This is a genomic window from Duganella flavida (genome assembly GCF_009857445.1).
Taxonomy (GTDB): Bacteria; Pseudomonadota; Gammaproteobacteria; order Burkholderiales; family Burkholderiaceae_D; genus Rugamonas; species Rugamonas flavida.
Genome location: NZ_WWCN01000004.1, coordinates 227644 through 341624 on the forward strand (window position 1 = coordinate 227644; position 113981 = coordinate 341624).

A 113981-nucleotide genomic window follows, 5' to 3' on the forward strand; every position below is an offset into this window, starting at 1 on the left:
CAAGGATGCGCCAACGCTGACCGAGGCGGACCGCCTGAAACGCCAGCGCGACGTGTTCGAGCTGGATAAGGAATACCAGCGCCGCCAGCGCGAGTTCCGTGAAGACGTCAGCCAGCGTACCAACGAAGAGCGTCAGGCGATTTCGGAAAAGGCCACCAAAATCATCAAGCAGCTGGCTGCGGTGGAAGGCTTTGATATCGTGTTGCAGGACGCCGTCTGGGCCAGCAACCGCATCGACATCACCGAAAAGGTGCTGGCGGCTTTGGACAAAGACAAATAAAGATTGGATCACCCGATGGGCACTCGACTAGGAGCATTGGTCGAACGCTTGGGCGGACAGTTGGTGGGCGATGCGAACCTGGAAGTAACCGGGATCGCCCCACTGACTGATGCCGGCGTTTCGCACATCAGCTTTCTCAGTAATAGCAAACTGCGCGCGCAAGCGGCGCAGAGCCAGGCGGCGGCACTCATCGTGTCGGCCGCCGATGACGCTTTTATCGCGGCCGGCTACAGCGGCGCGCGCATCGTCGTCCCGAATCCGTATGTGTATTTCGCCCGCGCGGCACAGTATTTCGAATCGCTGACGGCCATCGTGCCGGCGGCCGGCGTGCACGCCACCGCCGTGGTGGCGGACAGCGCGCAGATCGCTGCATCGGCCCATATTGGCCCGCGCGTGGTGATTGAAGACGGCGCCGTGATTGAAGATGGCGCGGTGATCAGCGCCGGCTGTTTCATCGGCCGCGAGGCGGTGATCGGCGAGGGCACCAAGCTGTTTGCCAACGTGACCTTCCAGGCCTACTGCCAGATCGGCAAGCGCGGCATCATCCACTCCGGCGCGGTGATCGGCACCGACGGTTTTGGCTTTGCCAACGAAGGTGGCGTGTACATCAAGATTCCGCAGACTGGCCGTGTGATCATCGGCGACGACGTGGATATCGGCGCCAACACCACTATCGACCGTGGCGCCTTGGCCGATACGATTATTGAAGATGGCGTGAAGCTGGACAACCAGATCCAGATCGGCCACAACTGCCATATCGGCGCGCACACGGCGATGGCCGGCTGCGTAGGCGTGGCAGGCAGCGCCAAGATCGGCAAATACTGCACCTTCGGCGGCGCCGCGATGGTGCTGGGGCATTTGACCATTGCCGATAAGGTGCACGTGGGTTCGGGCAGCATGGTATCGCGCTCGATCCTGGAACCGGGCCAGTACACCGGTTTCTACCCGCTGGCCAAGAACGCCGACTGGGAAAAATCGGCGGTCATCGTGCGCAACTTGCCGGCCATGCGCGATAAAATCCGCGCGCTGGAAAAAACCATTAAGACGAAAACAGAAGAAGACGAATCATGACCACTACCGAAAATAAGACCATGGACATCTGCGAGATCAAGTCCTACCTGCCGCACCGCTATCCGCTGCTGCTGGTTGACCGCGTGATTTCGTACGAAGAAGGCAAGACCATTACCGCCATCAAGAACGTAACCGTGAACGAAGAATTCTTCAACGGCCACTTCCCGCACAAGCCGGTCATGCCGGGCGTGCTGATGATCGAGGCGATGGCGCAAACCGCAGCCCTGCTGTCGTTCAAGACCATGAACCTGAAGCCGGATGAGAACTCGGTGGTGTACTTCGTCGGTATCGACGGTGCGCGCTTCAAGCGCCCGGTAGGTCCTGGCGATCAGCTGCGCATGGATGTCGAGATCCTGCGCAACGCGCGCGGCATCTGGAAATACAAGGCAGTCGGCACGGTCGACGGCCAGGTGGCGGTTGAAGCGGAACTGATGTGCACCATCCGTAGCGCAACCGACGCCTCGCAGCCAGCAGCAGGGCAATAATCATGGCGAAGATCCACGCCACCGCCGTCGTTGATAGCAAGGCCGAACTGCACGATAGCGTAGAAATTGGCCCGTACTCGGTGATCGGTCCTCACGTGACCATCGGCTCGGGCACCAAAGTCGGCCCGCACGTGGTCATCGAAGGCCATACCACTATTGGCAGCGACAACCAGTTCTTCCAGTTCTCGTCGATTGGCGCTGCGCCGCAGGACAAGAAGTGGAAGGGTGAGCCGACTCGCTTGACCATCGGCGACCGCAACACCATCCGCGAATTCTGCACCTTCAACACCGGCACGGTGCAGGACAAGGGCGTGACTTCGCTGGGCAACGACAACTGGATCTCGGCTTACGTCCACCTGGCGCATGACTGCGTTGTGGGTAGCAACACCATCTTCTCGAACAACGCGCAGATCGCGGGCCACGTGGAGATTGGCGACTACGTCATCATGAGCGGCTTCGCCAATGTGCACCAGTTCTGCAAGATCGGCGCGCACGCGTTTGTCGGCATGAGCACCTCGCTGACCCAGGACGTGCCGCCGTTCGTGCTGTTGAACGGTAATCCGGCTGCGGCGCATGGCGTCAATATCGAAGGCCTGAAACGCCGCGGCTTCACCCGTGAGCAGATCAACGGCATCCGCGCTGCATACAAAATCATTTACCGTTCGGGTAACACGCTGGAAGAAGCGAAGGCTTTGCTGATCGCTGAAGAAGCGGCAGTACCGGCTGACGTGGCGCTGCATATGCGTTCCATGCGCGAGTTCCTCGATACCGCGTCCCGTGGCATCGTTCGATAAATCGCTGGCGGGGCAACCCGCCATCGCCCTCGTGGCAGGCGAGCCGTCCGGCGACATGCTGGCGGCTCGTTTGCTTTCCGGCCTGCGTCCGCACTTGCCGGAAGCGCGTTTCCACGGCATCGGCGGCGACCATATGATCGCGCAGGGCTTCGAGTCGCACTGGCCGATGGACCAGTTGACTGTGCGCGGCCTGTTGCCGGTGCTGATGAAGTACCGTGAGCTGAAAGGCATCCAGAACCAGCTGCGCGACCAGCTGCTGGCTGAGCGCCCGTCGGTCTTCATTGGCGCCGACTATCCGGGCTTTAATCTCGGGCTGGAAGAGCAGCTGAAGGCGGCCGGCATCCCTACCATGCACTACATCGGCCCGCAGATCTGGGCCTGGCGCGGTGGCCGCATCAAGAAAATCATCCGCGCTGTATCGCACATGCTGGTGGTGTTCCCGTTCGAGGAAGAGATCTACACGCAGGCCGGCGTGCCGGTCAGCTATGTCGGCCATCCGCTGGCCGAGCTGATTCCGATGACGCCGGACGAAGGTGCCGCCAAGCGCGCACTGGGACTGCCGGAAGACGCCAACGTAGTCACCATCATGCCGGGCAGCCGCATGTCGGAGATCAAGTACAACACGGTAGCCTTCATGCAGGCGGCCAAGCTGCTCAAGCTGCGCGACCGGTCGCTGCGTTTCGTCGCGCCGATGGCGGGCGAACGCCAGAAGCAGTACTTCCTGCAACTGGTGGCGCAAGCGGGCTTGCAAGACATTGAGATCCAGCTGCTGGATGGCCAATCGCACACCGCGATTGCCGCCGCCGATGCGGTGATGGTGGCCTCCGGCACAGCCTCGCTGGAAGTGGCGCTGTTCAAGAAGCCGATGGTCATCGCCTACAAGATGATTGAACTGGAATGGCAAATCCTGCGCCACTTCGGCTACCAGCCGTGGATTGGCTTGCCGAATATTTTAGCGCGCGAGTTTCTGGTGCCGGAGCTGCTGCAGCACGACGCCAACCCCGAAGCGCTGGCGGAAGCCATGTGGAAGCAGCTGAGCGACGCGCCGCATCGCCTGCGCTTGGCGCAGCGTTTCACCGACATGCATCACAGCCTGCTGCGCAACAGCGCGGAGGAAAGCGCAGCCGCCGTGCTGCGAGTAATTGAAGGAAAAAAGTGAAGAACCAAACCTTAGGCCTGTTCGACGACCTGCCGCCATCGCCCGATGAAATCATCTGCGGCGTGGACGAGGCAGGACGCGGGCCGCTGGCCGGTCCGGTGTACGCGGCCGCCGTTATTCTCGATCCAATGCGGCCGATTGAAGGCTTGCGCGATTCGAAAAAACTCAACGAAGCCAAGCGCGATATGCTGGCACCGCTGATCAAGCAGTACGCGCTGGCATGGGCCATCGCCGAAGCGTCGGAAGAAGAAATCGACAAGCTGAATATTTTGCAGGCCTCCATGCTGGCCATGCGCCGCGCCGTGGAAGCCCTGAGCACCGTGCCGACGCTGGCCCTGATCGACGGCAACCGCTGTCCGGTGATGAAGGTGCAGAGCATCGCCATCGTCGGCGGCGACGACAAGGTGGAAGCCATTTCGGCTGCCTCCATCCTTGCCAAGACCGCGCGCGATGCTGCGCTGGTGACGCTGCACGCGCAGTATCCGCAGTACTGCTTCGACCAGCACAAAGGCTACGGCACTGCGCTGCACCTGGCGCGCCTGCGCGAGCATGGCCCGTCGCCAGTGCATCGCCGTTCGTTCGCGCCAGTGCGCGCGCTGCTGGGAGAGGGCAAATGAAGACGATTACCTCGCGCGACAACGCGCAATACAAGGAACTGGTCAAGCTGGCCGGCAGCCAGTCGGCACGCCGCAAGGCAGGCCGCACGCTGCTAGACGGCGTCCATCTGTGCGAATCCTACTTGCAGCTGCGCGGCCTGCCGGAGCAGTGCGTGGTGAGCGAAGGCTCGCTGCAAAATCCTGAAGTGATGGACATCATCGGCAAGCTGGAAGCGCAGCGCGCCCACGTGCTGGCCTTGCCGGATGCGCTGTACAACGCTGTCAGCCAAGTCGAACATGGCGTCGGCGTGATGTTCCTGATCGATACGCCGGAGCGCGCGGTGACCGCGCCTATGAGCGTGTCGGCGGTACTGCTGGACGGCGTGCAGGATCCCGGCAACGTCGGCTCCATCCTGCGCAGCGCGGCTGCTGCGGGCATCAAGCAAGTGTATTGCAGCGCCGGCACAGCATTCTGCTGGTCGCCAAAAGTGCTGCGTGCCGCGATGGGCGCGCATTTTGTGCTCGATATTTTTGAAAATGTCGAACTCGCGGAACTGGTACGCAACGCCAAAGTCCAGACGCTGGCCACCAGCGGCTACGCCACCCAGCGCCTGTACGACGTCGATCTGCGCGTGCCGACCGCGTGGCTGTTCGGCCACGAAGGGCAGGGCGTGGCGGATGATTTGCTGTCGATGGCCACGCACCAGGTGGTGATTCCGCACCTTGGGCAGGTCGAGTCGCTGAACGTGGCTGCCTGCGCGGCAGTTTGCTTTTTCGAGCAAGTAAGGCAGAATCAGGCTTAAGAACACACCGGAGCCGTACATGGATATCGCGCAGTTGCATTTTCTGGTAGCCGAAGGAGATCAGGTTCAACGCCACGCTCTTGCGGATATCCTGGTGCATGTTGGCGTTGGCCACATCACGCAGGCGCCGGATGGCCACACGGCGCTGCGCCACTTCAATGCTGGCATTACGCCGGCGGTGGACATCGCCATCATCGACCTGGCACTGCCGGGAATGGATGCGCTGGAACTGATCCGCCGCCTCGGCGAGGCGCGCTGCAAGGCGGGCATCATCGTGGTGGGCGCGCAGACCAATGCGGTGCTGTTCTCGGTTGAGACCATGGCTGATGCTTACGGCGTGAATGTGCTGGGTGCGATCGGCAAGCCGGTGATTGGCAGCCGCTTGATGGCATTAGTCGCCAACTACCTGCAGCCTGGTGAAGGGCGTGGCGAGTTTGTGCCGGCGCCGAAGCTGTCGTTTGCCGAAGTGGGGCAGGGTTTGCAGGCGCGCGAGTTTGATCCTTTCTTCCAGCCGAAGATTGAGCTGGAGACCGGGCAGGTCAAAGGCCTGGAGATGTTTGCGCGCTGGCGGCATCCGCTGCATGGCGTGCTTGGGCCGGCGTCATTCATGCAGGCGCTGGAAGATCACCGCCGCGTGGATTTCCTCGACTGGACCATGATCGAGAAGTCAGTGGTAGCGTGCCGCACTTTGCATGATCAGGGCGTGCCGATTTCCGTGTCGATCAATGTCGACCAGACCACGCTGGCGCATCCGCAATTCATGGAGCAGATTGCGGCTTGTCTTGAGCGGCATCGCATCATGGCGGACTACATCACGTTTGAAATGACCGAGTCGTCGGTGTTGAGTACCGATCCGCATTTCCTTGAGCGATTGCTGCGCTTGAGGATGAAAGGCTTCGGCCTGGCGATCGACGATTACGGTACGGGGCGCAGCAATCTGCAACTGCTGGCGCGTATTCCGTTTTCGGAATTGAAAATAGATCGCAGCTTCGTGGACGGCGCCTCCAAGCGCGCAGCGATTGGGACCGTGCTGCGTTCTTGCCTCGGCTTGGCGCGCAGCCTCGATCGCAAATCGGTGGCGGTAGGCGTGGAGACCAAGCAGGATTGGGACTTCCTGCAAAGCCTCGGCTGCACCTACGCGCAAGGCTACTACATCGCCAAACCCATGCCCGTAGAAGATTTCCCGGGTTGGCTAGCTGATTGGCAGCACTTCTTCTGAGGCTCTACCCCACACGCTTTTGCCTCGACGCTGGCGTTACCACTTAAGGGTCAGACCCCGTACGGGGTCTGACCCTGCGTGGCCGTGCGGGTTTGCGAACTAGTACTCCCGGCGGTCCGGTTTGATCTCTTGCAGGATCGTGGTCGAGATTTCCTCGATCGACTTGGTGGTCGAGGACAGCCAGCGGATGCCTTCGCGCTTCATCATCAACTCTGCTTCGTTGACCTCATAGCGGCAGTTTTCCAGCGCTGCGTATTTGCTGCCTGCACGGCGTTCATTGCGGATTTCGCTCAAACGTTCCGGCGTAATCGTCAAACCAAAAATCTTGGACTTGAACTCATACAGCGACGACGGCAGCTTGCCGCGCTCGAAGTCGTCCGGAATCAGCGGATAGTTGGCCGCCTTGATCCCATACTGCATCGCCAGATACAAGCTAGTCGGGGTCTTGCCCGAGCGCGACACGCCCACCAGAATCACATCGGCCGACGACAAATTTTTGTGCGACTGGCCGTCATCATGCGCCAGCGAGAAGTTGATCGCCTCGATCCGGTTTTTGTATTCCTCGCTGTCGACGATGTTGTGCGAACGCCCAATCGTGTGGGTCGATTTCACGCCCAACTCTTGTTCCAATGGCGCAACAAACGTCTGGAACATGTCCATATACATGCCCTTGCATAGACGAATGATGTCCGACAACTCGGTCTTCACCAGCGTGGAAAAGATGATCGGGCGCTGACCGTCGGTGGCAAATGCCTCGTTAATTTTGCGCACTGCATCATGCGCCTTGTCCAGCGTATCGATGAACGGCAGGCGCACCTGGCGGAAGCGCAGCTCGAACTGGGTCAGCACCGAGTGACCGAAGGTTTCAGCAGTAATGCCAGTCCCGTCCGAGACAAAAAAGACGGTGCGGGCGGCGGAGGGCAGTGGTGGTCGTTGTTCTTGTGTCATGTAGAGGACGCTATCGGGTATTGTGGTTCGTCAATTCGCGCTTCAGGCTGTAGAATGAGCGCCAATGGTTTTATTGTGCTGCACGACGAACAGAATAACAAGAAACAAGTCTGCGCCTCGCTGGAAGATTTCTATCATCAAAAAGGTGTAATTATGTCCAACGCAGCATTGAAGGAGCAAAACAACGACGCAGTTTACGTTGCCTCGTTCGAAAACTTACGTATGACGGATGTTGAATCCGTCGGCGGCAAGAACGCCTCTCTCGGCGAAATGATCAGCCAGCTGGCGGAAGCCGGCGTGCGCGTGCCCGGTGGTTTCGCCACCACGGCACAAGCTTTCCGCGACTTCCTGTCGCACAGTGCCGACGGCGGCAAGTCGTTGGCCGATCGCATTGCCGATCGCCTCGTCGACCTCAACATCGACGACGTCCGCTCGCTGGCGCAAGCTGGCGCCGAGATCCGTCAATGGATCATCGAGACTCCATTCCAGCCACGCCTGGAAGCGGAAATCAATACCTTCTACGAAAAACTGGTGGCCGATTCGTCGACCGAAATGTCGTTCGCGGTGCGCTCGTCGGCGACTGCTGAAGACTTGCCAGACGCTTCGTTCGCAGGCCAGCAAGAGACCTTCCTGAACGTGGTCGGCATCGACAACGTGCTGGACGCGATGAAGCACGTATTCGCCTCGCTGTACAACGACCGCGCGATTTCGTATCGCGTGCACAAAGGCTTCACCCACGCTGAAGTAGCGCTGTCGGCTGGCGTGCAGCGCATGGTGCGTTCCGACCTGGGCGCGGCTGGCGTGATGTTCACCATCGACACCGAGTCGGGCTTCAAGGACGTGGTGTTCGTGACCTCCAGCTACGGCCTCGGTGAGACCGTGGTGCAGGGCGCAGTGAATCCGGACGAATTCTACGTCCACAAGCCGATGCTGGAAAAAGGCAAGTCGCCTGTTATCCGCCGCAATATCGGTTCGAAACTGATCAAGATGGAATTCACTGCCGAAGCCAAAGCTGGCCGTTCGGTGAAGACCGTTGACGTGCCAGTCGAACTGCGCAACCGCTACTCGCTGAACGACCAGGAAGTGGTGGAACTGGCCAAGTACGCTGTCATCATCGAAAACCACTACGGCCGTCCAATGGACATCGAGTGGGGCAAAGATGGCCGCGACGGCAAGCTGTACATCCTGCAAGCGCGTCCAGAGACCGTGAAGTCGCAGCAGAAAGCCACCGATGTGCAGCAGCGCTTCAAGCTGAAATCGTCGGGCACCGTGCTGGCCTCGGGCCGCGCGATTGGCCAGAAGATCGGTGCCGGTCCGGTGCGCGTGATTCACGACCCGGCCGACATGGAACGTGTACAGCCAGGCGACGTGCTGGTCGCCGACATGACCGACCCTAACTGGGAACCAGTCATGAAGCGCGCTTCCGCCATCGTCACCAACCGCGGCGGACGTACCTGCCACGCAGCGATCATCGCACGTGAACTGGGCGTGCCTGCGGTGGTGGGCTGCGGTGATGCGACCGACGTGCTGAAAGACGGCACCTTCGTGACCGTGTCCTGCGCTGAAGGCGACGAAGGCAAGATCTACGACGGCCTGCTGGAAACCGAAGTATCGGAAGTGCAGCGCGGCGAATTGCCGAAACTGCCGACCAAGATCATGCTGAACGTGGGTAATCCACAGCTGGCGTTTGACTTCCAGGCCGTGCCTAACGGCGGCGTGGGCCTGGCTCGCCTCGAGTTCATCATCAATAACAACATTGGTGTGCACCCGAAAGCGATCCTGGAATATCCAAACATCGACGCTGACTTGAAGAAGGCAGTGGAGTCGGTCGCGCGCGGCCACGCTTCGCCGAAAGCGTTCTACGTCGACAAGCTGGCCGAAGGTATTGCCACCATCGCCGCTGCGTTCTGGCCGAAACCAGTGATCGTGCGCCTGTCGGATTTCAAGTCCAACGAGTACAAGAAACTGATCGGCGGTTCGCGCTACGAGCCGGACGAAGAAAATCCGATGCTGGGCTTCCGCGGCGCGGCGCGCTACCTCGCTGCTGATTTCGCCGGCGCATTCGAAATGGAATGCGCAGCGATGAAGCGCGTGCGTAACGACATGGGCCTGACCAACGTTGAGATCATGGTGCCGTTCGTGCGTACCCTGGGCCAGGCTGAGAAGGTGGTGGACCTGCTGGGCAAGAACGGCTTGGTGCGCGGCGAAAACGGCCTGCGCCTGATCATGATGTGCGAAGTACCGTCGAACGCCATCTTGGCAGACCGCTTCCTCGAACACTTCGACGGCTTCTCGATCGGTTCCAACGACCTGACCCAGCTGACGCTGGGCCTGGACCGCGATTCCGGCATGGCGCTGCTGGCAGCTGACTTCGACGAGCGCGACGACGCGGTGAAAGCCCTGCTGTCGCAAGCGATCCAAGCCTGCCGCGCGCAGGGCAAGTACATCGGCATTTGCGGCCAGGGTCCATCGGACCACCCGGACTTCGCCGCGTGGCTGATGGAGCAGGGCATTGAATCGATGTCGCTGAATCCTGACTCGGTGATCGACACCTGGCAGAAGCTGGCGTCCTTGCAGAAGTAATTGAAGTGATTGACGTAAGCTGAAAATGGTATAGACTGGAGTTATCGAATTTAGTAGTAAAAAACTCTATCAATACCATCTGTCAGCAGCTAAAAACCCTCGCCGCCCATGTTGGGAAGCGAGGGTTTTTTCATTTGAAAGGAGCGCATCATGGCTGATTGGAGCTACTGGCTGGCGGCTGCCGGCGTGGTTGTAATACTCGAACTGTTCAGCGGGACTTTCTACCTGCTGATGATAGCCATCGGGCTGGCGGCCGGCAGTGCTGCGGCCTTGCTGGGCTTCGGCGAGGCGGCGCAATGGCTGGTGGCGGCAGCGGTCGGCATCATTGCGACGCTGGTCTTGCGCCGCAGCCGTTATGGCAAGCCGCAGGAGCGTATCGATGCGGCGCGCAACCCGGACGTGAACCTTGATATCGGCCAGACCGTGCATGTGCCGGCGTGGCAGGATAACGCAGCGCGCGTGATGTATCGCGGCGCGCTGTGGGATGTAGAGTTGGCTCCGGGCGTGAGCGCCACGCCGGGCCCGTTCATCATTCGTGAAGTGCGTGGCAGCCGCCTGATTGTGGCGGCCTAAGATTAATCAACGGAGATTTACATGGACATCAGTTTAGGCAACGTTACCTTTATCTTGTTTGTTTTGGCTGTCGTATTCGTTTTTAAAACCATCAACGTGGTGCCGCAGCAGCACGCGTGGGTGGTGGAGCGGCTCGGTAAATATCATGCGACGCTGGGGCCGGGTCTCAATATCGTGATTCCGTTTGTGGACCGCATCGCCTACAAGCACGTGCTAAAAGAGATACCGCTCGACGTGCCGCCGCAGGTCTGCATCACCAAGGACAACACGCAGCTGCAGGTGGACGGCATCCTGTACTTCCAGATTACTGACGCGATGCGCGCGTCGTACGGCTCGTCCAACTACATCGCCGCGATTACGCAGCTGGCGCAGACCACGCTGCGTTCCGTGATCGGCCGTATGGAACTGGACAAAACGTTTGAAGAGCGTGAACACATCAACACCGCCATCGTGAATGCGATTGACGAATCAGCCTCCAACTGGGGCGTGAAGGTGCTGCGTTACGAGATCAAGGACTTGACGCCGCCGAAAGAAATCCTGCACGCCATGCAGGCGCAGATCACAGCCGAGCGTGAGAAGCGTGCGCTGATCGCCGCATCGGAAGGCCGTCGCCAGGAGCAGATCAACATCGCCAGCGGCGAACGCGAGGCGCAGATTGCACGCTCCGAGGGCGACAAGCAAGCAGCCATCAACCGCGCACAAGGCCAGGCAGCGGCAATTGTGGCGCTGGCGGAGGCGAATGCGTCGGCACTGCGCCAGGTCGGCGCGGCAATCCGCGAACCGGGCGGCGACGAGGCCATGAACCTCAAAGTCGCCGAGCAATACGTTGGCGCGTTCGGCCAGCTTGCCAAGACCAATAATTCGATTATCATACCGGCCAATTTGGGCGAGATGAGCGGCCTGATCGCCACCGCGATGCAGGTCGTCAAAACGCAGAGCAAGATCATCAAGGAGTAAGCATGGGTACTTGGGCGGTAGACGCCTTCGGCAACGACTTCGCGCAGGACTGGGCGGAGGATTTGCACGAGACGAGCAATCTGGACGCGGTCGAAGACACGCTCAATACGGCGCTGGAGAACGGTGGCGAACTGGAAGCACCGTTCGCGGCGGAAGCGCTAGCGGCAATTGAAGTGCTGGCGCGCCTGCAAGGCAAAGGCGGACCGCGCAGCGAGGACAGCGCATCGGTAGACGAATGGGTAGAGGCGCGCAAAGCCAAGGCGGTCAAACCGCGCACCGACTTGGCGGCGAAAGCCGCGCAAGCCATCGAGCGCGTTCTCGGTCCGGACAGCGAACTACGCCAACTGTGGGAAGACAGCGAGCACTACGCAGACTGGCGCGCCTCAGTCGAAGACCTGCGCGCCCGTCTTTAAAATTCGGGGTCAGCTCTGTCATTTGGACATTGCGGAACTAATGCGAAAAATTTAGTTCCCAAATGTCCAAATGACAGAGCTGACCCCGAAGTTGTTTTACTGCTTGCGGCGGCGGGCGGCGAAGCCTACCAGGCCCAGGCCAGCCAGCAGCATGGCGTAGGTTTCTGGCTCAGGTACGGCGGTGGTCAGCGAGACTTTATCCAGCGAGGTGCCCAGGCTGTCGCTGGTGCCGATGGCTTTGAAGCTCAGCGCTTCGGTAGCGCCATTGCCGATCAGGTTGTAGCTGACGGTCTGCCAGCCGCCGCCCAGCGAGTTGTTCACGGTGCCAACCACGCTGCCGCCCCAGCTGATTTCCAGACCTTGCGACGAGGTGGCCACGCCTGGACGGTCCTGGAACTTGAAGGTCAGGGTGTAGTTCTGGCCCATCACGGTCGACACGTTCTGGAACATCGAGCTGTTGGCGGTGGTATCCAGTTCGACGAAGTTCACGCCGTCCGGGGCATTGCCGACTACGTTGTTGCGCAGTTCGATGCCGTAGGCGCCACCGGTCCAGCCGGTCAGGTTGCTGTAGATGTTCCAGGTGCCGTTGGCTTGCAGGTTTTGCTCGAAGCTGCCGTTGGTCAGCAGTTCGGTCGATGCGTGTGCTGCGCCGCTGGCCAGCAGGGCCGCGATGGCGGCAGTTTTCAGAAATTTCATGGCGTTTCCCCGTATGTTGATTATTGGCAATTTGAATTTCACAAAAGACATGCAAATTCTATCTCGGCAACAGCAAAACAAGCTAGGGACATTTGTCATTTTCTGATGTGTTGTACCATTCCGGCATGAACCAAGATATCCAACAGCTGCAAAACTTTCTGCGCGACAATCAACGGGTGCTGGTGCTGACCGGCGCCGGCCTCAGCACGGCCTCCGGCATACCCGATTACCGCGACAAGGACGGCGTGCGGCGCGGCCGCAACCCGATACAGGGGCCGGATTTCCGCAAGTCCGAGGCAGTGCGCCGCCGCTACTGGGCACGCAGCATGGCCGGCTACCCGACTTTGGCCGGGGCTGCGCCCAACGCCGGCCATCACGCGCTGGCCGAGCTGGAAGCAGCCGGGCGCATCCACGGCATCATTACGCAAAACGTCGACGGCTTGCACACGCGGGCCGGCAGCCGCAAGCTGATCGAGCTGCATGGGAATATCCATGGTGTGGTTTGCCTCGATTGCCGCAGCGTGCATCCGCGCGCCGGAATTCAGCAATGGCTGGCGCAGGCGAATCCGGAACTGGTACCGACCGGCCCGGCCGGCGAGGTGGTGCCGGAAGCGCGTCCCGACGGCGATGCTGAGGTGGAGCTGGATGAGCTCCAGGATTTCCAGCTGCCGTACTGCGCAGCGTGCGGCGGCACCTTGCAGCCGGATGTGATCTTCTTCGGCGATAACATCCCGGCCCAGCGCACGGCCGCAGCGCTGCAGCTGGCCGAGGAGGCCGACGCGGTGCTGGTGGTGGGCTCGTCGCTGATGGTGTTCTCGGGCTTCCGCTTTGCCAAGCTGGCAGCCCAAGCGAACAAGCCGATCGCGGCCATCAACATCGGGAAGACCCGGGCGGATGACTTGATCGGCTTGAAGGTGGAAGCGTCGGCAGTGGATGTGCTGCCGTTGCTGGTTTAATTCCGCTGCAGCATGGAACGGACGATGGTTTCCTTGGCCAGCACGTAGTCATGACCGGCCAGCACGAAGTTGGTGTTCGGCTGGATCACTTTGATGTTGATGAATACCATGTCGCTGGTTTCGGCATACGAACCGACCACGATGGCTTGCGCGTTGTGGCTGTTGGCGACTTCACCGATTTCGCGGGTCAGCATCAGCTCGCCCTGGTTGCGTTTCAGGTAGACGCTGTTACGCAGCTTCATTTCCAGCATGCTCAGGCCGCCCTGAGCCATGCGCGTCGAGATCTGCTCCGACACCAGGCGGCCCAGCGTGGTGGTCTGTTCCAGTGAATCGATGTTGACCACGGTGGCGACGATCAGCGGCTTGTCCGCCAGCAGCTTGCCGCTCAGTTGCTGCAGCAGCGCATCGGCCGCCTTGTAGTTGGCATTGATGAACTGGTTCGATGAGATGGTGGCGTAATTGCCTTCTTCATTTTTCGGCGTCGAGGAGCAGCCAGCCAGCAGCAGCGGCAGGGCCAGCACGGAGGTACGCAGTACGTTGTTCAGCATTTACATGTCTCCGCGCACCTGGAAGGTACGGGTCAGTTTAGGTTCTTCAGGCTTCGGATCGACGATGCCGTACAGCACGCGGTCGGTGTCGGCCACGTAGTAGGCCGAGGTGCTGCGCGCCAGATAGCGGTACTGGTCGGACACCGAAACGGTGACGATGATTTCAGTCTTTGGCGTTGCGCCCGGTGCGAACTGGGCATTGAACCAGTCGTAGGCATCCCAGGCGCCGGCGCCAGCGGCGATATTGAGCAGGGCCGGTGCTTCGATCTCGCTCAGCAGCCAGACGCCGGCGCCGAGGATGGCGCGCTCGCCGTGGTAGCGGTATTGCGGACGGTTGGCGCTGAAGCTAACGGCCTGCACATCCATATCAACCTTGAGCGAGCCGGCCGGGCTGCGCGACACCACGTAGCCATCATTGACCAGCGAGGTGGTCAGCTGGGTCGCCAGCGCGCGCTGGAACGGCGTTGGGTCTTTCGGTTCGTTGATGAAGACCGGACGGGGCGGACTCTTCTTGAGCTCGGCGGCCACGCCTTTTTCGATATTGTCGGAAATGACGCCCCAGTGGTAAGCCGCCTGCAGCTTGGCTTGCTTGGTGGTGGGGAAGTTGGCGGCCAGCGGCGTCGGCGTATAGCGTGCCGCGCATCCTGCCAGCAAGATTCCGGCTGCCAGAGCCATTGCAGTTTTCAGCGCCATTATTGCCTCGTCGTCAAAGGTGCGAATGTAAAATCGTTCTCCACCCAGTTTAGCATGGATGTTTCTAATTAGAAATTGTCCGGACAATAAAAAACCCGGTACGGGACCGGGTTTTGTACAGAGTGCGCAACAGTTTTAGCGGCGATGGGTTTTCATCGCGGCCGCCACTTCGCGCTTGCCATCGCGATCTTTCTCGGTAGCACGTTTATCATGCATTTTCTTGCCTTTGGCGAGGCCGATTTCACATTTCACGCGGCCGCCCTTGAAGTGCAGGTTGAGCGGCACCAGGGTGTAGCCGGCGCGCGTGACTTTGCCGATCAGCTTGTCGATCTGTTCGCGATGCAGCAGCAGCTTGCGGGTGCGCACGGCTTCCGGGCTGATGTGGGTGGACGCGGTCGGCAGGGCGCTGATGTGAGCGCCGAACAGGAACAGCTCGTCGCCCTTGATGGTGACGTAGGCTTCCTTGATTTGTACCTTGTTGTCGCGGATGGCCTTGACCTCCCAGCCCTCCAGCACGACGCCCGCTTCATAGCGGTCTTCGATGAAGTAGTCAAAAAAGGCTTTTTTGTTATCAGCTATGGTCATGAGATGGTATCGGTTAAACTACTGCTGCGCGCCCAACAGCGCGAATAATTCAACATCATAGCAAATGGTTAGACAATGGCAGTAGTACACAAATCAGTTTTACTCGCTTATAGCGCCCAGCAAATGTTTGATCTGGTGGCTGCGATTGAGGACTATCCCAAATTTTTGCCGTGGTGCGGTGGTGTTGAGGTCAAGGAGCGCACTGGCGATACGGTGGTGGCCAGCGTTGGCATCAACTACCACGGCGTCAAGCAGAGCTTCACCACTGCCAATGAAAACACGCCCTCCAGTGCTATCAAGATGAGGCTGGTGGACGGTCCTTTCAAGTGCCTGGACGGCACCTGGACCTTCAAGGCGCTGCGTGAGGACGCCTGCAAGATCGACCTCGACCTGCACTACGAATTTTCCAGTGCCTTGCTGGCCAAGCTGGTGGGGCCGGTGTTCGGGATGATCGCCAACAGCATGGTGGATTCCTTCTGCAAACGGGCGGAAACGGTGTATGGCAGCTGAGACCATCAACATCCAGGTGTGCTACGCCAGCGAGGCGACGCAATTCCTGCGCGCCTTGCAAGTCCCGCTCGGCACCACCATCGAACAAGCCATCGCCCTGAGTGGCCTGGCCGAAGCCGCGCCCGGCCTTGATGTGGCCGCACTGGAAACCGGCATCTATGCCAAGAAAAAATCGCGCGACACCGTCCTGCGCGAACACGACCGCATCGAACTCTACCGCCCCCTGATCGCCGACCCCAAGCAAGCCCGCCGCCGCCGCAAAACCGCCGCGCCTGTTTGACCTCTGCAGTGTTGCAAACTGGCTTTGCGGCGATGGGCCTTCCTGCCCGTACCGCAGCAACCTAAGATAAACTCATCGTCACCACCTGCGAAGAGTTCATGATGAGAAGCTATTGGTTGCTCGCGATTACCGTGCTGTATGGCTGCCAGCCCTCCGCCGAGGCCGCTGCTGTTTGCCCGCCGGTGACGCGTGTCGGCGTCAGCGATCTTGGCTATAGCTCCTATCGCGAGAATGGCCGCATCGTCGGTATTGGGGTGGATGTTATCAACGAAATGGCGCGGCGCTCCGGTTGCAAGTTTGAGTTTCAGTGGTTTCCGCGCCAGCGGCTGTTTGTGGAGCTGCAAGCCGGACACATAGACATGGCAATGGGCGCGTTCCGCACGCCGGAGCGCGACGTCTACGCCCGCCACCTGCCTTACGCCTACCTGCAATACGACTTGATCCTGCGCGAAGCACCGGGGCAGAGCTACGCCAGTCTCAGCGATTTCGTTGAGCGAGGAACCGGGCGACTTAATATCACGCGCGGACTGGTTTACGATTCACCAATCGAGACACAACTGGCGTTGTTGGCCGCTGCCGGCCGGCTGGAAGTGGTGAATGATTTTGAAACCGTGTTCGGCAAGCTGGAGATGGGCCGTGCCGACGGCACGGTAGCCACGGCGGCGATCTATGGCAAATACATGAAAAAAGGGCAGCTGAAGCGCAGCGTGGTGCTGCCGATTTCGGAAGCGACGCCGCGCTTTACTGGCATTTATGTTTCCAAGAGTACGGTGCCGGCGCACACCCGCGAGTTTTATGCCTCAGTTCTGAAGGGCATGGTAGCCGAGCAGATGGTGCTCGGCTTTTACTCCCGTTACATCGATGAAGCCACCATCAAACGTACCTTCAAGCCGGGCGTGGGGCCGTTGTTGAACAGCCTGTCCACGCCCGAGTGAAGCTTAGCGGCCGTTGACATCCACCGTTGTCGCATCCAGCTTGACCTTGACGCTGGCTGCTGGCTTGGCGCCGGCGGAATCGGCCAACGTGACGAGGTACTCGCCGGCGGCGATCTTCCAGGTTTTGCTGGCGCTGTCGTACACGCCCAGCAGGCGTGGGTCGATCTTCACCGAGGCTTTGCCGCTGGCGCCGGCCTTCAGTTCCAGCTTGTCCCAGCCGCCGAGGCGCTTAGGTGCTTCCCAGCCGCCAGCCAGCGACGACACGTAGACCTGGCCTACCGCCTTGCCATCGCGCTTGCCGGTGTTCTTGATGCTGAACGTGACTTCGATGCCGGTGCCCGCAGGCTTGGCGCTCAAATCTTCCAGCGCGAAGCTGCTGTACGACAGGCCATAACCGAACGGGAACAGCGGCTTGTGGCCTTTCAGGTCGAACCACTTGTAGCCAATGGCCGCGCCTTCGATGTTGTAGTCGGTGGTGAATTTCTCAATGACGGTTTCGTCCTTGGTCTTGGCGTCGCCGTCAAGTTTAGGACGCGGTAGCTGCGCCAGCGAAGCAGGGAAGGTCGCAGGCAGGCGGCCCGACGGATTCACCTCGCCACTCAGCACGCGCGCAATCGCTGCGCCGCCATTGGAGCCGGTGTACCACGCTTCCAGCACTGCGCCGACGTTGTTCAGCCAAGGCATCACAACCGGGCCGCCGGTTTGCAGCACCACCACGGTTTTCGGATTCGCCTTTGCCACGGCGGCGATCAGTTCATCCTGTTTGCCCGGCAGGTTCAGGTCATCCGAGTCGAAGCTCTCGGCCATCCACTGGTTACCGAAGACGATGACCACATCGCTGCTGGCGGCCAGTTTGGCTGCTGCGGCGACGTCCTTGCCGTCGTTGTAGGCCAGCTTGGCTTTGGTCAGCTTGGCCAGTTCGCCCATCGGCGACGAGCGGTGATACACGATCGGACCAGGGAAGTAGGCCGGGCCTTCGTTCGGCACCGCCGAACCGCCTTTCGGATACACCTGCGCCGAACCGCCGCCCGACAGCACGCCCACGTCTGCGTGGCCGCCGATGATGGCGATGCTGCGCACACCAGCGGCCAGCGGCAGCAGGTCGTTGTGATTCTTCAGCAGCACGATGGCTTCTTCAGCATCGGCCTGCGAGACTTTGCCGTGCGCTGTGAAGTCGATGCCGGCATCGGTCGACGTTGGCGTTGCCACTGGATGTTCCACCACGCCGTTGGCAAACATGGTGCGGGTAATGCGCTTGACCATATCGTCCAGGCGCGCTTCCGGCACGTGGCGATTGACCACGGCTTCTTTCAGCGCTTGGTTGAAGTAGTCCGATTTATCGAACGGGAAGCCGGATTGCTGGTCAAGTCCGCGCAGCGCTGCAGGAATCGTCGAGTGGGTCGCGCCCCAGTCAGACATTACGTAGCCCGGATATTTCCAGTCCTGCTTCAGCACTTCATTCAGCAGGTAGTTGTTCTCGCAGGCGTAGTCGCCGTTGATGCGGTTGTAAGCGCACATCACGGAGCCAGGCTGGCCGCGCTCAATCGCAAATTGCAGCGCCAGCAGGTCGGACATGCGGCCGGCTTGGTCTTCGATTTTGACGTCGATGTGATTGCGGTTGGTTTCCTGGTCGTTGAAGGCGTAGTGCTTAACGGTCGAAATAATATGGTTCGACTGGATGCCGCGAATCTGTTCGCCGACCATCACGCCGGCCAGTAGTGGATCTTCGCCGCCGTATTCGAAGTTGCGGCCATTGCGCGGTTCGCGCATCAGGTTCACGCCGCCGGCCAGCAGCACATTGAAGCCGGTGGAACGGGCTTCGCTGCCGATCATCGCGCCGCCGGCGAAGGCCAGCTTGGGATTCCAGGTTGCGGTGGTGGCCAGGCCCGAAGGCAAAGAGGTACGTTCGTATGGTTTCTTGGAGACGGCTTGCGTCGCCACGCCGACACCGGCGTCCGACTGCCATTGCGACGGCAGGCCAAGACGCGGAATGCCTGGCACCCAGCCTGCCGAATCAGGACGGCCTTCCTTCGGCTGCTCGTGCTTCTTCGGCGAGAACTCGGTCGAGAAGTAGGCGAACACGGTCTGGATTTTTTCGTCCAGCGTCATCGCTTTGACCAGCTGGTCGGCGCGCGCATCCGGGGATTGCGCGGCGTCCAGCCAAGGTTGTTTTGCGTCTGCGGCGTGCGCGCCGGTCAACATGAGTGGATAAGCCAGTGCGAGAGACAGCCAGAGACGCTTTTTCATACGGTACGTTGTCCTTGTAGTTTTAGTTGATCTTCAGCGCGGGATCAAAACCTCCAGCGCATATGCTCCGCCCGCAACGATACCGGTGAAAACGTTTTCAGTCAAACGCTTGCCCTCATGCCAGACTTGCGTCTCGCCGACGTCCGCACGTTGTATAGACACATTGAAGGTCGCATGGCGGAACTGGCGCACCACCTTCATGCGGTCCCACTGCGATGGCAGTTGCGGCTTGATCGCCAGGCCGTCGCTGCATCCTTTCAAACCGCACAGGCCTTCGATGAAGCACTGGTAGGCCCACGACACGGTGCCAGTGTTGAACAACTGGCTGGAGCGGCCGGCGGTGCGTGGATACTCGTTGTACGCGCCGCGATAGTAGTTAGGAATGAACACTGGCAGCTGGCCGCGCTGCAGGTAATCCGCTTCGCTTGGACCGGGCAGCATCTGGCGCAGCAGCGTGTAGGCGCGGTCGCTCTCGCCGATGGTGTACAGGCTGTAGATGTAGAACACGGCGGCGTGGTTGTAGACCGCGCCATTCTCCGCCGATCCCGGATGCTTCTGCGTCACGCGGCCGACATCATCGCGCATGGCGCTGAACGGCGGCGCGAACATCTGCACGCCGTATGGTGTGCACAGTTGCTGCTCGACCTGCGCCACCATCGAGGCGCGCTGGCCGGCGTTGGTGGCGCCGCCGAGGATGGCCCATGCCTGCGGGTTAAGCCAGATGCGTCCTTCCTTGTCCTTGCTGGTGCCGAAGATGACATCATCATCGGTGATGCCGCGCGCGTACCAGTCGCCGTCCCACAGGTGTTCGTTGGCGGCGCGGTTGACGTTGCGCGCGCCGGTGCGGAAGTGCTTCGCACTTTCGGCCAGCGAGGAGCTGGCGCCGGTGGTTTCGCAAATCTCGGCCCACAGGTTGAGCGCATACGCAGTGGCCACAGTCAGCCAGCCGGACACGCCGCGGCCTTTGTAGCCGACCATATTCATCGGATCGCACCAGTCGCCTTGCGCGATGTAGCTGAGGCCACGCTTGTCGCGCGCGTGCAGCAGCCAGTCCATGGCGCTGCTCACGCGCTCCGAGACGGTGAGGGCGATGCCGCTGTCGGCGCCGATTACGTCTTCGTTGAGGATGTCGTAGTCGCCGGTTTCATCGAGGTAGACTTTGAGCGCCACCGGCAGCCACACGCAGTGGTCGGTATGCGGCACCTGGTTGATGTATTTGAGTTCCGCGCCTTCGGCCAGCAGGATCCCGTCCGGCATGGCGCCGCTGGCCTCCTGCTGCGACAGCGCGTGCAGGAAGGCTTTGCGCATCACGCTAGGCTTGATGAAGCTCATGCCCATATTGTCTTGTAGGTAGTTGCGCGTTTGTGGATCGGTGCTCAGGCGATTGACGTCGCCGTGGTAGAACACCTGGCGCGGCAGCCAGTGGTTGACGAAGTTGTCGAGGTCTGCGTCCGGCGTTTCAATGCGCAGGCATCCGGGGCCGCCGGCGATGTAGGCGGCGTATTCGTCGGCGGCGGTCTTGAAGCCTTCTGCGCTCAGGTATTTGGCGCGCACGGCCTTGATCTCGGTATCGTCAAATGCCGGGCCGAATGCAAAGCGGTAGTCGCGTGCTTCGCCGTCGGCCAGCGCGAGGCGGTACTGCACGGCGGCGGTGGGCGTTTCGTAGCGCGCATCGCTGCCACCCAGTTGTTCGGCATCGATGGCCTGCGGGCGATTCAGCGTGCCTTCGCCTTCAAATGCGGACTGGCGCACTTCCCACGCATCCGGTGCTTGCTCGCACAGGAAGTAGGTCTTGTCCTTGAAGTCCTTTTGCTTGAAGTAGTCTGCTACTTTCTGATACGGCGTGACGCTGCTGGCGACCACGCCGCCCAAGTCCGCGCGGTACTCGCCGGACTGGTTCATCCACGACATGTAACCGATCGGGAAGTAAGGGTAGACACTGAGCTTGCGCGCGCGGCCCGAGATGTTGGTCACGCGCAGCGACCACAGTTCCACCACATCGGCCACCGGCAGGCCTAGCACCAGTTCGATGCGAATGCCGAGGTGCTCGATGGTCCATTCCAGATTGCTTTTGCCGACCGAAAAAGTGTAGCTGTCCACCGGTGCGCGCACCGGCTCATATGGAGCGGAGAACAGTTGGCCCGTCTCTTCGTCCTTGATGTAGAAGAAGCGGCCCGGATGATGCGCGTAGTAGTTCTGCTCCGGCTGCATAAAGGTCTTGGCTTCCAGATTCGGCGCGTACGCGTACTTGGCAGGCTCCGGCTGCATGTACTGCGCGGTGGCGTAACCACGGCAGGTAATCTGGATCATCATCTTCTGGTTCCACAGGAAGCCGGCTGCTTGTGGCATGGCGGTGGCGCTGGTCAGTTCGTAACGGTCGCCGTTGTGGGTGGGGCGTAACATGGGCTATCTCTCTCAGTCAGGATTTGCGCGCTTCGAGATCCGACTGGATCTGCAGCAGCTTATGGTTATCGAGGTTGTAGGAGAACATCACGGCCACCGCGAGCAGCGCGAAGGCAGCAGGAATAAAGGACATCAGCCACACGATGCCGGCCTGCGACACGGCGCTCTGCGCGGCGTTGGCGACGTAACCAAGCTTGGTGAAGATGGCGCCGATCACCGCTACGGCGACGGCGGTGCCCAGCTTCTGCGAGAAGGTGGCGGCAGCGAAGGTCATGGCGGTGGCGCGGCGGCCGGTGCGCCATTCGTTGTAGTCGGCGGTGTCGGCGTACATGGAGAAGGCCAGCGGCGACTTCGGTCCGAGCGCCAGGCCCATGCCGACCTGCAGCACGAACATCAGCGCGATCTGGTCCTTCGGTACGAAGAAGAAGGCCGATGAGAGCAGGGCAGTGATGGTCATCAAAATCATCATCAGCTTGCGCTTGTCGATGAAGCGCGTCATTAGTGGCGTGAGCGAGGCGCCTGCGGCGGCGGCCAGCATGTAGGCCGGCACAAAGCCCGCCATCAAATCCGGACGTTCGACCACGTACTTGAAGTAGTAGGCTGCGCTGCTGGTGCGCAGCGTAATCGTGATCATGATGATCAGCGCCAGGAAGAACAGCGCCACCCACGGACGGTTCTGCGACAGGTCACGCACGTCCTGCCACACATTGGTCTTTTGCTCGGCCGGTGGGGTGATGCGCTCACGCGTGTTGAGGAAGGTAAGTACGAACAGCACGAACGCCAGTGCGCTCCACGCCAGCATGGTCAGTTGCCAGCCCAGTTTATCGTTGCCGCCGCCCAGCTGGTGCACCAGCCATGGCGTGGCTGCCGTCACCAGCGTGCCGCCGGCAAAAGCGCAGATGAAGCGCAGGCCGTTGACGGTGGAGCGCTCCTGCGGATCTGCCGACAGCACGCCGGACAACGCGTTGTAAGGGATGTTGATGCAGGTGTAGCACACCATCATGAACAGATAGGTGCCGTAGGCCCAGATGATTTTGCCGCCTTCCGACAGGTCGGGCGTGGTATAGGTGAGGAAGGCTGCGCCGGCCAGCGGCAGCGGCACCCAGATCAGGTAGGGCCGGAACTTGCCCCAGCGGGTACTGGTGCGGTCAGCCATCGCGCCGATCATGGGGTCGGTGAATGCGTTGATGAGCTTAATCGTGAACATCATGGACGCGGCGGCGGCGGCTGAAATGCCGAACGTGTCGGTGTAGTAAATCAGCAGAAAGGTGGCAATGTTGGTCCAATAAAAATTGAAACCCATGTCGGCCACGCCGTAGCTGATTTTTTCACGCCAGGTCAAATGTTTGTTCACGATTGCTTTCATACGCTTGTAAAAACAGGCAGTAAGGGTATCACTGCCTGAACGGAACCTGTTACTGTTCCGGGGAGAGCTTTTTGATAGCGGTAACTATGTTCGTAAAATCTGTCGTACCAGTTGCACGGGGCGCTGGGCGATGTCCAGCACGAGGCCGGCTTCGTCGTCCTGCAGCGGCTCCAGTGTGGCCAGTTGGCTGTCCAGCAGCGCGGTCGGCATGTAGTGATCGTGGCGTGCCGACATGCGCTCGGCGATCAGTTCGCGCGGACCGGCCAGGTGGGCGAAGCGCAGCTCTGGATCGGCGCTGCGCAGCAGGTCGCGATAGCGCCGCTTCAGCGAGGAACAGGATAGCACCAGCCCATGGTGCTTGAGGCGGGCGTCGCGGATTTCGCGATGCAGGGCCCATAGCCAGTCGGCGCGGTCGGCGTCGGTGAGCGGCACGCCGGCAGTCATCTTGGCCACGTTCTCGAAGGAGTGATAGGTATCGCCTTCGAGAAAGGGCACCTCCAGCGCGCCGGCCAGCTGCAATCCCACCGAACTTTTGCCACAACCGCTGACGCCCATGACGACCCAGCGCGGCGCCTTAACTTTTACACTTTTGAGTATATGAATGATAGCGCTAACAGATTCGCCGAGTTTAGACGGATTGCGAAATTTGTAAAGAACTATCGATGTTGCGACGCAGCAGCGGGGTGTGCGTGCTGCTTAGGCACTTTCCCTTGCCATCAGCGTAAAGCCGAGGTCAATCTGGCGGGTGGCCGGCTGTTCGCCCTTGATGACGGCGCGCAGCAGCGTCGCCGCCTCGAAGCCGATGCGGTAGCGCGGCGTGCCGATGGTGGTTAGCGAGGGATTCATCCACGCTGAAGCGGGCAGGTCGTTGAAGCCGCAAATGGCCAACTGCGACGGCACGGCAATGCCGCGCCGCTGGCACTGGTAGATGGCACCGTGCGCAAGGTCGTCATTACAGCAAAAGATGGCGTCGCAGTCGGGCGCCTGGGCCAGCATGCGGCCCAGCAATTCGGCGCCCAGTGCGATGGTGGACGGCTCGCCCACCATGACTTCCAGCTTGGCGTCGGCGCGGCCGGCTTCCTGCATGGCCTTGCGGTAGCCTTCGGCGCGGCGCAAGGTACGTTCGTCCAGCTGTGCGCCGATGAAACCGATGCGCTTGTGGCCTTTGTCCAGCAGGTAGCGGGTCATGGCGTAGCCAGCCTGGAATTGCGAGAAGCCCACGGTCAGCTGTTCCGGATCGGTCGACATGTCCATCATCGATACTACCGGCACGCGCGAGGTGGTCAGGATTTGCTGCACTTTCGGGCTGTGAGTCAGGCCGGACAGCAGCATGCCGTCCGGGTTGGACTGCAGGTAGGTGTTGATCAGCTTTTCTTCTTCTTTATCGGAGTAGCGGGTGTTGCCGATCAGGATCTGGTAATCGTCAACGTCCAGCGCATCCTGAATGCCGGCCAGCACCTCGGTGAACACGGCATTGGACAGCGATGGCACCAGCACCGCAATTACTTTCGATTGCGATGAAGCCAGTGCGCGGGCGGCGCGGTTGGGTACGTAACCCAGCTCGGCCACGGCGGCGTCGACACGGTCGCGCAGGGCTTGCGACACCATTTCCGGCTGGGTGATGGCGCGCGAGGCGGTCATGGTGGCCACGCCAGCCTTTGCCGCCACCATCGCAAGGGTAATCCGGCCGCTGGCGCGGCTCTTGCCCGCTTGAGTCTTCGTCATTGCTGCAGTCTGAATGATATTGATAGCGATATCATACGGCAGCTATACCCAAAGGAAGAATATCTATTTGCAGTCGGCCAACACTTTTTGCGTGTTTTTGCGTAATTCTTCACGCTGGTCATCGTTCATATAGCCACGTTCGCCGTTTTTGTCGTAGCTACTGAGGCGCAAGCCTTGGTCTAGCGCCTGCTGGTGCTGGCGCGCGGCGTTGCAATTGGCCGCTTCGTCGGCCTTGCGCTGGGCGTTGGCGGCGGTTTGCTTGGCAACATCGGCGGCTTCGCTTCTGCGCTTGTTGAAGTCGGCGTTGCGCTCGGCCAGCGTGGGCGCAGCTTTGGCGGCTTGCGTCTCGGCAGCCGGTTCCGGTTCGGTAGCGTTGGGATTGAACAGCGGCTTGCCGGGTGCCTTGAGGATGCGCTTTTCCGGGATATTCGGCGGCGGCGGGCGATCGGAGAATTGCTTGATGCCTTTATCGTCGATCCACATGTATTGCGCCATCGCCAGCGGGGCGGCGACCAGCAGCAGGGTGGTCAACAGGGTGTTGCGGTAATTCATAAGAGCGCTCCAGAAAGGCATACAGTGATTTCGCCATGATTTACGGCAACTGTCAACTGGAGCGCAAACGGCGATTACGACTGTTGCTTACGACGCGCAGCGAAGCCCAGCAGGGCGAGACCGCCCAGCATCATGCCGTAGGTGGCAGGTTCCGGTACGGCGGTGACGGTGATGGCGCCCTGGTACTGGGCGAACGACGAGGTGGCTTCGTCACCGGTCAGGACCAGCGTGAATGGCGAATTGGCCGAGATGGTCAGTCCGCCGACGCTGAAGTAGCCGGTTGGACCGCCGAGAACTAGCGAGGTGCCGAGGTTGTTGTTCAAGGAAACCGACGCGATATTCAGGAAGTTGGCCTGATACGAGACGGTTACATTGTAGAGCCCGGACGCCAGACCATCGAAGGTCAGCGTGTCGGAGCCACCTTCCAGCAGTGTGGGGGTACCCCAGAACTCGGTGGTACCCAGGCCAACACCGATGGTTTGGTCGGCGGCGGTGGCGGAGAAGGCGGCGCCAGCCAGTAATGCTGCAGCTAGTAGTTTCAGTTTCATCGTAGAACCCCTAAACATGACGTTATAGTGACCGGCAGACACAGCTACCGGACTGTTGTGCCGCAGTGAAGCGGTGAGCCACGATAGTCTTATTATTAGATTGGTGTTAAAACAACGCCAATTCCGCGCTGCAAGATTTAACATTTGACACTTCTGCCCTCATAAACAACAGTCTTTCCCGCTGGGTTGCTTATTTTTTTTCGCAGCATATGTTCCTATTTACTTGCAAGTTGAGTTGTAATATATTCATTTTGCTTTACATTTTTGCATGCCTTCTCGGCGGCACCGGAAGGCCAAACTATTAGAAAATAAAAGGGGAACAAGATGACGCTGGGTAAATTCGCAAAAAAAGTAGTCCTCGCCGGCTTGACGACCATGGCGATGGCATCTGCCGCGCAAGCGACCAACGTGCTGCTGTTTGATGACTTTGTTCACAGCAACGACGTATGGGGTTCGGCCCTGTCCGGCTTGGGTTTGAGCGTGACCACCGTATCGAGCGATGGCGCCTTCAATGCGGCAATCACCGGCAGTTACGATCTGGTGGTCGTTCAGTTCGACAGTACGGGTCACAGCATCAATTTGAACAGCTACCTGAGCGGTGGTGGCAAGTTGATCTATAGCAATTGGATGGCCACCGATGACGCCACCGTAGGCGTTACCCAAGGTGCATACAATCAATACAATCTGACCATCACCTCGGCGGCGCTGGCCGCCGGCCTCAGCAGCGCGACGCAGACGCTGACCAACCCTACTTATGGCATTTTCTCGCGCGAAGTGTCCGGCGCGGTGAGCCTGGCGACGCTGGGTAGCGCATCCGGTATCTTGAATACCGTTGGCGGCAAAGTGATTGTCAATGGCTTCCTGGGGGAGACGCTGGTGAGCACCTCGGACGAGGTTCGCCTGTACCAGAACGAAGTCAACATGCTGGCCGCCGTGCCGGAGCCTGCAACTTACGCAATGCTGGGCGTGGGGCTGGCTATGTTGGGATTTGCAGCACGCAAGAAACGCGCATCGTAAGCGACGGATTTTCGCCAGGAGAAACGCCAGTCGGCAGGTTGGCGTTTCCAATCGCGAGGCGATCCGTTGTTCCATCCCTTGCGCGTTGCGGGATCTTGAAACACTACTTGGCCTGCCAGATATGTGCGCTTCTTTTGGGCAACGAGCGCGTCAAAGGCTCCTTGGCGGAGATCGATTATTCGCCGTCCGCCCTTCGTTTTTGTTCACTCTTGGGTTGCGCCGGCAGCGCGGGCCCTTTCGACTGAAACCTTAAACTCTTGCAGCGAGACGGATGGCCACCGCAGTGCGATGTACTCGCTCGGCCTCATCCCACCGCAAAATGCGAACTGCAAGACATTCCGCATTTGCCCTTCACAAGCGGCGAAGATGGCTTGAATTTCCGTAGTGCTGAACGGGTCGGTTTCGAATGCGACATCGCAGGCTTCCCGACTGAGGATCTTGCGCAACTTAACTCGGTCAAGAGGATCGCTCTCGATGACATCGTCGGTTATGGCCTGCTGACACGCTCTTTGATGGCCTTGCCGAAGTCGCTGGTCGACCTTCTTGTGCGATGGAGCAGGGCGGCACCGTGGATTCTGGTCGGGTGGCAGAGATGGAAAATCTCACTTTGCCACACCGCTTCGTTGTCTGCACCAGCAAGCAGGTCGATTGTGACTGACCTCGCCTTGTCATGGCGACTTGGTCAAGATCGAGCTCAGCGCCTATTTCGGAAGTTCGGGCGAGAGGCCGTTGCTCTAGGCGAGTCGATATGACGGAACGTGATCCGACCTTTGCTTAAATCGTATGCGGACAGTTCAAGGGTGACGCGGTCGCCGGCAAGGATACGGATGAAATTTTTTTTCATTCGGCCAGCGGTGTAGGCAATGAGATTGTGGCCGTTTTCTAATTCGACGCGGAAACGGCTGTCGGGCAGGATGTCTTGGACAACGCCTTGCATCTCGATGAGTTCTTCTTTTGCCATGACTTAGCTCCCCTGAATGAGGTGGATTTGTCGAGCTTGTCCGCCGAAATCTGAGTTGGCGAGCTTGTACGAAACAAGCTTGTGTTCAAGCGAGCCTGCTGGCTGCGCTTCAATAAAATCACTTATGTTGGCCAATACATCATAGCCACCGGCATTCGGCCTGATCTGGCCAATACCCTTTAACCTGCTAAACCAATGGATAGTTCCTGTATGTGTACTGATATGGTGCTCCTAGCTGTGGACGAATGAGCCCAACTCTAAAGTAGAGCCATAGGTCGAGAATCAGACAGGAATGGGCTAGGCCTAAACAGGAAGGAAACAGGACGGTGACAAAGTACCGAGGTGGGGCATTTAGTGTACAGCAAAAGGTTGTATTAACCTAATGAGACATATGTGAGGGCTCTCATCAAGTGTAGTGATCGCGACTTGATCTGACAGTTACCGACTGAACGCCTGATGGAGAGATGAAGATGCCACGCTTGCGCAGCTCGCCTTCGTATAGGTTCGGTTCCACGCTGTCGCCCTTGATCCGGATCGCAACCAAGCGCTCTGGAATGCCCCCTTTTCTATCGACCCAATTTTTGGAAACACCAAGCTTGCTGCCTTCGTAAATCTCTGGAGCTGTCTGGAACCGGCGCCGCCGGTGATCAGCAAGATCCGCCATAACCGCCTGCTGCTGGGAGCATCCCTGAGTTGACCGACATGACTTTCCGCGACATGCGCGCGGTGCTGGCCGGGCAGGTGATCAACCCATGATGCAGCACCAGCAGCGCGAGCACTACGAGCGCATGGTACGGGAAGCGGCAGAAGGCCAGAAATAGAAAAAGGCCGCGTGGGGTTCGCGGCCAAAAACAAACCACTTCAGGTCAGGCATTCCATCCTAGCACGCAAGGAAATGAAACGAATTACGGTTAGGTAATACAGCCGCCGCGTTGCAGCGCGGCCACATCAACGACCAGAGGAACTACGTGTCCATAACTGTACAAAAAGGCCGGCGCCAGCTCAACCTGGCTCGCCGGAAGCCACCGCATTCCGCGGTCTACGATCCGCGCACTGTGTTCATCACCCGCCGGCCTGAACGAGCGGGGGCATGACCAAATCACGCGGTATCAATGCGCCCAAGCATAAATGGACGCCTGAGCAGAACGCGGCCGTGCGCGGCGCTGTGGCCCATGAAAAGGTTGGACTTGTTCGGCAATCCCGCTTGCGCAGTATTGAAACGGATCACCAGGTTTTCATCCAGGCGGACTTTCTTCCCTACAAGCCGTGGAAACAAGCCAGCCATCAAAGTCCAGCTGTTATGAAGTCTGTAAGCAACAAGCAGATGATGGCCACCACCTGGGTAATAGAGTTTTTAAGGACGCGAAGGTATATTTGCATTTTGGAATCCTAGTATGATGGGCCGCATGCCCCTCAAGCCTGGCGCCAAGCCGATGAAGCGCGGATCGCTACTTGCGCAGCGCGTCTATCAGCCCTTGGGCCTCTGCAAGGAGTGACGCAACGCATTCCTCGGGGCATCGAAATATTCGGCCGCGGGTGCTCAGAATTTGTATGCGTGGATCTACCCAATCAAGGGGATTCTCTTCTGGGAGAAGTTCTGCCTCTGCCATAGCTTCGAACGCGGCTGGGGTGGCCTTGTCTACGACAGAGTTTCTGTGGTTGCAGCGAATCGTGATTGCCCAGCCTCCGTACTCACGATTTACTGTCTGAAACATGAAGCCCCCTTCATGCAAGTTATCAAGTTTATCACGATAGTCACACGGATGAGCGATTACTTTTGTGCGGTGCGACACACATGCAGCGGAGGCTGCGGTAAGTCAGTCAGGGCGGCGCCGGTGCCCGGCTCATTGAGGGGCCTGGCGATAACCGCAAGCGACACCCCGGCGCGCCCCTGAAACAATGCAGCAGCCCGTACGCCATCAATTCGGGCTATGATTATCCCCGCGTTGACAATGGTCGCTTTTGCCTGATCTGGCCTGCTTCTGCGCGCACTAAAATTCATATGACAATGTTGTAGGTTGCGCGTAGCAGACCTTGAATCCGCTGAAAACGCGGGCGCATTTTGGGCGAAAACCCGGGCATTTCCAGACAAACCCAAACCATTTCCCCATTGCGGAATTTCGATTTTCGCTATCCTTGAGGAAGTCTGAGGTTGTTGCAGACAAACATCCGCGCTTCCTGTATAATGCCGCTTTGCGCCTATAGGAAATGCTATGCGTCTACTCCAAAAAGCACTCACATTCGATGACGTGCTGCTCGTCCCAGCGTACTCCAACGTTCTTCCTGCGGATACGTCCCTCAAAACCCGTCTGACTCGCAATATCAGCCTGAACATCCCTCTGCTGTCGGCAGCAATGGATACGGTCACCGAGGCTCGCCTGGCGATTGCCATGGCACAAGAGGGCGGTATTGGTATCATTCACAAGAACCTGAATCCGAAAGACCAGGCTCGTGAAGTAGCGCGCGTCAAGCGCTTCGAGGCCGGTGTGCTGCGTGATCCGATCACGATTCCACCGACCATGAAAATCCGCGACGTCATCAAGCTGACCGAGCAATATGGCATTTCCGGTTTCCCAGTTGTTGAAGGCAAAGAAGTGGTCGGTATCATTACCAACCGCGACCTGCGTTTCGAGCAAGAGCTGGATGCGGAAGCCCGCACCAAGATGACTCCACGCGAAAAGCTGGTGTTCGTCAAGGAAGACGCGGACACCGCCGAAGCCAAACGCCTGATGAACAAGCATCGCCTGGAGCGCGTGCTGGTCGTCAACGACGCGTTTGAACTGCGCGGCCTGATCACCGTCAAAGACATCCAGAAGTCCACCGAGCACCCGCTGGCGTCGAAAGACTCGCAAGGCAAGCTGCTGGTAGGCGCTGCGGTCGGCGTCGGCGCCAAAGACGAAGAGCGTATCGACCTGCTGGTCGCCGCCGGCGTTGACGTGCTGGTGGTCGATACTGCCCACGGCCACTCGCAAGGCATCCTGGACCGCGTGCGCTGGATCAAAACCAAATATCCGCAAGTGGACGTCATTGGCGGTAACATCGCTACCGCTGCTGCTGCTAAAGCACTGGTTGAGTACGGCGCGGATGCGGTCAAGGTCGGTATCGGCCCAGGCTCGATCTGCACCACCCGTATCGTCGCTGGCGTCGGTGTACCGCAAATCACCGCCATCTCCAACGTGGCTGAAGCACTGGAAGGCACCGGCGTGCCATGTATCGCTGACGGCGGCATCCGCTTCTCGGGCGATATCTCGAAAGCGCTGGCAGCCGGCGCCTCGACCGTGATGATGGGCTCGATGTTTGCCGGTACTGAAGAAGCTCCGGGCGAAGTGATCCTGTACCAGGGCCGTTCGTACAAATCCTACCGTGGCATGGGTTCGCTGGGCGCAATGTCGGATGGTTCGGCAGACCGCTACTTCCAGGACGCGGCCATGAAGCAGGATAAATTCGTACCAGAAGGTATTGAAGGCCGTGTAGCCTACAAAGGCTCGGTGCTGGCGATTATCTTCCAGCTGGTCGGCGGCGTACGCCAGTCGATGGGCTACTGCGGCTGCGCCACCATCGAAGAGCTGCGCAACAAGGCGGAGTTCGTCGAGATCACCTCGGCCGGTATGCGCGAATCGCACGTGCACGACGTCCAAATCACCAAGGAAGCCCCGAACTACCGTTCGGGCGACTAAGACCTTGCAAACGCCGGCGGCCCGCCGGCGTTTTTCTATATTCAAACGGTTTAAATTCCATGCACTCTAAAATCCTCATTCTCGATTTCGGCTCCCAAGTGACCCAGCTGATCGCGCGCCGCGTGCGCGATTCCGGCGTGTTCTCGGAAGTGTATCCGTATGACGTCAGCGACGAATTCGTGCGCAATTACGGCGCCGCCGGCGTGATTCTGTCGGGCAGCCACAGCTCGACGCTGGAAGGCGACGCGCCCCGCGCACCGGACGCCGTGTTCGAACTGGGCGTGCCAGTGCTGGGTATCTGCTACGGCATGCAAACCATGGCCGCGCAACTGGGCGGTAAAGTAGAAAACGGCAAAGTGCGCGAATTCGGTTACGCTGAGGTGCGCGCCCGCAACCACACCAAGCTGTTGGACGGCATCGTCGACTTCGTCACCGACGAAGGCCACGGCATGCAGAAGGTCTGGATGAGCCACGGCGATAAAGTCCTGGACATGCCGCCGGGCTTCGTGCTGATGGGCGACACCCCATCGTGCCCGATCGCTGCCATGGCCAACGAAGAGAAATCGTTCTACGGCGTGCAGTGGCACCCGGAAGTGACCCACACCGTGCAAGGCAAGGTCATGCTAAGCCGCTTCGTGCACGAAATCTGCGGCTGCAAGTCGGACTGGAATATGCCAGACTACATCTCGGAAGCCGTCGAGAAAATCCGCGCGCAAGTGGGTACAGATGAAGTGATTCTGGGCTTGTCCGGCGGCGTCGATTCGTCGGTGGCGGCAGCGCTGATCCACCGCGCGATTGGTGACCAGCTGACCTGCGTGTTCGTCGACCACGGCCTGCTGCGCCTGAACGAAGGCAAGATGGTCATGGACATGTTCGCCAACAACCTGGGCGTAAAAGTGATCCGTGTGGATGCGGAAGACCAGTTCATGGGCCACCTGGCTGGCGTCAGCGATCCTGAGCAAAAGCGCAAAATCATCGGCCGCGAATTCGTGGAAGTGTTCGACAAGGAGTCGGGCAAGCTGGTGAATGCCAAATGGCTGGCGCAAGGCACCATCTACCCGGACGTGATCGAGTCGGCTGGCAAGGGCAAGAAAGGCCAGACCATCAAGTCGCACCACAACGTGGGCGGCCTGCCAGAGCACATGAAACTGTCGCTGCTGGAACCGCTGCGCGAACTGTTCAAGGACGAAGTGCGCAAGCTGGGCGTGGCACTGGGCCTGCCGCATGAGATGGTCTACCGTCACCCGTTCCCAGGCCCAGGCCTGGGCGTGCGCATCCTGGGCGAGGTGAAGAAGGACTATGCCAACCTGCTGCGCCAGGCCGATGCCATCTTCATCGAAGAACTGCGCAACACGCCGTACGAAGCGACCATCGTGCCGGGCTTCGATCAGGACGCCGAGCCGAAGAACTGGTACGAAGCGACCTCGCAAGCGTTTGCCGTATTCCTGCCAGTGAAATCGGTAGGCGTGATGGGCGATGGCCGCACCTACGAGTATGTAGTGGCACTGCGCGCCGTGCAGACGCAAGACTTCATGACCGCACACTGGGCGCACCTGCCGCACGCGCTGCTGGGTAAAGTGTCGAACCGTATCATCAACGAAGTGCGCGGCATTAACCGCGTGGTGTACGACATCAGCGGCAAACCACCGGCGACGATTGAATGGGAATAATGCCCTAGCCGGCAGCCGCTGGCGCTGGCTGGCAAATGGCTGAGACTAAGCCCCTGATTTTTCAGGGGCTTTTTCTTTTTTGGCACTTGAGATTTGGCAAACTCAAGCAACCGCAAGCAAATGAATTTGATGGTCATCATGATGGCATGGTGATCGGCGTTAGATAATAAAAGGCAACGTATACCATCAAGTCCTGCTCAGGCCGTCATGGTATGGATGATGGTATTTTTTAATGCAACCCTCTGATTTTTATAGGGTTTCAGTCAGCCAGAATGCGCAGTTTCGGTTGATGGTATTTTTGGAGAACTTTCTCTTTTTTTGCCCGGTCTAACTGTGTTTGTGGGCTATCTAAGTGCCTGAATTTTATAGAATTTTCATGTGCTGATGGTATACGAAAGGGGGGCGAATGCTGTCGGATCTAAAGCTCAAAAACCTCAAGCCACGAGAGCGGCTTTACAAGTTGGCCGACCGCGACGGCCTGTATGTCGCGGTGTTGCCGAGTGGGGGGATCTCATTTCGTTTCAACTATCGGGTAAACGGACGCCAGGAGACCGTGACGCTGGGGCGATATGGCATCGGTGGCATGACCTTGGCGGAGGCCCGCAGCGCGCTCGCTGAGGCGCGCAAGACCCTGACGGGCGGTGACTCGCCCGCGCGGAACAAAAATGAGCGGATACAGCACAAGAAGGCTGAGGAGACGTTTGCGGTATGGGTCGAGCGCTGGCTGGAAAAACACCGAATGGCGGAATCGACCCGTGACATGCGGCGCTGGACATACGAACACGATCTGAAGAAGCCGCTGGGGGCGTTGCTGCTTTCGGAGGTCACCGAGCAGCGTTTGCGGGAACTGTGTGACAGGATCGTTGACCGCAAGGCGCCGGCGGTCGCGGTGCATGCGCGTGAGATTGTTTTGCAAGTATTCCGCTACGCCGACTCGCGTGGTGTGAGACATCCCAATCCTGCGCTGGGTGTGCGGCCGATGTCGATTGCCACATTCGTGCCGCGCGACCGCACACTTTCGCCCAACGAGATCCGCTGGTTCTACAAGTATCTGGAACGTATCAACAGTGCGCCCACCATCAAGCTGGCGTGTAAGATGCTTCTGCTGACCTTGGTGCGCAAGTCGGAGCTGACCGAGGCCACCTGGGATGAAGTCGATTTTGAGCGTGCGCTGTGGACCATACCGGGGGCGAGAATGAAACGCCGTAATCCGCATAATGTCTACCTGTCCAGCCAGGCGATGGACATTCTGGTCGCGTTCAAGACATGCGCCGGCTGCTCGCGTTTCATGCTGCCGAACCGCTACGATATCGACCGGCCTATGAGTGATGTCAGCATGAACGCAGTACTGACTAAAGTGGTAGAGGCCGCCAATAGAGATGGATGCGGGCTGGCAGGCTTTTCGCCGCACGACTTGCGTCGTACCGGGTCAACTTTGCTGCACGAGGCTGGCTACAACACCGATTGGATCGAGAAGTGCCTTGCGCACGAGCAGAAGAGCGTCCGCGCCATCTACAACAAGGCGGAATATGCCGAGCAGCGTCGGGTTATGCTACAGGCATGGGCCGATATGATCGACGAATGGACCGCGTAATAGGGGCCTGTATTTTAATCGCGCGCTTGCCGTTTCTGTTTGCCTGCAGGAGAGGGCACTTGCTCGTCAAGTGTCTTTCTCGCCGCGATCCACGCATCGATCTCGGCTAAATCCCAGGCTACCTTGGTATGGCTGATTGCGAAGCGCTTGGGAAATTCGCCGCGCTTCTCCATTTCATCGAGGGTTCGCGTGCTTAGGGGAATTTTTTGTAGCAATTGGTGGCGTTCAATCAGCACGCGGCCTGGCACGTACAAGTCCTTGGGGGCTAAAGTGCGAACGTTCATGGTCGTGGACTTTATTGTTGATCGGGAGACGGCTGTGGTTTGCGCTTGAAGGAATGGCGTGTTTTGAGTATCGCGCTATTTTGAGGCTCGATTGGAGGTGAAGTTGCTGGTAATTTTAGCTAGATCAAAGCTTGATCAAATTTAGTTTCCCTCCGTTTATGTGCGAGCCAATTTTGCAATTTATTGGGATTTGCAGTAATGCTCACCCTAGAACATCCATCCATGCATCAGCAGGGGTATCGATCCAGATTAAATGTTCGTTTGCTGCCGCTGCTGCTGTTGGTCAAGGGGAGATCGTTGTCGCCGATGCAGTTAAGCGCAATGCAATGAATTGTGTTTGGCTAAATCAAGATGGTAGGCAACCTGCCCAAGGAGTTCGCCGTCGATCACCGATATTTGAAGATCAGCCCAGGGATAGAAGGCCGCTGGACTGATTTGTGAAACCCTAGTGAGGCGCTTATTCGGCTTTGATGGCTTCAACTTGGACGGACAGTTTGATGGTCGGCGAAAACGTCGGCAGACCGAAATTCATACCGAAGTCGCTGCGCTGGAATTCACCGACAACTTCGGCCCCGCAGATCTCACGTTTCAAACGAGGGTGAATCAGGCAGTTGAAGTTGTTAATGGTCAGGTGCACAGGCTTAGTTACTCCCATCATGGTGAGATCGCCATCGGCGGACGCAGGCTTGTTACCAGCGAAGTGGATCGCGCGGCTTTTGTAGGTAATGACCGGGAATTTTTCAACGTTCAGAAAGTCTGCAGAGCGCACGTGCTGATCCAGCGCGGCGTTACCGAAGTCGACGGAGGTCGCGTCAATTTTCACGTCCAAGGCGCCCGTTTTCGCGTTGTGGTCCAGCACAACCGTGCCACTGGTACGGGTGAATTTTCCGCTCCATTTCGAAAGACCCATGTGATCAGCTTCAAAGCTTGGGTAGGTATGGCTTGGGTCCAAGTTATAGTTCTGAGCTTGTGCCAAATTGGCTAGGGTGGCGAGGGTAGAAATCAGCAGAATTTTTTTCATGATCGGATGCGTCGGGAAGGGAAAAAAATGCGCTGAGTATAGTGATGCCAACGATATAAAGCAATATATTAAATATGTCTTAAGCTGCGTTTAATTGATGCTTGCGATTGCTTGACCACCTCAGTCGAAGACCCTGTCCCATTGGGATATGGTCAGCCAGGTTTGGGCTTACAAGGCAAGGAAGTGGGCTATGGCATTCAAGATCTGGATTATGACTTTCCCTGGCCGACTGAGGAAAAACATGTCAGCTTCGCTCGGTAATCCCACTTGTCTGCACCAACTTTTCTACACACTACAAATGTATCCAACGCATGTCATCAACGACTTTGCACGGTTCACCGTCTCGTCACTTTCCAGCGCGTCGACGCGCATGCATTGCGGCGGCGCTGTTCCCGCTTAGTTCCTCGTCCTTCTTCATTTTGCCTTGCTTTACTGGATGATTCATTTGACACCTCCCAATGGGTTTTGATGCAGCCCAGTCGCATACCCGCACCCCTATGCCGCCAATTTTCCACTTCGGGCGATTGCAGTGCCGGCGAAGCGTCAGCCTCGATACTGGTTAATTTAGCGTGGCGCTTGACCATGCACTCAAAAAGAAGTATTATGTCTACATGTTTTGTGGTCTGGCCGATTGCAACTACCCGTAAGACATTTAAACTCTATGCAGGAGCATGAAATGAAAGCATCTAACAATACTCAACCATTGGATGAGCATCGCGTGGCCCGGAATTTTTCAGATCGCGTTGCGCTAGGTATCACATTGACGCTTCGTTTTTTTGCCGACACTTTTTTCGCTAAACGCTACGGCAATCGTGCAATCGTTCTGGAAACCGTCGCAGCAGTACCTGGCATGGTTGGCGGGATGCTGGTGCACTTACGCTGCCTGCGCTGGATGGTTGAAGATCAAGGCTGGATTCGTACCTTGCTCGATGAGGCTGAGAACGAGCGCATGCATTTGATGACTTTTGTGCAGATTGCACAGCCTAATTGGTTTGAGCGTTTCGTCATCCTCACCGTTCAGGCCTTATTTTTTATAGCGTTCTTCCTTTTGTACCTGATCTCACCACGCACCGCACACCGTCTGGTCGGATATTTTGAAGAGCAGGCGGTTGTCAGCTACACATTATATTTGGCGGAAATCGATGCGGGTCGTGTGGAAAATGTGTCGGCGCCAGATGTCGCTATTTCCTACTGGAACTTGCCAGTAGACGCCCGCTTGCGCGATGTCGTGCTCGCCGTTCGTCAGGATGAAATGGGACATCGCGACGTGAACCACGAGTTTGCGGACTCGCTGACCTCTATCGAATTCCAGCAAGAAGTTTGAGTCCCCCCTGATAGTCTTCCCGGGCCGCTGATGGCTAGCGATCTTGCGGGATGAGGAATGCATTATTATGTGCGCTACCTGGCAGCAGCGTTTGCATAGGATTTGCATGCGCAGTTTCTGATAAGTACAAAAGCTGCACCTCGCATTGTCCTGCAAAAGAAACTGTCGATCGGGCTTCGCGATGGCACTAAGGGTGCCGCCAGAAATTGCGGCATTTACAGAGATATTTAATGCAGTTTATTACTGCTTCGATTCGAGATAAATCATGACCCATTACGCTACTGAATCAAGGCTTCTGACCTGGTGCCTGACATCGCTCAACCGTGGTCCACTGCTGCGAGTGTCACCTGCTATCGCCCAAACAGTCAGGCTCGGCAGGCCTGGAATTCTTGCCAGCGCTTTTAACAGGACCAAGAATGCGTTTTTCTCGTTGCAGAGAAGTGATCGCCATCATCAGCAGACTAGCCGAAAGCGGGCATTGCACAATGAAGTACAGGCGCCTGTGGAGCAGTGCGCGAGCGAGCAAGACAGTGGTTGCAGGATTTGCCGTAGTGCGAACTTTGAAATCGGTGTTACGTCGTCGGGACAAGAGTACTTATAAGGCATGACGGCCGCCGGAATTCGCTCCAACTATTGAGATTTTTCGCTTTAGTGGTGGGTGGTCGTAGATATCGCTGATGTGCACTTCTGTTCGTTTGCTTGACGGATTTACCCGCTCAGTTTGACCCTCCCGCCATACCCTCGCGAACGCCGCGACTCTGTCGTAAGACCCCTCAAAACCCAATTCCCTTAGATCCTCGTGGATCTGCTTTAAGGTGCGTCGCTGCTTCCTGGAACGAGCTACCTCGGTCTTGAGTATAGCTGAAAGTTGGAACGCATATTTGTCGATCGCGCTGCCTGAGCGCCGCACGGCGTAGGCCGGCTCGGTGATTTGCGCGCGCGGGTACAGCCCCCTAAAGACATGGGGTTGCGGACGCCAGAATTCTTCGTTTCCGTACGAATCAGATATTCGTGCAATTCGTCGATAACGTGGCTATTTTTGACAAGTTAATGGTACGCCAGCATGCAAGAGATCTGTGGGGTAAAGCCTGGAATTTTGAACCGACAACCCCGCTGCAAACGAGAGCGGAGTTGTCTTCTGAGGGGATGGGCCACGCCTCCTGCTGTGTAAGCCAGGCCGCTTACGGCAGTGCGTCAGCTACTGGATAGAGCTGGGTGTTTTCACGGTGAATGCGCTTCGATAGCGCGTTAAAAATACCCTTGGTCTGCTCGGTAAACATCGCTGCAGCGTCGCTGATGGCGGTGTTGCTTGCCCACTGTTTCATATGGGCTTCGAAAGCGGCCGCCAAGCCCCCCATCTCTTCAGAATACTGTTGCGCCAGCTTGCGTGCTTCAGCATCAGTGCTACCGAACATGGACGGATACAGGCTCTGGTCTTCCATCGCCAGATGCAAGCCCACCAGGCCGTGCATTTTACTCAGCTGGCGCCGAATCCCGGCGGCCTCTTGCTCGGAAAGCTCGGGCCCCAACTGCTGGTTGATTTCGCGTGCAATCGTCAAGATCTCTACATGCTGCTTTCTAAAATTATCGGTGCGTGCCATTTTTGATGTCCTACGTTGTGAAGAAATCTGCCGAGTCTGCATCTTCATTCCGAAGACGCCGGCTCTCCTGTGATCTTGTGCCGTACTTCCACGATGTACGACGGTGTAATCAGTCCTGAGTGCGCGGCAAGCCGTTGCCCCATCGCGTCATACCAGTAGCTGCGCGGCAGTTCGCCATGCCACGCCGGGTCCACCAGGTAGCGCAATCGTTCGGGCGCCTCGTCGCCGAAGGCCCAGACACTGGTGTTCTTGCCCAATTGCGATGTTGCCGCGCTGATGGCTGCGGCGTTGGCTGGATCGTCTGCCGTCTCGATGGCGACAGCGGCAACGTCGAACCCTTCGCGATTTTGTGCCGTGGCCAAATTCTTCATGCTGGCATGGCAGAACGTGCAGTCAAGCGACCATAGCAGGAGTACAAACGGCCGGCCGCGCTCGCGTGCCAGTATCCTTTCCATCCCGTCCGCATTAAACGCGTCAACGGCAGGCGACGCCAGCGCTGTGGCGCACACGCTTGCGATCGCAGGCAAAGCAGCCATCATTATCAGCAATTTTCGATTCATGGTTTCGCTCCTGGCAGGCTGATGGTTCTCATACCGTCGGTTTCGGTGCGCCAGACCAGGAAAATTCGCCGGCCATTTTTAGCCAGGCGAGGCTGGTCTGAAGCGCCGTTTGTTGACGCCAGCGTGCGTGTCTGCCATGTGTGGCCCGCGTCCCCAGAGCTCATGCCCCGGATCTGCGTTACCGTGCCGTCGAATTCCTTCCAGGCGATTTCCACTTGCTGGCCGCTCACTGCAACCTCAGCGTTAGCTGCCTGCCCACTCCCCAGGCGAATCGGGGTAACCAGACCCCCTGTGGCGGCTTGGCTGGCGTAGTACAGCCCACCGCCGTCCTCCCCCCCGGTAAACCATGTCTGATGGCGTCGTCCGTCATCCCCGTAGGCGAGAGCGGGGCCTTGGTGCGGGCAAGCGTCGATGGCCCAGTTATCAAAAGTTGCGCGCTCGATGGTCTGCGGCTTGCCGCCAGGTGTGAGCATGGTAAAGGCATGGTCGCGTATATTGGGCTGGAACACGTGGCGCCACAGCAGGACCGCGTGGCCCTCCGAATTCAGTGCGAGGGAACTACGGCAGCACTCGCAGCTGTGGTCCGCAATTTTGTAATCGCCCTGGAAGCTGCGGCCGCCATCCAAGGACACTGCGTAGTATTGCGCGGCGCCGGCATACGGATGGCCTGCTTCCTTGGCTTCTTGCTGATCACGTTTGTCTATCCAGGTGACATAGATGTATCCCTTGGCATCGACCACGGTGGATGCAAAACCGTGGGTGATGACGTTCATGTCCTTGTGCACAGTCACTGGTTCGCTAAAACTGTGGCCACCATTTTCCGAACGCATAAAACGTACCTCGGAGGTATAGGCTTTGGACAAGGGCCGGCTATACGTGATGTAGATTTCTCCCTTGGCGCCAAAATTGATGCGCGGCCGTTCGTCACCGCTGGCGACGACCGATTCGGCATTAATACTGACTTTGGCGCTCCAGGTCTCACCGCTGTCCGCCGAGTGCTCAAGGACCAGATGATCAGCCCCAGTGTCGCCATCACGGCTGACGGTCCACAGCACACCGGAGGGATCGAAAGCCGTAGAACTGCCTAGCTGCTGCTTGGCTGGACGGGCAGCTGGCACCGCCGTGCCAGGCGCATTATGCGCATGCTCGTCGCTGGATGCATTGTGCGTCAACAGGAGCAGCGTCAACACTGCTCCAACCTTGGTGTACCTGGCGCGCATCTTGAACTCGCTCATCCCGTCTCCTTACTTGAAATCGTATTGCAGCTCAGCGATAAAAGTGCGCTGCGTGTAAGGATGGAAGGCCCAGTACGTTTTATTGCCCAAGTTATCGATGCCTACCGAGCCGCTCCATTGCTTATCGAAGTGGTAGCGCAAGCGGACATCGGTGACAAAGTAGCTCGAAACACCGGTATAGCCAGCGCCGTTCGGATCGGAGTTGTCCAGTGTCCCCCATTGCTTGCCGCTGTAGCGTGCGCCCAAGCTGGCAGACCACGTGTCAGTAGGGTGGTAACTGGCCAGCAATGTCGCGCGCTGGCGCGGCACGCGCGGCTGATCTTTCCCCAGGCTGGCAGGGAAGTTCTGGTTGTCGAGGATGGTCGACTGTGTAAAGGTCACGCTGCCGCTGAGATCCAGCCCTTCGAACAGCACGTCATCCGCCTGCGCGGCCAGTTCGATACCGTTGGTGCGAATCCGGCCGACGTTCTGGATGTTGGTGACATTCGGGGTGACATTGACGTTGCGCTGTGAGTAAAGAGCGTCATGCGTGTTCTCGAAGAAGTAGGTCGCGCGCAAGAGTCCCTTCTCAAGTTTCCGTTCTGCAGTGAGTTCGCTGGTGACAGAGCGTTCCGGTTTCAGGTTCGGATCGTTGTTCATCAGTGTGTCACCCACGATAGCGCCCTGGAACAGCTCGGACACCGTGGGATAGCGCAGCGCGCGGCCGGCCGAGGCCTTCACTGTCCAGTTGTCGTCCAGTGCGTGGGACAGCGCGAGTTTGGGCGAGAAACTGGTGTCGCTGCGAGCGGCGAAATTTTTGGTCGACGTACTGCTACCGAGGCTACCGTTGTAGGCTTCCCAGTGTTCAAGGCGGCCGCCGAGCGTCGCCTTCCAGTCAGCAGCGAAGCCCCAGGTGTCTTGCGCGTACAGGCTCTCCAGGCGCGTGTCGCCGTTGAAACTGGAGGCCTTGGCGCCCGCTGCCGCAGTAGTCCATGCGCCGATGTTCGATACCAAAGTGCGTAAGCGGAAACTGTCACGCTGGATGCCGAAGTCGACGACATGGCTGTTGTCAGCATATGGCCGCCAGATGCCTTTGGCCGCGAGCGTGCTCCAGCCGCTGCCGCCCATGTCGGTCAGGGTGCCGGCTTTAGCGCCCGGCCCAGTCAAGAACACGGTTGGCGTGCGGACCTCGTCCTTTTTGTAGTCGTAGTTGCTGGCGGCAAGCTCCCAGTCCCATTCGCCCTTGGTATGGCTCTTGAGCGAAATGCCTTGCATCCAGTGTTCGAGTGCTCCGGTAGCTGGCGCAAAGTCCGACGGAGTCAAGGTGTACTGCCGGCCGGCGACGTTGATGGTGCCACTGGTGACCGGGTTGCCGGCGCTGTCGCGCAGGTAGGAGTTCGCATGGCGGTCAGCGTCGTTTTTCCACCAGCCCAGGGTGTAGCTGGCGCGCACGGTGGGCGTCAGGTCGTAAGCGAGCTTGATCTTCGCATGATCTTGAACGGTATGAATCTGATTGCCGTCGCCCAGAATCAGCCAGTCGGCGTTCGAGGGATTCTTGTCGGCCACTGCGCCGGTGACTGGGGTTCCGCCTTTACCCGCAACGCCGGTGGTAAGCAGCTTGTTGGCAAACGTGATGGGTTGGCCCTCATTGTCCAGGTGGCTGAGGCTAAGCCACCACGACAGACCGCCGTTCTTGTCGCCAATCGACAGGCTGCCCTGGCGGCCGCCGAATCGCTGATTGGTGCCATATTGCTTGAAGCCCTGGCTAAAGCCAGACAGCCGGGCATGGGCCTCCAGCGAGGTCGGCATGCGGGTCAGGTAGTCTACCACCGCGCCGGCGGAGTTCCCGGGATACGCCGCCGAGAACGGTCCGTAGAGAACATCCACCCGTTCGATCTCGTCCGGTGTGACCATGCCCCAGCGTGGTGTGAAGCTGGCGCCGTTGCCAAGCAGGTTGGACAGCAAAATGCCATCCGCATACACCAGCGAACGCGCGCTATTGCCGGTGCCGGATGCGCGGCTGGCCAGCACCGCATGGTCATAGTCGCCGATGTAGCGTTTGCGCACGTTCAGGCTTGGGAAGTATTTCAGTGCGTCTTCGGCGTCAACGGCATTAATACTTTGTTCGATTTGCGCGGCAGTGATGCCCTCGATCGTGGTCGGGATCTGGGTGGGCAGGGACGTGGGGCGGCCAGCGTTGATGGTGACCATTGCCATCGTTGACGCCACGCTGGCGTCTGCCTCGGCATCAGTGCTGCTGGCGCCGGCGTGGGCGCTTTGCACATACAGCATAGCGGCCGCCAAGGTGGACAGCGCGAAAACAGGGGCGAGGCGGCTTTGCAGGCCGCGATTGATCACTACAGACTTTGAAGACATGAGAATTCCTTTGCACCGGAAGCGGCGATGGTTGCCACAGTTCCGTTTCGTTGAGATGTAAGCTCCCCTGACTGCCTGGCAATCATGGTGTTGGGGACGGATAACGGGAATCAAACGAGCGAAGGCGGTCCTCGGGGACTGGATTTGGTGCTGAATTTACCGGGCGGCAGGCCGACTTTGCCGGGTGAGGGTAAAGTCTGATGCGATGGCAACAGCAGGGTAGGGACGTAAAATGCCGTCGGCAGTGCCGTCGCAGCCGGGTGGCACACGCAAACTTTGCAGCAGGCGTGGCCTTTCGTGGCGCCGTCGCGAGGTGCTGAGTCCGCATCGGCCGGACCCATGGCATCCATATCGGAGGCCATGGGCATCGCCATCATTGCATGGCAGATTTCCATGCGGGAGGCTGAGTCGGCTGTGCTCTGGACTTGGGTCAAAGCTTCCGGACTGAGCACGTTCGTGATGATCGCAAAGAGCGCGATCATCAGTGTGAGTGTCCGGTTTCGTAAGATTTGTCCCATATAGAATTATAGAATTGCCAGTCGGTTTATACAAGTAAAATAAATACTTGTTTATGCGCGTGCCATTGTATTTTTGATGCTGGTTATCATTGCAGCAGGTGGCGCCAGACGATGCCAGGGAACGACAGCACCGCGAACAAGGCTGAAGTGATGGCCCAGACTTCCCAGCTTTTATCGACCATCTTTCCCGAGGCGGCTTCCAGCATCAGCGATGCCGACATCCAAAGAGCATAGCCGGCGATCCAGCCGATGAAGTCGTTCCATGCCGGGTGCCAGCGGCACACCGTGGCCAGCCGCAGAAAAGGCAGGTTGGCCAATACCAGCGCCGCCGCTAAATTCAGTACTACTGCTTGAGTGATATCCACCATCGACCTCACAGGCTGCCGTAAGAGTGCAGACCAGACAGGAACATATTCACGCCCAGGAAAGCAAACAGGGTAATGACAAAGCCCACCAGGGACCACCAGGCGAGTAGTGCACCACGGACGTTTTTCACCAGGCGGGTGTGCAGCCAAGCTGCGTAATTGAGCCAGACGATGAGCGCCCAGGTTTCCTTCGGATCCCAGGACCAATAGCCACCCCAGGCTTCGGCCGCCCACAGTGCGCCGAGGATGGTGGCGATCGTAAAGAAGACGAAGCCGAGCGCAATCGCCTTGTATGAGAGTTCATCGAGCCATGCGCGGCTTGGCAGCCTGCTGGCAAAGAATGGCCGCCCGGCTAACAGCCATGCGGCACCAAACATTGCAGCCATAGAGAATGCACCGTAGCCGATGAAGTTGGCAGGCACGTGTATCTTCATCCAGTAGGACTTGAGCGCTGGAATCAGTGGCTGGATTTCATGTGCGCCCATGCCGTACTTGAACATGAAGACCACCGCGGCGCTCACCAGGGCCATGGCAAACAGGCCTAACTGGCGGCTGCCGAAGTGCTGCTCGATATGCAGATATAGCATGGTGGTGAGGAAGCTGAACAGCACGAATACTTCGTAAAGATTGGAGACCGGAATATGGCCGATGTCTGGTCCCATCAGGTAGGACTCATACCAGCGAACCAGCAAGCCGGCCAGGCCGAACACACTGCCGGCCCAGGCGCAACGGGTGCCCAGCTTCATCCAATAATGCGATTGGCGTAGCCACCCCAGCGCATACAGCGTGGTGGAGGCCCAGTAGCTCAGGCCCATCCACATGATGGCTGATTGGCTGGTCAGGAAATACTTCAGCAGGAACACATGGTCGGCAGCCGGCAACTGGCCGCGGTAGAGCGCGATTGCTGACATGGCGAGCGCTGCGGCGCTGGCCGCTAATGGCTGCAGCGCGGGCCATGCCAAGGCCATGAAGCCAAGGCCGATCGCGCTGGCAATCAGGATGGCGCTATCGAATACGTCCAATTGGGCTGAGTAACGCAGCAATGCGTAGCAGGTCGCGCCCAGCAGGGCGCCAATGAACAGGCCGTGCCGCAAGACCCCGTACCGCCGGTCAGCGGCGTTGAATAGTGTGTTGGAATACGCAAGCATTGTCATTACCTCATGGCTGCCGTGAATGGTTTGGTGTTTGTATGGGGCTGACATACCAGCTGGGCGATGGCCTCGACATGGCGGTCAAACTCCCCCTGTAAAGCAGGTGTATGGCGGTTTGCACTAAAAGCCACCAACAGATTGCCGCCCTGGATGTGTAGCCACATGCGGCGTTCGGGAACGAAGTACATGGCCATTACCCCCAGCGCCAATAGTGCTGCGCCCAGATAGACCAGCGGCGCGCCGGGCGCGTGGGTGAGCTGCAGGCCGGTCGCATTGTGCTGCTCAAAGTTATCAAACGTGAACAGCGCAGGCAACTTCATTTCCAGCGCGTCGCTATAGGCAGTCAGTGCGTCGTGCACAAACTGCGGCGGCAATTGATTTTCTGTTGGCATCAGATGCCTGGCGGTGCGTTCAAGCAGCTGCAGGTATAGCTGGCCGATCTTGATTTCCTGCTGGCTGTCGCCGTTCGCCTGAACCTGCTCGACAATCGCCCGATATCCTTTGCGCTGGAATCCTTCCATTAATGCTAGGGACGTATTTTCAAGAGTGGCGGCCAAGTCCCTGTCAACGACTTTTGCCGCAACTTCTTTTGCTGCTGCCGCGCGCAGTTTTTCGTCGGCCAGTGCAGCAATGAACTGCTGGTAAGCGGCAATTGATCCGTTCGCATCTACCGGAATGCGCAGATAGCGCATCGCAGCCTCCTGCGCCTGTTGCCGTCCCAGTAGCCGGTACTGCGCACCATCGATGTCGACCGGACGCTGATAGGCGAGCCAGTCGTCGGACAGGCCTGCACTGTCGCGTATCCGGAACGCTACTGACGGCCCCACATCGCGGCTGTGATCGCCCGGCATGCCTCGCGAGTTCCACTGATTGCTACCGGCGGCATCCTTGTTGAAGACATTGATGGCACGCAGCTCGGTGAACTCGATGCTCACCGGCTCGCCCTTGAGCAGCAAGGGCGCTGCCTGTCCGATCTTGCCGTCTATCAGCTGGCCCTGGCCTGCGCCGGCAGTCGTTGGCAGCAAGCCTATCCCGACCTTGCTGCCGCCGTCGGCAAATCCGGACTGGAACAGCGTCACGCCGCGATAGCTAAAGGGATGGTTGACCTTCAGGGTTACCGGGACCGCATGGGCGCCATCGATGATTTCGATGTCACTGGCGAAGTCCTTCGGTTGGCCATTGGCATAATGCTCGATTCGGAACTGCTTAAGACGGACCCCGAATGGCAATTCCTGCTGCAGGTAGCCCTCGCCCATTTGAATCAGCGCGGTATGCGCGCTATCTCCTTGCGGGATATTCATGCTGGCGCGGTAGGAGCCATTGCTAGCGTTCAGTCTGCTTGCGGCGGGCACGCGATCAGCCGGCAGATCGCGTGTTTCCAGCTTGATCTCGCCGGTCCACAGTTTTAATCGAAGCAGGACATTGCCATCGATGAGTCCACCAATGCAGATCAATACCATGGCGCCGTGCACCAGGAGATAGCCCATGCGCCTGGCGCTACCGCTGCGTGCGGCCAGCAGCGAGCCGCCTGCTATCAAGGCGTGCTTGTATTTGTAGCCCTGCGAGGTCAGGTAGGATGCCAGGCCCACTTGATGAGGCAGCCCGCCATCGAGGTCGAATTCTATGTGATGCTGCAGGCCGCGCAGGCTTGCCACGCTTTTGTTCTCACGATAGCTGCGCATATCGCGCAGCATCGATGGCATGTTTTGCCACAGGCATAGGGCAGTGGACGACGCCATGAAGCCCAGTAGCGCGAAGAACCACCACGCGTGGTAGACGTCGGTCAGGCCGCACAAGGTAAAGAAGCTGGCCCAGAATTCACCGTAGCGGCCGACATAGAGCACCGCAGGCTGGCTCTGTTCGAGGATAGACCCAGTGGTTGCAGCGACCGCTACCACGGTCAGGATGGCAATCGCGAAGCGCATCGAGCGCAGCAGGTTTAACAGGGTTTTCATGCGTTTTCCCCTTGCCGGGTGGCGTCGGATTCAGGCCGCAGTGCAAGCCAGTACACTGCCGGTATGACGATCAGCGAAAACAGGGGCGCGGTAATCATCCCGCCTAGCAACGGTGCGGCGATGCGCTTCATTACGTCAGCGCCAGCGTCGTCAGAGATCATCACCGGCAGCAGGCCGCCCAGGATGACTGCGACCGTCATTGCCTTCGGGCGCAAGCGCAGCAGGGCGCCGGACAAGATCGCCGCATAGGTGTCGGCTGGCTGCTCGCAAAGTGCCTGGTCCAGGTAGAGCAGCATGACGATGCCAAACTCCGTCGCGACCCCGGCGAGCGCGATCATGCCGATCACGACTGCGACGGAAAGTTGATAGCCGAGCAAATAGGTGAGCCAGATGCCGCCGATCACCGAGAACGGCAGGCAGGCCAGCACCAGTGCCACTTTGCGCAGATCGCGGAAGTGCAGGAATAGCAGGGTGGAGACCAGCAGCAAGGTCATCGCGATCGCACTCCACAGGCGCGCTTTGCCCTGCTTGAAGTTCATATACTGGCCTTGCCAGGATAGGGTATAACCGGGCGGCAAGACCAGATGCTCATCCAGCAGCTGCTGGGCTTGCTCAAGATAGCGGCCGGCATCGGCATCGGCCAGGTCGATAAATACATAGGCTACCGGGCGTGCGTTTTCGCTTTTGAGCTCAGTGGGGCCGTCGGCGATCCCGATACGCGCGACTTCACGCAGGGGCACGATGGCGCCGCCAGCCGCTTTCAAGCGAATCTCTTCCAGCGCTTCCACGCCATTCCGGTCCGCGCGAGGGAAGCGCAGCGTGACGGGATAGCGCTCGCGCCCTTCGACGACGGTACTGATGCTTTCTCCCCCCAGTGCCATTTGGAGCGCACGCTGGATGTCAGCGACCGACAAACCGTAGCGGGCGGCGGCCTCACGCAGCACTTCGACATCAATGTAGCGCCCCGCCTGAATGCGTTCAGCAAACACTGAGCGGGTGCCGGGCAGCGGTCGCAGCATTGCTTCGACCTGCTTGGCCTGGGTCTCTAGCGTCGCCAGGTCAGGGCCGCTGATTTTGACCCCCAAGGCGCTGCGTATGCCGGTTGAAAGCATGTCAATCCGGGTCTTGATGGGGAAGCCCCAGGAATTGGTCAGTCCGGCTAGGCGGACGGTTGCATCCAGCTTGGCGATCAAGTCCGCGTTGCTTTTGCTCGATCCGGCTGGCCACTGCGACTTCGGCTTGAGCATGATGGTGGTTTCCAGCATCGACAGCGGTGCCGGGTCGGTCGCGCTATCGGATCTCCCCGCTTTACCGAACACGCGCGCCACTTCCGGCATGGCGGCAATAATGGCGTCGGTGCGCTGTAGCAGATCCGCCGCTTCGGACGCCGAGATGGCCGGCAGCGTGGTCGGCATGTAGAGCAGGTCGCCTTCATCAAGTGGTGGCATGAATTCGCTACCGATGCGGCTAAACGGGATCAGCGCAGTAGCGAGCAAAGCAAGTGCCAGTACCAGCGTGGTTTTGGGGCGGCGCAGGGCCGCGCCTAGCGCGGGGCGATAAAGCTGCTTGAGGAAGCGATTGACCGGGTTGGCCGACTCCGATGGCAGCTTGCCGCCGATGGCGTAGCCCATCAACACCGGTGTCAGGGTAATCGCCAGCATGGCTGCCGCTGCCATCGCATAGGTCTTGGTGTAGGCCAGCGGGGCAAATAGCCGTACTTCCTGGCCGCTCAGCGTAAACACTGGCAAGAACGAAATGGTAATAATCACCAGCGAGAAAAATAGTGCAGGACCGACTTCGCTTGCCGCCTTACGTACCACCAGCCATATATCGTCTGCATGCTGGCGTTCCAGATGGCGATGCATATTCTCGATCATCACGATGGCGGCGTCCACCATGGCACCGACGGCGATCGCAATGCCGCCCAAGGACATGATGTTGGCCGACACCCCTTGGATGCGCATGAGCCAGAGTGCGGCTAATATCCCCAGCGGCAAGGTGACGATGGCCACCAGGGCCGAACGTATGCGAAACAGGAAAACGCCGCAAATCAACGCCACCACGATCGATTCCTCCAGCAGCTTGTCGCGCAAGGTGTGCACCACCCGTTCTATCAAGCCTGAACGGTCGTAAGTCGTCACGATCTCGACACCTGCAGGCAGCCCTTTTTTTAATTGTTCCAGGCGTGCTTTTACGCCTGCGATGGTGGTCAGTGCATTTTCGCCGTGGCGCATCACGATGATGCCGCCAGTGACGTCGCCAGCACCGTTCAGGTCGGCGATGCCGCGGCGTTGCTGCGGGCCCGTCGTCACATTGGCGAGTTGCTTGAGGCGCAGCACCCCGGCATCGGTCGGAACCGGGATATCGTCGAAGTCATCGAGCTTGTTCAGGTAGCCGTTAGAGCGCAGCAGGTATTCTGCGCGCGCCATCTCCAGCGGGGCCCCGCCACCGGTTTGGTTAGCATCCTTAATTGCCTGGGACAGTTGCTCCAGGCTCACACCGTGGGCCGCCAGGCGGGCCGGATCGGCCTCCACCTGGAATTGGCGGGCCTGTCCTCCCAGGGTGGCAACTTCTGCGACACCGGGAACGGATTGCAGTTCTAGTTTGAGGTAAAAGTCTTGCAGCGCGCGCAACTGCGCAGGCGGCACCTTGCCGGATTTGTCCACCAGCGCGTATTCGAACACCCAGCCGACGCCGGAGGCGTCCGGCCCCAAGGTTGGCGCAGCGCCAGCCGGCAACTTGGCGCTCGACTGGCTCAGGCTTTCGAGAATTCGCGAGCGCGCCCAATACAGGTCAGTACCGTCCTTGAATATCACATACACATAGGATTCACCGAACATGGAGAAGCCGCGCACCGCCTTGGTGCCCGGCACCGACAACAGGGAGGCGGCCAGCGGATAGGTAAGCTGGTCTTCCACCAGTTGCGGCGATCGCCCCGGCAGGTCGGTTTTCACGATCACTTGCACATCGGACAGGTCGGGCAGGGCATCGAGCTTGAGTCTGAACAGGGATTCGATGCCGCCGATCAGCAGCAATAGGCACAACGCCAGCACCATCAGGCGATTGCGCACAGACCAGTCGATGATGCGGGCTATCATGGCTGCATTCCCATCATGGCATGGTCGTGCATGGCCGCGGGCTTGGGGGAGGCAGTCATTGTCTTGGCTGGCGCGTTGCTATCCAGGCGCGCTTGCAGTGCCTGCATGGAGGCGGCGCCATCCAAGAGGAACTGGCCATTCACGGCAACCTGGTCGCCCGGTTTCAGGCCCGACTGTACGGCGACCATCTCGCTACTCTCTATGCCAAGCTGGATACGTGCGCTACGAAAGTGCTCGCCAGCCTCGGCCACCACGACGAAATCGCCGTGGCCGGTGCGAATGACGGCGTCGCGCGGAATGGTCAGGCTGCGTTTGGCATTGGACTGGATATCGACATCGGCGTAGGCGCCAGGCCGAAATGCGCCATGGGGGTTGCTCAGCGACAGGCGTAATTTTGCCGTACGGGTGGCGGGATCAATTTGCAGTGTCCCCGTGTTGACCTTGCCGGTTTGGGTCATGGTCTTATCCAGGCCTGAGCGGAAGAGCATGTGGTCGCCATTGCGTATCCATTCGAGCTGGTCGGGGTAGAGCGCAACCTCGGCCCACACAACGCTGTAGTCAGCGTAAGCCAGGATTTGCTGCATGGGGTTGACGTAGTTGCCCTCGTGCATACCGAGCACGGTGACCACGCCATCGTGCGCAGCACGCACAGCTACGACATCGATCACACGGCGGGTCTTTTCCAGCTGGTCGACCAGCTCAACACTCATGTCGGCCGCGATCAGGCGCTCGCGCGCCCGAAATTTTTCTTTCGACAGGCTGCCCACCATCGCCGCATTCGAGCTGACGATGGTCATACTGTCGCCGAGCAGGCCGTCTTTGCGCGCCAGCAGGTCGATGTATTCGCGCTGGCGCTGTTGCAGCTCCGGCGAGTAAATTTCGTAGAGTACCTGGCCACGGTGCACGGGCTGGCCGACGCCTTGTACATGCAGGCGCCGCAGGAAACCCTCCACTTTGGGATTGACTGATACGGTGGTGCTCTCATCGGCGCTAATGCTGGCAAACGCATGGATGGAGCGATTGATTTCGGTGACGCTGGCGGTGGCAAGCTGCAGCCCCATACGCTTTTGCGTGGCGCCATCCACATGCATCATCTCCGCGTGCTTTACCGTCTCGCCGCTGTTGGTGCGGACCAGGGCCATATTGCATATCGGGCAGTTGCCGGCATGGTCTTGCAGCACTTGCGGATGCATCGAACATGTGTATTGGGCCTGCGAAGTATCCATCTTGGGCAGCGCTGCGCCCACTGCGGCCGGCTTGCTTGGGTAGAAGGCGCCGCTGCCGAGTCCGTAGCCGGCAATTGATGCCGCTACTACCGTCAAGCCTAAACCGGCAAGGAGTTTTCTTCGTGTCGTGCCCATTTTTCACACTCTTTCTGGATGATTTCAAATGGCGGGCCGAAGCCCGCCACGTGCCTGGTTAGCGCACCAGGATGTTGTCGCCGCGGCCCATCTTCGGATCGGCGTCTTTGGTGTACTGCAAGATAGCGATCGCGCCGCTCAGCGCCTGGCGCAGCGAGTGCGAGACCAGGGCGTTAGCGCCTTCCACCGGCGAGATAATGTCGAAGCTGGCAGCATCGCCAGGACCTACTACGTAGCTCTGCAGGCCGGTCAAAGCATTCTTCGGATTGCCGCTTGGGTAGACCTTGTCCCAGATACCCGCGATGGCGTGGAACGACGAGAACTCGTTGACACCGGCGTTGACGAAGTAGATGCGGACACGTTCGCCCGGTTTGGCTTGCAGCATGCGGGTCGCGGCCGGATCGTGTACCGGGTCGTACTTGAAGATGCCGCCGTTGAACATCACGTTGGTCCATTTGTTGGCCATCATGTCGGCCTGGTTGTCCGGATTGGCGTACAGTTCCGATTGGATCAGCACGTACTCGCGGTCAGCCTTCGGCATTGCTGCCTTGTCTTTCGGATCAACAATGATGGCGCCGTACATGCCGCGCGCGATATGCTGGATCATCGGATCAGCGCCGCAGTGGTAGTAGAAGATGCCTGGATAGTCGGCGCGGAAGGTGTAACTGCCTTTCTCGCCGGGTTTGACCTGCTCGAAGTCCTTGACCACGTCAACGCGTGCGGCGTGGAAATCGACCGAGTGCGAGTTCTTGCTGGACTTGTCGTTGGTCAGCGTGAACTCGACGACATCGCCTTCTTCCACGTGGATAACGGGACCTGGCACCATGCCTTCGTAGGTCCACGAACGGTACATGGTGCCTTTGTTGTCGATCGGCGTTTCGACTTCTTTGGCGGTCAGGTTGATCTTCACGGTTTTCGCCTGGACTGCGGCGGCGGAACCTAGCAGTGCCATGGCAACTGCGATACTCATGCTCAGTTTTTTCATTTGCTATCCTAGTTATTGAAAATTACACACGGTCCTATTTCGCTGTGGTCTTACTGACCACACGCAGGTAAGCAACCAGTTCCTTGATCTCATCGTCGCTCAGCACGCCTTCCCATTTAGGCATCAAGACCGACTTACTGACAGCCAGACCGCCGCCCTTGATGGCCTTGAACAGCGTCTCGTCGGGCGTGTCCCCCATTGCCTTGGTATCGGTATGGTCGCGCGGCTTGACCGCCATGTTGGCGCTGTTGATGCCGTTACCGTCGCGGTTGACACCATGGCATTGCACGCAGTAAGTGTTGTAAAGCTTGACTGCGTGTGCTTCGTCAGCGCGCGCTGCGTCCATTGCGCACGCGGCAATGCCCAGCGCGATGGCCACATGCAGGTAATTCAGAGAGCGCTTCATTATTTTTTCTCCTTGAGCGTGCTGATGTAGGCGGTCAGCTTTTGCAGGTCCGGGTCGGTCAGGCCTAATGTCGGCATCCAGGTGTGCGCATCAAACTTCTGCGGATTGCTGATGTAGGCGTGAACGAAGTCCGGCTGCAGGCGGTCGCCTGCCGTGTACATCTCCGGCCCTGACGTTGGCTTGTCGCCCGACTTCGCCGTGTGGCACGAGGTGCAACCGCGCAGCTTGGAGAACAACATTGGGGCCATCGAACCACCTGGTTCCCCTTTGAACGCGCCGGCCGTCACCAGACCATCGACCTTTAAGGCCATCAGTAAATCGGCTGCAGTGGCGGCATCGGCGGCGGACAACTTGGGGTGGGCCGGAACTTGCGCCAGGTCGACCAGGTCGACACTCTTGTCACCCGATGCTTTCACCGCCTTGGCATACATCACGCCGCTGGCGCGGATGGTGCTTGGGTTCTGCAGCCAGCTGACCAGCCAAGGCTTGTTGAACTTATTGCCTGCGTAGTACAGGTCCGGGCCCTTGCGGTCCCACAGCCGCTCTAACGAGACCTTGTCAGGCTTGGCGACAGCATGGCAGGCGACGCATTGCTGGCTGAGCAGGTCGGCGGCGCTGGCCTCCGTCCCTGCGGCCATGCTGATGGTGGCAAGCCCCATCATTGCGCCGATCAGGATTTTCAATCGCATTTTCAACTCCTACGTTATTGGACGGCCTGGCCCTTAAAGCCGTCATTGGTGTAAATACCAGGGCCTTTCTTGAGCGATTCTTCGTAATAGAAGTTCGGTTCAAATTTCTTGCTTTTCCATTCGTAGAAGTCGTCAGGCTTGATTTCGTTGTACTCCAGGACGCTCATGATGCCGCCCATCGGACGGTCGCCATTCATGACATGCGAGTCGACGTGGTCGTGGATCATCCACCGGCCTGGGTTGTCTGCGGTGAAGATCACGTCGTAGCGCTCGCCGGGGGCAACCGCCAGCGTGTCAGCCTTGTAGGGGGCCGGCAGGGGGAAGCCATCCTTGAATGCGACGGTCATCACGTGGCCATGCAAGTGGATGCTGTGCACCAGGTCGCCGGCGCCGATGAAGCGCATACGGACGACGTCGCCCTTGTTCACGCGCAGTGGCTGGTTATCCGGGAAGGATTTGCCGTTGATGGTAAAGAAATCGAATTTATCGCCTGGCAGGCCACCGAAGCCTGGCTTGTCGGCCCACTTCGAATCCCAGTCGGACAGCATCATGATAAATTCTTTGGTGACCGTCTTTTCCAGCGCAGTTGGCTTTTTCGGGCGCACGATGAATGGCCCCCACATACCGCGTAGCACCACGTGTTCATTGACGTTGACGTGGCAGTGGTACCACATAGTGCCGGAGGGGTCGGCGGTAAATTTGTAGGTGAAGCTTTCGCCTGGCTGGATCGCCGGCTGGGTGGTACCGGCGATGCCGTCCATTTTCCACGTGCCTTTTTGTAACATGCCGTGCCAGTGTATCGAGTGCGGCAGGGCGGTCACGTTGTTGACGTTGACTTCGATCTCGTCGCCTTCATCGACGTAAAACAAGGGGCCTGGCACCTGGCCGGAGAATGCAAAGGTGTGGTACTGCTGCTTCTCCACCAAGGTGATCTTCGTATCTTCAATGTTCATGTCGTACTTGCGTACCGCGGCCAGCGCTTCTGAAGAGATGGCAGCGGTGGCGGCAAACACGGCCGCAAGCGCAGCAAATCTGCGAAGGGAGGAAAGGTGCAGCTTCATTTGGACTCCTGTGATGGTGAGTGCAGCTTGAACAACTAAATTAAATACATCTTTAATGGGTGAAAAAAACGGCAGATGCCGCGTGCGGGTTTTTTCAGATTCATAATGAGGTAGATAGTATACTTGTTTATGCCATAAAGCAAGATGTATCGCGTGCACACCGCCGCCGGCGCGGCGGAATTTGATACAGCGCCGTGCCTGCGGTACGGCCCCGCTGGGCTACCCCTTGGGCGCGGTCACGCGCGTGTAGGCGCGCTGAGCCAATTGCGTTTGAAGGGAAAGCGCTGCACCCAGTCCGGATAAGGCCTCCTCAAAGTGGGGGCGCAGTTCCAGTGCTGCGCCGTAGCGTGCGATTGCTCCGTTGAGATCGCCGCGAGCATGCAGCGCCCTTGCGCAACCGAAATGCGCGATGGCGCATTTCGGGTCCAGTCGCAGCGCGTGCTGATAACAAACCATAGCCTCGTCAAATCGGCTGGTCATCAGATAGATTTGGCCCAAGGCCAGCTGCACATCGGGCTGGGCGGGAAGATAGCGCGCGCAATTCTCCCATGCAGAAACACAGTCCAGTTGTTGCGCTTGCAGTGCGATCGCGAGGTGACGCCAGAGTGTGCCTGACAGCGGATTGGTGGCCAAATCCACCTGGGCCTGCTGTACTACCTCAGGCCACTTCGCTGCGTTAATCGCACTGCGATAATTGAACCCCTGATTATTCATACTGTCTGCCGCCCTTGTCTATGCCGGGCGCGATCATAGCTGAGCTGTGGCGGTTTTCAGAATGTTTGAAAATGGCTGGGCAAAAAAATAGGAATTGGCGCCATATTGGCCTGACAGGCGGCGCAGTTTGCTCTTCGAGCCAAACTGCAGAAGGTGTTCCGAATGGATGGCCGCCTTGCTTGTCTGGGGCGCCGGCTGTACGGCGTGTCAGCTGCTTCCGTGCTGATCACAGCGTTCAGTCAGCAGAAACGGCTGTCGCTAGCACTGCGCCAACTAGACTAGGACTACTAATAAAACTGCAGCGAAGTTTATACCGCGGTCGGCAATTTGGAGTATGATGTAGATCACTTACATCTTATTGCGCTAACTGCTGCGACACCATGAGACTTACCGCATTTACTGATTATAGTTTGAGGACACTGGTTCATCTGGGGATGAACCGCGGTCATTTGGTGACCATCCAGGAGATTGCAGAGACCCACGCAATTTCGAAAAACCACCTGATGAAAGTGGTGCACCAGCTGGGTGTCGCTGGCTACGTTGATACGATCCGAGGACGCAACGGGGGGCTACGCCTTCAGCTTGAACCATCCGAAATCAATATTGGTGCGGTGGTTCGCCTGACGGAAACCGACTTTTACATGGCAGAGTGTTTTGATTCACACAATAACAGCTGCCCGCTGGCGGCGAACTGTCGTCTTAAGCACGCGCTGGCTACGGCGACTTTTGCTTATCTGGCGGTGCTGGATGCACAAACGCTGGAGATGCTGCTACCGGTAGCGGGCAAGCAGACCCTGACGCCTATCAAATTCCACCGTTCAACTTCTGCTGCCTAGGTCGGCTGATTCAAGTCGGCTGATACAGGTTGGCTGATACAGGTCGGGTGATACAAGGCCGGGCTGGATAAAAAAGAGGGGGCGTGCCCCCCGTTGTCATTGCTGGCGGTGAAAATCGACCTGAAAACGTACCGGCCCCATCACCTGCACTTCATGCTTTACTTGTGGTTCTACTACGCCAAAACTTGCGGGAGTCAGTATCACCTCTTCCAGAGGAAATCGTTCATCGGTGATACGGTAGAGCAGTGACCCCTCCAGGATGGTGATCCGTCCCCATACGCCGTCAGCCGTGGTATGGCTGCGTTGAAGCGCGGCGGGAACGCTGTCTTGCGTGAAAACGGGTGTGCTCTTGTAGTGGATCATTTCAGCAGGAATGGATTTCATGGTGTCGCCCATCAAGTCGTTTGTGTGGACCTATTATGGCATGAGTGGCATAAAGAAGTAAAATAAATACTTGATTTATTTGGCCGGAATAATTAAGATGTATCTATTCTGCTCATTTATGATCTTTCTATGCCAATCGGCCCACTTGATTATCCTGCATCCCCCCCTCTTGCGCGCCGCAATCAGGTCCTCGCCAGGGGTGTCTCCGCTTCTGAGCTGGTGCACGGCTTGTCGCGCAAGGAGTTCGTTGCCGTCTTCCAGCCTTATGTGAATGCGCTGACGGGCAAGGTGGTCGCCATCGAAGCCACACTGCGCTGGCAGCATCCGCGCCGTGGCTGCCTGGTGCCGGCCGATTTTGTTTGTGAGGCGGACCAACAAGGCCTGTTGGACCAGCTGGCAATCGAACTTATTGATCAGGCCGCGCTGGCCGCTGCACGGTGGCAGGGGACGGCCTCGGCCTGCGTGGGGGCATTGTGCGCAGTGCCGCTGGTTGTCAGCTTGTCCGGTGGTTTGCTGCGTTCGGGCGCGGCCCGGCGCCACCTCGCCTCCTACAGTGGGCTGCAAGAGGGCAGGGCCGGAGTAGTCCTCGGGCTAGATGATTTCTTTGGCGGCGCGCAGTTAGAAAAAATCGACTTGGGCGACTGCTGCGATACCCGTGATGCGCTGGATCAGGCGCTGGCGTGCCGTTTGACGCCCTGGGCGACTGTCGTTACCAACATCGGCACCATCCTTCAATGGTATGCCGTGGCCGAACGAGGTTTGCAGTTCGTCCAAGGCGATTTCATCTGCCCGCCCACGCGCGCCACCAGCGTCGACACCGCACTGCGACGCTGGCAATCCTCATTCCGGGCGATCAGTGCTTGCTCGGAAATCTCTTCACTCAACCCACACAAAGGAACATTATGCGTCTCGCTTCATTCACCTTGAAAGATTTCAATAGCCCGGGCTTCGGCACTGATGCAGAGAAAGCGCTGTCGCTGCTGCCGGGCGTCAGCGACGTGCTGATAGGCGAAGTCTCGGATATTTGCAGTGTCGTCTATGATGAGGTAAAGGTCTCGACGCTGATGCTGCGCAATGCTTTACAAGGCGCGGGCTATAACTGCGAGATCCAAGAGCCCATGCCAGCGAAAACTTCATGCTGTGGTGGCTGTAGCTAAGCGCAGCAGGCCATCCGAGAGGGCCGGCCGCTGGTGTCCTGCGGGTGCTGATCAGGCCGGTGTTTACCAAACTTCTCAATTGGCGTTCAGTGGTCGATGGCGGATCAGCGATAGAAGTCGACCCGAAAACGCACCGGTCCCACAATCTCCAGGTGATGTACTTGTCTGGGCAGGACCGTGCCACTGAGGGCGGGCGTCAGTAAGTAGTCCGCTCGTTCAGCGCCAGCGTCAGTAACAGCGTAGCGCACGCTTCCTTCAAGCACCACGACACTAGCCCATACCCCGTCGGCTGTCGCGTGATCACGCAACAGGGCGGTTGGCACCGAGTCTTGATTGAACTCAGGCGAACTGCGGTAGTGGCGGATTGCGGCCGGTATTGGTTTCATCAGGATCGGTCCGGCTCTGTGGTTCGTGCCAGCAATGTTTCAAGATGCGAAAACACGGCCGTGAATTGCGACTTGGCGATGCGGCAGGCACTGCACGTATCCAGGTGCGCCGCCAGCCCAGTTGCTTGTTGCGCCGTCAGCGACGCGTCCCGCGATGACGCCACCAGGTAAGTCGTTTCGCGGCAAGTCAGTTTTTTAATCGCGTCAGTCATCAAGTTCTCCCCATCCCCGGACGGCGCAATCGCGCAAGCGCATACGCGCCCGATACAGTATGACGCGCAAATTCCCGGCACTGACGGTGCAGGTGTCCATAATCTCAGCCAGCTCCATCCCCAGATATTCACGCATTAAAAAAAGGCGGGCAGTATCGGCCGGGAGGCGGTTCATGCACAGTTCAACGATATCGAGCAGCTGGTTCTCTGCCGCCTTCTTTTCGCCGCAGACGGTGTCGATGAATGCCTCCGGATGCCAGGCGTCATCGGCAGTGAACAGGTAGTCGAATTCACTGAGGTCGCCGGGCTCAACGCTCCAGTGTACGGTCTGGAACAACTTCCGGCGCCGGATTACATCAATAATTTTGTTGCGTAGTATCCCTGTGAGCCAAGTGCGAATACTAGAGCGTCCCTCGAAGCGTTCCCATGAGTTTGCCGCGCCGATCAGCGTCTCTTGCACGACGTCTTCGGCATCGGCCGATGATGAAAGCTGCAATCGCGCCAGGCGAATCAGGAACGCCCTTTCTAGTGCGATAGTCTCCCAGCAGTCCGTGAATATGGTTGGTTTTAGCATGAGGTGTGGTTTAAATATTGGTAACGTTGCCATGTTCTGGGCTGTTCTCTGTTAGTCGAACCCGGGACCGGCCCGTTACACCAGCCGCCGGCTTTTTATCGCCAGTGCCGAGACCGCTGGTATGGATGGCGCGCCAGCGTGGCACGCTAGCGCCTTACCTGCTTAGCAAAGTCCTCGCACCCAAATAAACAATGAAGCTGCTGACAGCGGCCATGAGCGGCACAGCCAATACGCGCGCAGCGCCACTGCCTCCAAGCGCTAGCTTGAGACAGCAGTTGAGCGCAGACGTCATGCCAAACGTGTAGGCCCAGTAAGACCTGGTAAATGGCTGCTCTTTCAACCAGGAAGTGAGCCGTAATCCGTGTATAAGCTGATACAGCCCATAACCGAGCAGCAGCATGACCCACGGGCCAGCGATATGGGGCTCGATGAATAGCACTGACGCAGCGCAGACCACCGCTGGCGCTGCCTGTATGCCCATGAGTGGTCGCCGTGCCGGCGCCAGCGCGGCACCGTGGATGATGCTCGCTTTGATGACAGGCTCTAGGCTAAGCCAAGAAAAAAGACCGGCCCCCAGGAACAGCCATGCCCAATCCGGTTGGCCTAGCACGCCCAGTGCAGCCGCACTGGTGAAGTTGCCGGCGACGTCTGGCAGGTAAAGGGCAGGGGTTGTGTCTGTAGTATTCCGGTTGCCGCGCCAAAGCCGCGCGGTGTGCCATGCCGAAAAACCGAGGTGCCACGCGATCCCGACAATCGCCAGCGACCATGCGGCAATCAGCGAGTAAGCGGCTGCGGCCGGCACAAACACCAGCGTCGACACACCGATCAGGGACGCGATGCTACAGCTGACAGGATCGTGGTACTCCTCAATTATTTGCCGAGGCTGGCGTATCAAGCGGATCTGGTACCGCAGCACCAAAGCGCACCAGATCGCAAAGGACATTTCGAGCTCAAGCTCGCCAAGGATGGGGGGGATGCCCCACAGTTTCGCAGCATTGAGCAAGGCATAGCCGAGGCCCGACAAGCCAAGAATCATGCTGAAGTGCGTCACCGATACCGTACTGCGAGATGCGGACGGCAGGGCTGGTAATGCTGCTGGTACCGGAATTTGGTCGCTCATATTCATCCTCAGCGGTCTCCTAAGCGCTATGGAAACAGCGCGCATGCGCTCTTTTTCTTCAGAATGTCCGGGAAGATGCAAATTTTCTAGGACAATTTTGCGCTTAATTCAGGCCGGTTTCTGCGGCGTCGGCGCGGACATCGTGAGGCAGGTTGGCATATGCTTCGCTCCAGCCAGCAACGCTGTCAAGAAATTCAGCTTGCGGCACCGGTTTGCCGATCAGATAGCCCTGTGCGTAACGGCATTCCAGGCGACGCAGGAGACGCCAGTCGGATGCTGATTCGATTCCTTCCGCCACCGAGTCCAGCCGCAACTCTTTGGCCAGCGCCAGACTTGAGGCCAGCACCAACACTTGCGCATTGTCCTTGCATGCAGCAGTGACAAAGGAGCGGTCCATCTTCAGCTCTGAAAAAGGAATGCGGATCAGCTGTTGCATGCTTGAATAGCCAGTGCCATAGTCATCGATCGATAAGCCGTAGCCTTTCATCCGCAGTCGCGCCAGGTTTTCCAGGCTGTGCGGAACGTCGGACATGGCAGCTGATTCGGTCACCTCGAATACGATGAAGCGGGGGGCAATTCCGCTGTGGTCCAGGATGGCAATCAGGCGCGCTGCATAGCCTGGGTTCGATAGCGAGGAGAGCGACAAGTTGATCGACACTTCGAACTGCTTTCCCTGGGCGCTCCAGCTTTGCCAGGCGCGGGCGGTCTTTTGCACTATCTGCTCGGTCAATTGGTCGATCAGACCATGTTGCTCGAGCAGGGGGATAAACGAATCCGGTGGCACCAGACCGCGTTGCGGATGACGCCACCGCGCCAATGCTTCGGCGCTGTGGATGGTGCCGTTGGTCAGGCAGGCCTTCGGCTGGAAAAAAGGCTCAAATTGCCCGAGTACCAGCGCCTGCGTGAGCTCGTCCATTGACGGCTCCGGGAAGGCGGGGTGCGAACTGCCGCGGGCACTGCGAGAACCATGGCTGCCTGGCTTCAGCCGGCATAGCAGCTGCTCAATTGCCGCTGGTGTTGCCGGCTTCTCCATCGCGCCCAGCAGGTGAATACCATAGGCTTTCACCATCGTTTCAACGGACGAAATCAAGGCCCGGTCCAAGGCGCTCAACAAGATAATGGACACCTTGCTCTGCGCTTCTGCCAAGTGGCGCACTAGCTCCATGCCATCCATCCCAGGCATGTTGAGGTCGATGAAGCAGACGTCGAACGGCTGCCTAGCTTGCTCGAATGCCGTCAACGCGGCGCCACCGTCGGCGACGTCGGTGATGCTGTTTGCACCCAGCCCCGCAAGCATGCGTCGCAGTGCGCGTCGCTGGAAGTCGTGGTCTTCTACCAGCAGAAAGTTGAGATTCTCGATATTCATGATGCTTCCGGAAGCATTGTTGGGGCTTGCCGGTCCTGTTCATAGTAGCGAAACACTGTCGCGGGAAGCCGGTATCCGAGGTGTCGCGACCTTGGTTACCGGCGCGCTGGCCTCAGGTGCTGGATGCCGCTTCGATCGCTGGATAGAACTCGCGATCTTCTTTTTTCATGCGCTGGTAAAGAGTCTTCAATACAGAATTCGCCTCATGTCGGAACAACTCGGGTTGTTCGGCCATGAGACGGGGAGTGTTCCACTTTCCCGCGAACATCAGGTACGTGCCAGCGATGCCATCCATCTCATCCCGGTAATGGCGGCTAAGCCTTGCCAGGCTCGTGTTGCTGCTGGCCTCCAGCGCTGGATACAAGACCTTGTCTTCTACCGCCAGATGGAGCTTGATGATGCCGCTCATGGCGACAATGCGTTGAGAGATTTCAGCGGCGTGCTCCGTAATACCGGTTTGCACCAAGGTGCGCAGGCCGGCAATGGCGCCCAAGATGTCGATGTGCTGATGCTTAAATTTATCGATGTTCATAACATTCTTTCATGACCGTTCACTAATGTAGTAATTCTATAGGATAGGGTCTAAACAGGCAAATAAAATACACTTTATGTTTAGCAATTTTAGCTATCAGCTACCCTGCTCTTTGCTATCGGCCTGGGTTAAATCTATGCCCTATCCATCTACGCGCGACGTGTCTCGATCGATTGCTGCTCAATAAAGTTCTGACTACCGAAGAAGCCATACTTCAAGGACTCGCCAATACGGCCTGCTGTGATCTGCAATTCGCGGGCAATGCCCGGTTCAAACAGGCGTGTACTCGTTGCTTCAAACAGGGCAAGCCAAGTGGCAAAGTGTTTTGGCGTAACACCGCGCAGCAGCATGTGCTTGCCATAGACGTTACCTTGAAAGCTCTTGGTCCCTAGCATGACGGTTGACCAGAAATCGACCATGCGGTCCAGATGCGGCTCCCAATGCGAGCCGATGGCTTCGCTGAAGACAGTGAAGAGTTCGGGATCGGCACGTACGTCATCGTAAAATTCATGCACCAGCTTGGTGATCGAAGTGGTGTTTAGTTCGTGATAGCTCATTTGTTTCAGTATTACTTTGATTAAGTTTGAGAGCTGGGGCCATTCGAATGCACCAGGCAATTGAAAGGAGGATGGCGGCAGTTGTCAGCGCCATCCCGGTGAGGTTTTGATCGTCAAGCAGGTAGGCGTTGCACAGGCGCTGCAGCATGTTTTGATACTGGATGCCAGCAATCGCCATCATGGCGCCGAAGTTCCCAAGAAAGAACAGCTGCACCACCCAAGGACAGCGCCCTAGTGAACCCGGCAGCACCATGCCCAGCAAGAACAGCGATGCAAACTTGCCCGCCTCGGACCAGATGGAATTCAGGCTCAGCTCTAGCGCCCGCGGTATCATCCAGTAAGCGCTGATAAACAGCAGCCCCGTCAGGCCCGCCACCCCGTACTGATCAGCCTTTACCAGCAACCGATGCCCTGGTTGCGCAGCACCGGCGGTCCAGCCCCCAATGATCAGCAAAGGGAGCTGCACCAGCATGTGGCGGAGCATGCTGGATTCGAGCCAGCGCGCCCCGCCCACAGCGAGCGTCAACGCGCAGACGGCGATGGCGGGCCTGGCGACAGTGGCGTACGCAAGCTTCACAGGCGCCCCGCATGGTAGATGGCGACAGCATCGGCCAAGGCCTGGTCTGGCTGGTCGAAATCGTCGATTTTTACCAGGCGGCCGTTGGCGTCGACGATGTGAAATGCGGTGTTGTGAACGAACTCTCCCAGCGGTGCTGGCAGCACCACCACGCCAAAGGCATCCAGCACAGCCTTGCGGCCGGCAGCAGAAGCGATGCCGCTGATTTGCCAAGTTTTGCCGTTGGCCTGCTGGCGCTTCGCGTACACCGCCAGCTGCGTAGCGGTATCGCGCGGGTCGAAGGAAATGCTCATCAGCCGCACTTGGTCCTGAAGACCGAGGCGGGCAATCTGCGCCTGCATGCGCTGGAACTCACTACCCAGCGCCAAACACACCGAGTTGCAACTGGCGTAGATGAACGAAACAACCGTCACCCGGCCATCTGAGCGCAACACCTCGGCGAGCAGCGGTGCGGCCGGCGTGTCCAGCGTCGCTGCAGGTACGATTCTCGGCGCTTGTTGGATGGCCAAGCGCCGACCTTCTTCCGTCGAGACTACCCGCAGGCCCATGGTACTGTGATAAATCGCGATACAGCCAAGTATGACCACCAGCGCTGTTGTGACGACCGTCCAGCGCAAGCTGTCAGCAGCTTCACTGTTTGAGTTGGTTGAGGTCTTCATCGCCGTTCCAGGAATTCTTGCGCTCTTTGCCTGCGTCACGTTCAGCCCTAACAATCGCCGCTGTGATCTTCCCCGCGCCATTACCGAAATTACTGCGTACGTAGTTGAGCACGGCCGCAATTTCCGCGTCGCTCAATTTGTCTTTGAAGGCTGGCATCTGGCCGTTGTAAGCGCTGTCCTTGACGGTGAGCTTTCCCGTGATGCCATGTAACAGAATGTTCACCGGCAGCTTGTCCGCCGCCAGCACCCATTCGGAGCCGGCGAGGGGGGGGAACACGCCCGGCAAGCCAGCGCCGGTCGCTTGGTGGCACGCCACACAATTTGCTGCATAGACCTGGGCGCCATCGGCTGCACCCGGAGCGCCAGCGGGCTTGCCTTCCAGGGTGGCCATGGTCCGGTGGTCGCCTAGTTCGGGTGCATCGTCATTTTGCTGCGTAAAAATATACGTAACAGCCCATGTCAGCATGATCGCGGCGACTAGCAGCACCAGCTTTGGAACCGGGCGGTTTTGTTCGTGGGGATCAGGATTTTCGCGCTTGCGTGCGTCATTATTCGGTTGCTCAATCATCGCATCCCCTTATTTTTTCTGGGTTTCTACGACCTGGAACACAGGGTAGGTATGGTCCATACCCTGCAGGTAGGTCACCAGGTCGAGCGCCTCCTGAGTGGCCACGACCAGCTTGCCGGGCGGTTTGAAACCGGGAGGAAGGGTCAGCACGCGGTCCCCCGGATCGGCCTGCTCCTTGATTTCGAACAGGAACGGATAAGAAGGCATGATCGAGCCTGGCGTATAGGCGCGGGGCTGGTATAAATGGCCCAGGTGCCAGTCCTGGCTGGGCTGGCGCGCGCCAATGTTGAACAGGTCCGGGCCAGTGCGGCTGGTCCCCAGCAGGTGCGGCCGGTCGTAAGAATAGTCCGCAGCAACCGATGCCCTTCCCCAGCCACGCTTATCGTCCGGCGCCTGCGCTTTATCACGAGGCTGCTGAGAGTGGCAATAGATGCAGCCGTTCTTAATGTACACTGCGCGCCCGCGCAGTTGCGCCGAGGTGTAAGGCTTCAAGCCGGCTGGCGGTTCTACGCCCTGTAGCTGCAAGAACGGCACCACCACCAAGGCGGACGTTGCTAAGCCCAGTGTCACCATCGCCCCGCCCAGCAGTTTTATTTCGTCATGCATTTTATGCTCCTGCCAGTTTAGCGGTGGGGGTGTGCAATAAGGCGGCGCCGGTACGGGCTGGGCCGTGGCGCAGCACCATCGCCACGAAATGCGCGGCAAATACCAGGTGGCCCACGGTCATGATCGCACCGCCGACGGAGCGGCTTTTCAGATAAGGCAGGGTGACCTTGACCGATTCGATGAAGGGTTGGGTGGCGTCCAGCATTGCCAGGCCTTGTAGCCAGCCGCCGATCGACAGGCCGATGAAGTAAATCGAAAAGCCCAGCACCACCAGCCAGAAGTGGGCCGCGATCATCGACGGGTAGGGCCATTCCCAAGACATGACGCGCGGCATGACAAAATAAATCGAGCCAAACATGACCATGCTGAAAAAACCGTACAGTCCAAGGTGCGCATGGGCCACGGTAAAGTGGGTGAAATGGGCGACCGTGCTGACACTGCGCAGGGCTTCCATTGAGCCTTGTAGCGAACTCAGCGTGTACATCATGCCGCCTAAAACAATGAAGCGCAGGGTAGGGGAGTACACCAGCTTGGAGAAGTAACCGCGCATGGTCAGGTGCTGGTTCACCGAAAACGAAATCACCGGTATCACCATCATCACGCTTTGCACGATGGAGAGCGTGATCAGCCATGCAGGCACCGGGCCGCCGACCAGGTGGTGGCCGCCTACCTGGCCATAGAAGAATGCCAGCGTCCAAAATCCCAGCAGTGACAGGTTGTAGGACTGCACCGGTCGTCCAATAATTTTGGGAAGGAAGTAGTACACCGATGCCAGCGCCATCGGCGTATAAAACAAGCCCAGCACGTTATGGCCAAACCACCAGTTCATGGTCGCCTGCTCGACCCCGATGTGGGTGGCTGGCAGGTTCGCAATCAAAAATAGAATGGGAAACCAGAACAAGGCTGCTCCCATATACCAGACCGACACATACAGATGATCAACCCTGCGGGCCTGGAGCGTATATACCAGCGGCAGTCCCATCAAAGCTCCGCCAATCACGATCAGCACATCAACCTGCCAGGGGATTTCAAGCCACTCCATGCCGTCGCTGATGCCGGCGGCAATGCAGCCGACACCGGCGATCAAGCCTGCGTTCCAGACCATGCATCCGAGGATAGCAAAACGGCCGCCGATCAACGGAGTTTTCAGGAGGCGTGGAAGCAGCCAGTTGGCAATACCGAATGCTGACATCGGCGCCCAGCCGTAAGCGACGATATTCAGATGGATGGTACGAATCCGTCCAAACGTCAACCACGCTTGCTGCACCATCCAATCTGGCTCATGCAGTTTGATGGAGCTTGTCAGGCCCGCGAGTGAGCCAACAATGAGCCAGATCACCGCGCATGACAGGAATACGAAGGAGACGAATGCGGTGGACTTATCAGCTTGGGCGCGCGCTTCAAGTTCCGCTTGCAGCAGCAGTTCCTGTTCAGCACTGAGCGGCTGGCGCGGGTCAGCGGCGACGCGCTGCGCCAAGCCAGCACGCTGCTCCGCCGTGGCCGACGGCTCCTCTCCGCGACCGATCTCACCTGGCGAGAAGATGACATGCGCCGCAGCGGCCGACGTATCAAACAGCCGCTTCCGTAAAGACCAGATGAACACGAGCAGGCCCGTGATCGACAGGATAAATGAGGACAGAAGAATCGTTACTGTATCCATGATTCGCCGTGTAGTTGAGGTTGAATAAAGGTGCAGCGCTTATTGCTGGCTAGCCGAGGTGTGAAGCAGGGAACAGATAGCGGCCGTCAACAGCAGCAGGAATTTCAGTACTTCCGAGATGCCAAACAGCGCATGCCAAGGGCTGGCCGCCAAGGTCTTGCCGGTCAGGCGCGCATTCACCCGTTCCGATAGCGGTGGCATCAATACGAGGATCTGCAGCACCAGGATCGCGCCGGCCGAGAAAGTTGGCCAGCGCAAGCGGGAGCCGGTGATCATGAGCAAAGTGATGGCGAGGATGCTGAGACAGCTTTCCAGCACCTGCGTCGCCTGGAACATCTGGCGCCCGGTGGCCAAGGCGATGGGGCGCGCCAAGCCTGGCGTGCTGAACTTCGCCGGCTGCGCGACGAAGGATACGCCCAAGACCACGCCTGCCCATAGCGACGTTGCTAGCACTGCCGCAATATCTGAATACATCTGATTCCCTTGTGGAGTAAGGTGTCGGTCATAACATTCATTTCATATGCTACATTATTTCTGATTTTTCAACAACGAAGTCGGCCTCACTGTGGCTCGCAAATGCCGGGCAAGCGCTGTGATGGCGATAAAGCTGGCCGGCACCAAACCCAGGCTGTAAGACAGCCAGGCTCCATAACGGCCGTCAGGCCCCCAAGGCTCGGTCAGCAGGTGCCAGCGGGCGTTGTCGATACCTGGAACGGTACCGCCTTCGGTGAATTCGTGAAATGCATAGATCGCCAGCTGGATGGCGAACAGCATCATGAAGAGTGCGGTGACCTGAAAGAACTTGGCGAGGTTTATTTTCTTACCGTGCATCGCCCAGGTCAGCGACAAGGCGGCTGCCGCAACGGTTCCAAGCACGCCGCCAATCAGCAGATCACCGGAGCGTGCGTTGGCCGCAATTGCAGCCAGCATGGTGGCAGTTTCAACGCCTTCTCGGCTTATCATCAGCAGCACGAACATGAAGACGCCAACCTGGGCCGCAGCCGGATGTGCTGCGTCTGCAGCTTCAATACGCGCATGAATACCGGCGCCCAAACGCGGTCCATTGTTCATCATGTGCGCTGTACATGAGACGACCAGTATGAGTGCGGCCAATGCCAGCCAGCCTTCGGTGACGGCGGTGAGGGTGCCGGCACGGACTAGGCCAACCCCGAAAACAGCGGAGACAGCGAGGGCCGCGATTACTCCCCATTTTAATGCCGCGACGAGGTGCAGTCGCTGCGTCTTTTTAAGGTAAGCGAACGTTACAGCGATCACCAGAAAAGCCTCGACGCCTTCTCGGAACGTCACCATCAATGTAGGGAACATCAGGACTCCATCAATACGTTTAACCCGGTGTGGGTAAGCAGAGGGCAGGTATCTGGTGATCGATCAGCCATCGCTGACTTCTATCCGGTTCCGGCCCTTATTTTTTGCGCTGTAGAGAGCTTGGTCTGCAGCGACAAGCGCCTGATCTACACTTTTGCATCCAACCAGGCGCGAGAGGCCGATACTGATTGTGACCTGCACGTAAATCTTATCGTCCAGGGGCAGCCGAATCAGTGCGACAGCCTCGCGGATTCGTTCCGCCGCCTGACGTGCCTGCTCGATCGAGGCGTTCGGGAACAGCAGGCCGAATTCCTCACCGCCCATTCTTGCGACGATGTCGGTGTCGCGCGCCACGGAACGCATGGCGGCGGCGACAGCTTTCAGCAGCGCATCACCAACTGCATGGCCATACTGATCATTGATGTTCTTAAAATGGTCGACGTCAGCGATGCCCACGGTGATCGGCGCGGAGCTGCGCGCGGAGCGCAGTACCGCCGCGATTGCTTCTTTCTCAAATGCGCGGCGATTCAGCAGCCCGGTGAGCGAGTCGGATAGTGCTTGCTGCTCCAGCAGGGCAAGCAGGCCGGCATTACGGGCCTCCATTGATTTTCTCTCGCGGATGTCACTCATGAACGCGCCGAAAAACCTGCGACTATTGCAGCTGCCTAGATCGACGGCCTTCATCTCGACGGCACAGGTCTCGCCTGAGCGCAGCAGAATTTGCAGTTCACGGACATGTCCCAAAATGGCAGAGGGCCGGCCTCCTGTCATGAATTTCGCTATTTTTTCGGAGTGCGGCGATATGCCGTCGTCCGGAATCAGTACATCGAGGGAGCGTCCATACAGCTCACTGCGGGAAAAACCTGTCAACACCTCCATCGAGCGGTTCACATAGCGGATTAATGACTGCTGATCGACGATGACAATGCCATCCAATGCGTCATCAAGCAGGCGCAGTTGAAGCTGAAACGGCAAATCTGACACCGTAGACATTTTTAACCTCAAAGTCTTTGCTAGTGCCGCAAACGGCACACGGCGATGTGTGCATCTGGCGAGCAGCATTTTCCCAAACATAACGCACGTAAGAATGCCTTGCAAGACAGCGCTGAAAACAAACTCGGAGAGTGTTGTGTCACACCTAGCTCGGGGGGTAGACAAAATCCATTTTGCATCGCTTTTTTTTGCTGGTTACACGCTATGGATGAACAGCAATGGAGCGTTCAGCCTTCGCGATGGTCTATCCTCGGTTGGCACAAAAAGGGGGCAAACCGTACGATAAACACGAGAAACGCCAGCGACCATAAACAGCCGGCGACAATCAACAGGGGAACCCTCGCTTCGAACGGCAGAATGTTGGCAAGTACGCGGGTCACAGCGGCGCCTTGAATCGACAGGAAAATCAGCCGCTCATTGTGCTCTGCGCGCATTGGCCGGCCAGTGTGGCCGATGGAGGTGCGCGTCATCATGCCCAGAATCAGGCTGGACATACCACCTACCGCGATCGCATGCATTGCTGTGCTGGTACTGCAGACACCCCAAACCGACAAAGCCAGCAGAATATACCCGAGGCCGATCCACCCAAATGCCAGGTGCAATATCCAAAGCAAGGGATAGCGTACGGTCTTTTCAGGCTGCCAATAGGCGAGACGGGATAACTGAATGAGGCCGGCTCCGGTGGCTAATGGAGCGGTCAAGGACACTGGTGTGCTGAGCGCCCAGGCGAGACTGGAGGCGATGATCAAGGCGATCCCGATACGGTTCAGCCACTCAAAGCTTTGCGGCACGCTAGCAGGCGCCATATTACGTGTAAAGCCTGGAACAACCCTGCCCGCCATCACCGTCGACAGGATGGCAAGGACCAGGATCCCGCTCTCAATCGCCGTAATCGGAGAAACGGCGAGCCATCCTAATACACTGGCGTGAAAGCAGAGGTTCACGCAGAACAGCAGCGCAGGCAAGACCAGCAGTGGCAAGTTACTGCGCTTTCCTGAGCGGAGCATGACACCGAGCAGGGGACTGATTGCGATGGGGATGAACAGCAGATCAAGGCAAGCGGCCGTCAGCGCTGGCGCGCCGAGCATGGCGAGCCGTCCGGCCAGCCAGGTGGCGACGATGGCGGCCAGCTGCATATTACGGGGCGTCGGGAGCCCAGTCCAGTTCTTGACCGCCGTGTACAGAAAACCGAATACCACAGCTGTCGCAAAGCCCAACACCATCTCATGCATATGCCACAAAACATTAACGCCCGGCGCCACATCTGCATGACCGAAAAAACTGTTCAGCCAAAGCGGTACACCCAGCAGGGCAACTATTGCAGCGCCGAGATACAAGGGGCGGAATCCCAGCCGGAATAGCGCAAATCCGCGAGGAAGGAGGAGTTGGTTGGTCCCGCCGCCGGACGGCGGCTCGCCGATCGATAAAAAGGAAGAGGAGGTTTTCATGGTACATCCATTAAAGCTATATTTTATATACTACATTAAATTTCGAATCTTTGCTGGTGTGCTTGCTGCGTGCTGAACACCGGAACAGATTCCGGTGCGCATTTGCTGGCCGGAAGACGGGAGGCCTACATGTCGTCTGCCACCGTCTTGCGGCGACTCAGGGAAATGCCGTAGGCGGCGGCCCGGGCTAAAAGAATCGGATCCTCGCTGGTCTCAATGCCACTTGGCAGGTTCACCGGAATAAAAACCATGCCATCGCAGGCGCCTGCTTCAGCGATGGCAGTAATGCGCAGACGGCCCAGCGAGATACGGCCGGCACCAGCCCAACGTTGGCTGGGATCGGTAAGCGAATCTGTTTCGGCCGGCAATAACGCGACGATCTCGAACTGCACCGGCTCATTTTGCAGCCTGGCTTTGAACTCGTCTTCAAGGAACACATCGGGCAAGTTGCTCTCGTCCTCTTCGCTCAGGTAATAGGTCCCCGCCACTGGCGTGACGATGATGCGGGCATATTGCTCTTGGCCGCAGGCTGACTTAAAGAGAAAGGCATTATTCGAGAAGTACGGTGTTGTCGCATAAGATAGCGGTGCGGCATGTGACGCCAGCAGCGCCGGTTGCAAGGCGCCATCCGGATATGCAGCAGTATGGGCCGTGATTTTTTCCGGGCTGGGCTTTTGGGTGTGCGGATCAGGAATGCGTGCGGCCAGGAAGCTCACGAACGACTCCGGCGTCGCTGCAAAGAAGACTGGCTCCGAGATCAGCACCAGGTCCCAGCTCTCACCGCCGCCGGCGACGCGCATCGCCAGGCCGCGCACCGATCTGCTCTTATCGGACACACCGGGATTGCCGCCGCCAACCGAAAAACGGGCCGTGGCGTCCATCGGACCGGTGGAGAATAAGGGGCAACTGACAAACTGCGCGCTATCTGGTGCGGGAGTGAACTGCCCGTGCACACAGAAGCCTTTGGCATGTGACGCGCGCTTGCCCACATGCTTGCCGAAGGTGTTATTAAGCGCGTCTATCATTGTTGCGGGCGTTGGTGCTGAAGCGCGGATAGCTGGGTTGATGCTGGTCTCTGACGTCATGTTCATTGTAAGTTTCCCATTGGAGTCGTTAGCGATTCATTGCTTGGTAGTAAGGCGATTTTTGAGGCGACTGGTGCGTTGAGGGGCTATTGCGGTTGCCGTTGTCGGTAGCTGTAGCGATGTACTTCGTCAACCATCGTCGCGACGCTCTCAGGCGGCGTGAATTGAGAGATGCCGTGGCCAAGGTTGAAGACATGGCCAGAACCACCGGAAGGCAGGCCAAAGTCGTCGATCACCTTGCGCACTTCAGCCCGGATCTGCTCGCCACTGGCAAACAGCGAAGCTGGATCGAGACCGCCCTGTATTGCGACTTTGTGGCCGACCAAGGCGCGCGCCCGCGCCAAGTTTGCTGTCCAGTCCAGGCCGACAGCGTCCGCCCCGATATCGGCGATCTGGCCCAGCCACTGGCCACCGCCTTTGGTGAATACAATTGCTGGAATTTTTGCGCCGCCATTGCTGCGATGAAGGCATGCCAGTACTTGCTGCATATAGCGCAAAGAGAATGCCTGGTAGGCGCCGTCGGCTAACGCGCCGCCCCATGAATCGAAAATCATGACTGCCTGCGCGCCGGCATCGATCTGTGCATTCAGGTATTCAGCGACTGCGGTGGCATTAATCCTGAGGATGTGGTGCACAAGGTCGGGCCGGCTGTAAAGCATCTGTTTAATCGTGTGGAATTCCCGCGAGCTTTTGCCTTCGACCATATAACAGGCCAGCGTCCACGGGCTCCCGGCAAAGCCAATCAATGGCACCCGCCCATTGAGTTCTGTGCGAATCTGAGTGACGGCGTCAAAGACGTAGTCAAGCTTGTGCAGGTCTGGTACTTGCAGCGCGAGCACCTCGGCCTCGGTCCTCAGCGGTTTGCTGAAAACTGGACCTTGGCCTTCGAAGAAATGCAGACCTAAACCCATAGCGTCGGGGACAGTGAGGATGTCAGAAAACAGGATTGCCGCATCGAGCGGAAAACGTTCAAGCGGCTGGAGCGTCACCTCGGTCGCCAGGTCCGGGACCGTTGCCAGTCCCATAAAGGAGCCGGCTTTCTTGCGCGTCGCGCGATACTCTGGCAAATAGCGGCCCGCTTGGCGCATCAGCCAAACCGGCGTGTAGTCGGTCGGTTGGCGCAACAACGCTCTTAAAAACGTATCATTTTGGAGGGGGGCAAAAGTAGACATCAGAGTGGCCGCCTGTGCTTGGTTAAAAGGTGGATTAATTGCTTTAATTTTTTTAGTATTGGCGCTGTCTTGTTTGCCAAACACGCCGTTCAGAGCGTCGGCTTGGGTAACCGAGGTAGCGCCATCGCTCTACGCCGAGGCCGGCTGTTTGATGGCAGCCATAAAAGTGACGGCCACAAAAATGGCAGCGGCAAAAATAGTGCCGCGACCGAGTGCTGACTCTTCATCCTATGCCGTATTTTGCTTCCGATGAAGTTAAGTCGGGCCGGTACCGCAGCTGTTACGCCATGTATGCAACTTTTTGTGCTGGCCATGCCGCTTTAGTTGACTACTGCTTGCCAGCTACTATTTTGTCCGGGGACGGGCGCCGATTCTTTGTCTTCATTCCATTGTAATCAGGCCTGGCCTGAAAGCGCGCACGGCGTTTTGTGTTGAATTGCTTTCTGCCACATTGCCTGTAATTTTCTTGCTGCTAGTTGCGGCGTGCCCATATTCTGCAGTTTGGCGGGAAGGGATCTATCCCTATAATCAAATTAATTTTTGATGCACCGTTGACCATGAAGACCGATAGCAACGGGAGGAAACTCCTGCACTTCATGTGCGGAAGATGCGTAGGGGAGAGCGTAATGACGAATCTAGCTGACGAATTGCATGATGTCTCAACGGAGTGCATGGTAATGGCGATACGGCAGGCCTACCGCACCGGCACGCTGACCATCCAGCATGGCAGCCAGGATGCCATCATCGAGATCATGAACATCCGAGCGAGCCCGGACGAGATGCCTGATATCGCGTCGCTTAGCCAAACAGCGCTGGCATTGTTGAGGCCGATTTATTCCTGCGTGAAGTGCTAAACCTGCATTCCCAGACCAATTTAAAACGATCCCCGTTTCAACGCGGCAATGTCCGCCGCGATAGAGCATGGCCCGCGTTTCATGAGTACCCAGTCTCGCACGCAGCCTTCCCCTGGGCGTTGCGGGGTGGGGCGCGCGCCGTGCCCACATGCGCTAGGCGACATCTTAGTCCCTCAAAAAGCCGGCCCCGCCAGGCTATTCCATCCGGCGCGCTGATCGTTGTTTGCCGGCCCGGGTATCTGCCCCCGCCAGCGAGCGCGCGCGGGGTTTCAAACTGGATTGCGCTGGCGAGGGAACACCGATCTCCAGGCGTCCCCGCGATTCGATAATGGCTAGCCCGTGGGCTTGCATGATCTGCAGAATCAAGGCCTTTGCATTTGTTATTTCTGCGATACGGGCAATCCTTGCGTTTCTTTTCAGGTTTTCAATCAATTCTAGATATTCGGAATAAGAGGGCATGGAAACTCGCGAGATTTAGAGATAGCGCAAATTTAACACAAGAAATTTCCGAAAACTACAGATACAGCGGGATTTATTTTTTGATTGCCACCCAGGACTCATGATATCAGGACGATCAGCACGCCATGGCCAATACCGTTATATTTTAGGGTGCCAATCAGTCATTGGCGCTGCTCAGGAGGGTACTGTAGTTTTTTCTGATTTGGATTTGCTATTCTCGTAGTCCAATAGTGAGTTTGTATAAGTTGATGAATAAAAGCAAAAAAATTAGATACTGAGCCAATTAAAAGAATAATGAATAGTCCATTTAATCGTTGATGGTGTTGTATTTTTGAGTTGGGTAGAAACTGATACTAATTTAGCGTTGACGATTAATAATAAATAATGATTTCATGCACTCCGGTTCTTATCGGGACTTAGATTAAATAACAACTTGGAGTCAAGTATGCTGATGGAAAAAACTATATCGCGTTCTGTGCGGCTTATGTATTCGACCGGTGCGGTTGTACTGGGTTTGAGCTTGATAGGCCACGAGGCTAGCGCCCAGGACATGCAAATAATGCAACGTGTCGAAATCACCGGGTCCTCGGTGAAGCGGGTCGATGCTGAAACCTCGCTTCCGGTACAGGTGGTGTCGAAAGCGGATATCGCCCGCACTGGCGCAACCAGCACTGAAGAATTGTTGCAATCGATTTCAGCCTTCTCGTCTGCGGGCGGCACCACCAATGCCACGGGAGCGGGCGTTTCGACTGGCGGTCTGTCCTCGATCTCGCTGCGCGGCCTTGGTTCGACCCGGACCCTCGTGTTAGTCAACGGTCGCCGCCTGGCCGCATTTGCTGGTAGTGACGGCTCGTCGGTGAATGTAAACGCGATTCCCTTGGCGGCGATCGAGCGCGTCGAGATCCTCAAAGATGGCGCGTCGGGCGTGTACGGCAGTGACGCCGTCGCCGGCGTGGTTAACTTCATTCTGGCCAAGCAAGTAGCGGGGATAGAGCTTAGCGCTGGCTATGGTTCGCCGACAGAGAGTGGCGGCGGACAAAACGCGAAAGCCTCGATCACCGGTGGCTATAACACGGACAAGCTGAACATTGTCGTGTCGGGCTCGTACGAAAAAGATAAAGCGCTGTTTGGCCGTGACCGCACGTTCGCAGCGTCCGCGACCCGGCTGCCTTACTACAGCAGCACCGCCACCGGCCAAGGTAATATCCAGGGTAACTTCATTCCGGGCAGCGGCCCGGCAGCCGGCTTCAGCAGCGGCGGTTCAGGTTATGGCAACCCGCTGGCGGTTGGCGATAAATGCAGCACCATCAAGATGAGCACCATAGCCAGCGGTGCAAAAGGCGCACCCTACTGTGCTTACGATAGCGGCCCAGATGTCGGCCTGACCCCTGACCGTGTACTCTATAACCTGACTAGCAACCTCAGCTACCAGTTAAGCGCAGACCACCAGTTGTTCGCAGATGTCTTGTACTCCCAGAGCCAGGTGACGCAGACGTACCAGCCATCGCCGGCGCGGGCAAGCTTCTTTGAAACCGACGACCAGTTCGGTAAGCAAGGTGTGGATCAAGCGCTGCTGCTGTACCCGTCCAACCCCAATTACCAATCGATCGCGGTCCCTTACCTGCAAAGCCGTGGATTCGGCGCGCTGATCGGCAAACCGCTGGCGATTACTTCCCGTGTGTTCAACTTTGGCCCGCGTCAAAACGTCGACACAGCCAAGCAGGCTCGCGCGGTGCTGGGTTTAAAGGGGGCGCTGGGCTTTGGCGACTATGAGGTAGCCTTCAGTCACAATGAATCCAAGCTCGATAGTGCGGTGACCACCGGCTACTTCTCGCAGGTCGCCTACGCCAAAATTATCAATGCCAGCAACTGGAACCCTTGGGCTGCCGGTGGCGTGCAAACCGGTGCATTGGCGGACCAGTTGCAATCTGCTGCTTTCCGCGGAAACTACCTGAACGCCAAATCGACCAGCGATGCATTTGACGGCAAGCTGGCGGGCGATTTCTGGACCGTCGCCGGCATCACTCCGCAATACGCGGTCGGCGCCCAGTCTCGCAAGGAAAAATACAGCACCAGCCCTAGCGCCGCCTATGAGTCGGGCGACATCTCCGGCCTGGGCGGCTCCTTGGTACCAATTGATCGCGATCGCACGGTGAACTCGGCGTACGGTGAGTTGAGCGTGCCGCTGCTGAAATCGCTGGAAGTGAACCTAGCAGCGCGCGATGACCACTATGACGACGTTGGTAACACCGCCAACTGGAAGGCGAACTTCCGCTGGCAACCGGTGAAACAGATAGTCCTGCGCGGTTCGTACGGTACTGGCTTCCGGGCGCCGTCATTGGTTGACCTGTGGACTCCGCAAACCTTGGGGACCTCTGAGCAGTTCACCGATCCAGGCACCAAGCAAACTGGCCTGCAAGTAAACTCCCTGAGTGGTGGTAATCCTAACCTGAAACCCGAGAAGTCGAAGCAGTATTCATTCGGCGCTGTGTGGCAGCCACTGAGTACTGCCAGCATCGGCCTGGACTTCTTCAATATCCGTATCCGCGATATCCTTGCCACACCGTCGGCGCAAGAAGTGGTATCGCGCTTCCGCGCTGGCGATCCTGCTTACGCCGGCCTGGTGACATTGCGCGGTAATGATATTGTCAGCATCAAAAAGACGCTGGCAAACACCGGTGATGCGAACGTGCAGGGCGTGGACCTGTTTGCCAACTGGAAGGATAGCTTCAGCTTCGGCAAATTGGACGTGAGCCTGAACGGTACTTACATGGATACCTTCGACCAGACTAGCCCAGGTGGGGATATCTCGCACAAGGTTGGCACTATCGTTGATCCGACTGGTACCCCGGTCATCGGCGCCCAGGACGGCGGCGTAATACTGCGCTGGAAACACCAACTGGCCGGTACCTGGAGTTTCGGTGCCTGGTCGACTACCCTGGTGCAAAATTACCGCACCGGTTACCAGGTTGGCCATGACCTCAATGACAACAAGGTGTTTATCTCGTCGGAGTCGATCTACGACGCTAACCTGAGCTACAAAGGCATCAAGAACCTGACCCTGGCGTTAGGCGTTAAGAACTTGTTTGACAAAAAGCCTGACCCGATTGGTACGCCAGTAACCAATCAGTTCCAAGCGGGTTACGACATCAACCAGTATGATCCGCGCGGCCGCTATGTGTACCTGACCGCAGGTTACAAATTCTAGACTGGCTCGCAAAACCACCTGCCCTCCGCCCAATTTGAGTGCGGAGGGTTTTTTTCGTTCCTGCCATGACCTCTTCGGCGTAGGTCGCCCGACCAGCGCCGTCTGGTCGATAGTCTCGCTGCTTCCGCTACTATTGATGGCGTGGCATATTGTCCTGCGCTAGTAGTCATGGTCTTGCGCCACTGGAAGGTTAAGGTGACCGCAGTTCATAAGGCCACCCGGATGCCGTGGACAACGGTAGTTCCTTGTGCGATATAGTCATTGAAAGCAGCCAGCTCGAGGAAAAGGCGCGTGTGCGCGAGCCGGGTCTGCTCAGACCAGGCATCGATCATAGCCGGCGCCGATGCCTGAGCCTGTTGTGCTACGCAGGCGGTTTCAAGCTCGCTACATGCTGCGGCGAGCGCGCTGGCGCCAATGGTCTTGCTCGCCCCGCAGATCCGATGCGCAGCACGCTGCAAGGAAATCGCGTCTAGCGATTGATATGCGATGCGCAGTGTGGCTACGTCAACCTGGCAGCACTGCTGGAACTCGACAATGAACTCGAGGCGAGCGTTTGCATTCCCGCCGGTAATCGCGGACAGCTGAACCTCGTCCAACGGTATGTAACGCCGGTGATCGGGCGCCAGCGACGGCGGCGTCCGGCCTGCCAACAAGACGGTGTCGTCTCCCGACGATGGCAAATAGCGTTCAAGCACCGCTTTCAACGCACCGATGGTGGTCGGTTTAGCGAGGAAGTCATCCATGCCAGCGTCTCGGGCACGGGCCTCGTCGCTGGCAAATGCATTGGCGGTAAAGGCAATCACAGGCAGGCGGCTGGGAGGCGAAGCCGGCGCAGCGCTACTGGCTTCCAGCTGCCTGATGGTGCGAGCAAGGGTATAGCCATCCATTTCGGGCATTTGGCAATCACTGATGACCAGCGAGTGCTGGCCAGTGGCCAGCATGTCGAGGGCTTCAATCCCATTCGCGGCACTCTCGGCGGCATAGCCCAAAGATCCTAGCTGGCGCAGCAGTACCTGACGGTTGGTGGCATGGTCATCAACCACTAGCACCAGCCGGCGCTGCGTGGCTGCCTGTGCCACTGTCGCGCCTGCCGTCGGTGGCAACGGGGCAGCGGCTGAGGCGATGTGGGCGGCAGGCCGCAATACGCCGGGATCGGTCACAGGTAGTTCAACCGCCAAGCTCATGGTCGTTCCCAGTCCAGGGGTACTTTCCATGAATATCGATGCGCCCATGTTATAGGCCAATCCCTGGCAAATTGCCAAGCCTAGCCCGCTACCGCCAAACCGCCGGGTGGTGTCGCCATCAGCCTGGACGAACGGCCGGAACAGCCGGCCCTGGTTTTCTGCGGAAATACCGATACCGGTGTCTTTTACCGAGAACCGCAGGAACTGGCTATATGGCCCGAACTCCACCATGTCCAGTGCGACTTCAATTTCGCCCTTCAGTGTGAACTTGACTGCGTTGCTAACAAAATTGTGCAGGATTTGCCGCAGGCGCAGTTGATCGGTGCAGACCCACTGGGCTACCTGGCTATCGACACGGCGATGAAGCCGTAAGCCTTTTTTTGACGCCAGGTGGGCGTAGGTTGCGACCACTTTATCGATTACCTGCTCGCGCAGCGCAGTACGCTCGTAGTGCAATTCCAAGCGGCCGGCCTCGATCTTGGAGAAATCCAGGATGTCGTCCAGGATGCGTAGCAACTCCCTGCCAGACTGCTCCGCCATTTGTACCGTCTCGCGCTGCTGCATGGTGAGGTTACTGAGTCCCAAGAGTTCCAACGACCCGATCACGCCATTCATCGGTGTTCGGATCTCATGGCTCATGGTAGCGAGAAACACGCTTTTTGCCCGATTCGCGTCGTCGGCGCGGTTTTTTGCTGCCTGCAGTCCCCGTTCTGCCTCAACCGCGAGTTGTTGTAGGCGCCGTTGCTCGGTGACGTCACGCATGATGGCTGTAAATTTTTGCTCGCCATCTTGCTGCATTTGACCCAAGGTCAGATCCAGCGGTACCGTCGTGCCATTCTGGCGCAGGCCGGTGGCGCCGCGCCGGTGGTTCATCACACGTGACTGGCCGGTTTCCAGATAAGCGCGGATGTAGGCGTCATGGTGCTCGCTGTCTGGCGAGCTCATCAGCATGGAGACGTTACGCCCCAGCAGCTGTTCGCGGCGGTAGCCGAACAGCTCCTGGGCGCCACGGTTGACGTATTCAATAACGCCGCGCGAATTGATGGTGATGATAGCGTCCGAGACAGAATCTATCATCAACGTCAGTCGATGCAAGTCTTGCTCGGGCGAGAGGGGGGCGGGTGGCATGGTAGAGGCGGACATAGGAATGGCGTCCAACCACCGTCACGCTGTTCCGGCTTGAATGGCGGGATACAAGCTGCGGCCTGCGCCCTTCCTGCGTTCGTCGGGGGTCTTGAGGGCTAGGTTTGCTTCATCGCAGAACACTTGCGGCACGTCAGTGAATAAGCGCGGCGTGATCCATGTCGGTGAAAAGGCTAGATTTACTCCCGCGGAAACCAGCGCGCGGACGATGGCAATAGGGTGGTCGATTGCGATATGCTGCTTGAATTTATCGATGTTCATGGCGATCTCCAAAAGGTCTTCTTACGCGAAAAACGCAGTACTGCCATCGTCGGCCAAGGCCTCAGGAACTAATTACCGGTCCCATCAGCAGCAGCGATAGTGGCACGGAGCAAGGGGGGCGATCTAGCAGTTTTTTGATGTCAAGAATAGTTGACTCCATGGCTGATCGTCAGGTCTTCTGCTGCCATAGCATGGCGCGCAGAATATTCCGTACTTCGATTAGCGCAGGCTCAATGGCATTGGCATCGACGGATCCATATCCCAGGAATAAGCCTGCTGGTGGAGCGGCCTCGTAATAAAAATCACGCAGTGAATACAAGCCTATATTGTCAGCGCGCGCGCGCGCTATGAGTTCGCCGATGTTTATATCACGCTTGGCCAGCGCGACCATGTGAAAGCCGGCATTGGTCGGTAACAGCTCAAACCACTGTGCCAGTGCCGTGCCGAAGACTGCCTGGATTTTTTCCCGGCGTTGGGCGTAGATAGTCTGGACCCGGCGCACGTGCCGCAAGAGGTTGCCGTCCGCAATAAACTTGGCAAGGGCATACTGCACCATCGTATTGCTATGCCAATCGGTGAGACGTTTAACCATTACCGCAGCCTTGGCAATTGCTGGTGGTGCGATCAAATAGCCGATACGCATTTCTGGAAACATCACCTTGGACATGGTGCCGACAAACACGACCACGCCAAATTTGTCCATGCTTTGCAGGGAGTTGGTAACCTGGCCGCTGTAGCGAAACTCGCTGTCGTAGTCGTCCTCAATAATGATGGCGCCGATACGGTTGGCTTTTTCAAGCAAAGCCTGGCGTCTTGCCTCACTCATCGGCATGCCCAGAGGGAATTGGTGGGCAGGGGTGACGTAAATCAGTTTGGCCTGCTCCGGAATGGCGTCGACATCGATGCCTTCGCTATCGACACGCACGCCCACTACCCTGGCACCGAGGCTGGTGAAGAGGAGGCGGGCCCCGGGATAGCCGGGCTCCTCCATTGCCACACAGGTGCCAGGTTCAATCACAATCCTGCCAATCAGGTCGAGTGCCTGTTGGGCGCCGTTAGTAATCACCATTTGTTCCGGCGTTGCAATCACCCCGCGCGAGAATGCAGCATGCCGGATAAGCGCTTCACGCAGCTGTTTGACGCCGGCGGTCTCACCGTATTTCCCGCGCTTGGCAGTGCACTGGCGCAGGCCATGCAGCACACAGCTACGCCATTCATCCTGGTAGAAGTGATGCGCAGAAGGTTCGCCGCCGGCAAAATCCACAGCACAGCGATACGCGGTTTCCAGCGGCGTCATGTCAGCATGTTCGCCCCACTTTTTCAGCGAGCCCATAACGGCTTTTCCAGCTTCGATATGGGGCAGCGTGGGCGCGGCCGCAGCGCCGCTGACGAACGTCCCACGGCCCACATAGCCCACGATCTTCTTGTCATAGGTCAGCCGGTTATACGCATCGGCGACCGACTTGCGCGCGACCCCCAGCTGCTTGGCAAGCAGCCTGGACGGAGGGATTTGCTGGTCTTGCACCAGACGGCCCGATTCAATCGCCTCATAAATTTGCGTGTAGATCTGGCCGCTGATGTCGCGCTCGCCTTTGATTAAAATGTGTAATTCCATGATGTTCCGAAAGCCCTGCAATCGCGAACAACGACAGCTGCTTCACGGCGGACAGGTTAATTGGGGGGCGTTGATGCCGGCGTCCTGGCCGGCGATGTATGGTTAGTCGTCTGGTGCGCGCGAATGTTACTGAAGTTTTTCATGGCGTAGCTTGGCCCCCTAAAATTTCTCTACATTGGAAGGGGTGGGGCGGATAAAGTTGTCGGGTACTGCAGTCGTAGCAAGCAAGACGATGCGCCTGGCGTCTGCGTCTGACGGCGTTACGCTATGGAGCATGGGGCGCCAGATAGCAGCGTGGGCGCAGGGATTCACTTTGGGAAAACGATGCATTGAGCCGAATCGACAGCAACATAAAAGCGGAAGACGATCCACACCACGCTTGGTGTGATGCCAGTTGTGCGACGTGGCTGCGGCGAATCGAATGGTTGCTACTCGATGCTTGCGAAATCAACGACGCAGCTGGCAGTAGCCTGCTACTGGCCCAGATGCACGGAGTGGCCAGTGCCAGGTCGTGTGCGCCAGTTACTCTGCGGGGCCCACTGACAGAGCGTGCGCAGCCGCAAGGCCGGTCGCAGTCCCAGCGCGAACGGATGGTCGAACTTAACTGCTTGTTTGCTGAATTTGAAGTTTATCTTCGACGCTGGCGTTACGCACGAATCGAACACGATGCAAATCTATTTCGTCATGAAACCTGGCGTATCTTCATACGGCTAAAGATGCGGTTTTTCCTGTAGCGACCTAAGCATCATCAAACGACGCGAACTCAGGCGGCATTACGCCAGCGCTCCCTCGTGGACGGGACTGTTCTTCCAACTGCGCTGGATTTTGTAATGTTTGCGACCAGTTGATGGCCGCACTGTGCAATGCCCGTGGCCGATGACGCTTAACAAACGTAACCGGCAAGCGCAGGGCGAACTGTGGACTGCGGCCAGGCACCCACTCCTGGTCGATACGCAACGTCGGAACAGAACGTTGAACGCGTGTTGGATGCAGCCCGACGCGGAGGCTTGCAGGACATGCCTCCGCGTTTATCGCTCAGGTGCGGCGTGTCACTGAGACGGCGTAGGCGCCGGGCCGCGCCGCCAGAATGGGATCTTCTGATGGCTCAATGCCCTTGGGTAGGTTGAGTGGCATGAAGGTGTGTGTATCGCAGCTTTCAGCCGCTGCCATTGCCTGAATTTCCAGCGTGCCCATCACGATACGTTCCGCACCAATCCACTCCGCTGTTGAGTCAACCAGTGAATCGCCGTCCGCTGGCAGCAGTGCATATAAGGTGAACTGGACCGGGCCGGCCTCCAGCCGTTGCGCCAGGTCTGCCGACAGGTAAGACTTCAGGGCGTCTTTTTCTTCTGCCTCAGACAGGTATTGCACGCCCAGGACGGGTTCAGCCGCAATGCGAGCGGTCGTCACCTTGCCACTGGCATCGATAAAGCAAAACGCGTTGTTCGAGAAGTAAGCTGTCGTCAGGAATGAGCGCGTCGGTGGATGGGCGGCAATCAGTGCCGGTTGTTTGACGCCGTCCGGATAGCGGGAGTTATGCTCTGCGACTTTCGCAGGGTCTGGCTTGCCGGTGGCCGGGTCGGCGATCCGTGCCGCCATAAAGCTGAGGAAGGATGCGGTGGTCGCAGCAAAGAATACCGGTTCCGACAGCATGATGAGGTCGTAGCGCTCGCGGCCGCCAGTGAGCGTGAATGCAATACCGCGCACGACGCGCGCCGAGTCGGAAATGTTCGGGTTACCGCTGCCGACCGAAAAACGCACCAGTGCAGGCAGTGCGCGGCCATCAAACAATGGCGAGGCAAGCAGTTTGTTGAGCGACGCTGCGGGCGTGAATTTGCCGCTAGCGCACACCCCTTTAGGATGCGAGGCGCGGGCCAAGGGATGGCGGCCGAACGTGTTGTTCAAGGCGTTGATGAAGGCGGCGCCGGATACTGGGGTAGTCATAAAGCTCTCCGTTTGTTGAGTGACTATAGGCTTACTTCTGCGCGAGTATCCAGCGCACCAGGGTGTGCGCTTCGGCCTCGGTGATGTTGTTTGGGGGCATGGGCGTCTGACCCCACACGCCGCTGCCGCCGGCGATCACTTTTTTCACCAGCATCGCTTCGGCTTTCTTATCGCCGGCGTATTTTTTTGCGACATCCTGGTACGCCGGCCCTACAATTTTGTTGGACACAGAGTGACAGACCAGGCAGTTCTTCTTCTGGGCCAGTTCTTCATTTGCTAGCGCGGATGACGCATAGGCGATAAACACAAAGCCAGTTGCAATTAGCTTGTACATGGTGGAATCCTCCTTGAGCTTGATGGTGGTGGGGGTGTGGGTCAGCGCCTGATCAGTGATAAAAACTCTTTTCTCAGGTCCGAGTTGGATAAGAACAAGCCCTGCATGACGCTGTTGGTGAATTTGGCTTCGCCGTCTTTCACGCCGCGCCACTGCATGCACAGATGATCGGCGTCGAGTACCAGCGCGAGGCCCTTAGGCTTCAACGTTGCCGTGAGTACTTGGGCCAGCTGCAGAATAGCTTCTTCCTGGATTTGCGGACGATTCAGCACCCAGCCGGCAATGCGCGCGTACTTCGATAGGCCGATGAGGCTGGAGTCAGCATCTGGCATGACACCGATCCAAAGCTTGCCAATTACCGGACAAAAATGATGAGAGCAAGCGCTGTTGATGTGTATGGGGCCGACAATCATCAGCTCATTGAGCTGTGCGATATTGGGAAAGGTGGTGACCGCTGGCATACCGACATAGCGGCCACGGAAGACTTCGGTCACGAACATGCGGGCTAGGCGGTGACCGGTGTCCCTGGTGTTGTGGTCATTGTGGGTATCGATAACCAACGACTCGAGCGCACGTTGAAAGTGTCCTGCGACTTCATCGACGAGCAACTCCAGTTCACCGGCACAGAGGTGATCCGCGATATTATCGTTGGCGTAGAAGCGAATATTTTTTGCCTGCAGCCGCCGTGTGATCTGCACAGAAATTGGTGTGAGATTTTGCGACAGTGATGCGTCTCGGGAATTCATTTTTTTCCTTTCTTTCAGCAGGAATTTCAGCGGACTAAGCAGCGTCCTGATGTCGGAAGTCAACGGCTGAGGTGGCGGTCGATGGTTCGCTGCAGTTCGGATAACTCGTAGGCGTCACCGCGCGCGGCAAGCACCGGATCGGCGCTGGCCGCCATGTTGCTTGGCAGGCGGGTTGGAATAAAGCAGAGACCGTGATCGTCGTCGCACAGGGCTTCGACCTGGAGGCGGCCAAGCATCAGCGACTCGGTGCCAAGCCACTCCTGGCTGCAGTCATCCAGCGAGTCCTGCGCTGCTGGCAAGATGGCGTATAGCGTGAAGCCTATGGGGCCGTGAAGTAGCCGTTCATCCATTTCGCGCACTAGAAAGCGCCCGGGTAGATGGGACTCCTCGGCCAGTGAGAGGTATTTCACACCGACGTCTGGGTAGGCAAGAATTCTCGCCGCGCTCAATTTTCCCTGCTTGCCAACAAACCAGAAAGCATGGGTGGAGTAGTAGGGCGTCGTCGCGTAAGATGCGGGGGCAGTGTGGGAGGCCAGCAGCGCGCACTGGCGCGACTCCCCCGGATAGGCCGCGCGATGCGTTGCAATCTTGCCCGGGTTGGGCAGTCCGCTCATCGGGTCGGGCGCGTGTGCTCGGAGATAGGCGAGGAATGAGTGCGGAGTGGCTGCGCAAAAGACCGGCTCGGAGATCAGGGCCAAGTCGTATTGTTGGCCGACAGCCTTCATCTGTACCCCCATCCCACGCACGGTCCTGCTGGCCTCAGACAGACGCGGATCGCCGCCCCCCACTGAAAAGCGAAAGACTGCCGGCATGCTTGGTACCGAGAAGAAGGCACTATCGATAAAGGCGCTCAAGCCCTGTGCTGGAACGAAGCGACCCAATGCGCTCAACCCTTCCGGGTGCATGGCGCGCCGGTTGGCATGCCTGCCATAGGCCGCGTGCAAGGCGTCCACCAGGACGGCGGAATCAGGGAGGGGCGGGAGGTGCATGGCAGGTCTCCATTGATCGGACCTGATTGAGTTTATCGGCGCCTCACCGCTGCAGCAACCCTATATCGGGGGGAGCGCTAACGGGGGGTTGCTTCAAGTTCCCACGCATTTAAAATACCCCGCTGCAAACTGATGGCGACAGCGTTGGCACGGTCTGATGCGCCCAGTTTGGGGAGAATGGAGCGCATATATCCTTTGACGGTTTCTTCAGTGATGCCAAGGTGTAGCCCGATCTCTTTGTTGGTTCCGCCACAGGCGACGAAGTGAATGACCTCGCGCTCTCGCGGCGACAGCTCGTCTTTGGTTCTCATCATGCCGCGACCATCGTCTGGAGGCCAACACATGCAGCCCGCGTGGACATCGCGTATCGCTGTGAACATTTTTTCGGCAAGCATGCTCTTCAAAAGATAGCCGCGCGCTCCGAGTCGTTGCACGGACCTGACCAGGGCGTCTCCCGCGTAGGTACTGAGGGCAATGATTTTGGCGTTGCTGTTAAAGGCGCGGATGGCCTCGATCGCGCCCAGGCCATCCATGCCGGGCATACGCACATCCATTAGTGTTACGTCGGGTATCGTCGCTTTGAATTTTTCGACTGCCTCTTCACCGCTGCTCGCTGTGGCGACCAGGGTCATGTCAGCAGCTTTGGCGATCACCGCTTGCAAGCCCTCTCGCAATAGCTGGTGGTCGTCGGCGATCAAGATCCGTATCGGAAGGCCATTTGCTGGCTTGGTCTCGGGCTGATGATGGTAAGGCATGGCTAAGTCTCCTGAGGAGTGGTGGCTTTGCATCATACTGGCAGTATAGCGATATCAGCTCACCTCGATCGGTAGAATATTTGCAAAACCTTGCAATCCTGAGCCTGTAAAAATTCACCGTATCTTCCACGTCACATCTGCTTGAAAAAACTTCCACACTCCCCCCGTATGGGGCTGACTTGGCTGTACCCAGGCTGCCTAAACTTTGTCCCAGTGAGCAATGGTGCTTACCGAAGTAAATTCCAATGAGTGAGGAGTGTCATATGGACCGGTTTCGTTTGCTGTGCGTCTGCTGCACGCTGGGCGTGGCGCTGTTGGCCTTGACAATTCAATAAAGGAAGGTAGGACGATATGAAACCAACTTTGACGATGGCACTGCTGCTGGGTCTGGGTATTGGGGCTGAGTCGGTCTGGGCCGCAGATCCTGTCGCGATCGTGGACGCGTTGAAAACCAATGCCGGCAATCCCAAGGGGGCGCGCGCCAGTTTCGCTAAAGGCCAATGCGTGCGTGGCAACTATACCCCGTCGACAGACGCAGCGTCTGTCACCAAGTCGGCCAGCTTTACCAAGCCTGGCATGGTGCTGGCGCGCTTTTCCGTTGGCGGCGGCAATCCGAAGGTGTTGGACACCAACAAAGCAGTGTTGCGCGGCTTCAGCATGAAGCTTGGCGAAGGGAAAAACAGCACTGATATCCTGTTCGAGAACGCACCAGTACACTTCGCGAAATCGACGGATCAAATGCTGGGCTTCCTGAAAGCCCGTGCCCCGGGACCGGACGGCAAGCCAGATGCTGACAAGGTAAAAGCTTTCTCCGCCGAGAATCCTGAGACGCTCAACCAGGCGCATTTTGTTGCCTCCAAACCTATGCCAGGCAGTTTCGCGGGGGTGACTTACTGGGGGGTACACGCCTTCCCAGCCACGAATTCGAAGGGGCAGAAGCGCTTCATCAAATTTAAAGTGGTGCCCGTCGACGGCGACGTCAATCTGACCGAAGAGGAGGCAAAGACCAAGCCTGAGGACTTCCTGTTCCAGGACATCAAGGCGCGCCTGGCGGCCGGCGGCATCAAGCTGCAGGTGCTGGCGCTGCTGGACCAGCCAGGCGACCCCACGATGGACGTCACCGTACGCTGGCCGGATGAAGATAATCGTCCAGCGGTCGCTCTGGGCACGGTCACGATCACCGCCCTGTCGGAAAACCAGCCATGCGACGATTCTATTTTCGTGCCTGGTAATCTGGCTGCCGGCATCGGCGAACCCCCGGATGAGATCTTTGCCGCGCGCAAAGCAGCGTATCCTGTCTCACTGGCGCGCCGAAAAAGCGAGTAATCGATAGGTTAAGGAGACCTTCCTTGACTACCGGCGCACTCGACGCTCTGTGATTGCCTGGGAGGTGCTCCATGATGCCGAATTCGAACTGCCAGCCGATATCAGGCCATCGCCTACGGTGTGGGGGCATACTGGTCATTCTTTTATTTAACTTGGTTGCTGCCGCTGTTTATGCCGCGCCCGGAGCGGAAGTAGTTCGCCTTGGTACGCAGGATCGTGCACCCTATGGCTATTTTCAAGCGGACGGCAGCTTTAATGGTTTGGCGGTGCAAATCGTGAGCTGTACCATGAAGGGTATGGAGCAGCATTACTCTCTCTCGGTATACCCTTGGGAGCGGGCCCAGGTTATGGCGAAAAATGACCAGCTGGATGGTTTCTTTCCGGCGTCTGACCGTCCAGACCGTGTCGATTGGACGCAAGGCAGCTTGCCTATCGCAGATCAGCAATGGGTGTGGTATCTGCGTGCTGACAGCAAGCTGGATCCAAGCTCCGCAGAATTTAAACAGCAGGCCAAGGTCGGCGCCCATTTCGGATCGGCCCGTCTCAAAATGCTCGAAAGGGAGCAATACCACATTGTGCTGAGCTCTCAAACTGACAAGCGCCTGTTGCGGGCATTTATGGCGGGAAGAGCAGATGCCATCATCGGTTCTGACCTGGCGCTCAGACATGCAGCCCAGGAGCTCAAAATCAACCTCGACGAGATAAAAATCGTTCCGGTACGTAGCACGCCGCAGCGCGTGTTTTTCAGCAAGGTATTTTTGGCCCGCCACCCCGGATTTCTCAGCCGCTTTAATGCGCAAATTCCGGCCTGCAGGAAGGCCTACGCCAGCGCCGACCGCTAGCTTAGGCACGGCGCAACTGCCGATGCAGCCAGCTCCGTAGGATGTGGGTGTACGCATGTCGGGCGGGGATGGTCAGCTGAATGGCGGTCCCCTGGTTGGATTGCACCTGAAGTAGACCGCCGATGCGCGCCGCCCGTTCGCGCATGCCCGTCATACCCCAATGCTGTTGCTGTTCGCCATTCGCCACCAGGTGGGGAGTGAAACCCGAGCCGTTGTCCGACACCGTTAGCTGGAATTGCCGCCGACCATAAGCAATATGGAGGCTGACCTTGGTAGCGCGGGAATGCCTGAAAGCGTTGCGCAGTGCTTCGCCAGCCACTTCTGCGGCTTCCTCTTCAACTTGGTATTGCAGAGGCAGGCGTTCACCATGAACCTCGATGGCAAACTTGATCCCGGTGACCACGGCCATCAGCTGGTTAGCCGTCTTGGTGACCGCCAACTCCAAACTGGTAGCCGTATTACGGCGCAGGTCACATACCTGCTCACGTCCTTCAAGTACTGCATGCTGTGCCTGATCAAGGGCTAGTTCCAGATCTTTGCGCGCTGCAGCGTCAGCGGGCAAACCCATTAGCGCCGCGTTCAGACTGTAGACAGTGGCTTGCACACTCTGCAAAAAGGTATCGTGCAGGGTACGGGCGATACGTTCGCGTTCTGTCACTTGTGCCTGTTTTCTGTCCTCATAGCGCGCCAGTTGCTGCTTGCGCCGGTAGTCATAAGCCATCCAGGCCAGCATCAGCGCCGCCACTGTACAGCCCAGCTTAAACTGCAGCGATTGGGTGATGGTTGGCGCGATTTCCAACACCACCGCGGTTTCGTCGCCTTGCACGCCGTCGATACTATAGGTGCGCAGCATGAAGGTATGAGATCCCGGCGGAATATTGGCATAGCTTGCCGTCCGGCTTGTACCGTTTTCTACCCAGGACTGATCCACGCCGCTCATCCTGTATTGAAATTTGACCTGTTGCGGCCGGCCCAGCGCAAGTGCGGTGTAGTCGATGCTTAAGTTCTGAGCTTGCGCAGGAAGCTGCATGTGATTGGCGGGCTCGAAGCGATCATTGCCGGCGCGCAGCTGGACTATTGTTGCCGGGGCGCGCACGGTTTCCATCGGAAACCGGGTTGGATCCATGCGAAAGACACCACGGGAAGTCAGGAACCAAAGCTGGCCATCAGGACTATGCAAGATGCTGGGAAGGCGTGTTGCGGTCGCTGCTGCGCCAGCATAACCATCTGCGGCATTGATCAGCTCGTAATTAAGTGGCTGCTCCGGATGTTCTAGATTGCGCAGCCAGTCATCATTGCGCACATGGACTATGCCCTTGGCACCATTGAACCAGTAATCGCCATCCGCCGTGCGCATGATGCCTGTAATCATCTTTAGCACCTCAGGGTCAAAGGCCCTGAGCAGGCGGAATGCATGGCCGCGAAGAACGGCTAATCCTAGCTCACCTGCAGCGATCACGTCCTGGCCAGCAGAAAGACCGGACGGCATGCCTATTGCCGGCGCCGCGTAGCGGCGGAGTTCATCGTTGTCGTAAAGGTAAAAGGAGCCGTCGGTACAGCCCAGCCACAGCTGGCCCAAGCCGCCTTTTACCGCGATGTGGAGGTTCTTCGGCAGATTGAATTGGTCACGGCCCAGCCAGTGCCCCTGAGTCCAGGCGATCAGTCCATTGGCGCGCGTAGTGACCCAAAGAATCTTGCCATCGTCTAGCATGCCCATAACATGCAGATCTGTGGCGCGACCGGATAAGTCGCGGGGCAATTGCAACAGCGTGTTCCCGCTGCGCCCGCGTGACTCGATGCTCCTGGGGCCGGCGAGCAGCAGGGCACCATCAGCGGCAGTGGAAATCACGCTATACGGCCCGCTTGGCGCGCCGACCGCTTTGCCGGTACCATCTAGACGCCATGCCTTGCCAGACTTCATATCGCTAGCCCAGACATGCCCGTCGACATCAGTCGCCATCGACAGGAAGGGACTGGCTCCGTTTAGCTTCACGGGACTGACTTTATTCGGCGTAAAGCGCTCCAGACCTGCTGATGTCGACACCCAGATGTTGCCTTCAATATCCTCCAAAACGGCCAGCACTTCGGTGCCGGACAGCAGCCAGGCCTGGTCATTTTTTTCTGCGCCAAGGTTGGGATTGATGGTCGAACCTGCACTTGCCGTATAGGCTGCCGGCAGATAGGCCAGCCCGCCGTTACTGCGTTCCGACCACAGATTGCCATGCTGGTCAAAATGACCGGATCCCTGCGATGAGCGGGCGATTTTTAATGAAGGCGTGGGCGCGAATGTCCCCGCCAGCGTCGCCGGAACTTTGCTATACCGCTGAGCATCGGCAATCCATAGTTCGCCGTTGGCTCCTGCAATCAGCGCACCTCCGGATGTGCGCAGGCTCAGACGCACGTTCTCAAAGCGGCCGCGCTGCCGGTTCAAGCGAAATAGGGCGGTCTTTCCCAGCGCCCAGAGTTGTCCGTACTGGTCCAGCAAAACGCTGGCCGCAGCCCCATCGGTATAGCCTTGCCGCTTGCCGATGGATTCCCAGGTGTCACCGACGCGATGAAATAGACCCCGATCGCCGGCAAACCAGAGCGAGCCGTCGGTGTCAGCCGCCAGGGCATTGGCAGTGCCATAGGTGGAGTCGAGAGGCATGAGCTGGTCCACCTTGCCATCGATATGCAGCTTGCTGAGAGCACCGCCGTAGTGGCTTAAAATGAGGTCGCCATTTTCTAGCGCGAGCAAGCATGCAATAGGCATGCTGGGCAGCCCAGGCTGATCCCGGCTCCGGTACAACTCAAACCGCACGCCATCAAACCGATACAGTCCTGAACGTCCTCCCAGCCAAAGCCAGCCGTCAGGGGTTTGGGCGATAGTTTCAATTTCCGCTGGCGCACCTTCCTGAGTTCGCCACGTGGTATGGGTGTATTGGTCAAGTGGGATGACGGAATCGGCTGCAGCATGTCCGCATCCTGGAGCAGTGGCCACGACGAAGAGCAATGCGGTACAAGTTAGCAGCCTACGCAGCATGTGGGATCTCGGTAGCAACGGCTTGGTTCACTCCATTCTATTCAACGGCAGGCTTCCGCTATTGAAGAAAGCTGCTGTTATTCGCTGCCTGGGGGCAGCGGCTCGACGCGCGTAATAGACCGGGCTTGGGCACAATCTGGTTGTCAATTGCCGTGTTCAAAACTTCCGCTTGGTTATTCGCGGCATGAGCAAAATTGTAGCAATTCGCCGTGCTAAATTGCCTTGTCCAATTTGGTATTATTTTGCTGGGCCAATTTGTGGTCGACTGCTGTGAGCAGGGCCGCGATCCGGCGGTGGCGATGCGCTGAGTGGATCCGGCGCCTGGCTCGCTAATCGCACACATGCTGCGGACACCTGCCCCGTGGGAGCACGTTGATTCCGGTCGACCGGGGGGCAAAGCAGATCAGCGGCCTACTACGATATGGAGGAGACTGGCATGAAGACCAGAAGACCGCCAGGCTGGCGGCATGCCCGCTGCCGACGATCACGACTTCACGTCCTTTGCAAAGGCGTGTCTCCAATCGGGAGCTAAATAGCACACACCGCGCCTTCAAATTTTGCCAGAGCACGTGCGATCCGGCCGCAGATATTTGCTGCCGCAGCTCCAGACCCGGGCGCGCGCCTGCAGGCGCGCCTTACTATCCTACATCCCGACGCAAGCGCGATACTCGTCCCACCGCAGTCGGCGCGCTGGCGCCAGGACCGCAAGTTTTGCACCGAATTGCTATGACTGTCGCTAGGCACGCGTGGCGCGTGGCGCGTGCCGCGCAAGAGGCGCCCGCTGGGCGGAGCCCATATAATTTTAGATGTGGGGGCGAGTCAGCTAGGCCATCATAGACGCGGGTTTCCAGTATGAGCACATGGTTAGCTGGTGACGCCGCGTGTGCCGAGGCTGCAAACCCGGGGGGGCCGGCGCCTGTCAGCATGAGGTCCCACCCCATCGGGCGCGACAGCTTGGGCAGCTGGCCCATGCATCCGCCTCGCTCCCGCAGTAACGTGCGTTTGCGCATGAACCGTATGGGCAGATCAGCAAGTGCCTGTCGCGCAGATTGGGTCGATGCAGGCTGACCACGTCGCTTATCCGGATCTCCTGTTCCCACTTCAGGACGGTATGGAGATGGCAATGCCGGCTTCACCGGCGTTGGCGATCGTACCAGGCGCTATCCATAGTGGCGAGCCTGAATCATTTCAATCGAGCCAATGCAGCGCCAGACAAGGCGGAGATGTTGTCGCCTGGCTCGGCCCGCGACCAGTAGCACCCGTTATGCCTTTGTCGAGATGCCTCGACCTCGCCGATGGTGTGGCCATCGTTTGACGAATGACGACTTGCCTGAAAGTTGCGCTGCCAGCCAAATTGTTCGGGCGCTGCCCGCGAGTGAAGGCCGTATTCCCCAAGCTGTCGCAGCGGCTGATAGCTATGCTTCTCCTCGGTACCAGCTGCAGCCCGGCCGACATCTGGGCCGCCTCGAACGGCTTATGCCTGATCCAGCTGAGTACTTGGCCAGCGCAGCGCTTGGCTGTTCTGCGGCTTCAGAGGGCGCAGGACAGGCTGGCGCTCGCCGGGTGATAAAGGTGCTTCGGGCATCAGGACAGCGCTGCTGCGCTAGGATTAATGGGGCGACATCTGGTTCCGATGGTGGGGTGGGGGCCGCTGGCCAGAGCGCAAGGGGGTAGCCGATGGCGCGACACTAGCCCTGCTTGAATATAGGATGAATTGGCCGACCGTTGGTTACTGGCCGATGTCCTGCAAAAACATGACACTGCCCGCTTAAGCAGGGCAGCAGCTGATGATGCAGCTGTGGACTCAGCAGAGATGCTGTGCTGCAGTGGGAGCGCTGGCGCAGGAAATCACCGCAAGCAGGGGTAGCATGTCGAACTGGGGAAACACTCGCGCCATCCAACAGTGGATGCGTGATTGTCACTACGACTTCTGCTGAACTCAGGTGGTATGGTCCTGTGAGCTCCGGCGCATATTGGTCGGTGTCGCCCCAAACTTGTCACGCATGGTTCGGATAAAATGCGATTGGTCCTTGAATCCTGCGCGATGCCCGATTTGTTCGGTAGTAAATTTATTAAATAGCGGCGACTCAAGCATGCGTTGGGCTGCACGTGCCCGTGCTGTAATCAATAGAGCACCGAAAGCTGCGTCAGACTTTGCCAGCACCCGGTGAAGGGTGCGGGTAGAAACACTCAAGGCTTGTGCGATATCGTCAGCGCACAAGTCGGTTTCGGCGCACCTCTGCACAATGAGCACCAAAATGCGCTGCGTAAGATCGATCGGCTCACGCATCGGCTCACGCATGGGCAGCTGCTGGAGTTCAAATGCTGTCAATGCCAGCAACGAGCCAACTTGATCGAGCAAAGCGTTGATCGGGACAGCGGACCGGCCGACCATCGCAGGCCGGAGCAGACCGACAAAAGAGGTTAGCGAGCGGCCCCAATTGTGATCCGCCCTAATTGGGCGCCCGACCATGTCTGCAGGCACCGGCAACCATCCCCGTAGCCACGCCTCGGTAAAGCGGATGATGGATATCTCATGATTATCGGGGAAGCCCATTACGATGTCCGCAGCCGAGTCGAGCAAGATACCTTCGCCAGCGTGAAGGAAAACCGGTTCCGGCCAGCCTATTGTCCAGCCAGACTGAACATTGACCATCAAACTATATTGCACTGACTCCGGACCGCCGAAGCCGATAGCCGGATGGATTTCCCGGTGCGCACTGCCTGATTGGCGAATGATCGACAGTGGACCGATATCCAGACGCTCCGTCGCCACCCGAAAGCCGCCGTGCGAGATGGTTTCAATTTGGGGCGCCCTATTGAGGGCGATCGCAGTCGCAAATGAGGCGGCCGATGTCTCAGTGGTACTGGTGGCAGGCAAGTCGTCGGTGGACCATCGGTGGACGGTGGCGGCGCGGAACTCTTGCATATCGCTAGTCTGCATCGCTCCCTCCTTCCGTGCAATCAAGCGACTATGTGATGTACCCATCATAACGCCTTTACTCGTGTGCCCAGCAATCGTCGTTGCTATTTCACACCGAATCGCGCGTTAAAACGCCTGGCTGGCGCGCAACGGCTACAATCGAGGCAGAGGTGGCACAGTCATCATAGTCGGCCAGGAAGATCTGAACGATACTTATGACCAAATATGCGCGTAAACTGGCCTTCGCGGGCGGTGGTGGCGCCGGGGAGCAAGTATGAGCGCATCGTTATCCGTAATGAACTGGTCAACCAACGATGTCCAGCCGCAGCAGCGTCTTGACTACTATGCGGATGCACTCAGCTCCTCGATCGTGCCACTGCAGCTTGAACGGCCGCCGAGTACTGAGTTTGCCGCCCATCTGGAGCTCATGGAACTTGGCGGGCTTTCGTTTCTGCGCCAGCAGGGTAGTGCGCACCGCTGCTATACCGACTCCGGTGATTTGGCCCGTAGTACCGCGCACCACTTCCACCTCATCCTTAACAGCCGCACCGATTGGACTATCGATCACCGCGGCCGCAGCCGGGTTGCGCGCGGCGAGGCCATTTTCGTCGATTCGCAGTACGTCGTCGATATCGCTAGTCCCTCCGACTACGACTACAAACACATCAAGTTCGCCGAGAGCTGGGTCCGCCAGTGGCTACCATCGCCGTCGGCGCTTGCCGGCTTCAAGGTGCGTTCCACTGCGGGCTGGGGGCAAGCACTGAATGCCTATGCGAGCGCGCTGACTCCGCAGTTTCTGGCGAGCTCGCCACTGCCACTGTCGATGCTGGTGGACCACCTTGGCGCATTACTGGCACTGACTGCCCAGGAGTTGAGCAGTCCGCAGCCTGAGCCGCGTAAGATATCGCCCGGACCGATCGAACGGATCAAGGATGTCATGCAGCAGCAGTGCTGCTCGCCATCGCTGACCGCAGCAGATATCGCTGCGTGCGTGAATATGCCTTTGCGGTCATTTCATCGTTGCTTCACCCGTGTGGGAACGACGTTCGGCGCGACGTTGACGACCATGCGTTACACCCAGGCGCTTGCTATGTTGCGCAGTGCCTTGTGCAAGCGGTTGACGATGGTTGAAATCGCAACCCGTGCAGGATTTTGCGATGCGTCACATCTGAGCTCAGTGGTGCGGGCCCGCAGTGGCCTCACGCCGACCCAGATCCGCCGCGCGGCGCTGCGTGACGTCGTGCTGCAGGAGGACCTGGCATGCTGACTCCGGACAAATCGCCTGTCGTTACGCATTGGTCAACTGACACGCTGGCGCCGGAAGACCGGTGGGCGGGCCTGGTTGACGAATTGGGAAAAGCCATCGTTCCGTTAAATGTTGCGATCGATAAAGAGCGGGATTTTCATTTTCATATGTCGGCCGCAGAGTTGTCCGGCGGTTTTTCCGTGCTCCGCCAGTCCGGTTCGGCGCATCGTTCATACCGCGGGCGGCTGGAACTGGCGCGCAGTGGGGCCCATACCTTCCATTTCATGATCAACCTGTCGTCAGCCTGGACACTCGAGCATGCTGGCCCCCTTTGTTTGAAGGCTGGTGAGGGCGTTTTGACCGATTCCAACTTTGCCCACGACCTGAATCTGCCGTCCCGGTTTGAAATGGTGCACCTCAAGATGAGTGAAGCCTGGGTGCGCCGGTGGTTGGCCGCGCCAGAAGACATCGTTGGCAAACGGATCGCGCTGGACCAAGGGTTCGGCCGTTCCCTCAATTTGTATGCGGCACAGTTATCACCCGAGATGGCGGTCCGTGCGCCACTTCATTACGGGCTGTTGGCGGATCAATTTGGGGCGCTGCTCGCCATGGTCGCCGCAGAAAAAAACCAGCCTTGCCGCCACCAGTTAGGCCACCTGCGAGGTTTCCGCGACCAGGTTCTTGTCTGCATGCAGCAGCGCATTTCAGAGCCCATGCTGAATGTGTGCGACATCGCGTACGAGCTCAATGTGAGCAGTGAGGCGGTGCTTGATGCACTGACGGCATGTGGTCAAACGTTCACCGGCGCCCTCAATCGGATGCGGACAGAGGTTGGGCTGAGAATGCTGCGGTCTCCATCGTTCAGTAGCTTGTCGTACGGAGACATTGCCCAGCGTGCGGGGTTCTCTGATGTATTTGCTTTGCAACGCGCAGTAGGTTCCATCCCATCTAATTGATACTAGTTGTGGATGAATCCTACTATTCATGCCCAATCGTTCACCGTAATCTGAACGGATGAATACACATATTTTGAGCGGGGGCACGGTGCCGACCGTCGTCTTTGTGCATGGCGCTTGGGAAGACGCTTCATGCTGGCTGGAGGTAACGGCGCGTCTCCATCTGGATGGTGTGCGCGTGGTTGCCGCCCAGTGCTCCTTGGTTTCGCTCCAGGACGACGTCGATGCAGTATGCCGCATCGTGTCAAATGAAGATGGGCCGGTTATTTTGGTAGGGCACGGGTGGGGCGGCACCGTGATCACGGTGGCAGGCGAGGCTGAGCGGGTTATCGGTCTGGTGTATATTGCTGCGTCAGCGCCAGAGGTAGGGCAATCGACAGCGGAATCACTGAGTGGCGTCTGGCCCTTCGCATATTGGCCCCTTCTCAAACGCGATAGTGGCGGCTTTCTTTGGTTTCCGCAGGCGCTTATGCCCAGGTGGTTTGCCCCAGACCTGCCGCCAGCAAGTGCCGCGCTACTGGCCGTAGTGCAGCGGCCGATACATGTTGATGCCTATGATGCCAAAGTGCCCGCAGCCTCATGGCATCAGAAGCCGACGTGGTATTTGGTCACAGAGCAGGATAGACTGATGCCAGCGTCTGAGCAGCACGCGACATCCCTGCGCATCGGTGCCCAGACCGAGTGTGTGAGTGGGGGCCACGTGCCATTTCTGTCGCACGTCACTGAAACCACGGCGTTTATCCGACGCGTGATGGTTGATTGCATGCGCTCTGGCAGCTGGTCGAAAATTCAGCGGTAGCGCCGCCGGTAGGCTCTCGGCGTCTCGCCATGCTGCTGCGAAAACATGCGTGTGAAATGGCTTTGATCGCAAAAGCCTAGCTCAAGTGCTATCTGGGCAAAGGGCCAGTTAGTCTCACTCACCAGGGCCAATGCGCGGTCCAGGCGGCACTGCATGACAAAGCGGCATGGAGAGACACCGACGCTTTGCGTGAATGCACGGGCGAAATGGCATTCAGAGAGACGGGCAACTCTGGCGAGATCCGCCAGCTCAATCCGCTCGGTCAGGCCACCCATGATATATTCCCGCACCTTTCTCAGGACACTGGGTGCCAGCCCGCCACGGGCATCAATGTTGCCCCTACGGGGCGGTGCAGGCAGCAAAGCGAGGAGGGACAGTTGATGAAGGGTATTGATCAACTGATCGGGAGACGAGCGGATCGGAATGCTGGCGTCGACTTTTCTAGAGACGGTTAGCTGTGCAGCACTGTCCGCCTCGGTCAGTAGGAGCATGCGGTGCTGGCGGGCGCCCGCGCCATACTCGGCAGAGCGGATTGCCTTCGCCAGCATGGATGCATCCCCCACAATAATGGTTGCCGTTGCCGGGTCGAGTAGGGGAATGTGGCCTGCTAGTCCATCCCAGCTGCGGACTTCCCAGCCTCCGACATCTTTCAGCATGGAGATGATACCTGCGCCAAATAGCAATGCGCTGTGCGCAACGATGATGCAGGCTTTGCTGTGCATTTTGTGATTGATGGCATGGATGTCGCTGAACATGATCTGCCTCCTGTAGTCTTAGCTTTTATTGTGCCACCGACCTCTGCAAGATAATTTTGTTAAAGCGCCAGCGATTGTTCCTTAATTCGTCTGTATATGACAAACCCGGGAGGAACTCATGTTTGGTTCCCAACGTGAAGCCCGCAGTCCAACGCAATGACCATGTTATCGAGCGGCTGATCATGCACTTCGAAAGCGCAAGATCTTACTCATGAGGCGTACGAATAACTGCAGCATTTGCCTTCGATGCGAACACACGCGGCCCGAAACTGTTGGGGCCGCATTGGATAAAAAAGAGGGCGCCAATTTTAGCGCCACCAGGCCGGGCTAAGATAGGAGAGGGTCAGGCGGCTGTGCGTCGCCATCTAGGACCAGCCACGTTTCCCCTGGCTAGACCTGTCATCTTATCGAAGCAACTGAACAGTTCAACACGATTTGAGATTATGCGAAAGTCGAAACGTTCGAAAGGCTGCTGTCCAAGGTGCGGATTCAAGCCATCCGCTAGCAGTGAAAGCAGTCTGGGGATTTGCCCAGGGTGTGGCAGAGTGAAATCTCTCTATGTCTTTGCCGCATGTGTAATGGGCTTGTGTGGCCTCTCTTTCATCGGAACTGGTGGCGACATCATCGTAACAAGACACGCTGACCCGATACAAAAGTCACCTGGCCACGCTGCCGGGGAGAGCAACACGCTACCTCTCTCCTTAGAATTTGCACCTGACTTGCGTTATCAGTTCGAAACTTCTTCAGACTTGTCGCACGCCGGAGGTCTGCGCGTCACTGACGTCGACCACCGTGACGGGCAAGCGGAGCGTACCGTCATCGTGCCGCCTAAAAGCAGTGTCTGCGTCGAGGGCATATGCTCTGCTCCAAAAGAAGTAGCGTTAAAATCTCAGGCGCATTTGCCACGATGAGATGCTGCCGTTATTGCCGCGTGGGTGAGTTTGTAGTCACGCAGGGTTGTTTGTTTGATTGTTTGTGACTCCGAGCGAACTTGTTGACTTGCTGGCCGAACTGGTCCAGCGCAATGCTAGCCTTGGCGCCGCGAGCTTGCGTATGCGGCGCCCTTGCTGTTCCTGCCTCGAATCCCAACTTCTCCAATTTGGCGTGGATGGTTGCCGCGTACGCAGTTGCTTGCACCATCGCCTCGCCCGCGCCTTGCGGGTGGCCGCAGCTTGCAAAGCGTACTCATCGACGACGCGCTGCTAGCGCGCCTGGACGCGGGCTGGCTCTTGGATCTTCCAGTGCAGAGAGCCCCGGGCGGTGTTTGGCGACTTGCCGAGGCGCCTAGCTATTCCTCTATAGAACTGTCTCGCATGTGCCAGCGTCGAGTAATGCCCAGTCAATCCGCGTTGAATACACCCATTCCCCGCTCAGTGTCGTGAGCATGATTGTGTCCCAACCGTGGGGCAGATTCGTTTGCAAGGTAGGTGGCTAAGCGGGGAAGATTTTACCGAAATTAATAATCTCGCCATGCCGAGCGTTCTGATAATTTAGATTGCAGGTGGGATTATTCGCTTTCACTGTCATTCATTTCTGCATAATGCCGATAACATTACGGCATCTTCAATAAAGACATCTAGTCCATTGATCTTTCCATTGCTAACTGACCAGATATGGACCAGCCTGCAATCGAAGTGTTTTTGATTTGTTAAAACGACACCCTTGGTACGGCCTATGACACAGATTTTTTCACCCGCGACAACGAATTGTTCGATAAAGACTTGTGAATCTATATGAGTTTTTACAAGTTTGATAAAGGCGAGTGCGCCTTCGATTCCCATGTGTCGGCCTCCCCATGGCAGACATGGAGACTGAGTTACTACAACGCTCTCATCAAGAATTTGAAGGTAGCCTTCAATGTCCTTCAATGCTAGCAACTCATAGGCTTTTTTAACAATTTCTAGTGAGGTTTGCATCGTGTTTGATATGTGGTTAAAAAATTTAATAATAGCAGAGAAAATACATTTAAGTACACGCCATGAATCGCGCGGTATTTCATAATGTATTTTAGATAATTTATAGCGCCAATTAACAAAATTATTTAGAGCCAATTATTTTAAAAGATTATTTAAGAATATAGTGCGGATACGCAAACGGCGATAAATCCTTTGTCATATTGAGATTTTGCTCTGTCCCTGATTCATGTCTTTCAGCGCCTAAGTAGCCGTTGATTCCCCCGATCTAGGGTACTTGTTATTGCAGTCGGGCCCTATAGTAGACACGGGGAACCCTTTGAGCCATCCACAGGCAGGTTGTAGACAGCAGGATACAACGCAGATCGGCATGTCCTGAACGATCAAAGATTACCCACGGTATACGCCGCTGGGCGCGCGTCGTACTGCAGCCATAAATATTGCACTTGGAGAAACAAAATGCGAGCCATTTTCCTATTGAATAGCCTAAGCCTGTGGCAGAAATTTACAATTCTTGGGAGCATTGCTGTCCTTGTCGCATCCATTCCTGCCAGTCTGTATATGAGCTTGACCAATGATGCTATCGAGGGCGCGCTGAAGGAGCAAGATGGCATCCAGCCTATGGCATTGATGTTCCGAACCATTCAACTAACGCAGCAGCATCGCGGGCTTGCTGCGCTGGCGGCCGGGGGAAGCACGGCCGCTGCAGATCAACGTAGTACCAAGCAGACCGAGGCAAGCCTCGCGTACCGTAGGATGGAAGAGGTGATTAACGCCATCGGCAATTCAGCCTTGAAGAACAGATGGATGCAGGCACATGGTGACTGGGTTGCACTAGGAAATCAGATTACGGCCGGCAAATATACTGTTGCGCAGAGCTACTCGGCACACACTGACCTGGTGCGAAAACTGTTGGACGCCAACGATCTGCTTGCGGATACTTTCGGGTTGCAGCTGGACTCCAGACCTCAAAACTATCAACTTATTCAAACGATGTTTTACAACCTTCCTTATCTCACTGAGGAAAGTGGAAAAGCCCGCGCCATGGGGGTCGGCCTGTTGAATAGAAAAACCGCCACTGCCGAAGAACGCGAAGCACTGGGAGGCATCCTGTCCAGAGCGCGGGAGCAGTTGCGCAGGACGGCATCCTCCTTCAGCAAGGCAGCCTCCTACGACCAGGCGCTAACTGCCAGCCTTGAAACGCCCTGGAATAAGGCTTCTGAGCAATTAGAGCAGTTGTTGGCACTGGCAGAAAAGCGCATCGTACGCGCACCAGAATTAGATTTTTCGGCCGGTGGCTATTTATTGCAGGCGACTGCGGCGATTGATGCTCAGTTCGCATTTAACACCGCCGGCACCAAACAGTTAACGCGAGTGCTTCAGGAAGAAGTCGACAACTTGCGCGTGTCACGTCTGTATATGCTTGCTGCCATGGGTTTTTTGGCAGGTTTGGCTGTGCTCGTGACTTGGTTAATTGCTCGTTCTGTATGCGGCCCGCTCACGGAGGCGGTTCAAGTTGCGCTACGAATTTCTCGGGGCGACCTCACTTCGGAATTTAGTGTGGCGGGAAAAAGCGAGACAGCCCAACTGATGGCGGCACTACGGGACATGAATACAGGTCTCATCACAATTGTGACGAACGTAAGAGGCAGCGTCGATACAATTGGCGCTGCTTGCGGTGACATCTTAATTGGAAATAATGATCTTTCTGCCAGAACTGAAAATCAGGCGTCCAACCTACAGCAAACAGCGGCGTCGATGGAGCAAGTTACCGGCAACGTTAAACAGAATGCTCAGAGCGCACGCCGAGCTGGTGATTTAGTTGGCAACACTGCTGACCTCGTGTCTAAGACTGGCTCAGTGTTTCACCAGGTAGTGACGACGATGGCAGAAATCGACGAGGCTTCTCGTCGGGTGGCAGAGATTACTGCTGTGATCGATAGCATTGCGTTCCAAACCAATATTCTTGCGCTTAATGCAGCGGTAGAAGCCGCTAGAGCGGGAGAGCAAGGTCGTGGCTTTGCCGTGGTCGCTTCGGAGGTAAGGGTGTTGGCTCATCGTTCTGCTGCTGCGGCCAAGGAAATTAAGCAACTCATCAGTAACAGCGTTAGGAAGGTAGAGACTGGAAATACTTATGCGGAAGAAGCGAGCAAAGCCATGAATGACGTTCTAGGTAGCGTTAAAAACATCAACACGATCATGACTGACATCGTGCGCGTTACTGAGGAGCAGTCTGCGGGCATTGAGCAGATCAATTTAGCGATATCTCAAATCGACGAGATGACGCAACAAAATGCAGCGCTTGTGGAAGAGTCGGCAGCGGCATCGGAGTCTTTAAAAGAACAGGCTGGTAGTTTGGCGAACGCGGTCTCAGTGTTCGCGTTGAGCTGAAGCTTGTTCTGTTAGACGTGCGCCTCTGCATTTTAGGCACCTTATCTCAGTTGCGGTCATGCTTCTCTATCGTGCCAGCTACCTATTTACGTTTGGAACCAAGCCGTGAGACGAACAACTGATATCGCCACATCCATCATGCTGACGATGCTGGTGGTCAGTGCATTCAACAGTGATGCACATGCAGAGCAAATTGTGTTTTCTGTGTCTAACGATAAGGCGCCACCGTTGGCTTTTTTCGGACCCAATGGTGAAATCACCGGGATATTGAAGGATTTTGGTGATGAGATTGCTCGCGAGCTTGGGATGCAAGCGAAGTTCGTTGCGCTGCCCCGTCGAAGGCTGCGGTTGGCCCTAGCGGACGGGAGCGTTGACGCTATTTGTCACTCTAAACCTGCCTGGATTCCGGTGCCGTTGAATTGGAGTCACCCTCTGCTTCCTAACCAAAACTTTATCTTAGGTGGGGTAGGGGTTGCCCCCATCTCCTCCGCGTTAGCACTTAAAGGCGAGAAGATAGGCACAGTGATGGGCTATCAATATCCCGAGCTGGAGCAAGTCTTGGGCAAGGATTTTTTACGCGATGATTCGCCTAGCGTTGAAATTGCAATCAAAAAATTAATGGCTGCGCGATTTCGTTACGTGATCGTTGATAAGCTGAGCTTGGAATACCGTACCAAATCGCATCCCGAAATGGCGACCCTACTCAGGTTGAAGGTTTCAGAATTCAGTGCCATGTGTGGCTTTTCAAAATCGAGCAAGATCTCGTTTGAGCGAATGAACGCTGCAGTAGACAGCTTGATCGCGCGCGGCCGATTTCACCGGATCATTTCCAACTATGTGTCGGCATCCGACGGCCGAGATTGACTATCCGCAGTGCACATCTAACCTGCTACCCCCAATCTACACTACCTATCAGCCCGCAAGCCCCGAATGGGGCTAATTAGCAATGTAGTGCAAGCAGTATGCTGATAAGACGGTAGGTGATGAACCGACCTAATTATTCGACGTCCCTACGAATGTGCCGTGAGCGTGGGACAGCTTCACGCAGAACCGAGGGTGTTTTCCGTGTCGGCTGATAAGGCGCCGGCTTAGCGGCTCATCTGCAGGGACTTCTGCGGTGCGTTTCAGCCACTATCCTGCTCATTACATTGAGTTGAGCGAGGAATGGGAGTAACAGGCATGGCAGTCCTAGGCATTCTTCTCCGCTGGTACGGTCGAGACCAGGAACCATTGAGTGGCCGTGCCGGGCGCTTGAGCATCGCGCACGACACTTCTCCGTGGTGTCTGCGCTTGCAGACCGTAGAAGTGGCCTATGCTCAGCGGTGCTCCAAACGCACCATCGACCAATGCGCTTTCCCACCATCGGCCAGGTTCACGAGCGGGGCAGCGCAATCGTTCAAGCTAAGGTGCACGGTAAAACAAATCCATGTTGACCTGAAACAGCAGGGCGCGCACAGGCGTAGCGCAGAGGCGCGGCGTTTGCGCGCACGTGGAGGGCGAATTCGACCTGACCAGTTCGGCAAGCAAACGACCAAAATTGCTAGCCCAAGGCCATCGTGCCGCCGATGAGAATTCTGATGTTGGCCCACTGGAATTTCTTTACATTGGCACGCCCATCTTAGGTAAGGTCTGCGGGTGGAGATTATTGTTCTGAAGTCGTACTTTTATGTGATTGAACGAGGATTAGATGACGCTACACGGCAATTCGGACGGGATGCTCTTCGACGGCAATGATCGCACCTGGGTGCGTTTATTGGAATGGCTGCTGATTGAAACACTGGCAATTAATGACACGGTAGGCAGCAGGCTTCTGATGGCGAAAATGGTTTCCATCATTAGCGATAAATTTTGCGTGCCAGAAACTCTGCTTGAAGAGCTGACGCGAGGAGCGTGTAGATTAAGCATGACTTATACGCAGCGAGAGAAAATCGCTGAACTGAATCGCATATTTTCCGAGTTCGAGGACTATTTGGTTCGCTGGTCTGGGATTGTCGTTGATGAGACAGGCGAGGCGTTTCGTGACGAAACTTGGCGCATGTTCACGCACCTGAAGATGAGATTTTTTTACTAAGCGTTCACCAAATCAGAACAAGCAAATCATTTGATGCGGTGGCGTCAGACGCGCACTCACGCCACTACAAAACTTTGACAATTTAATTGCTTGGGCAAAATTTGATGATTTCGAAAAAGTAAGTACTTGGCGATTTGTCGTTGACGCCAACCTTAGATTTCATTCCTGCTAAATTCAATTTTTTCAACAATGCTATTTGTTTGATGTGGGTCATTCTTATTAAGAATCGTGCTTTTAGATGAAAAATTACAGTCGAAATCTTTCGAATATTTACCGGATAACCTTCGGGGCTGTCATTCTTTGGTCTTGCCTGATATCCGGTTCTTATTTTTGGAGTAACAAGGAAATAAAGCAGCGCCTGATGGATGCCGCATATGCAGAGGCGCGAACAAATCTCAACAAAGACATCAGCTTCCGCCGCTGGGCCACAGATCATGGTGGTATATATTTAGAAGTTGGGCCGGAGCAAGCTCCGGCCCAATGGCTCGATCATGTTCCGGGACACGTATTTAAAAGCACGGACGGAAGAGAGTTCACCCTTATCAATCCAGCGGCCGTTTTGCGGCAAGTGATGGATAGATATGCTGCAGACTATGGTGTGCGAGGGAGAATTGTCGGGCTCCAACATCTTAATCCTGCTAACGCGCCAGACAGTTGGGAAATACAGCAACTGAAACGGTTTAATTCGGAGCCCGTGCGTGAATCGTGGCAAATCACCGAGGATGGTGGGAAACCGTTTTTGCGCTATCTGCGTGCGATGAAACTCGAATCCGGTTGTATGAAATGTCATTCCAGCTCGGGTTTCGCAGTAGGAGAAATTATAGGAGGCACTGGAGGCAGCTTTCCACTCTCGGAATATTTTCAAAAAATCAGTGAAACTCGCAATAATCTGGCGCTGACCCATTTTGGATTTTGGATTGTTGGTTTATGCGGTATTGCCTGGTCTTCCCGACGTGTAACACTGGCGGTTAATCGAGGTCATTTGCAGGACATGGAGCAGGCTGAGCTTTATGAAGAGCTTCAGGAAAGTGAAGCGCGCTGGAAGTTTGCATTGGAGGGGGCTGGCGATGGTGTATGGGAGCTGCGAATTGATACCAATGAGACTTTTTATACGGCACGCTGGCTGGAAATGCTGGCATTGAGTAACAGCGAAATCGGCAATGCTGTAGAAGGATATTATTCTCTGGTACACCCACAAGACATCGAGATTGCAAAATCGTGCATAAATGATGCTATCGCCAGAATCACTCCCGCGTTTGCGGTAGAGCTTAGATTTTTTTGTGGAGACGGCAGCTGGAAATGGATCATGTGTCGAGGAAAGGTAATTGATTTTTTCCCGGATGGCCGACCGCTAAGAGTCATCGGTACTCATACCGACATCAGTAAGAGAAAAAGCGCTGAGCAGGAGATGCTTGGGTTATTGGCTGCCACGGAACTTGCACGAAACGAATTAAAAATGGCGAACGCCACCATGGAGCGAAAAATTGCCGCGCGGACAAAGCAGTTGCGTTCGGCAAATAGCGAACTGGAGGCATTTTGCTATTCGGTATCACATGATCTTAGAAGCCCTTTACGTGGAATAGATGGCTGGAGTCTCGCTTTACTGGAAGACTGCCATCAAGGCCTGGGCGAGGAGGGGATGAGTCATCTGAGTCGCATTCGTAGCGAGAGCCAACGCATGGGGCTTCTGATCGACGGAATGCTTGAACTATCCAGGCTGGGAAGATCCCAGATTTCGCCGAGCGCATTGAACCTGAGCGAAATCGGTCTGGAAATAGTGCAACGACTTGCTCAAGATGTTCAAAAAATTGAATTTGAAATAGCGCCGGGCATGGTGGCGAGCGCCGATAAAGTATTAATGGAAATTGTTATTCAGAATATTTTTGAGAATGCAATTAAATTCACTACTGGAAAAAAATCCCCCAAGGTGAAATTTTATCAAGAAATGACGCCCTTACCTGATGGCGGAATAGTGAATGCATTTGTTGTTGAGGATAATGGGGTCGGTTTTGATCCCCGATATGAAGGCAAGCTGTTCGGCGTGTTTCAGCGTCTTCACCGCGCTTCAGAATTTCCTGGTACGGGGATTGGACTGGCCACAGTCAAAAGAATTATATCGCGTCACTCTGGGCATATATGGGCAAAGTCTTCGGTTGGTGATGGCGCAAAATTTTATTTTACGTTAGGAGATGCACAGTGGGTGCAAAAGTAATTTTGCTGGTGGAGGACAACATTAGTGATAGCGATTTAACGCGTCGAGCTTTTCAAAAAAATAATATCGCCAATGAACTGGTTGTCACGCAAGACGGTCAAGAGGCCTTGGACTACCTGTTTGGAGAGGGTACTTGGACCGGACGAAACGTGCAGGATACGCCAATTATCGTTTTGCTTGATCTTAGTTTGCCAGGCATGAATGGTTTGGAAGTACTCCGACGTATTCGCGATGATGAGCGTACAAAACGGCTTCCCGTGGTCATTTTGACCTCGTCCAAAGAGGAGGCCGACGTTGGTGCCGGATACGACTTGGGCGTAAACAGTTATATTCGCAAGCCCGTTGATTTTTTTCAGTTTCTAGATGTAATCAAGACGGTGGGTTTATACTGGCTTGCGATAAATGAAGGTCCGAGGACTGGATGAATTCTTTATGCGTTCTGGTGGTTGAGGATTGTGAAAGCGATGCATCGCTTATATTACGCATTTTAACTAAGGCGGGATACGCTGTGCTCAGCGCGCGCGTTGAAACAGAGGCGGAATTCAGGGCTGAGTTGACGCACCGTGATTGGGACCTTATTTTATCAGACTACAGTCTCCCTGGATTTTCTGCTGATGCCGCTTTAAATATTCTGCGACAAAGCGCACGCGACATTCCTTTTATTATTATTTCTCATAATATAGGGGAAGAGGCAGCGGTTGCCATGATGAAATCTGGAGCCCATGATTACGTGATGAAGGCGAGTATGTCGCGGCTTGTGCCTGCTGTCGAGCGTGAGATACGAGACGCGGCCACACGGAAAGATCGCCGAAGATTTTCAATTGCGCTTAAGGAGTCTGAGGCCCGGTGGAATTTTGCTTTGGAAGGCTCTGGCTACGGTGTTTGGGACTGGAATATCGCTGAAGCCAAGGTGATTTATTCTTCATGTTGGCTTTCGATGCATGGATACCAATGCATCGACATGTTAGGGAATTTTGAACATCATAAATCATTAATCCATCCGGACGACATTAATCAAGTTGAGCTGGCCTGGGACGAATGTATCACACATCGTGCTACGCGCTATCGCGCGGAGTTCCGCTCTAAAGACCACGATGGCGGCTGGCGATGGGTTCTAAACAGAGGAATGGTGGTAGAACGAGGACTAGATGGAAAAGCGTCAAGAATAATTTCTACTCACGCTGATATTTCACTGCAAAAAAAAAATGAGCAGCTTTTGGTGGAGTTAAATGGTGATTTGGAACGTAAAATTTGCGAACGTACGGCTGAACTCAGTGCAGCGTTAGATCATTTAGCGGAATCTAAAAAGCTCGCTGCATTGGGGGTGCTAGTCACCGGTATAGCCCATGAACTCAACACACCGCTAGGTAACATTGTACTTGGGATATCCACATTGTCGGATGAGCTTGAAACTCTCTCTGATCAGCTAGATCGAGGAGCTATCTCTCGTGGCGGCTTGAGATCACAGCTAGTGCAATGGCGCGAAAATGCTCAGATGGCATTGAGAAATAGCAGCCGCGCAGCGGATTTGATCGATCGATTTAAGCAGATTGCGGTGGACCAGGTATCACACGCTAAGCGTGTCGTTAATCTTGGTGAAATTATTGAGTCTTGTATCGATGCCACCCTAAATTTAAGATCTTCCGTGGAGATTAAATGTGAGACGGAAATAGACCAATCGATTCAACTTATGAGTGCCGGACATTTAGAACAGGTAATTTCGGCAGTGTTAATGAATGCAATGCAACATGCCTTTCAAGGGCGTACCAGCGGAATTGTCGAAGTCAAAGCTATGCGCGTCGATAGTGAGATTTTTATTTCTATTGGCGACAATGGTATCGGTATTAAGAGCGATTTTTGCCAACGGGTATTCGACCCGTTCTTTACGACCAAGCTTGGCCAAGGCAGTATGGGTTTAGGGCTCACTATTGCTCATAATCTAGTAACAGGCATCCTCAAGGGAACAATTGGTATCGCAAATCGTCAATCAGGCGGAGTACTTGTTAAAATTAAATTTCCGTGTGATCCATTAAATGTCATCGAAGATATTTACTAATAATTTTAATTTTTGCAATATGGGGGTAATATTAAATAATTTTATTATTTTCAATTGGTTTGATGGCACTCTAATATTTTTATTTAATGAATTTTGTAATGGTAAAAAATATACATTTCGAAAAAACTTGGCGATCTTATGCTCTATTAAGAATGGGAATGGCCATTGATCGATTGATTAAGGTAAAAGAAACCAGCGAGAAAATACGCGCGGCGCGATGGTCAATAGCCTGGGGAATAGCCGCGGGTGCTGGAATTCCTGATAAATTCTACTTGCGGGATAATCATAAAATTAAAGTTATCTTTAATTCCTCTGTGCGCGCAGACTTGAAATCTCCGCCCTGATGTTGACTTGACGCTTGATATCAAGCACCGCCTATTTATTGATTAATAAAGCGAGCTGGTATTCCTCCGATTTCAGGGCTTTTTCTTTTCCAGTGCCTCGCCCGTGCGCTAATGTCAGCGCTTGGGGCGGAAGCAGACTCGTTGATAATCGAATGGCGCTCATGTATGGCTTTCCCTGAAGCCGAGTTGACGTCGGGCCGTGGTTCTATTCAAGACCGGTATCCATGACAGGACGTAGCAGCGTTAGTGCCGAAAGTGCGCTAACAGCGGCCTCAGGCCGCAAATGGCCATAATTCTTCTCAATCATTCCCACCGATGTACCGCTAATCTGCGCGATGGTTAGCAGATTGTGGCCGGCGAGGACCATGTCGGTAATGGTGGAATGACGTAGGGCCATCAAGACTGTTCCGTCTGGCAGGCTGGCTGCGCTAGCGGCTCTACGTAGATGGCGCTTCCAAGACTCTTTGTCCCAAGGCTCGCCACACTCGCGCACAAATAGCGGTTCGTCAGCGGGGCGGTCACCGGCTATCTCACGTATGAAGTCGGCGAGAGCCTTGGGAAGTTTGACTTTCCTGTCACGGCCGGCTTTGTCCTTGCCTATCGTGAGAACATCCAGCCTGGATTCGAAACTACCCACCTTCAGGTGAGCCAAGGCACCAGGCCTAGCCGGCAACTTGGACAATCCCGTTGCAAATCTAGCAAAATCGGCGGCCGAATTGTCGATCAGATCGCATCGCTGTCCCACGTCCAGATATACGTCACGCGACTTGGCGACGTCCTTGAATGCCTTTAGCGCGTTTATCCATGCCGCATCTGAATCGACCAAGTGCTGGGCGTGCGCTTGGTTGAAGGCGGCGCGTACCGGTGCCAGATCACGGTTGACGGTATCCAGGGAGCGTGGTTTGGCTTTACCGGCCTTGCCCCGCACCGGGGTATTAATCATGCGTGCGCGCCAGGCTTTGACGTCGTCGGCGGTGAGTTCACGAAAAATAATGGACCCAATTGGATCTGGCTCAATCCAATTGCGGTACCGTGCTTGTACTTCGTCTGCAGCGGTATTTCCTTTTTCGTCGCGAATTTTTTCAACGTAAGCCAGGCAAACGGCTAAGACATTGGGAATGACGTCGTTGGGCTGCCTTTTTTCGCGATGCTGCGGATGCAGCCAGGATTCTGCCTCTGCTAAGGCGTGATCAAACCGTTGAAAGGCTGGTATTTCTTCAAAGGTGCCAAGCGGTTGAGAGCGCTGCCGATTACCAGCAGTGCGCCAACGAACCAACCAGCTACCGGCCGATTCATCGGAGATTTTTCGGTAGCCAAGATAGTTTCCGGTTCGGATGCGATGCCAGTAGGGTTCGCGTCGCAGCCGCAGTTTGGCTCTGGCGCCGACCGTGTCGATTTTGAACTTGGTTGCCATAATGAACGTGATTGCTCTTTGCTGCTGGCAGGGATTGAGTACGAAAAAAGTACGAAAAACTTTAGCGTAAACTGGCGAATGTGGGCGGACATTAATCAAGCTTTCTCCTATGAGAGCAGTTCCGCAGGGATCCGTGGAGATGCGTTTGCCCTGCATTCACACTGCAGGGGTCGCAAGTTCGAAACTTGCACTTCCCACCAGAATTCTAAAAAGCCTGCGCAAAGTCGCAGGCTTTTGTCATTTTGGCGACGGTTGAGGCCTTTTCTGCCAGATCGGCCTTGGTGGCCATTTGCTCCAAGCGCGCCTCTATCCGCGCCGCCAAAGCTCCTGGCGAAAACATGGCCCAATCCACTGCTGACCGTTCTGATACAGGCGTGTTAATGGCAATCCGGGCGATCAATGACACGCATTGTTCCCAGTATTCCGGGGTGGTCGCGCCGCTGAAGCTACCGCTTTCAAACTTCATCTCTTCGACGACCACAAATGTTGTTTTGGCCGGCTCACCCATTACGCTGAACAGCAGTCGCTTACTCCTTTGATGGGCTCCGCCCGAAACCGGCAAGCAATTCACGAAGTTGTGGTGCAGCATAGTCAATGAATCGCCGCAGCTTTACCGGCATCCCTTCGCGGGAGAGATATACCAGGTGAACCGGAATTGGATCTACTTCGAACTCTTGCAAAATGTACTTGAGCTTCCCCGCGCTTACGGCGTCATGCACATCGTGTTCGAGGATGAACGTCACACCAATTCCGGCAATTGCAGCATCAACTGCCGCGTCCGGTGACGAAACGAGCAACCTCGGTACGTCGGCAACGGTCGATGTTTGCCCAGTATCCTGGCTACGATAGCGCCATGGCGACAGGCTGGGACTATCGAATACAACGCAAGGTAAACCGTGCAAGTCTTCCGGCGTCTCGGGCTGGCCGTATTTATCCAGAAAAGCCGGACTGGCTACCGTCACCACGCGTAGTGCTCCGACTCGAACAGCAACCAGACTGCTATCACGCAGACGTCCAACACGAACTGCTACGTCGGCGTGTGCATCGACCAGATCAATAACCCGGTCGGACTGCACCAGCCGTATGCGAATCTCAGGATATAGGGCGAGAAATTGGTTAATGACCGGCAGCACTCGCAGGCGTGCGACCTGCACCGGTGAGGTGACGACTAGCTCTCCGCGCGGGGTAGTGAACTCACCGGCAGCACGCCGCTCCAATTCATCCACATCTTCAAGAATACGCTTTGCGGTGGCGACGTATTCAGTGCCCGCATCGGTCAACGCGAGCTTCCGGGTGGTCCTGATGATCAGCCGCGTGCCCACTAGCGCTTCAAGATCATTGACGTTCCGGGTGAGCGTGGCAACCGGTATGCCCAATTTTCTGGCAGCGGCCGACAAGCTACCTTCTTCAATGGAGGAAACCAGCATTGCCATCGCTTCTAGTCGGTCCACGTCACTCACCACAAAAAAAATGCGACGTATCGTCGCTGCATATTAGAACTGGGTCAGGCCACCATCAACCACCATTTCAGTTCCGGTGGTGTAGGAGGAGTCGTCGCTTGCCAGGAACAGCGCTGTTTTGGCCAGTTCGACCGGGTCACCGAAACGCTTTAGCGCGACCTTATCGGTAATGCCGGCAGCCACCTGGGCCAGTACGTCGTCAGGCAGGCCGATCTTACTATAGAACGGCGTCGCAATCGCCCCTGGGCTGACCGCATTCACGCGGATGCCGCGTGGCGCCAATTCGGCACCCAGTGTACGTACCAGGGAACGCGTGGCGGCTTTGGCGGCGGCCAGAATCGACAGGCCAGGATAGCCGATCGTGTTCAGGAAGGAGGTCGTCACGATGACGCTACCGCCCGTATTCATCAGGGCTGCTGTTTTCTGGATCGTGAAGAACGTGCCGGTGAAATTCAACGCGAGGTTGTCGTTGATGTACTCCTCGGTAACCGCATCGAGAGACGCAACCGTGCTGGCGCCGGCATTGGCAAACACCACGTCGATGTGACCATACTTGGTACGAGTTTCTTCGACAGCACGTTCGATGTCAGCCACTTTGCGGATGTCGGCCTGGATCAGCAGCGCTTTGCCGCTGAGCGCCTTGCCTGCCTCGATCAGACGTTCAGTACTCGAACCAACCAGCACCACATGGGCACCTTCTGCCTGGAACAGCTTTGCGGTTTCCAGTCCGATACCTGACGTGCCGCCAGTAATGAATGCCACTTTGCCATGAAGTTTCGTCATCATGTTTTCCTTTGAATGAGTCAAAATAATTGAGTTGTATCGCAATACAAGAACTGGTCGTCGCTTGTTTTGCTTGATACAAATCTTAGATCTCATCAAATTTTTTCGGAATTGGCTAAATCCGAGCAGCATTTAATCAAAAAATGATTAAATGCATAGCTTGAAAACGTGATCGCGCGGGATTATTCAGCCACTTGTTTGCAGCGCTGCCACAATCAACTGGTCGACGCCATCATCGTGGCGAAAGCCGGCGGCTAGGGCGGCGGGCGTGTGCAGTGGCGGCATGCGGCCGAACAGGGCTTCGATGCGCTCGTCCGGCGAAAAGCTGATTAACTCGCGGCGCTGCGGGCCGTAACGCCAGGTCAGTGCGTCCAGCACTTCACGTATGCTCAGGTGCAGTACCGGTAGCTGCCAGACACGGGCCGATGGCGCGGCGGCGGTAGACATGGTGGCTGCATGCAGCAGGTTGTCGACGCAGCAGCGCAACGACATCCACCAGGCAGTGGCCTTCTGCCCGACCGGGCAAACGTAGGGCTGGCCTGCGGCGATCCTGTGCATTACGAGGCTCATAAAGGCCGAGCCGTGGCCGGACTCCGACGGCGGCCGCGCGACGATGCCGGGCAGGCGCAAACTTACTGCATCCAGCGTGCCTCGCCGGCTCAGGTCCGCCAGTTCGATTTCCGCCATCAGCTTGTGTGCACCGTAGCTCAGGGCAGGGCGCGCCGGCTGGTCTTCATGCACTGCCTCTGTCCCCAGCGCGCCATATACCGCGACCGAGCTGGCAAACACCAGCCGAACAGGGCGCGGCCGGGCCGCCAGCCGGTGCGCCAGTGCTATCGTGGCTTGTAAATTGACCTGGTAGCCCAGCGCAGGTTCGCGCTCGGCCAGCGCGCCGGGTACGCTGGCCAGGTGAAATACTGTATCGACAGGGATCTTCAGTGCCGCATCCAATACGGCCGCATCGCCAAACGAACCCTCTATGCAGCGCACGCGTGGATCAAGCGGCTGGTTGTCGAATTTCTGATCGATTAGCGTAAGCGTGTGGTCGGACTGTGCGAGCAGGCGCTTGACCAGCCCCTGGCCCACGAATCCGTTGGCGCCGGTGATGACGATGTGGCTCATGCTTGCACAACCTGTTGTTCGATGACGCCGAACGGGCCGTCGTCCGTGCCCGGCAAGCGCGCTTGCATGCGCACGCGGTCGCCGAAGCGCATAAAGCCGGTGCGGGCGT

108 protein-coding genes (2 of these 108 only partly in view) are annotated in these 113981 nt (G+C 57.3%); 39 read left to right on the forward strand and 69 right to left on the reverse strand.

The window, feature by feature from the left end:
• The 8 genes in view from GTP46_RS07895 to GTP46_RS07930 are tightly spaced (at most 19 nt apart) and all read left to right on the forward strand, a layout consistent with a single transcriptional unit that may run on beyond the window.
• Positions 1-280: the 3' portion of an OmpH/Skp family outer membrane protein gene (locus GTP46_RS07895; RefSeq protein WP_161006069.1), read on the forward strand. Its footprint begins 245 nt before the window's first position; the window shows 280 of its 525 coding nt (coding positions 246-525); the start codon falls outside the window, past its left edge; it ends in the stop codon at positions 278-280.
• A gap of 15 nt (positions 281-295) precedes the next feature.
• On the forward strand, positions 296-1351 hold the full coding sequence (gene lpxD / locus GTP46_RS07900) for a UDP-3-O-(3-hydroxymyristoyl)glucosamine N-acyltransferase (protein WP_161006070.1): 1056 nt from the start codon (positions 296-298) through the stop codon (positions 1349-1351).
• Positions 1348-1836: a 3-hydroxyacyl-ACP dehydratase FabZ gene (fabZ, locus tag GTP46_RS07905; protein WP_161006071.1), complete on the forward strand. Its 489-nt coding sequence runs from the start codon at positions 1348-1350 to the stop codon at positions 1834-1836. The genes lpxD and fabZ overlap by 4 nt, the downstream gene beginning before the upstream one ends.
• A gap of 2 nt (positions 1837-1838) precedes the next feature.
• On the forward strand, positions 1839-2630 hold the full coding sequence (gene lpxA, locus GTP46_RS07910; RefSeq protein WP_161006072.1) for an acyl-ACP--UDP-N-acetylglucosamine O-acyltransferase: 792 nt from the start codon (positions 1839-1841) through the stop codon (positions 2628-2630).
• Entirely contained in the window at positions 2614-3789 is a 1176-nt protein-coding gene (gene lpxB, locus GTP46_RS07915; RefSeq protein WP_371869588.1) for a lipid-A-disaccharide synthase, read from the forward strand. The genes lpxA and lpxB overlap by 17 nt, the downstream gene beginning before the upstream one ends.
• On the forward strand, positions 3786-4406 hold the full coding sequence (gene rnhB / locus GTP46_RS07920; protein WP_161006073.1) for a ribonuclease HII: 621 nt from the start codon (positions 3786-3788) through the stop codon (positions 4404-4406). The genes lpxB and rnhB overlap by 4 nt, the downstream gene beginning before the upstream one ends.
• A complete protein-coding gene (locus tag GTP46_RS07925) occupies positions 4403-5188 on the forward strand; it encodes a TrmH family RNA methyltransferase (RefSeq protein ID WP_161006074.1) in 786 nt (261 codons plus the stop codon). The genes rnhB and GTP46_RS07925 overlap by 4 nt, the downstream gene beginning before the upstream one ends.
• Positions 5189-5207: 19 nt before the next feature.
• Positions 5208-6407 carry an EAL domain-containing response regulator gene (locus GTP46_RS07930; RefSeq protein ID WP_161006075.1) on the forward strand — a complete coding sequence of 400 codons (1200 nt, stop codon included), beginning with the start codon at positions 5208-5210 and terminating at the stop codon, positions 6405-6407.
• A gap of 99 nt (positions 6408-6506) precedes the next feature.
• Here GTP46_RS07930 and ppsR read toward each other — a convergent pair whose 3' ends face one another.
• Entirely contained in the window at positions 6507-7355 is an 849-nt protein-coding gene (gene ppsR / locus GTP46_RS07935) for a posphoenolpyruvate synthetase regulatory kinase/phosphorylase PpsR (RefSeq protein ID WP_161006076.1), read from the reverse strand.
• Between the two features lie 153 nt (positions 7356-7508).
• On the opposite strand from ppsR, the gene ppsA reads away from it, so the two are divergent.
• The 4 genes from ppsA (at position 7509) to GTP46_RS07955 (ending at position 11881) form a co-directional block, all read left to right on the forward strand.
• Positions 7509-9938, forward strand: a complete 2430-nt coding sequence (gene ppsA, locus GTP46_RS07940; protein WP_161006242.1) for a phosphoenolpyruvate synthase — start codon at positions 7509-7511, stop codon at positions 9936-9938.
• Positions 9939-10088: 150 nt separating this feature from the next.
• Positions 10089-10511, forward strand: coding sequence for an NfeD family protein (locus tag GTP46_RS07945; protein WP_161006077.1), 423 nt, complete (start codon positions 10089-10091; stop codon positions 10509-10511).
• A 21-nt stretch (positions 10512-10532) separates the two neighbouring features.
• A complete protein-coding gene (locus GTP46_RS07950) occupies positions 10533-11468 on the forward strand; it encodes an SPFH domain-containing protein (RefSeq protein ID WP_161006078.1) in 936 nt (311 codons plus the stop codon).
• Positions 11469-11470: 2 nt separating this feature from the next.
• Positions 11471-11881, forward strand: a complete 411-nt coding sequence (locus tag GTP46_RS07955; protein ID WP_161006079.1) for a DUF4259 domain-containing protein — start codon at positions 11471-11473, stop codon at positions 11879-11881.
• A 96-nt stretch (positions 11882-11977) separates the two neighbouring features.
• On the opposite strand, the gene GTP46_RS07960 is transcribed toward GTP46_RS07955, so the two are convergent.
• Positions 11978-12577 (reverse strand): PEPxxWA-CTERM sorting domain-containing protein, encoded by a 600-nt coding sequence (locus tag GTP46_RS07960; protein ID WP_202414185.1) that lies wholly within the window; start codon positions 12575-12577, stop codon positions 11978-11980.
• A gap of 125 nt (positions 12578-12702) precedes the next feature.
• On the opposite strand from GTP46_RS07960, the gene GTP46_RS07965 reads away from it, so the two are divergent.
• The gene (locus GTP46_RS07965; protein ID WP_161006081.1) at positions 12703-13533 is read left to right on the forward strand and encodes an NAD-dependent protein deacetylase; all 831 of its coding nucleotides are present in this window, start codon (positions 12703-12705) and stop codon (positions 13531-13533) included.
• On the opposite strand, the gene GTP46_RS07970 is transcribed toward GTP46_RS07965, so the two are convergent.
• The 3 genes from GTP46_RS07970 to smpB all read right to left on the reverse strand — a co-directional run bounded on the left by GTP46_RS07970 (position 13530) and on the right by smpB (position 15359).
• The gene (locus GTP46_RS07970; RefSeq protein WP_161006082.1) at positions 13530-14081 is read right to left on the reverse strand and encodes a FlgO family outer membrane protein; all 552 of its coding nucleotides are present in this window, start codon (positions 14079-14081) and stop codon (positions 13530-13532) included. The two genes, GTP46_RS07965 and GTP46_RS07970, sit on opposite strands and share 4 nt — an antisense overlap.
• Entirely contained in the window at positions 14082-14774 is a 693-nt protein-coding gene (locus GTP46_RS07975) for a hypothetical protein (RefSeq protein ID WP_161006083.1), read from the reverse strand. It abuts the gene before it with no gap.
• Between the two features lie 135 nt (positions 14775-14909).
• A complete protein-coding gene (gene smpB / locus GTP46_RS07980; protein WP_161006084.1) occupies positions 14910-15359 on the reverse strand; it encodes an SsrA-binding protein SmpB in 450 nt (149 codons plus the stop codon).
• 75 nt (positions 15360-15434) lie between these two features.
• Here smpB and GTP46_RS07985 point away from each other — a divergent pair, with 75 nt between their 5' ends.
• The 3 genes from GTP46_RS07985 to GTP46_RS07995 all read left to right on the forward strand — a co-directional run bounded on the left by GTP46_RS07985 (position 15435) and on the right by GTP46_RS07995 (position 17084).
• A complete protein-coding gene (locus GTP46_RS07985; RefSeq protein WP_161006085.1) occupies positions 15435-15869 on the forward strand; it encodes a type II toxin-antitoxin system RatA family toxin in 435 nt (144 codons plus the stop codon).
• Positions 15859-16149, forward strand: coding sequence for an RnfH family protein (locus GTP46_RS07990; RefSeq protein WP_161006086.1), 291 nt, complete (start codon positions 15859-15861; stop codon positions 16147-16149). Before GTP46_RS07985 ends, GTP46_RS07990 begins: the two co-directional genes overlap by 11 nt.
• A 98-nt stretch (positions 16150-16247) precedes the next feature.
• Positions 16248-17084, forward strand: coding sequence for a substrate-binding periplasmic protein (locus tag GTP46_RS07995; protein ID WP_161006087.1), 837 nt, complete (start codon positions 16248-16250; stop codon positions 17082-17084).
• A 3-nt stretch (positions 17085-17087) separates the two neighbouring features.
• Here GTP46_RS07995 and GTP46_RS08000 read toward each other — a convergent pair whose 3' ends face one another.
• From GTP46_RS08000 to GTP46_RS08030, 7 genes are all read right to left on the reverse strand, one after another.
• Positions 17088-19331 (reverse strand): beta-glucosidase family protein, encoded by a 2244-nt coding sequence (locus GTP46_RS08000; protein WP_161006088.1) that lies wholly within the window; start codon positions 19329-19331, stop codon positions 17088-17090.
• 33 nt (positions 19332-19364) lie between these two features.
• Positions 19365-21734 carry a GH36-type glycosyl hydrolase domain-containing protein gene (locus GTP46_RS08005; RefSeq protein WP_161006089.1) on the reverse strand — a complete coding sequence of 790 codons (2370 nt, stop codon included), beginning with the start codon at positions 21732-21734 and terminating at the stop codon, positions 19365-19367.
• A 16-nt stretch (positions 21735-21750) separates the two neighbouring features.
• On the reverse strand, positions 21751-23088 hold the full coding sequence (locus GTP46_RS08010; protein WP_371869589.1) for an MFS transporter: 1338 nt from the start codon (positions 23086-23088) through the stop codon (positions 21751-21753).
• 96 nt (positions 23089-23184) lie between these two features.
• A complete protein-coding gene (locus tag GTP46_RS08015; RefSeq protein ID WP_161006091.1) occupies positions 23185-23655 on the reverse strand; it encodes a gluconokinase in 471 nt (156 codons plus the stop codon).
• A 141-nt stretch (positions 23656-23796) separates the two neighbouring features.
• Positions 23797-24825, reverse strand: a complete 1029-nt coding sequence (gene gntR, locus GTP46_RS08020; RefSeq protein ID WP_161006092.1) for an HTH-type transcriptional regulator GntR — start codon at positions 24823-24825, stop codon at positions 23797-23799.
• A 63-nt stretch (positions 24826-24888) separates the two neighbouring features.
• Positions 24889-25377, reverse strand: a complete 489-nt coding sequence (locus tag GTP46_RS08025; RefSeq protein WP_161006093.1) for a DUF4124 domain-containing protein — start codon at positions 25375-25377, stop codon at positions 24889-24891.
• A gap of 74 nt (positions 25378-25451) precedes the next feature.
• Entirely contained in the window at positions 25452-25925 is a 474-nt protein-coding gene (locus tag GTP46_RS08030; protein WP_161006094.1) for an FxDxF family PEP-CTERM protein, read from the reverse strand.
• 324 nt (positions 25926-26249) lie between these two features.
• Between GTP46_RS08030 and GTP46_RS08035 the strand changes: the two genes are divergently transcribed.
• Positions 26250-26942, forward strand: coding sequence for a PEP-CTERM sorting domain-containing protein (locus GTP46_RS08035; RefSeq protein ID WP_161006095.1), 693 nt, complete (start codon positions 26250-26252; stop codon positions 26940-26942).
• Positions 26943-27636: 694 nt separating this feature from the next.
• Here the strand turns inward: GTP46_RS08035 and infA are convergent.
• Together infA and GTP46_RS08045 are read right to left on the reverse strand one after the other, a co-directional pair.
• Positions 27637-27903, reverse strand: a complete 267-nt coding sequence (gene infA / locus GTP46_RS08040; RefSeq protein ID WP_161006096.1) for a translation initiation factor IF-1 — start codon at positions 27901-27903, stop codon at positions 27637-27639.
• Positions 27904-28309: 406 nt separating this feature from the next.
• A complete protein-coding gene (locus tag GTP46_RS08045) occupies positions 28310-28567 on the reverse strand; it encodes a hypothetical protein (protein ID WP_161006097.1) in 258 nt (85 codons plus the stop codon).
• 426 nt (positions 28568-28993) lie between these two features.
• Between GTP46_RS08045 and GTP46_RS08050 the strand changes: the two genes are divergently transcribed.
• From GTP46_RS08050 to GTP46_RS08065, 5 genes are all read left to right on the forward strand, one after another.
• Entirely contained in the window at positions 28994-29296 is a 303-nt protein-coding gene (locus GTP46_RS08050; protein ID WP_161006098.1) for a hypothetical protein, read from the forward strand.
• 820 nt (positions 29297-30116) lie between these two features.
• On the forward strand, positions 30117-31580 hold the full coding sequence (guaB, locus tag GTP46_RS08055) for an IMP dehydrogenase (RefSeq protein ID WP_092271527.1): 1464 nt from the start codon (positions 30117-30119) through the stop codon (positions 31578-31580).
• 59 nt (positions 31581-31639) lie between these two features.
• Entirely contained in the window at positions 31640-33250 is a 1611-nt protein-coding gene (gene guaA / locus GTP46_RS08060) for a glutamine-hydrolyzing GMP synthase (protein ID WP_161006099.1), read from the forward strand.
• A gap of 35 nt (positions 33251-33285) precedes the next feature.
• Entirely contained in the window at positions 33286-33417 is a 132-nt protein-coding gene (locus tag GTP46_RS30090) for a hypothetical protein (protein WP_267877409.1), read from the forward strand.
• A 239-nt stretch (positions 33418-33656) separates the two neighbouring features.
• On the forward strand, positions 33657-34844 hold the full coding sequence (locus tag GTP46_RS08065; RefSeq protein WP_161006100.1) for a tyrosine-type recombinase/integrase: 1188 nt from the start codon (positions 33657-33659) through the stop codon (positions 34842-34844).
• 14 nt (positions 34845-34858) lie between these two features.
• Here the strand turns inward: GTP46_RS08065 and GTP46_RS08070 are convergent, their stop codons facing one another.
• Both GTP46_RS08070 and GTP46_RS08075 read right to left on the reverse strand, forming a co-directional pair.
• The gene (locus tag GTP46_RS08070; protein WP_161006101.1) at positions 34859-35128 is read right to left on the reverse strand and encodes a helix-turn-helix transcriptional regulator; all 270 of its coding nucleotides are present in this window, start codon (positions 35126-35128) and stop codon (positions 34859-34861) included.
• A gap of 457 nt (positions 35129-35585) precedes the next feature.
• Positions 35586-36149: a YceI family protein gene (locus tag GTP46_RS08075; protein ID WP_202414186.1), complete on the reverse strand. Its 564-nt coding sequence runs from the start codon at positions 36147-36149 to the stop codon at positions 35586-35588.
• Positions 36150-36825: 676 nt separating this feature from the next.
• Between GTP46_RS08075 and GTP46_RS08080 the strand changes: the two genes are divergently transcribed.
• On the forward strand, positions 36826-37473 hold the full coding sequence (locus tag GTP46_RS08080; protein WP_202414187.1) for an alternative oxidase: 648 nt from the start codon (positions 36826-36828) through the stop codon (positions 37471-37473).
• A 1181-nt stretch (positions 37474-38654) separates the two neighbouring features.
• Here GTP46_RS08080 and GTP46_RS08085 read toward each other — a convergent pair.
• The 15 genes from GTP46_RS08085 to GTP46_RS08155 all read right to left on the reverse strand — a co-directional run bounded on the left by GTP46_RS08085 (position 38655) and on the right by GTP46_RS08155 (position 55527).
• Positions 38655-39074: a hemerythrin domain-containing protein gene (locus GTP46_RS08085; protein ID WP_161006103.1), complete on the reverse strand. Its 420-nt coding sequence runs from the start codon at positions 39072-39074 to the stop codon at positions 38655-38657.
• A gap of 44 nt (positions 39075-39118) precedes the next feature.
• Entirely contained in the window at positions 39119-39634 is a 516-nt protein-coding gene (locus tag GTP46_RS08090) for a TlpA family protein disulfide reductase (protein ID WP_161006104.1), read from the reverse strand.
• Entirely contained in the window at positions 39631-40869 is a 1239-nt protein-coding gene (locus GTP46_RS08095; RefSeq protein ID WP_161006105.1) for a sialidase family protein, read from the reverse strand. The genes GTP46_RS08090 and GTP46_RS08095 overlap by 4 nt, the downstream gene beginning before the upstream one ends.
• Positions 40870-40878: 9 nt before the next feature.
• On the reverse strand, positions 40879-43224 hold the full coding sequence (locus GTP46_RS08100; RefSeq protein ID WP_229258842.1) for a TonB-dependent receptor: 2346 nt from the start codon (positions 43222-43224) through the stop codon (positions 40879-40881).
• A gap of 110 nt (positions 43225-43334) precedes the next feature.
• Positions 43335-43742: a DUF2946 family protein gene (locus GTP46_RS30295; protein WP_371869591.1), complete on the reverse strand. Its 408-nt coding sequence runs from the start codon at positions 43740-43742 to the stop codon at positions 43335-43337.
• Positions 43743-43828: 86 nt separating this feature from the next.
• Positions 43829-44110, reverse strand: a complete 282-nt coding sequence (locus GTP46_RS08110) for a DUF2818 family protein (RefSeq protein WP_161006107.1) — start codon at positions 44108-44110, stop codon at positions 43829-43831.
• A gap of 5 nt (positions 44111-44115) precedes the next feature.
• Positions 44116-45261 carry a c-type cytochrome biogenesis protein CcsB gene (gene ccsB, locus GTP46_RS08115; RefSeq protein WP_161006108.1) on the reverse strand — a complete coding sequence of 382 codons (1146 nt, stop codon included), beginning with the start codon at positions 45259-45261 and terminating at the stop codon, positions 44116-44118.
• Positions 45261-47213, reverse strand: coding sequence for a cytochrome c biogenesis protein ResB (locus tag GTP46_RS08120; protein ID WP_161006109.1), 1953 nt, complete (start codon positions 47211-47213; stop codon positions 45261-45263). The genes ccsB and GTP46_RS08120 overlap by 1 nt, the downstream gene beginning before the upstream one ends.
• Positions 47210-50311, reverse strand: coding sequence for an efflux RND transporter permease subunit (locus GTP46_RS08125; RefSeq protein ID WP_161006110.1), 3102 nt, complete (start codon positions 50309-50311; stop codon positions 47210-47212). Before GTP46_RS08125 ends, GTP46_RS08120 begins: the two co-directional genes overlap by 4 nt.
• Positions 50308-51672, reverse strand: a complete 1365-nt coding sequence (locus tag GTP46_RS08130; protein WP_161006111.1) for an efflux RND transporter periplasmic adaptor subunit — start codon at positions 51670-51672, stop codon at positions 50308-50310. Before GTP46_RS08130 ends, GTP46_RS08125 begins: the two co-directional genes overlap by 4 nt.
• Positions 51673-51730: 58 nt before the next feature.
• Positions 51731-52657, reverse strand: a complete 927-nt coding sequence (locus tag GTP46_RS08135) for a multicopper oxidase domain-containing protein (protein WP_161006112.1) — start codon at positions 52655-52657, stop codon at positions 51731-51733.
• A 34-nt stretch (positions 52658-52691) separates the two neighbouring features.
• Positions 52692-53063 carry a c-type cytochrome gene (locus tag GTP46_RS08140; protein WP_161006113.1) on the reverse strand — a complete coding sequence of 124 codons (372 nt, stop codon included), beginning with the start codon at positions 53061-53063 and terminating at the stop codon, positions 52692-52694.
• Positions 53063-53752, reverse strand: a complete 690-nt coding sequence (locus GTP46_RS08145; protein ID WP_161006114.1) for a c-type cytochrome — start codon at positions 53750-53752, stop codon at positions 53063-53065. The genes GTP46_RS08140 and GTP46_RS08145 overlap by 1 nt, the downstream gene beginning before the upstream one ends.
• 14 nt (positions 53753-53766) lie before the next feature.
• On the reverse strand, positions 53767-54813 hold the full coding sequence (locus tag GTP46_RS08150) for a multicopper oxidase domain-containing protein (protein ID WP_161006115.1): 1047 nt from the start codon (positions 54811-54813) through the stop codon (positions 53767-53769).
• A gap of 219 nt (positions 54814-55032) precedes the next feature.
• On the reverse strand, positions 55033-55527 hold the full coding sequence (locus tag GTP46_RS08155) for a tetratricopeptide repeat protein (RefSeq protein WP_161006116.1): 495 nt from the start codon (positions 55525-55527) through the stop codon (positions 55033-55035).
• Positions 55528-55907: 380 nt separating this feature from the next.
• Between GTP46_RS08155 and GTP46_RS08160 the strand changes: the two genes are divergently transcribed.
• Complete coding sequence (locus GTP46_RS08160) at positions 55908-56363, forward strand: RrF2 family transcriptional regulator (RefSeq protein WP_161006117.1); 456 nt, start codon at positions 55908-55910, stop codon at positions 56361-56363.
• Positions 56364-56459: 96 nt separating this feature from the next.
• On the opposite strand, the gene GTP46_RS08165 is transcribed toward GTP46_RS08160, so the two are convergent.
• Complete coding sequence (locus GTP46_RS08165) at positions 56460-56747, reverse strand: TehB family protein (protein WP_161006118.1); 288 nt, start codon at positions 56745-56747, stop codon at positions 56460-56462.
• A 129-nt stretch (positions 56748-56876) separates the two neighbouring features.
• Here GTP46_RS08165 and GTP46_RS08170 point away from each other — a divergent pair, with 129 nt between their 5' ends.
• On the forward strand, positions 56877-57674 hold the full coding sequence (locus tag GTP46_RS08170; protein ID WP_161006119.1) for an EAL domain-containing protein: 798 nt from the start codon (positions 56877-56879) through the stop codon (positions 57672-57674).
• Positions 57650-57904 carry a heavy-metal-associated domain-containing protein gene (locus GTP46_RS08175; RefSeq protein ID WP_161006120.1) on the forward strand — a complete coding sequence of 85 codons (255 nt, stop codon included), beginning with the start codon at positions 57650-57652 and terminating at the stop codon, positions 57902-57904. The genes GTP46_RS08170 and GTP46_RS08175 overlap by 25 nt, the downstream gene beginning before the upstream one ends.
• Before the next feature lie 104 nt (positions 57905-58008).
• Here the strand turns inward: GTP46_RS08175 and GTP46_RS08180 are convergent, their stop codons facing one another.
• The 18 genes from GTP46_RS08180 to hemE all read right to left on the reverse strand — a co-directional run bounded on the left by GTP46_RS08180 (position 58009) and on the right by hemE (position 72745).
• Positions 58009-58290 carry a TehB family protein gene (locus GTP46_RS08180; RefSeq protein ID WP_161006121.1) on the reverse strand — a complete coding sequence of 94 codons (282 nt, stop codon included), beginning with the start codon at positions 58288-58290 and terminating at the stop codon, positions 58009-58011.
• The gene (locus GTP46_RS08185) at positions 58290-58502 is read right to left on the reverse strand and encodes a hypothetical protein (protein WP_161006122.1); all 213 of its coding nucleotides are present in this window, start codon (positions 58500-58502) and stop codon (positions 58290-58292) included. The genes GTP46_RS08180 and GTP46_RS08185 overlap by 1 nt, the downstream gene beginning before the upstream one ends.
• Entirely contained in the window at positions 58495-59076 is a 582-nt protein-coding gene (locus GTP46_RS08190) for a sigma-70 family RNA polymerase sigma factor (RefSeq protein WP_161006123.1), read from the reverse strand. Before GTP46_RS08190 ends, GTP46_RS08185 begins: the two co-directional genes overlap by 8 nt.
• A gap of 154 nt (positions 59077-59230) precedes the next feature.
• Positions 59231-60196 carry an SLAC1 family transporter gene (locus tag GTP46_RS08195; RefSeq protein ID WP_161006124.1) on the reverse strand — a complete coding sequence of 322 codons (966 nt, stop codon included), beginning with the start codon at positions 60194-60196 and terminating at the stop codon, positions 59231-59233.
• A 103-nt stretch (positions 60197-60299) separates the two neighbouring features.
• Positions 60300-61562 carry an EAL domain-containing response regulator gene (locus GTP46_RS08200; RefSeq protein ID WP_161006125.1) on the reverse strand — a complete coding sequence of 421 codons (1263 nt, stop codon included), beginning with the start codon at positions 61560-61562 and terminating at the stop codon, positions 60300-60302.
• Positions 61563-61674: 112 nt separating this feature from the next.
• The gene (locus GTP46_RS08205; RefSeq protein ID WP_161006126.1) at positions 61675-62094 is read right to left on the reverse strand and encodes a hemerythrin domain-containing protein; all 420 of its coding nucleotides are present in this window, start codon (positions 62092-62094) and stop codon (positions 61675-61677) included.
• Positions 62095-62243: 149 nt separating this feature from the next.
• Complete coding sequence (locus GTP46_RS08210) at positions 62244-62651, reverse strand: group III truncated hemoglobin (RefSeq protein WP_161006127.1); 408 nt, start codon at positions 62649-62651, stop codon at positions 62244-62246.
• On the reverse strand, positions 62602-63228 hold the full coding sequence (locus tag GTP46_RS08215; RefSeq protein WP_161006128.1) for a hypothetical protein: 627 nt from the start codon (positions 63226-63228) through the stop codon (positions 62602-62604). Before GTP46_RS08215 ends, GTP46_RS08210 begins: the two co-directional genes overlap by 50 nt.
• On the reverse strand, positions 63225-63737 hold the full coding sequence (locus tag GTP46_RS08220) for an SCO family protein (protein WP_229258843.1): 513 nt from the start codon (positions 63735-63737) through the stop codon (positions 63225-63227). The genes GTP46_RS08215 and GTP46_RS08220 overlap by 4 nt, the downstream gene beginning before the upstream one ends.
• A 121-nt stretch (positions 63738-63858) precedes the next feature.
• Positions 63859-64455, reverse strand: coding sequence for a c-type cytochrome (locus tag GTP46_RS08225; protein ID WP_161006130.1), 597 nt, complete (start codon positions 64453-64455; stop codon positions 63859-63861).
• A gap of 9 nt (positions 64456-64464) precedes the next feature.
• A complete protein-coding gene (locus tag GTP46_RS08230) occupies positions 64465-65061 on the reverse strand; it encodes a cbb3-type cytochrome c oxidase subunit II (protein ID WP_161006131.1) in 597 nt (198 codons plus the stop codon).
• A 1-nt stretch (position 65062) separates the two neighbouring features.
• Positions 65063-66721, reverse strand: a complete 1659-nt coding sequence (locus GTP46_RS08235; protein WP_161006132.1) for a cbb3-type cytochrome c oxidase subunit I — start codon at positions 66719-66721, stop codon at positions 65063-65065.
• Between the two features lie 39 nt (positions 66722-66760).
• A complete protein-coding gene (locus GTP46_RS08240; protein ID WP_161006133.1) occupies positions 66761-67195 on the reverse strand; it encodes a hypothetical protein in 435 nt (144 codons plus the stop codon).
• A 54-nt stretch (positions 67196-67249) separates the two neighbouring features.
• Positions 67250-68047 carry an FTR1 family protein gene (locus tag GTP46_RS08245; RefSeq protein ID WP_161006134.1) on the reverse strand — a complete coding sequence of 266 codons (798 nt, stop codon included), beginning with the start codon at positions 68045-68047 and terminating at the stop codon, positions 67250-67252.
• Positions 68048-68110: 63 nt separating this feature from the next.
• On the reverse strand, positions 68111-69040 hold the full coding sequence (locus GTP46_RS08250) for a sensor domain-containing diguanylate cyclase (RefSeq protein WP_161006135.1): 930 nt from the start codon (positions 69038-69040) through the stop codon (positions 68111-68113).
• Between the two features lie 227 nt (positions 69041-69267).
• Positions 69268-70488 carry an NnrS family protein gene (locus GTP46_RS08255; protein ID WP_161006136.1) on the reverse strand — a complete coding sequence of 407 codons (1221 nt, stop codon included), beginning with the start codon at positions 70486-70488 and terminating at the stop codon, positions 69268-69270.
• Between the two features lie 125 nt (positions 70489-70613).
• Positions 70614-71579: a catalase family peroxidase gene (locus GTP46_RS08260; RefSeq protein ID WP_161006137.1), complete on the reverse strand. Its 966-nt coding sequence runs from the start codon at positions 71577-71579 to the stop codon at positions 70614-70616.
• 80 nt (positions 71580-71659) lie between these two features.
• Complete coding sequence (hemE, locus tag GTP46_RS08265) at positions 71660-72745, reverse strand: uroporphyrinogen decarboxylase (RefSeq protein ID WP_161006245.1); 1086 nt, start codon at positions 72743-72745, stop codon at positions 71660-71662.
• 626 nt (positions 72746-73371) lie between these two features.
• On the opposite strand from hemE, the gene GTP46_RS08270 reads away from it, so the two are divergent.
• Entirely contained in the window at positions 73372-73599 is a 228-nt protein-coding gene (locus tag GTP46_RS08270) for a hypothetical protein (protein ID WP_161006138.1), read from the forward strand.
• A 195-nt stretch (positions 73600-73794) separates the two neighbouring features.
• On the opposite strand, the gene GTP46_RS08275 is transcribed toward GTP46_RS08270, so the two are convergent.
• Positions 73795-74058 carry a hypothetical protein gene (locus GTP46_RS08275; RefSeq protein WP_161006139.1) on the reverse strand — a complete coding sequence of 88 codons (264 nt, stop codon included), beginning with the start codon at positions 74056-74058 and terminating at the stop codon, positions 73795-73797.
• Between the two features lie 559 nt (positions 74059-74617).
• Here GTP46_RS08275 and GTP46_RS08280 point away from each other — a divergent pair.
• Entirely contained in the window at positions 74618-77266 is a 2649-nt protein-coding gene (locus tag GTP46_RS08280) for a TonB-dependent receptor (RefSeq protein WP_229258844.1), read from the forward strand.
• A gap of 206 nt (positions 77267-77472) precedes the next feature.
• Here the strand turns inward: GTP46_RS08280 and GTP46_RS08285 are convergent, their stop codons facing one another.
• The 8 genes from GTP46_RS08285 to GTP46_RS08320 form a co-directional block, all read right to left on the reverse strand.
• Complete coding sequence (locus GTP46_RS08285; protein WP_161006141.1) at positions 77473-79593, reverse strand: PAS domain-containing hybrid sensor histidine kinase/response regulator; 2121 nt, start codon at positions 79591-79593, stop codon at positions 77473-77475.
• A gap of 21 nt (positions 79594-79614) precedes the next feature.
• Entirely contained in the window at positions 79615-79854 is a 240-nt protein-coding gene (locus GTP46_RS08290) for a hypothetical protein (RefSeq protein ID WP_161006142.1), read from the reverse strand.
• Between the two features lie 169 nt (positions 79855-80023).
• Positions 80024-81469, reverse strand: a complete 1446-nt coding sequence (gene pdxR / locus GTP46_RS08295; protein ID WP_161006143.1) for a MocR-like pyridoxine biosynthesis transcription factor PdxR — start codon at positions 81467-81469, stop codon at positions 80024-80026.
• A 1035-nt stretch (positions 81470-82504) separates the two neighbouring features.
• Entirely contained in the window at positions 82505-83413 is a 909-nt protein-coding gene (locus tag GTP46_RS08300) for a catalase (RefSeq protein WP_161006144.1), read from the reverse strand.
• Between the two features lie 31 nt (positions 83414-83444).
• Positions 83445-83747: a c-type cytochrome gene (locus GTP46_RS08305; protein WP_161006145.1), complete on the reverse strand. Its 303-nt coding sequence runs from the start codon at positions 83745-83747 to the stop codon at positions 83445-83447.
• A 41-nt stretch (positions 83748-83788) separates the two neighbouring features.
• Positions 83789-84493 carry a GTP cyclohydrolase I gene (folE, locus tag GTP46_RS08310; protein ID WP_161006146.1) on the reverse strand — a complete coding sequence of 235 codons (705 nt, stop codon included), beginning with the start codon at positions 84491-84493 and terminating at the stop codon, positions 83789-83791.
• A gap of 59 nt (positions 84494-84552) precedes the next feature.
• Positions 84553-85482: a catalase gene (locus GTP46_RS08315; protein ID WP_161006147.1), complete on the reverse strand. Its 930-nt coding sequence runs from the start codon at positions 85480-85482 to the stop codon at positions 84553-84555.
• 77 nt (positions 85483-85559) lie between these two features.
• Complete coding sequence (locus GTP46_RS08320) at positions 85560-86237, reverse strand: response regulator transcription factor (RefSeq protein ID WP_161006148.1); 678 nt, start codon at positions 86235-86237, stop codon at positions 85560-85562.
• Between the two features lie 351 nt (positions 86238-86588).
• Here GTP46_RS08320 and GTP46_RS08325 point away from each other — a divergent pair, with 351 nt between their 5' ends.
• Both GTP46_RS08325 and GTP46_RS08330 read left to right on the forward strand, forming a co-directional pair.
• Positions 86589-87563, forward strand: coding sequence for a catalase family peroxidase (locus GTP46_RS08325; RefSeq protein WP_229258845.1), 975 nt, complete (start codon positions 86589-86591; stop codon positions 87561-87563).
• A 71-nt stretch (positions 87564-87634) separates the two neighbouring features.
• The gene (locus GTP46_RS08330) at positions 87635-88405 is read left to right on the forward strand and encodes a substrate-binding periplasmic protein (protein WP_161006149.1); all 771 of its coding nucleotides are present in this window, start codon (positions 87635-87637) and stop codon (positions 88403-88405) included.
• A 1-nt stretch (position 88406) separates the two neighbouring features.
• Here the strand turns inward: GTP46_RS08330 and GTP46_RS08335 are convergent, their stop codons facing one another.
• Both GTP46_RS08335 and GTP46_RS08340 read right to left on the reverse strand, forming a co-directional pair.
• Entirely contained in the window at positions 88407-91157 is a 2751-nt protein-coding gene (locus GTP46_RS08335) for a sensor histidine kinase (RefSeq protein ID WP_161006150.1), read from the reverse strand.
• A gap of 2209 nt (positions 91158-93366) precedes the next feature.
• Positions 93367-94371, reverse strand: a complete 1005-nt coding sequence (locus tag GTP46_RS08340; protein WP_161006151.1) for a helix-turn-helix domain-containing protein — start codon at positions 94369-94371, stop codon at positions 93367-93369.
• 253 nt (positions 94372-94624) lie between these two features.
• On the opposite strand from GTP46_RS08340, the gene GTP46_RS08345 reads away from it, so the two are divergent.
• From GTP46_RS08345 to GTP46_RS08355, 3 genes are read left to right on the forward strand one after another with little or no spacing between them, the layout of a single operon-like run.
• Complete coding sequence (locus tag GTP46_RS08345) at positions 94625-95617, forward strand: AraC family transcriptional regulator (protein ID WP_161006152.1); 993 nt, start codon at positions 94625-94627, stop codon at positions 95615-95617.
• Entirely contained in the window at positions 95611-96552 is a 942-nt protein-coding gene (locus tag GTP46_RS08350) for an AraC-like ligand-binding domain-containing protein (RefSeq protein ID WP_161006153.1), read from the forward strand. Before GTP46_RS08345 ends, GTP46_RS08350 begins: the two co-directional genes overlap by 7 nt.
• Positions 96553-96610: 58 nt before the next feature.
• Complete coding sequence (locus GTP46_RS08355) at positions 96611-97351, forward strand: alpha/beta hydrolase (protein WP_161006154.1); 741 nt, start codon at positions 96611-96613, stop codon at positions 97349-97351.
• Here the strand turns inward: GTP46_RS08355 and GTP46_RS08360 are convergent.
• Positions 97342-98106 carry a helix-turn-helix domain-containing protein gene (locus tag GTP46_RS08360; protein WP_161006155.1) on the reverse strand — a complete coding sequence of 255 codons (765 nt, stop codon included), beginning with the start codon at positions 98104-98106 and terminating at the stop codon, positions 97342-97344. The genes GTP46_RS08355 and GTP46_RS08360 overlap by 10 nt on opposite strands.
• A 1523-nt stretch (positions 98107-99629) precedes the next feature.
• The gene (locus GTP46_RS08365; RefSeq protein ID WP_161006156.1) at positions 99630-100022 is read right to left on the reverse strand and encodes a nuclear transport factor 2 family protein; all 393 of its coding nucleotides are present in this window, start codon (positions 100020-100022) and stop codon (positions 99630-99632) included.
• Between the two features lie 456 nt (positions 100023-100478).
• On the opposite strand from GTP46_RS08365, the gene GTP46_RS08370 reads away from it, so the two are divergent.
• From GTP46_RS08370 to GTP46_RS08395, 6 genes are all read left to right on the forward strand, one after another.
• A complete protein-coding gene (locus GTP46_RS08370; RefSeq protein ID WP_161006157.1) occupies positions 100479-102410 on the forward strand; it encodes a methyl-accepting chemotaxis protein in 1932 nt (643 codons plus the stop codon).
• A 105-nt stretch (positions 102411-102515) separates the two neighbouring features.
• A complete protein-coding gene (locus tag GTP46_RS08375; protein ID WP_161006158.1) occupies positions 102516-103274 on the forward strand; it encodes a substrate-binding periplasmic protein in 759 nt (252 codons plus the stop codon).
• Positions 103275-104097: 823 nt separating this feature from the next.
• Positions 104098-104481 (forward strand): hypothetical protein, encoded by a 384-nt coding sequence (locus GTP46_RS08380; protein WP_161006159.1) that lies wholly within the window; start codon positions 104098-104100, stop codon positions 104479-104481.
• A gap of 238 nt (positions 104482-104719) precedes the next feature.
• Positions 104720-106693: an ATP-binding protein gene (locus GTP46_RS08385; protein WP_161006160.1), complete on the forward strand. Its 1974-nt coding sequence runs from the start codon at positions 104720-104722 to the stop codon at positions 106691-106693.
• Entirely contained in the window at positions 106678-107118 is a 441-nt protein-coding gene (locus GTP46_RS08390; RefSeq protein ID WP_161006161.1) for a response regulator, read from the forward strand. Before GTP46_RS08385 ends, GTP46_RS08390 begins: the two co-directional genes overlap by 16 nt.
• Positions 107115-108749, forward strand: coding sequence for a hybrid sensor histidine kinase/response regulator (locus GTP46_RS08395; RefSeq protein ID WP_161006162.1), 1635 nt, complete (start codon positions 107115-107117; stop codon positions 108747-108749). The genes GTP46_RS08390 and GTP46_RS08395 overlap by 4 nt, the downstream gene beginning before the upstream one ends.
• A 549-nt stretch (positions 108750-109298) precedes the next feature.
• On the opposite strand, the gene GTP46_RS08400 is transcribed toward GTP46_RS08395, so the two are convergent.
• The 6 genes from GTP46_RS08400 to GTP46_RS08425 form a co-directional block, all read right to left on the reverse strand.
• Positions 109299-110606 carry a tyrosine-type recombinase/integrase gene (locus tag GTP46_RS08400; RefSeq protein ID WP_161006163.1) on the reverse strand — a complete coding sequence of 436 codons (1308 nt, stop codon included), beginning with the start codon at positions 110604-110606 and terminating at the stop codon, positions 109299-109301.
• Between the two features lie 106 nt (positions 110607-110712).
• Positions 110713-111015, reverse strand: a complete 303-nt coding sequence (locus GTP46_RS08405; RefSeq protein WP_161006164.1) for a hypothetical protein — start codon at positions 111013-111015, stop codon at positions 110713-110715.
• A gap of 19 nt (positions 111016-111034) precedes the next feature.
• Positions 111035-111958, reverse strand: coding sequence for a LysR family transcriptional regulator (locus GTP46_RS08410; RefSeq protein ID WP_371869593.1), 924 nt, complete (start codon positions 111956-111958; stop codon positions 111035-111037).
• A 42-nt stretch (positions 111959-112000) separates the two neighbouring features.
• Positions 112001-112753 (reverse strand): SDR family oxidoreductase, encoded by a 753-nt coding sequence (locus GTP46_RS08415; RefSeq protein ID WP_229258846.1) that lies wholly within the window; start codon positions 112751-112753, stop codon positions 112001-112003.
• A gap of 183 nt (positions 112754-112936) precedes the next feature.
• On the reverse strand, positions 112937-113872 hold the full coding sequence (locus GTP46_RS08420) for an NAD-dependent epimerase/dehydratase family protein (protein WP_161006165.1): 936 nt from the start codon (positions 113870-113872) through the stop codon (positions 112937-112939).
• Positions 113869-113981: the final stretch of a fumarylacetoacetate hydrolase family protein gene (locus GTP46_RS08425; protein WP_161006166.1), read on the reverse strand. 865 nt of this gene lie beyond the right edge of the window; only the last 113 of its 978 coding nucleotides appear in the window; its start codon lies beyond the right edge, outside the window — the gene reads right to left on this strand; its stop codon occupies positions 113869-113871. Before GTP46_RS08425 ends, GTP46_RS08420 begins: the two co-directional genes overlap by 4 nt.

Excerpts from the sequence above, each read along its gene's own strand:
- lpxD (WP_161006070.1), top strand. The coding sequence starts at position 296 with ATGGGCACTCGACTAGGAGCATTGGTCGAACGCTTGGGCGGACAGTTG.
- fabZ (WP_161006071.1), top strand. The coding sequence starts at position 1,348 with ATGACCACTACCGAAAATAAGACCATGGACATCTGCGAGATCAAGTCC.
- lpxA (WP_161006072.1), top strand. The coding sequence starts at position 1,839 with ATGGCGAAGATCCACGCCACCGCCGTCGTTGATAGCAAGGCCGAACTG.
- GTP46_RS07925 (WP_161006074.1), top strand. The coding sequence starts at position 4,403 with ATGAAGACGATTACCTCGCGCGACAACGCGCAATACAAGGAACTGGTC.
- GTP46_RS07930 (WP_161006075.1), top strand. The coding sequence starts at position 5,208 with ATGGATATCGCGCAGTTGCATTTTCTGGTAGCCGAAGGAGATCAGGTT.
- ppsR (WP_161006076.1), bottom strand. The coding sequence starts at position 7,355 with ATGACACAAGAACAACGACCACCACTGCCCTCCGCCGCCCGCACCGTC.
- ppsA (WP_161006242.1), top strand. The coding sequence starts at position 7,509 with ATGTCCAACGCAGCATTGAAGGAGCAAAACAACGACGCAGTTTACGTT.
- GTP46_RS07945 (WP_161006077.1), top strand. The coding sequence starts at position 10,089 with ATGGCTGATTGGAGCTACTGGCTGGCGGCTGCCGGCGTGGTTGTAATA.
- GTP46_RS07950 (WP_161006078.1), top strand. The coding sequence starts at position 10,533 with ATGGACATCAGTTTAGGCAACGTTACCTTTATCTTGTTTGTTTTGGCT.
- GTP46_RS07955 (WP_161006079.1), top strand. The coding sequence starts at position 11,471 with ATGGGTACTTGGGCGGTAGACGCCTTCGGCAACGACTTCGCGCAGGAC.
- GTP46_RS07960 (WP_202414185.1), bottom strand. The coding sequence starts at position 12,577 with ATGAAATTTCTGAAAACTGCCGCCATCGCGGCCCTGCTGGCCAGCGGC.
- GTP46_RS07965 (WP_161006081.1), top strand. The coding sequence starts at position 12,703 with ATGAACCAAGATATCCAACAGCTGCAAAACTTTCTGCGCGACAATCAA.
- GTP46_RS07970 (WP_161006082.1), bottom strand. The coding sequence starts at position 14,081 with ATGCTGAACAACGTACTGCGTACCTCCGTGCTGGCCCTGCCGCTGCTG.
- GTP46_RS07975 (WP_161006083.1), bottom strand. The coding sequence starts at position 14,774 with ATGGCGCTGAAAACTGCAATGGCTCTGGCAGCCGGAATCTTGCTGGCA.
- smpB (WP_161006084.1), bottom strand. The coding sequence starts at position 15,359 with ATGACCATAGCTGATAACAAAAAAGCCTTTTTTGACTACTTCATCGAA.
- GTP46_RS07985 (WP_161006085.1), top strand. The coding sequence starts at position 15,435 with ATGGCAGTAGTACACAAATCAGTTTTACTCGCTTATAGCGCCCAGCAA.
- GTP46_RS07990 (WP_161006086.1), top strand. The coding sequence starts at position 15,859 with ATGGCAGCTGAGACCATCAACATCCAGGTGTGCTACGCCAGCGAGGCG.
- GTP46_RS07995 (WP_161006087.1), top strand. The coding sequence starts at position 16,248 with ATGATGAGAAGCTATTGGTTGCTCGCGATTACCGTGCTGTATGGCTGC.
- GTP46_RS08000 (WP_161006088.1), bottom strand. The coding sequence starts at position 19,331 with ATGAAAAAGCGTCTCTGGCTGTCTCTCGCACTGGCTTATCCACTCATG.
- GTP46_RS08005 (WP_161006089.1), bottom strand. The coding sequence starts at position 21,734 with ATGTTACGCCCCACCCACAACGGCGACCGTTACGAACTGACCAGCGCC.
- GTP46_RS08015 (WP_161006091.1), bottom strand. The coding sequence starts at position 23,655 with ATGGGCGTCAGCGGTTGTGGCAAAAGTTCGGTGGGATTGCAGCTGGCC.
- gntR (WP_161006092.1), bottom strand. The coding sequence starts at position 24,825 with ATGACGAAGACTCAAGCGGGCAAGAGCCGCGCCAGCGGCCGGATTACC.
- GTP46_RS08025 (WP_161006093.1), bottom strand. The coding sequence starts at position 25,377 with ATGAATTACCGCAACACCCTGTTGACCACCCTGCTGCTGGTCGCCGCC.
- GTP46_RS08030 (WP_161006094.1), bottom strand. The coding sequence starts at position 25,925 with ATGAAACTGAAACTACTAGCTGCAGCATTACTGGCTGGCGCCGCCTTC.
- GTP46_RS08035 (WP_161006095.1), top strand. The coding sequence starts at position 26,250 with ATGACGCTGGGTAAATTCGCAAAAAAAGTAGTCCTCGCCGGCTTGACG.
- infA (WP_161006096.1), bottom strand. The coding sequence starts at position 27,903 with ATGGCAAAAGAAGAACTCATCGAGATGCAAGGCGTTGTCCAAGACATC.
- GTP46_RS08045 (WP_161006097.1), bottom strand. The coding sequence starts at position 28,567 with ATGGCGGATCTTGCTGATCACCGGCGGCGCCGGTTCCAGACAGCTCCA.
- GTP46_RS08050 (WP_161006098.1), top strand. The coding sequence starts at position 28,994 with ATGACCAAATCACGCGGTATCAATGCGCCCAAGCATAAATGGACGCCT.
- guaB (WP_092271527.1), top strand. The coding sequence starts at position 30,117 with ATGCGTCTACTCCAAAAAGCACTCACATTCGATGACGTGCTGCTCGTC.
- guaA (WP_161006099.1), top strand. The coding sequence starts at position 31,640 with ATGCACTCTAAAATCCTCATTCTCGATTTCGGCTCCCAAGTGACCCAG.
- GTP46_RS30090 (WP_267877409.1), top strand. The coding sequence starts at position 33,286 with ATGGCTGAGACTAAGCCCCTGATTTTTCAGGGGCTTTTTCTTTTTTGG.
- GTP46_RS08065 (WP_161006100.1), top strand. The coding sequence starts at position 33,657 with ATGCTGTCGGATCTAAAGCTCAAAAACCTCAAGCCACGAGAGCGGCTT.
- GTP46_RS08070 (WP_161006101.1), bottom strand. The coding sequence starts at position 35,128 with ATGAACGTTCGCACTTTAGCCCCCAAGGACTTGTACGTGCCAGGCCGC.
- GTP46_RS08075 (WP_202414186.1), bottom strand. The coding sequence starts at position 36,149 with ATGAAAAAAATTCTGCTGATTTCTACCCTCGCCACCCTAGCCAATTTG.
- GTP46_RS08080 (WP_202414187.1), top strand. The coding sequence starts at position 36,826 with ATGAAAGCATCTAACAATACTCAACCATTGGATGAGCATCGCGTGGCC.
- GTP46_RS08085 (WP_161006103.1), bottom strand. The coding sequence starts at position 39,074 with ATGGCACGCACCGATAATTTTAGAAAGCAGCATGTAGAGATCTTGACG.
- GTP46_RS08090 (WP_161006104.1), bottom strand. The coding sequence starts at position 39,634 with ATGAATCGAAAATTGCTGATAATGATGGCTGCTTTGCCTGCGATCGCA.
- GTP46_RS08095 (WP_161006105.1), bottom strand. The coding sequence starts at position 40,869 with ATGAGCGAGTTCAAGATGCGCGCCAGGTACACCAAGGTTGGAGCAGTG.
- GTP46_RS08100 (WP_229258842.1), bottom strand. The coding sequence starts at position 43,224 with ATGTCTTCAAAGTCTGTAGTGATCAATCGCGGCCTGCAAAGCCGCCTC.
- GTP46_RS30295 (WP_371869591.1), bottom strand. The coding sequence starts at position 43,742 with ATGGGACAAATCTTACGAAACCGGACACTCACACTGATGATCGCGCTC.
- GTP46_RS08110 (WP_161006107.1), bottom strand. The coding sequence starts at position 44,110 with ATGGTGGATATCACTCAAGCAGTAGTACTGAATTTAGCGGCGGCGCTG.
- ccsB (WP_161006108.1), bottom strand. The coding sequence starts at position 45,261 with ATGACAATGCTTGCGTATTCCAACACACTATTCAACGCCGCTGACCGG.
- GTP46_RS08120 (WP_161006109.1), bottom strand. The coding sequence starts at position 47,213 with ATGAAAACCCTGTTAAACCTGCTGCGCTCGATGCGCTTCGCGATTGCC.
- GTP46_RS08125 (WP_161006110.1), bottom strand. The coding sequence starts at position 50,311 with ATGATAGCCCGCATCATCGACTGGTCTGTGCGCAATCGCCTGATGGTG.
- GTP46_RS08130 (WP_161006111.1), bottom strand. The coding sequence starts at position 51,672 with ATGGGCACGACACGAAGAAAACTCCTTGCCGGTTTAGGCTTGACGGTA.
- GTP46_RS08135 (WP_161006112.1), bottom strand. The coding sequence starts at position 52,657 with ATGAAAAAACTGAGCATGAGTATCGCAGTTGCCATGGCACTGCTAGGT.
- GTP46_RS08140 (WP_161006113.1), bottom strand. The coding sequence starts at position 53,063 with ATGAAGCGCTCTCTGAATTACCTGCATGTGGCCATCGCGCTGGGCATT.
- GTP46_RS08145 (WP_161006114.1), bottom strand. The coding sequence starts at position 53,752 with ATGCGATTGAAAATCCTGATCGGCGCAATGATGGGGCTTGCCACCATC.
- GTP46_RS08150 (WP_161006115.1), bottom strand. The coding sequence starts at position 54,813 with ATGAAGCTGCACCTTTCCTCCCTTCGCAGATTTGCTGCGCTTGCGGCC.
- GTP46_RS08155 (WP_161006116.1), bottom strand. The coding sequence starts at position 55,527 with ATGAATAATCAGGGGTTCAATTATCGCAGTGCGATTAACGCAGCGAAG.
- GTP46_RS08160 (WP_161006117.1), top strand. The coding sequence starts at position 55,908 with ATGAGACTTACCGCATTTACTGATTATAGTTTGAGGACACTGGTTCAT.
- GTP46_RS08165 (WP_161006118.1), bottom strand. The coding sequence starts at position 56,747 with ATGAAATCCATTCCTGCTGAAATGATCCACTACAAGAGCACACCCGTT.
- GTP46_RS08170 (WP_161006119.1), top strand. The coding sequence starts at position 56,877 with ATGCCAATCGGCCCACTTGATTATCCTGCATCCCCCCCTCTTGCGCGC.
- GTP46_RS08175 (WP_161006120.1), top strand. The coding sequence starts at position 57,650 with ATGCGTCTCGCTTCATTCACCTTGAAAGATTTCAATAGCCCGGGCTTC.
- GTP46_RS08180 (WP_161006121.1), bottom strand. The coding sequence starts at position 58,290 with ATGAAACCAATACCGGCCGCAATCCGCCACTACCGCAGTTCGCCTGAG.
- GTP46_RS08185 (WP_161006122.1), bottom strand. The coding sequence starts at position 58,502 with ATGACTGACGCGATTAAAAAACTGACTTGCCGCGAAACGACTTACCTG.
- GTP46_RS08190 (WP_161006123.1), bottom strand. The coding sequence starts at position 59,076 with ATGCTAAAACCAACCATATTCACGGACTGCTGGGAGACTATCGCACTA.
- GTP46_RS08195 (WP_161006124.1), bottom strand. The coding sequence starts at position 60,196 with ATGAGCGACCAAATTCCGGTACCAGCAGCATTACCAGCCCTGCCGTCC.
- GTP46_RS08200 (WP_161006125.1), bottom strand. The coding sequence starts at position 61,562 with ATGAATATCGAGAATCTCAACTTTCTGCTGGTAGAAGACCACGACTTC.
- GTP46_RS08205 (WP_161006126.1), bottom strand. The coding sequence starts at position 62,094 with ATGAACATCGATAAATTTAAGCATCAGCACATCGACATCTTGGGCGCC.
- GTP46_RS08210 (WP_161006127.1), bottom strand. The coding sequence starts at position 62,651 with ATGAGCTATCACGAACTAAACACCACTTCGATCACCAAGCTGGTGCAT.
- GTP46_RS08225 (WP_161006130.1), bottom strand. The coding sequence starts at position 64,455 with ATGATTGAGCAACCGAATAATGACGCACGCAAGCGCGAAAATCCTGAT.
- GTP46_RS08230 (WP_161006131.1), bottom strand. The coding sequence starts at position 65,061 with ATGCATGACGAAATAAAACTGCTGGGCGGGGCGATGGTGACACTGGGC.
- GTP46_RS08235 (WP_161006132.1), bottom strand. The coding sequence starts at position 66,721 with ATGGATACAGTAACGATTCTTCTGTCCTCATTTATCCTGTCGATCACG.
- GTP46_RS08240 (WP_161006133.1), bottom strand. The coding sequence starts at position 67,195 with ATGTATTCAGATATTGCGGCAGTGCTAGCAACGTCGCTATGGGCAGGC.
- GTP46_RS08245 (WP_161006134.1), bottom strand. The coding sequence starts at position 68,047 with ATGTTCCCTACATTGATGGTGACGTTCCGAGAAGGCGTCGAGGCTTTT.
- GTP46_RS08250 (WP_161006135.1), bottom strand. The coding sequence starts at position 69,040 with ATGTCTACGGTGTCAGATTTGCCGTTTCAGCTTCAACTGCGCCTGCTT.
- GTP46_RS08255 (WP_161006136.1), bottom strand. The coding sequence starts at position 70,488 with ATGAAAACCTCCTCTTCCTTTTTATCGATCGGCGAGCCGCCGTCCGGC.
- GTP46_RS08260 (WP_161006137.1), bottom strand. The coding sequence starts at position 71,579 with ATGAACATGACGTCAGAGACCAGCATCAACCCAGCTATCCGCGCTTCA.
- hemE (WP_161006245.1), bottom strand. The coding sequence starts at position 72,745 with ATGTCTACTTTTGCCCCCCTCCAAAATGATACGTTTTTAAGAGCGTTG.
- GTP46_RS08270 (WP_161006138.1), top strand. The coding sequence starts at position 73,372 with ATGACGAATCTAGCTGACGAATTGCATGATGTCTCAACGGAGTGCATG.
- GTP46_RS08275 (WP_161006139.1), bottom strand. The coding sequence starts at position 74,058 with ATGCCCTCTTATTCCGAATATCTAGAATTGATTGAAAACCTGAAAAGA.
- GTP46_RS08280 (WP_229258844.1), top strand. The coding sequence starts at position 74,618 with ATGCAACGTGTCGAAATCACCGGGTCCTCGGTGAAGCGGGTCGATGCT.
- GTP46_RS08285 (WP_161006141.1), bottom strand. The coding sequence starts at position 79,593 with ATGTCCGCCTCTACCATGCCACCCGCCCCCCTCTCGCCCGAGCAAGAC.
- GTP46_RS08290 (WP_161006142.1), bottom strand. The coding sequence starts at position 79,854 with ATGAACATCGATAAATTCAAGCAGCATATCGCAATCGACCACCCTATT.
- pdxR (WP_161006143.1), bottom strand. The coding sequence starts at position 81,469 with ATGGAATTACACATTTTAATCAAAGGCGAGCGCGACATCAGCGGCCAG.
- GTP46_RS08300 (WP_161006144.1), bottom strand. The coding sequence starts at position 83,413 with ATGACTACCCCAGTATCCGGCGCCGCCTTCATCAACGCCTTGAACAAC.
- GTP46_RS08305 (WP_161006145.1), bottom strand. The coding sequence starts at position 83,747 with ATGTACAAGCTAATTGCAACTGGCTTTGTGTTTATCGCCTATGCGTCA.
- folE (WP_161006146.1), bottom strand. The coding sequence starts at position 84,493 with ATGAATTCCCGAGACGCATCACTGTCGCAAAATCTCACACCAATTTCT.
- GTP46_RS08315 (WP_161006147.1), bottom strand. The coding sequence starts at position 85,482 with ATGCACCTCCCGCCCCTCCCTGATTCCGCCGTCCTGGTGGACGCCTTG.
- GTP46_RS08320 (WP_161006148.1), bottom strand. The coding sequence starts at position 86,237 with ATGCCTTACCATCATCAGCCCGAGACCAAGCCAGCAAATGGCCTTCCG.
- GTP46_RS08325 (WP_229258845.1), top strand. The coding sequence starts at position 86,589 with ATGAAACCAACTTTGACGATGGCACTGCTGCTGGGTCTGGGTATTGGG.
- GTP46_RS08330 (WP_161006149.1), top strand. The coding sequence starts at position 87,635 with ATGATGCCGAATTCGAACTGCCAGCCGATATCAGGCCATCGCCTACGG.
- GTP46_RS08335 (WP_161006150.1), bottom strand. The coding sequence starts at position 91,157 with ATGCCTATTGCATGCTTGCTCGCGCTAGAAAATGGCGACCTCATTTTA.
- GTP46_RS08340 (WP_161006151.1), bottom strand. The coding sequence starts at position 94,371 with ATGCAGACTAGCGATATGCAAGAGTTCCGCGCCGCCACCGTCCACCGA.
- GTP46_RS08345 (WP_161006152.1), top strand. The coding sequence starts at position 94,625 with ATGAGCGCATCGTTATCCGTAATGAACTGGTCAACCAACGATGTCCAG.
- GTP46_RS08350 (WP_161006153.1), top strand. The coding sequence starts at position 95,611 with ATGCTGACTCCGGACAAATCGCCTGTCGTTACGCATTGGTCAACTGAC.
- GTP46_RS08355 (WP_161006154.1), top strand. The coding sequence starts at position 96,611 with ATGAATACACATATTTTGAGCGGGGGCACGGTGCCGACCGTCGTCTTT.
- GTP46_RS08360 (WP_161006155.1), bottom strand. The coding sequence starts at position 98,106 with ATGTTCAGCGACATCCATGCCATCAATCACAAAATGCACAGCAAAGCC.
- GTP46_RS08365 (WP_161006156.1), bottom strand. The coding sequence starts at position 100,022 with ATGCAAACCTCACTAGAAATTGTTAAAAAAGCCTATGAGTTGCTAGCA.
- GTP46_RS08370 (WP_161006157.1), top strand. The coding sequence starts at position 100,479 with ATGCGAGCCATTTTCCTATTGAATAGCCTAAGCCTGTGGCAGAAATTT.
- GTP46_RS08380 (WP_161006159.1), top strand. The coding sequence starts at position 104,098 with ATGACGCTACACGGCAATTCGGACGGGATGCTCTTCGACGGCAATGAT.
- GTP46_RS08385 (WP_161006160.1), top strand. The coding sequence starts at position 104,720 with ATGAAAAATTACAGTCGAAATCTTTCGAATATTTACCGGATAACCTTC.
- GTP46_RS08395 (WP_161006162.1), top strand. The coding sequence starts at position 107,115 with ATGAATTCTTTATGCGTTCTGGTGGTTGAGGATTGTGAAAGCGATGCA.
- GTP46_RS08405 (WP_161006164.1), bottom strand. The coding sequence starts at position 111,015 with ATGGGTGAGCCGGCCAAAACAACATTTGTGGTCGTCGAAGAGATGAAG.
- GTP46_RS08415 (WP_229258846.1), bottom strand. The coding sequence starts at position 112,753 with ATGATGACGAAACTTCATGGCAAAGTGGCATTCATTACTGGCGGCACG.
- GTP46_RS08420 (WP_161006165.1), bottom strand. The coding sequence starts at position 113,872 with ATGAGCCACATCGTCATCACCGGCGCCAACGGATTCGTGGGCCAGGGG.